Source organism: Aeromonas sp. QDB20 (assembly GCF_027707805.1).
Lineage (GTDB): Bacteria > Pseudomonadota > Gammaproteobacteria > Enterobacterales > Aeromonadaceae > Aeromonas > Aeromonas dhakensis.
Map to the genome: position 1 here is coordinate 1 of NZ_JAPCJC010000002.1, position 93,021 is coordinate 93,021.

The 93,021-nt window shown below is 61.1% G+C and carries 81 protein-coding genes, 2 other RNA genes and 1 pseudogene; 44 read left to right on the forward strand and 40 right to left on the reverse strand.

All coding sequences use genetic code 11. The features are described from left to right. Positions 1-160 precede the first annotated feature (160 nt). On the forward strand, positions 161-460 hold the full coding sequence (locus tag PG897_RS01870) for a hypothetical protein (RefSeq protein ID WP_270828723.1): 300 nt from the start codon (positions 161-163) through the stop codon (positions 458-460). 6 nt (positions 461-466) lie between these two features. Then, a complete protein-coding gene (locus PG897_RS01875) occupies positions 467-2,551 on the forward strand; it encodes a motility associated factor glycosyltransferase family protein (RefSeq protein ID WP_226009705.1) in 2,085 nt (694 codons plus the stop codon). Between the two features lie 109 nt (positions 2,552-2,660). Here PG897_RS01875 and PG897_RS01880 read toward each other — a convergent pair. From PG897_RS01880 to PG897_RS01905, 7 genes and pseudogenes are all read right to left on the reverse strand, one after another. Then, positions 2,661-3,775, reverse strand: a pseudogene (locus tag PG897_RS01880) (DDE-type integrase/transposase/recombinase). Between the two features lie 70 nt (positions 3,776-3,845). Beyond that, positions 3,846-4,559 (reverse strand): polysaccharide biosynthesis protein, encoded by a 714-nt coding sequence (locus tag PG897_RS22570; protein WP_201885131.1) that lies wholly within the window; start codon positions 4,557-4,559, stop codon positions 3,846-3,848. Between the two features lie 240 nt (positions 4,560-4,799). After that, a complete protein-coding gene (locus PG897_RS01885) occupies positions 4,800-5,627 on the reverse strand; it encodes a cobalamin-binding protein (protein WP_024942776.1) in 828 nt (275 codons plus the stop codon). Beyond that, complete coding sequence (locus tag PG897_RS01890; RefSeq protein WP_270828724.1) at positions 5,620-6,570, reverse strand: cobalamin biosynthesis protein; 951 nt, start codon at positions 6,568-6,570, stop codon at positions 5,620-5,622. Before PG897_RS01890 ends, PG897_RS01885 begins: the two co-directional genes overlap by 8 nt. After that, positions 6,567-7,259, reverse strand: a complete 693-nt coding sequence (gene mtnN, locus PG897_RS01895; protein ID WP_017786676.1) for a 5'-methylthioadenosine/S-adenosylhomocysteine nucleosidase — start codon at positions 7,257-7,259, stop codon at positions 6,567-6,569. The genes PG897_RS01890 and mtnN overlap by 4 nt, the downstream gene beginning before the upstream one ends. Before the next feature lie 107 nt (positions 7,260-7,366). Further along, on the reverse strand, positions 7,367-8,125 hold the full coding sequence (locus PG897_RS01900) for a substrate-binding periplasmic protein (RefSeq protein ID WP_024942774.1): 759 nt from the start codon (positions 8,123-8,125) through the stop codon (positions 7,367-7,369). Positions 8,126-8,219: 94 nt separating this feature from the next. Next, positions 8,220-9,152 carry a ZIP family metal transporter gene (locus tag PG897_RS01905; RefSeq protein WP_024942773.1) on the reverse strand — a complete coding sequence of 311 codons (933 nt, stop codon included), beginning with the start codon at positions 9,150-9,152 and terminating at the stop codon, positions 8,220-8,222. 377 nt (positions 9,153-9,529) lie between these two features. Between PG897_RS01905 and PG897_RS01910 the strand changes: the two genes are divergently transcribed. Then, positions 9,530-11,161 carry a methyl-accepting chemotaxis protein gene (locus tag PG897_RS01910; RefSeq protein WP_019840399.1) on the forward strand — a complete coding sequence of 544 codons (1,632 nt, stop codon included), beginning with the start codon at positions 9,530-9,532 and terminating at the stop codon, positions 11,159-11,161. 355 nt (positions 11,162-11,516) lie between these two features. Here the strand turns inward: PG897_RS01910 and suhB are convergent, their stop codons facing one another. Continuing rightward, positions 11,517-12,320, reverse strand: coding sequence for an inositol-1-monophosphatase (gene suhB, locus PG897_RS01915; protein WP_005299686.1), 804 nt, complete (start codon positions 12,318-12,320; stop codon positions 11,517-11,519). Positions 12,321-12,522: 202 nt separating this feature from the next. Between suhB and PG897_RS01920 the strand changes: the two genes are divergently transcribed. The 3 genes from PG897_RS01920 to emrD all read left to right on the forward strand — a co-directional run bounded on the left by PG897_RS01920 (position 12,523) and on the right by emrD (position 15,276). Further along, positions 12,523-12,978, forward strand: a complete 456-nt coding sequence (locus PG897_RS01920; RefSeq protein ID WP_017765933.1) for a hypothetical protein — start codon at positions 12,523-12,525, stop codon at positions 12,976-12,978. A 186-nt stretch (positions 12,979-13,164) separates the two neighbouring features. Beyond that, the gene (locus PG897_RS01925) at positions 13,165-13,827 is read left to right on the forward strand and encodes a glutathione S-transferase family protein (RefSeq protein WP_005299690.1); all 663 of its coding nucleotides are present in this window, start codon (positions 13,165-13,167) and stop codon (positions 13,825-13,827) included. A gap of 249 nt (positions 13,828-14,076) precedes the next feature. Further along, positions 14,077-15,276, forward strand: coding sequence for a multidrug efflux MFS transporter EmrD (gene emrD / locus PG897_RS01930; protein ID WP_005299692.1), 1,200 nt, complete (start codon positions 14,077-14,079; stop codon positions 15,274-15,276). Between the two features lie 153 nt (positions 15,277-15,429). Here emrD and ssrS read toward each other — a convergent pair. Both ssrS and zapA read right to left on the reverse strand, forming a co-directional pair. Continuing rightward, positions 15,430-15,612: non-coding RNA, 6S RNA (gene ssrS / locus PG897_RS01935), on the reverse strand. Positions 15,613-15,628: 16 nt separating this feature from the next. Beyond that, entirely contained in the window at positions 15,629-15,961 is a 333-nt protein-coding gene (gene zapA / locus PG897_RS01940) for a cell division protein ZapA (protein WP_005299694.1), read from the reverse strand. A gap of 173 nt (positions 15,962-16,134) precedes the next feature. On the opposite strand from zapA, the gene PG897_RS01945 reads away from it, so the two are divergent. The 6 genes from PG897_RS01945 to gcvP all read left to right on the forward strand — a co-directional run bounded on the left by PG897_RS01945 (position 16,135) and on the right by gcvP (position 24,633). Further along, positions 16,135-16,704, forward strand: coding sequence for a UPF0149 family protein (locus PG897_RS01945; RefSeq protein ID WP_005299696.1), 570 nt, complete (start codon positions 16,135-16,137; stop codon positions 16,702-16,704). Positions 16,705-16,887: 183 nt separating this feature from the next. Further along, a complete protein-coding gene (ubiH, locus tag PG897_RS01950; protein ID WP_201881742.1) occupies positions 16,888-18,105 on the forward strand; it encodes a 2-octaprenyl-6-methoxyphenyl hydroxylase in 1,218 nt (405 codons plus the stop codon). A gap of 88 nt (positions 18,106-18,193) precedes the next feature. Then, positions 18,194-19,429, forward strand: coding sequence for an FAD-dependent 2-octaprenylphenol hydroxylase (locus PG897_RS01955; RefSeq protein WP_201881744.1), 1,236 nt, complete (start codon positions 18,194-18,196; stop codon positions 19,427-19,429). A gap of 479 nt (positions 19,430-19,908) precedes the next feature. Next, positions 19,909-21,006 (forward strand): glycine cleavage system aminomethyltransferase GcvT, encoded by a 1,098-nt coding sequence (gene gcvT, locus PG897_RS01960; RefSeq protein ID WP_201881746.1) that lies wholly within the window; start codon positions 19,909-19,911, stop codon positions 21,004-21,006. Positions 21,007-21,113: 107 nt separating this feature from the next. Continuing rightward, positions 21,114-21,503 (forward strand): glycine cleavage system protein GcvH, encoded by a 390-nt coding sequence (gcvH, locus tag PG897_RS01965; protein ID WP_019840407.1) that lies wholly within the window; start codon positions 21,114-21,116, stop codon positions 21,501-21,503. 253 nt (positions 21,504-21,756) lie between these two features. Continuing rightward, positions 21,757-24,633, forward strand: a complete 2,877-nt coding sequence (gene gcvP / locus PG897_RS01970) for an aminomethyl-transferring glycine dehydrogenase (RefSeq protein ID WP_270828725.1) — start codon at positions 21,757-21,759, stop codon at positions 24,631-24,633. A gap of 165 nt (positions 24,634-24,798) precedes the next feature. Here the strand turns inward: gcvP and PG897_RS01975 are convergent, their stop codons facing one another. Next, positions 24,799-26,097: an anaerobic sulfatase maturase gene (locus tag PG897_RS01975; protein WP_201881750.1), complete on the reverse strand. Its 1,299-nt coding sequence runs from the start codon at positions 26,095-26,097 to the stop codon at positions 24,799-24,801. Positions 26,098-26,209: 112 nt separating this feature from the next. Then, positions 26,210-27,751, reverse strand: coding sequence for an arylsulfatase (locus PG897_RS01980; protein WP_081852251.1), 1,542 nt, complete (start codon positions 27,749-27,751; stop codon positions 26,210-26,212). Between the two features lie 461 nt (positions 27,752-28,212). Between PG897_RS01980 and PG897_RS01985 the strand changes: the two genes are divergently transcribed. Next, positions 28,213-28,962 (forward strand): class I SAM-dependent methyltransferase, encoded by a 750-nt coding sequence (locus PG897_RS01985; RefSeq protein WP_201881759.1) that lies wholly within the window; start codon positions 28,213-28,215, stop codon positions 28,960-28,962. 91 nt (positions 28,963-29,053) lie between these two features. On the opposite strand, the gene PG897_RS01990 is transcribed toward PG897_RS01985, so the two are convergent. Beyond that, on the reverse strand, positions 29,054-29,299 hold the full coding sequence (locus PG897_RS01990; RefSeq protein ID WP_005299713.1) for a hypothetical protein: 246 nt from the start codon (positions 29,297-29,299) through the stop codon (positions 29,054-29,056). 109 nt (positions 29,300-29,408) lie between these two features. After that, positions 29,409-30,740, reverse strand: coding sequence for a GAF domain-containing sensor histidine kinase (locus PG897_RS01995; protein WP_019839189.1), 1,332 nt, complete (start codon positions 30,738-30,740; stop codon positions 29,409-29,411). Between the two features lie 172 nt (positions 30,741-30,912). On the opposite strand from PG897_RS01995, the gene PG897_RS02000 reads away from it, so the two are divergent. Next, positions 30,913-32,205, forward strand: coding sequence for an MFS transporter (locus PG897_RS02000; protein WP_024941366.1), 1,293 nt, complete (start codon positions 30,913-30,915; stop codon positions 32,203-32,205). A 62-nt stretch (positions 32,206-32,267) separates the two neighbouring features. Here the strand turns inward: PG897_RS02000 and ahpF are convergent, their stop codons facing one another. The 3 genes from ahpF to PG897_RS02015 form a co-directional block, all read right to left on the reverse strand. Next, positions 32,268-33,854, reverse strand: coding sequence for an alkyl hydroperoxide reductase subunit F (gene ahpF / locus PG897_RS02005; protein ID WP_024941367.1), 1,587 nt, complete (start codon positions 33,852-33,854; stop codon positions 32,268-32,270). A 94-nt stretch (positions 33,855-33,948) separates the two neighbouring features. Then, a complete protein-coding gene (ahpC, locus tag PG897_RS02010) occupies positions 33,949-34,515 on the reverse strand; it encodes an alkyl hydroperoxide reductase subunit C (protein WP_005299724.1) in 567 nt (188 codons plus the stop codon). A gap of 661 nt (positions 34,516-35,176) precedes the next feature. Then, positions 35,177-35,623, reverse strand: a complete 447-nt coding sequence (locus PG897_RS02015) for a CBS domain-containing protein (protein WP_017765922.1) — start codon at positions 35,621-35,623, stop codon at positions 35,177-35,179. Positions 35,624-35,834: 211 nt separating this feature from the next. On the opposite strand from PG897_RS02015, the gene queA reads away from it, so the two are divergent. The 7 genes from queA (at position 35,835) to nlpI (ending at position 42,881) form a co-directional block, all read left to right on the forward strand. Further along, positions 35,835-36,902: a tRNA preQ1(34) S-adenosylmethionine ribosyltransferase-isomerase QueA gene (gene queA / locus PG897_RS02020; RefSeq protein WP_010634307.1), complete on the forward strand. Its 1,068-nt coding sequence runs from the start codon at positions 35,835-35,837 to the stop codon at positions 36,900-36,902. A gap of 121 nt (positions 36,903-37,023) precedes the next feature. After that, entirely contained in the window at positions 37,024-38,160 is a 1,137-nt protein-coding gene (gene tgt, locus PG897_RS02025; protein WP_016350389.1) for a tRNA guanosine(34) transglycosylase Tgt, read from the forward strand. 50 nt (positions 38,161-38,210) lie between these two features. Continuing rightward, positions 38,211-38,546, forward strand: coding sequence for a preprotein translocase subunit YajC (gene yajC, locus PG897_RS02030; RefSeq protein ID WP_005299732.1), 336 nt, complete (start codon positions 38,211-38,213; stop codon positions 38,544-38,546). 18 nt (positions 38,547-38,564) lie between these two features. Then, entirely contained in the window at positions 38,565-40,418 is a 1,854-nt protein-coding gene (secD, locus tag PG897_RS02035; RefSeq protein ID WP_005299734.1) for a protein translocase subunit SecD, read from the forward strand. 9 nt (positions 40,419-40,427) lie between these two features. After that, positions 40,428-41,375: a protein translocase subunit SecF gene (secF, locus tag PG897_RS02040; protein WP_017780047.1), complete on the forward strand. Its 948-nt coding sequence runs from the start codon at positions 40,428-40,430 to the stop codon at positions 41,373-41,375. A gap of 99 nt (positions 41,376-41,474) precedes the next feature. Continuing rightward, positions 41,475-41,843 (forward strand): rhodanese-like domain-containing protein, encoded by a 369-nt coding sequence (locus PG897_RS02045; RefSeq protein ID WP_024941368.1) that lies wholly within the window; start codon positions 41,475-41,477, stop codon positions 41,841-41,843. Between the two features lie 90 nt (positions 41,844-41,933). Continuing rightward, positions 41,934-42,881, forward strand: coding sequence for a lipoprotein NlpI (nlpI, locus tag PG897_RS02050; RefSeq protein WP_005299750.1), 948 nt, complete (start codon positions 41,934-41,936; stop codon positions 42,879-42,881). 133 nt (positions 42,882-43,014) lie between these two features. Here the strand turns inward: nlpI and PG897_RS02055 are convergent, their stop codons facing one another. After that, positions 43,015-43,887, reverse strand: a complete 873-nt coding sequence (locus tag PG897_RS02055) for a U32 family peptidase (protein WP_043170951.1) — start codon at positions 43,885-43,887, stop codon at positions 43,015-43,017. A 12-nt stretch (positions 43,888-43,899) separates the two neighbouring features. Then, complete coding sequence (ubiU, locus tag PG897_RS02060; protein WP_024941370.1) at positions 43,900-44,895, reverse strand: ubiquinone anaerobic biosynthesis protein UbiU; 996 nt, start codon at positions 44,893-44,895, stop codon at positions 43,900-43,902. A gap of 190 nt (positions 44,896-45,085) precedes the next feature. Between ubiU and ubiT the strand changes: the two genes are divergently transcribed. Beyond that, complete coding sequence (ubiT, locus tag PG897_RS02065; RefSeq protein ID WP_024941371.1) at positions 45,086-45,625, forward strand: ubiquinone anaerobic biosynthesis accessory factor UbiT; 540 nt, start codon at positions 45,086-45,088, stop codon at positions 45,623-45,625. Here the strand turns inward: ubiT and PG897_RS02070 are convergent. Next, positions 45,572-45,988 (reverse strand): hypothetical protein, encoded by a 417-nt coding sequence (locus tag PG897_RS02070; protein ID WP_017787219.1) that lies wholly within the window; start codon positions 45,986-45,988, stop codon positions 45,572-45,574. The two genes, ubiT and PG897_RS02070, sit on opposite strands and share 54 nt — an antisense overlap. A 180-nt stretch (positions 45,989-46,168) precedes the next feature. Between PG897_RS02070 and trmJ the strand changes: the two genes are divergently transcribed. The 21 genes from trmJ to PG897_RS22550 all read left to right on the forward strand — a co-directional run bounded on the left by trmJ (position 46,169) and on the right by PG897_RS22550 (position 65,418). Next, positions 46,169-46,897: a tRNA (cytosine(32)/uridine(32)-2'-O)-methyltransferase TrmJ gene (trmJ, locus tag PG897_RS02075; protein WP_017765915.1), complete on the forward strand. Its 729-nt coding sequence runs from the start codon at positions 46,169-46,171 to the stop codon at positions 46,895-46,897. A gap of 93 nt (positions 46,898-46,990) precedes the next feature. Beyond that, the gene (iscR, locus tag PG897_RS02080; RefSeq protein WP_011705634.1) at positions 46,991-47,494 is read left to right on the forward strand and encodes a Fe-S cluster assembly transcriptional regulator IscR; all 504 of its coding nucleotides are present in this window, start codon (positions 46,991-46,993) and stop codon (positions 47,492-47,494) included. 57 nt (positions 47,495-47,551) lie between these two features. Next, positions 47,552-48,766 carry an IscS subfamily cysteine desulfurase gene (locus tag PG897_RS02085; protein ID WP_017781684.1) on the forward strand — a complete coding sequence of 405 codons (1,215 nt, stop codon included), beginning with the start codon at positions 47,552-47,554 and terminating at the stop codon, positions 48,764-48,766. Positions 48,767-48,820: 54 nt separating this feature from the next. Continuing rightward, entirely contained in the window at positions 48,821-49,204 is a 384-nt protein-coding gene (iscU, locus tag PG897_RS02090) for a Fe-S cluster assembly scaffold IscU (protein ID WP_005299770.1), read from the forward strand. Positions 49,205-49,219: 15 nt separating this feature from the next. Next, positions 49,220-49,543, forward strand: a complete 324-nt coding sequence (gene iscA, locus PG897_RS02095; protein WP_270828726.1) for an iron-sulfur cluster assembly protein IscA — start codon at positions 49,220-49,222, stop codon at positions 49,541-49,543. 121 nt (positions 49,544-49,664) lie between these two features. Next, entirely contained in the window at positions 49,665-50,183 is a 519-nt protein-coding gene (gene hscB, locus PG897_RS02100) for a co-chaperone HscB (protein WP_024941372.1), read from the forward strand. A gap of 28 nt (positions 50,184-50,211) precedes the next feature. After that, positions 50,212-52,059, forward strand: a complete 1,848-nt coding sequence (gene hscA / locus PG897_RS02105) for a Fe-S protein assembly chaperone HscA (protein WP_201881752.1) — start codon at positions 50,212-50,214, stop codon at positions 52,057-52,059. Between the two features lies 1 nt (position 52,060). Beyond that, positions 52,061-52,399 (forward strand): ISC system 2Fe-2S type ferredoxin, encoded by a 339-nt coding sequence (gene fdx, locus PG897_RS02110; RefSeq protein WP_005299781.1) that lies wholly within the window; start codon positions 52,061-52,063, stop codon positions 52,397-52,399. A 157-nt stretch (positions 52,400-52,556) separates the two neighbouring features. Further along, positions 52,557-53,861: an aminopeptidase PepB gene (pepB, locus tag PG897_RS02115; RefSeq protein WP_024941374.1), complete on the forward strand. Its 1,305-nt coding sequence runs from the start codon at positions 52,557-52,559 to the stop codon at positions 53,859-53,861. Next, on the forward strand, positions 53,858-55,141 hold the full coding sequence (gene pepB, locus PG897_RS02120; protein ID WP_024941375.1) for an aminopeptidase PepB: 1,284 nt from the start codon (positions 53,858-53,860) through the stop codon (positions 55,139-55,141). Before pepB (PG897_RS02115) ends, pepB (PG897_RS02120) begins: the two co-directional genes overlap by 4 nt. 272 nt (positions 55,142-55,413) lie before the next feature. After that, positions 55,414-55,842, forward strand: a complete 429-nt coding sequence (ndk, locus tag PG897_RS02125) for a nucleoside-diphosphate kinase (protein WP_005299787.1) — start codon at positions 55,414-55,416, stop codon at positions 55,840-55,842. Between the two features lie 168 nt (positions 55,843-56,010). Beyond that, positions 56,011-57,114: a bifunctional tRNA (adenosine(37)-C2)-methyltransferase TrmG/ribosomal RNA large subunit methyltransferase RlmN gene (locus tag PG897_RS02130; protein ID WP_005299790.1), complete on the forward strand. Its 1,104-nt coding sequence runs from the start codon at positions 56,011-56,013 to the stop codon at positions 57,112-57,114. 12 nt (positions 57,115-57,126) lie between these two features. Then, on the forward strand, positions 57,127-57,918 hold the full coding sequence (gene tapF / locus PG897_RS02135) for a PilW family type IVa pilus biogenesis/stability lipoprotein TapF (RefSeq protein WP_017765910.1): 792 nt from the start codon (positions 57,127-57,129) through the stop codon (positions 57,916-57,918). Further along, on the forward strand, positions 57,908-58,849 hold the full coding sequence (gene rodZ, locus PG897_RS02140; protein WP_201881756.1) for a cytoskeleton protein RodZ: 942 nt from the start codon (positions 57,908-57,910) through the stop codon (positions 58,847-58,849). The genes tapF and rodZ overlap by 11 nt, the downstream gene beginning before the upstream one ends. Positions 58,850-58,859: 10 nt before the next feature. Beyond that, entirely contained in the window at positions 58,860-59,975 is a 1,116-nt protein-coding gene (gene ispG / locus PG897_RS02145; protein WP_024941377.1) for a flavodoxin-dependent (E)-4-hydroxy-3-methylbut-2-enyl-diphosphate synthase, read from the forward strand. 138 nt (positions 59,976-60,113) lie between these two features. Beyond that, positions 60,114-61,391 carry a histidine--tRNA ligase gene (gene hisS / locus PG897_RS02150; RefSeq protein ID WP_017765907.1) on the forward strand — a complete coding sequence of 426 codons (1,278 nt, stop codon included), beginning with the start codon at positions 60,114-60,116 and terminating at the stop codon, positions 61,389-61,391. 3 nt (positions 61,392-61,394) lie between these two features. After that, positions 61,395-62,045, forward strand: a complete 651-nt coding sequence (locus PG897_RS02155) for a YfgM family protein (RefSeq protein ID WP_010634289.1) — start codon at positions 61,395-61,397, stop codon at positions 62,043-62,045. Next, the gene (bamB, locus tag PG897_RS02160; RefSeq protein WP_010634288.1) at positions 62,038-63,222 is read left to right on the forward strand and encodes an outer membrane protein assembly factor BamB; all 1,185 of its coding nucleotides are present in this window, start codon (positions 62,038-62,040) and stop codon (positions 63,220-63,222) included. Before PG897_RS02155 ends, bamB begins: the two co-directional genes overlap by 8 nt. Before the next feature lie 74 nt (positions 63,223-63,296). Further along, positions 63,297-64,796, forward strand: a complete 1,500-nt coding sequence (der, locus tag PG897_RS02165) for a ribosome biogenesis GTPase Der (protein WP_005299803.1) — start codon at positions 63,297-63,299, stop codon at positions 64,794-64,796. A gap of 109 nt (positions 64,797-64,905) precedes the next feature. Then, entirely contained in the window at positions 64,906-65,139 is a 234-nt protein-coding gene (locus tag PG897_RS02170) for a zinc ribbon domain-containing protein (RefSeq protein ID WP_010634287.1), read from the forward strand. Between the two features lie 90 nt (positions 65,140-65,229). Continuing rightward, the gene (locus PG897_RS22550; protein WP_024941378.1) at positions 65,230-65,418 is read left to right on the forward strand and encodes a hypothetical protein; all 189 of its coding nucleotides are present in this window, start codon (positions 65,230-65,232) and stop codon (positions 65,416-65,418) included. 77 nt (positions 65,419-65,495) lie between these two features. On the opposite strand, the gene mltF is transcribed toward PG897_RS22550, so the two are convergent. After that, the gene (gene mltF, locus PG897_RS02175; RefSeq protein WP_270828727.1) at positions 65,496-66,986 is read right to left on the reverse strand and encodes a membrane-bound lytic murein transglycosylase MltF; all 1,491 of its coding nucleotides are present in this window, start codon (positions 66,984-66,986) and stop codon (positions 65,496-65,498) included. A 149-nt stretch (positions 66,987-67,135) separates the two neighbouring features. On the opposite strand from mltF, the gene purL reads away from it, so the two are divergent. Next, positions 67,136-71,041 (forward strand): phosphoribosylformylglycinamidine synthase, encoded by a 3,906-nt coding sequence (gene purL / locus PG897_RS02180; RefSeq protein WP_024941379.1) that lies wholly within the window; start codon positions 67,136-67,138, stop codon positions 71,039-71,041. A gap of 59 nt (positions 71,042-71,100) precedes the next feature. Here purL and PG897_RS02185 read toward each other — a convergent pair whose 3' ends face one another. The 19 genes from PG897_RS02185 to PG897_RS02275 all read right to left on the reverse strand — a co-directional run bounded on the left by PG897_RS02185 (position 71,101) and on the right by PG897_RS02275 (position 92,976). Then, positions 71,101-72,627 carry an HD domain-containing phosphohydrolase gene (locus PG897_RS02185; RefSeq protein ID WP_024941380.1) on the reverse strand — a complete coding sequence of 509 codons (1,527 nt, stop codon included), beginning with the start codon at positions 72,625-72,627 and terminating at the stop codon, positions 71,101-71,103. 16 nt (positions 72,628-72,643) lie between these two features. Continuing rightward, complete coding sequence (locus tag PG897_RS02190; RefSeq protein ID WP_024941381.1) at positions 72,644-74,077, reverse strand: HD domain-containing phosphohydrolase; 1,434 nt, start codon at positions 74,075-74,077, stop codon at positions 72,644-72,646. After that, the gene (locus PG897_RS02195) at positions 74,074-75,204 is read right to left on the reverse strand and encodes an FIST signal transduction protein (protein WP_024941382.1); all 1,131 of its coding nucleotides are present in this window, start codon (positions 75,202-75,204) and stop codon (positions 74,074-74,076) included. The genes PG897_RS02190 and PG897_RS02195 overlap by 4 nt, the downstream gene beginning before the upstream one ends. A gap of 187 nt (positions 75,205-75,391) precedes the next feature. Next, positions 75,392-76,855 carry an NADH-quinone oxidoreductase subunit NuoN gene (gene nuoN / locus PG897_RS02200; protein WP_024941383.1) on the reverse strand — a complete coding sequence of 488 codons (1,464 nt, stop codon included), beginning with the start codon at positions 76,853-76,855 and terminating at the stop codon, positions 75,392-75,394. Positions 76,856-76,916: 61 nt separating this feature from the next. After that, a complete protein-coding gene (nuoM, locus tag PG897_RS02205) occupies positions 76,917-78,437 on the reverse strand; it encodes an NADH-quinone oxidoreductase subunit M (RefSeq protein WP_024941384.1) in 1,521 nt (506 codons plus the stop codon). 78 nt (positions 78,438-78,515) lie between these two features. Further along, on the reverse strand, positions 78,516-80,363 hold the full coding sequence (nuoL, locus tag PG897_RS02210; protein ID WP_201885053.1) for an NADH-quinone oxidoreductase subunit L: 1,848 nt from the start codon (positions 80,361-80,363) through the stop codon (positions 78,516-78,518). Beyond that, the gene (gene nuoK / locus PG897_RS02215) at positions 80,360-80,668 is read right to left on the reverse strand and encodes an NADH-quinone oxidoreductase subunit NuoK (protein ID WP_005299823.1); all 309 of its coding nucleotides are present in this window, start codon (positions 80,666-80,668) and stop codon (positions 80,360-80,362) included. Before nuoK ends, nuoL begins: the two co-directional genes overlap by 4 nt. Then, positions 80,668-81,216, reverse strand: coding sequence for an NADH-quinone oxidoreductase subunit J (nuoJ, locus tag PG897_RS02220; protein WP_024941386.1), 549 nt, complete (start codon positions 81,214-81,216; stop codon positions 80,668-80,670). Before nuoJ ends, nuoK begins: the two co-directional genes overlap by 1 nt. Positions 81,217-81,226: 10 nt before the next feature. Beyond that, entirely contained in the window at positions 81,227-81,769 is a 543-nt protein-coding gene (nuoI, locus tag PG897_RS02225) for an NADH-quinone oxidoreductase subunit NuoI (protein ID WP_005299827.1), read from the reverse strand. A 128-nt stretch (positions 81,770-81,897) separates the two neighbouring features. Beyond that, on the reverse strand, positions 81,898-82,866 hold the full coding sequence (gene nuoH, locus PG897_RS02230; protein ID WP_024941387.1) for an NADH-quinone oxidoreductase subunit NuoH: 969 nt from the start codon (positions 82,864-82,866) through the stop codon (positions 81,898-81,900). Next, complete coding sequence (gene nuoG, locus PG897_RS02235; protein ID WP_024941388.1) at positions 82,863-85,592, reverse strand: NADH-quinone oxidoreductase subunit NuoG; 2,730 nt, start codon at positions 85,590-85,592, stop codon at positions 82,863-82,865. Before nuoG ends, nuoH begins: the two co-directional genes overlap by 4 nt. Positions 85,593-85,660: 68 nt before the next feature. Further along, positions 85,661-87,028 (reverse strand): NADH-quinone oxidoreductase subunit NuoF, encoded by a 1,368-nt coding sequence (gene nuoF, locus PG897_RS02240; RefSeq protein WP_024941389.1) that lies wholly within the window; start codon positions 87,026-87,028, stop codon positions 85,661-85,663. Next, positions 87,025-87,567 carry an NADH-quinone oxidoreductase subunit NuoE gene (nuoE, locus tag PG897_RS02245; protein WP_024941390.1) on the reverse strand — a complete coding sequence of 181 codons (543 nt, stop codon included), beginning with the start codon at positions 87,565-87,567 and terminating at the stop codon, positions 87,025-87,027. The genes nuoF and nuoE overlap by 4 nt, the downstream gene beginning before the upstream one ends. 61 nt (positions 87,568-87,628) lie before the next feature. Then, complete coding sequence (nuoC, locus tag PG897_RS02250) at positions 87,629-89,434, reverse strand: NADH-quinone oxidoreductase subunit C/D (protein ID WP_010634272.1); 1,806 nt, start codon at positions 89,432-89,434, stop codon at positions 87,629-87,631. A gap of 2 nt (positions 89,435-89,436) precedes the next feature. Further along, positions 89,437-90,111: a NuoB/complex I 20 kDa subunit family protein gene (locus PG897_RS02255; protein ID WP_024941392.1), complete on the reverse strand. Its 675-nt coding sequence runs from the start codon at positions 90,109-90,111 to the stop codon at positions 89,437-89,439. Between the two features lie 29 nt (positions 90,112-90,140). Continuing rightward, positions 90,141-90,545 carry an NADH-quinone oxidoreductase subunit A gene (locus PG897_RS02260; protein WP_005299842.1) on the reverse strand — a complete coding sequence of 135 codons (405 nt, stop codon included), beginning with the start codon at positions 90,543-90,545 and terminating at the stop codon, positions 90,141-90,143. A gap of 258 nt (positions 90,546-90,803) precedes the next feature. Continuing rightward, entirely contained in the window at positions 90,804-91,679 is an 876-nt protein-coding gene (locus PG897_RS02265; RefSeq protein WP_024941393.1) for a flagellar motor protein MotB, read from the reverse strand. After that, positions 91,657-92,415, reverse strand: coding sequence for a flagellar motor protein (locus tag PG897_RS02270; protein WP_005299846.1), 759 nt, complete (start codon positions 92,413-92,415; stop codon positions 91,657-91,659). The genes PG897_RS02265 and PG897_RS02270 overlap by 23 nt, the downstream gene beginning before the upstream one ends. 432 nt (positions 92,416-92,847) lie before the next feature. After that, positions 92,848-92,976: non-coding RNA, RtT sRNA (locus PG897_RS02275), on the reverse strand. Positions 92,977-93,021: the final 45 nt, after the last annotated feature.

Consider the following 93,021-nt stretch of genomic DNA (forward strand, 5'->3'; position numbering starts at 1 on the left):
GAAGGGTACCACCAATCAGCAGTTGGCCACCTCTCGCCATTCATCCATGAGTGTCGCACTTATTATCTGAATTCCCGGCTGACCATTAAAAGCGGTTGGGATGCTATACCTGTCGAGATGCGTGAAAAGGCTTTAGCTCAACAACATATTGGTAGACAAAATGAGCTATAACCGTTTCCCTGAATTAATGACAGTAGGTCGAGAGTTGCTGACCTTATTGGAAAATGGGGAAGTTAATGCAGCTGAGTTGTTAATTGATCGTTACCTAGAAATGTTTAATGATTTTTTTCAGAATGCTAAATTAGAACTTGTGATTGACATAGAGCAGCAGCAAGCATTGTTAGAATTTCAATCTATCTATAAACAAGTAGAAAATACTAAGAACCAGACTGAAGCTGCTTTGTTGAAAATTTCAAAAGCAGGTCGAGCATCTTATCTTTACAAGCTGAATCTAGGTTAGTGATCTATGATGGATTTTAATAAAAAAATTAATGAAATAGAAAGTGAGTTAACCCGTCTCGAGCGCCAGAAAGAGCAGGAAGCTGCTATGCTCGATGTACTACCAGTTCGTTATGAACTGAATATGATGGCATTAGAAAAATACATGCCAGATATATATAATTTTTTCAAAGATTATGTACCCGAACGTGCATTTCGATTTTTTTGTACTGAAAATGGAGAGCCAAATGTTCTCTGGTTATCAGAAAATAAGGCTCTCTATGGTAATGAGCCATTTAAAGATGCTGAGGAACAAGTTAAATATATATTTCAACACAATAAGTTACAATGCGTTAATTTTGTAAAGGACTGGTTCGTTGGTGGTCGTATACATATTAAATATAACAATGCCATTGCTGATTTGAAACCAGATATAACACGCTGTGATATGACTTTAAATAAGTTTGTTGGCTTTGATATACCAATGGTAGTCATGTATGGTATAGGCCTTGGTTATCAGCTTGGATATTTGTATGAAAAGTTTAAGATAAAAAATCTTTTTGCTTTTGAGCCTGACTTAGATATATTTTATGCTTCTCTTTTTTGTTTTGACTGGAGTGCTCTTCTTGATTTCATGAGTAGGGAATCAATAAGTTTGCATATATTCCTAGGTGTTGATGAGAACCTCCTTGTAGGAGATATGATTAATGCCCTGAGTAGTAAAGGCGCATTTTGGTCATCAGCATATTTTTCGTTCGCACATTACAATTCAGATAAAATAAACAAATTGGTTGCTAGGGTTGAGAAGGAGTTTCACTTACTCAGGAGTGGGTGGGGGTTCTTCGATGACAATATATATTCATTGGCTCACAGTCGTATCCATCTATTAAATGAAGATTTTTTCTTAAAAAAAGAAAGAGATATGTCTTTTTTGAAAGATATACCAGCTTTTGTTGTTGGGAATGGACCTTCTTTAGATAAAAACATAAATTTTATTAAAAATCTATCAGATCAAGTAATTATTATTGCATGTGGTTCTGCAGTTAGTGCACTTTATAAAGAAGGAATTCAGGCTGATATATATGTTGCAGTTGAAAGAACCAAAAGTTCAGCTGACTTTCTAGACATAATGAATGCACGAAACTACTTGCGTGAGATGGCTTTCTTAAGTGTTGATGTCATTCATCCAGATTGTAAGAAGTTTTTTAGAAAAACAGGCTTAGCTTTTAAAGCAGATGAGCCTATTTATACATACTTATCGGCTTTATCAGAACAGAAATATGATACTCTAGATTATTCCAATCCTTTTGTTGGTAATTCAGGTTTAAATTATGCCTTGTTGTTAGGGTTTAAAAATGTATACTTGTTTGGTATTGACAATGGCTATAAAAATATAGAAACCCATCACTCACTATTAAGTCTATACTATAATGATAAAAAAGAAAGTAAAATTAAATCACATGTAGAAGATGCATTTTTATCCCCTGCAAATTTTGGCGGTGTAGCCTATACCAATAGGTTGTTTTCTCTTTCAGCATACAGAATGTCCCAACTCATTAGTGAATTTAAAAATACTATGTGTATGAATTGTAGCGATGGGATATATATTGATGGAGCAATTCCTCTTCATGCGGAAATGCTTAACCTTCATTCAAGAAAAATAGATAAAAAGAAGATAGTTGATAATATTTTTGATTGTGGGTTTATCAAGTTTGATGCCAGCAATCTAGATTTTGACATCCTACTAAATAAACCATTGTTTATTGATTTGATGGATATGTTCAGAAAGGACTGGAATGATGTATCTAGAGATTTCAATGATATATTATCATTGATGCAAAAACACCATGATTATTTGTATTATATTGGGCGTACCAGAGAAAGACACATATACAGAGTGCTAATTGGTTCATTGAATTATTTTTATGCCAATATTATTACACTAATGCTAATTATCATTGAGGTTGAGGATAGCCTATTTAAGGAGAAGGTTGAGCAGGCGTTGAAAATATTAGATTCTTTTTTTGTTGAGGCTTGCGACCTATATTGTAATGCTTTTGAAAATGTCGATGATAATTATTTTACAGGCTTGAATGTTTTTAAGCATGACTGACAGTTTTAACGACATATAATCTGCTGGTTTGATACCTAAGTTGCTGTTCAGAATAGTATAGTACTGAATAAGGATGGGTTTACCTCACAACGGTAGATACATCCTATCCTCACGACGAGACCTGTTCAAAGGCCTCCCGGCTGACAGCAACTAACGTGGTTGTACCTTAGAACCCCGTTAAGAAAATTTCAATGTAATCTAAGATATTATCAGTATGGTAGCGGCATTTCTAATGCGATCTTTTTTCTGCAAACTGAAGATCGATTCAGCTACCGCATTGTCCAGCTGTCACGTCGGCTCATAATTGGTGCTAGGTTGTTGGCCTGGCAGAAAGGCTGCTAGTCGTCACTATCATATTAGTTACTCTGGCCCCAGAGTGCACGATGACCTTGCTGTCTGGTTTACGCTGTCATTCGGCCATCAGCTGTGCACCCAACGCGAACTCGCGTGAAAGGATCTGTTTTATCCACCAGACCACCATTTTACAAGTGAAAATATCTATAACTATAGCCAGATACAGCCAGCCAAATCAAGTGCGGATATAGGTGGTATTGGTAACCAAACCTGATTTACCCATATAAAAATAACTTATCGCTGTATACAATTAGGTGCAGCGGTGGAAGATCTACGGGATACCCTACGTGGCTATTTATAGCCGAAAACCGTTGTGATCTGATTTATTTGCATAAGCTATCCCACCCGTTTTTACCACAGGTTTTGCCGTACTCATTCAGGTTGCCATCAATCTAGCGATAGCCATACACGGCGGCCTAAAGTGTGTGGGTCACGAATGAGTGTTTCTGGGGGCAGGTTGTTTTGAACACGTGAATAGCATCGAATGGTGCTGCTATGTATAAAAATAAGCCCAAGCGACATTTATTACCAGACACATTGTCATGACACCCCATACAGAGCGTGCTCGCTAATAAAACGATACTTCAGTCGGGCTCTCTTGTAAATTTCTGAGCGACCTTTTCAGTATATTCCACTTTTCTTTGGTGCATTTTAACTGTACCCATAGCCTCAGGACCTCACTCTTTTCTTCCAGTAAGTCTCGAGCATGCTACTCACTATTATCCGGTTTGATGGCCCTCAGCCATTTATAAAAACTGTGTGCAGAAATCTCCAGCAAGTCATAGATTTCTACTCATTGAATAACCAAGAGCAGTTATCTAACGCACGGCTTTTTATTTAAAATTCAGGTGTAAATCGTGGAGTGCCCATACGCCCCTCTTATGCTAAAACTCTAGGGCTGGATCGTCTACTAGGGTGGGGACAGTCCACATTGTTACAATTATTGAAGTTGATGGTCGGACCAATCACGAAGAAGTCGTCGAACTCGAACGCGTAATAATGGTCCCCATTTGGGAACATTATTTGGTGAAATTTTCCTCGGAATGAATATCGATGATCTTATGTGACAGGTTTGGCGCCGTAGCACTGGTAAGATCCGAGATACGGACCAATGGCAATCTTGGAACAAAAATTCTTCCACCTTCATGCGATCAGAATTATTCAACATGAAGTATATCCCTTGATGCAAGGTGATATAGGCGCGGGTCATTTTTCTAATTGATGGTGGGTAAAGTATCTTCGCACTAGCCCATCTTCTTTGAAATAATGGGGCGATAGAACAACTATAACTGACCATATCGCCATAGTGGGTTATGACAAAACTGGTAGGATTATAATGTATAATTGTAATATAGTTTGCTGTCATGAAGGATTTATTGGATGCCGGCAGTGGCGCCGTAGGAATGGATTGGGTTTGCGTCCTAGATGAGTTTTCAGCAATATGAACATTGGTTTTGATGCACTCTACTGGGTTGTATTCAGCAGCTGTAACCTGTTGCAAAGCTACTGCATGGACCACATAATAGATGCAACACATTGACTTGGTGAGCCGGCTATTATCTCTTAGATCACCAATAAAATACATTGAGGAGTTGTTGGGATTCCGCGTTACTTCGAGCGACTTCAGTTCGTCACGAGATTGAATAATGGTTATTTCCGTTTATGTTTATAAAGTTTCTGTGCTGTTTTGACCAATGTTTGTCCAAACGAGCTGGTACTGCCTGTGAATAGTAACATTTTATTGTGGCATCTAGTCATACAAACAGTAGATTCATTATATTCCAACAAGAAGAATACCCGCATTTTGGAATAATGTTGACTGTTTTTCACAAAACAGTGTGAATGATAGGGGTCTCAAGCCGGCAAATCGTTATGTCCTAATCAGAGTTAGCTATCAGGAAGAATCGCGAGTTTGCATGCAGGTCTGGATTGCTTGACATATCTGCTCCACCGCATTGAGTGCTCTCGGGGTGAAACGGTGCAGCTCATCCGAGTTGATGAGTTGCAGACGCTGGTGGCGAACGGCATCCACCATGGGCCACTGTTGCCAGTGGCGCAGGGCGTCAGCGTCTTGACTCCCTGCCAGGATCAACGCCGGATTGGCCTTGATCACCTGCTCCAGGCTGACCTGGGGATAAGGAGTGCGGGCATCCGCCATCAGGTTCTCCCCGCCGCACAGCTCGATGGCCTGGGCGGGCCAGGCGTTGCCGCTGACGCTGGTCAGCGGTGGATACCAGAGCTGGTAGAACACCTTGATATGCTTGGGTTTGCCGTAGCGCTGGCCAAGGGCGGCCAGGCGGGCGAGATAGGCGTCGGCCTCGGCATTGGCGGTTTGTTCCACCCTCAATGTTTTTCCCAAGGCCCGCATCTCGGTGGCGAGGGAGGCAAAGTCGGTCGGTTCTGAATAGAACACCGGGATCCCCAACTGCTCGATTGGGGCCAGCATGCGGGATTGGGCGGAGCGCCAGGCGACGATCAGGTCGGGTTTCTGGGCCAGCAGGGCTTCCAGATTGATGCTGCGGTAGTTGGCCACCTGGGGCAGGCGCTTGACCTCGGGCGGATAATCGGAGGCATCATCGGTAGCCACGATGCGATCCCCTGCGCCGATGGCAAACAGCAGTTCGGTCAGGTGGGGGGTGAGGCTGACGATGCGTGCAGGCGTGCCAGCCAGCAGGACGGGTGACATGCACAACAGGCAGAGCAGGGTGAGCCATCTAGCCATGCAGCTGCTCCAGCACAGTGAGCAGCAATGCCAGCGCCAGCCAGCCCCAACCGGCTTGTTGCAGACGGTTGAGCAGGCGCAGGGCCGTACCTGCATCCGGCTCGGTGGCGGCGTCAAACACGGGAAAACGGAACAAGCTGCCCTGATAGTAACGGGGGCCACCGAGCTTGCAGCCCAGCGAGCCGGAGAGCAGCGCCAGCAGTATTCCCATGGCGGGGTAGGGCCAGAGCATGGCTGTACGCAACCGGCTGGCCAGCTTGCGCAGCTGGGTCAGGCACAAGGGCAGCGCCAACAACAAGATGGCAGGGGTACACAGGGCCTGGTAGAGCACGGCGGCGGCCCGGCCAAAGTGGGCAAAGGCTGGCAGTTTCGGGCTCCAGCCCTGGTTCATCAGCTGGGCGAGGCGCCACATCAGGGCCCCCTGCACACCCGCCAGGGCGAACCCCAGCAGCGGGCCGGCCCATTGTCCTATCAGGCGCAGGGCGCAGCTTTCACTGACCGCCTTGGCAAGCCCCATCAGGGAGAGTTTACCGGTATCTCGTCTGAGCCAGGGGGCCGCCTGCAGCCGGGCCACCACCAAGGTATCCTGGTCTGTCAGCGCGCGAGTGGCACGGGCCAGTTCCCGCAACGGGCGCGATTCCAGCATCAGCAGCAGAAACAGCAGGTCGAACAGCGGCTCCGAGAGCGAGAGGTTGCGCACCGCCCAGAGTCCGGCGGCGCACGGCAGCCAGACAATCAGCATGACCAGCAGGCCGGCCTGCAGTTGCTGACCGGGGGTGCCATCGGGGCGACACACCTTGTGACCCAGCCGGGTCAGCAGGGGCACGACGGCGGAGAGCCGATAGTGGGCCGGCCAGGGCACGATGGCCTCCAGCAGCGCGGCCCCGAGCAAAATGGCCGCCGGAGTGGCGGCCATCTGTTCCAGAGAGCTGAGTGTGATCACAGCTTGCCGAGCATCTTGATGATCACCTCGGCGGAGTGCTTGCCGGCCACCTCGATGAAGGCATCGAAGGATTCAACCTGTTCCTTGCCGGCGATGTCGGACATGGCACGCACCACCAGATAGGGCACCTTGAACATGTGGCACACCTGACCGATGGCGGCCCCTTCCATCTCGACCGCCAGCATCTGCGGGAAGTCGGCGCGAGCCTTGGCGATGGCGTCGGGCTTGCACATGAACTGATCGCCGGTGCAGATGAGGCCGACCTTGGTCTGATGCTTGCCCTGTTCGGCAATGCAGGCTTGGGCGACGGCGATGAGCTTCTCGTCGCAGGGGAAGGCGGCAGGCTGCTGCGCCATCTGGCCCATCTCGTAGCCAAAGGCGGTCACGTCGACATCGTGGAAGCGCATCTCGCTGGCGATCACCACGTCACCTATGTGCAGGTCCTGGGCAAAACCGCCGGCAGAGCCGGTGTTGATGACGCAGTCGGGGGCGAATTTTTCCAGCAGCAGGCTGGTGGCGACGCTGGCGGCGACTTTACCGATGCCGGAGCGGGTCAGGATCACCTCCTTGCCTGCCAGGGTGCCCTGATAGAACTCGCAGCCGCCCAGTTGCAGGGTGGTCGGGTTGCTCATCTGGCTGCGCAGCAGGGCCACTTCCTGTTCCATGGCGCCGATAATACCTACTTTCATCACTCACCTCGTCTTGATGGCCAGTTGGCCGAATAAGTTGTTGTGGATCATAACAAAAGTTGGCGATGGCGCCGAGCATTCCGATGCTGGCGGGTGGGAAGGTCCACTCAAGGGTAGCGCTCGGCCAATCTGGCCAGCTCGCCGCGGTCCGCCAACCGTTGCAGGGTGCTGGTAAACAGGGCCAGGCGGGCAGGGGAGGTGCGCTGGTAAAACAGGATATAGAAGGGGATGGTCTCCATGGCGGTGGGGAGGATGCGGATCTGGTCGCTCAGGTGATGGCGCTGCAGATCGGCTTCGATACCGGGTGAGCGGTAGTAGACGAAGCGTCCGCGCTTCATCAGCAGCTTGTCGTAGTTGGCGGCGCTGCTGCTCCCGCCGCTGTCGATGATGAGCCCCTGTATGGCCTGCAGCCGTTCGATGGCGCCACTGCCGTGATTGACGAGGATGATCCCCGCATTACCCAGGGCCCTGACGTCGTCCCAGTGGCGGATCTCGATCGGGTCGTCGCTGCGCACCACCAGGTGGTAGCGTACGGTGAAGATGGGGGGCTGCAGATAGAGGAAGTGGTTGCGGCGGACCGGATTGTCGCCCACGCCGCAGAGGAAGTCGAGCTGGCCAAAGCGCACCCGTTTTTCCAGTCGCTTGAGGGGGATAAAGTGCTGATCCCCCTCGATGCGCAGGGCAGGCTCCTGTTGCTCCATCAATCGAAACAGTTCGACGCAGAGCCCCCCGATGCAGCCATCCGCCATCTGGGTGTATTTGGGAGCGGACTCGGGCTGCGCCGCCGTGCGATAGATTTCGGTGGCGTTGACGGCCCGGTGAGTGACTGCCAGCAGACAACCCTGCACCATCACCCGGAATATCATGTCATGCTGGCCCTCGATGTGTGGGAAAATGCGGCGTTGCCTGCGGATGTCGCGGCGTTAGTGCTGAAACATTACGCCATATATCAGAACCTTATCAACCAAGTGCCGTATCCAGAGTCATCATCAGCGCAAACCCAGCCATCAGGCCCAGGGTGGCGTGGGTCTGGTGGCCGTTGCGGTGCGTTTCCGGGATCACCTCGTGGGAGACCACGAACAGCATGGCGCCGGCGGCCAGCCCGAGGCCGATGGGATAGGCGATGGCCATCCCGCTGGAGAGACTGACGCCGAGCAGGGCCCCGAGCGGTTCGAGCAGGCCGCTGCCGATGGCAACCAGCACGGCCATGCCGGGGCGAAAACCGGCAGCGCACATGGCGAGTGCCACCGCCAGCCCTTCCGGAATGTCCTGCAACGCGATGGCGGTGGTGAGCGGCAGGCCCACCGACATGTCCCCCTGCGAGAAGCTCACCCCGATGGCCATTCCCTCCGGCAGGTTGTGCAGGGCGATGGCAAACACGAACAGCCAGACCCGGGAGCAGCTCTCGTGACCGGGGCCGCAGGGGCCTGTCTTGTCGTGTTCATGGGGGGTGAATTGATCGAGCCCTAGCATCAGGAGTACCCCGAGGGTCATGCCGACTACCACCACGGCAGCGGCGAGAAAGCCGTCGCCTGTGATCCCCTCTGCCGCCTCGAGCCCCGGCAGCAGCAGGGAGAAGGCGCTGGCTGCCAGCATCATGCCGGCGGCAAAGCCCAGCATGCTGTCTTCTACCCGTTGCGGAACCGAGCGCAGAAAAAGGGCGGGCAGGGCGCCAAGTGCGGTGGCGGCAAAGCCGGCCAGGCCACCGATAAGGCCGTAGCGAACGCCAGGGCTGATGTCGCCGGCGGCCAGCATCACCAGGCTTTGCAGCAGCAACAGCACGACGGCCGCTAAAGCAACGAACAGGCCGATGGCGATCACCGGGCGTGCCCGCAGCTGCTCGCGCAGCTGGGCTGACCAGGAGGAAAGGGGCAGGGCTGACGCGTTATCCATGAAGATCACCTCTTTTGCTTGACGGCAGGAATGGCGCGGCGCCATCCGGGGACTCTTGCATTACAGCGAGCCGGGCCTCACTTGTCCATGCCGGGACATCGATTGCATTCATCGGCTAACTATTTGAAATGATTTGGTCGTCTTGAATAATTTGTGACGAAGATCTGGTTGTATGGAAAAACAACTTGCTTTGTTGCGGCGAAAGCTGGTGAAGGAGTAGGCAGGTTTGTGGTAAAGTGCCGCCCTCGCGAAACCCACCCTTCCCTTGGTCTTTCGCAACGTCCCATCTCCCGTCAGGAAAGCCCGGGTTACCAGTTCATACGGATGTGATCGCCACTGTGCACCTGCTTGTCAGCAGTCGAGGATCACCAGCCACCATGTTTTACAAAAATCTGTCTATCGGCAAAAAGATTGCCGTGGTCTTTGCGGTCATTGCCGCCGTCAACGTGATATTCGGTATTTTTCTCTCCAGCGAACTGCGCGGCGTGCGCGATCGCGTGTTGAATTTTACCGATTCCACCCTGCCGAGCGTACTCTCGGTCGAGAACCTGCTCTACGACGTATCCTACGTGCGCCGCGCCCAGTTTGCCCTGCTGATGGTGGATGACGCCACCGATCTGCAGGCGCGTCGCGGCCGCATCCAGGCCAACGTCCAGAAAGTCGAGCAGGCCTTCCGGGGTTATGAGGCCACGGTCGGTGCCGCCCATGAGCGTCAGGTGTTCAACGGCGCCAAGCAGGCGTGGCAACGCTACCTGAACTCGGTCAATCTGGTGGATCAACTGCTGGCACAGGGCCAGCTGGAGCAGGCCAAGGTGCAGCTGTTCCAGTCCAACCCCATTTATGGCGAGCTGGAACAGGCGGTCAATGGCCTGGTGGAAGTGAACCTCGGCTTCGTCAAAGAGAACCGCGGCAGCCTGCTTGACAGTGTCAACATGGTGACCAGTTTTGCCATGGTGAGCATCGGTAGCCTGCTGCTGTTCATGGTGGCCATGACCTGGTTCCTGACCCGCCAGATCTGCCTGCCGCTGCAGGCCGTGGTTGCCCAGGCCAACGCCATCGCCGCCGGCGATCTGACTCATCAGCTGGATCGCCAGCACATCGGTCGTGACGAGCTGGGCATGCTGGCCAAGGCCTCCCTCAAGATGCAGGACAACCTGCGCGGTCTGATTGAAGAGGTTGTGGCGGCCGTGACCCAGCTGGGCGCCGCCATCGAAGAGGTGAGCGCCGTCTCCGAGCAGTCGGCACAGGGGATCCAGAGCCAGCAGCAGGAGATCTCGCTGGTTGCCACCGCCATGGCCCAGATGAAGGCCACCGTGGCCGATGTGGCAGGCAACACCGAGACGGCGTCTGAATCGGCCAGCTCCGCCAATGCCCTGGCACGCCGCGGCAATCAGGATGTGCAGAGCTCGCTGATGGCCATCACCCGGGTTGCCGAGGAGATCGAGCAGGCCGGTACCCTGGTCACCGAGCTGGAGCGCGAATCCGCCCAGATCAACGTGGTGGTGGACGTGATCCGCGGCATCGCCGATCAGACCAACCTGCTGGCGCTCAACGCCGCCATCGAGGCGGCCCGTGCCGGCGAACAGGGCCGCGGCTTTGCGGTGGTGGCCGACGAGGTGCGCACCCTGGCGGGTCGCACCCAGGCGTCCACCGGCGAGATCGTCGCCATCATCGAAACCCTGCAGGCCCGTGCCAACCAGGCCAAAGAGGTGACCGGCCAGAGCTGCGAGATGATCCGCCAGTGCGTGGAGCAGAGCGAGCAGACCAGCGACGGCATCCAGCAGATTGAAGAAGCGGTGGCCCAGATCGCCGACATGGCTATTCAGATCGCCAGCGCTTGCGGCGAGCAGGACGCGGTCTCCGATGAGCTGGGTCGCAACGTGGAGCGGATCAACGAATCCTCCAACGAGGTCGCTGTTGGGGCCGATCATACCGCCCGTGCCTGCCTGGAGCTGAGCCAGCTGGCTGCCGGTCTGCGTCAGACCATAGGCCGCTTCCGCCTGGCGTAATAGCTGTATCGGCACCAGACAGGGTGCCGTGTCATGGCCTGTTGCTGCAGGCAAACAGTCAACCCGGCTTCGGCCGGGTTAACTGTTTTTGTTGCTCCTTCATCTCAAGGCATGAGCACAGGGATGGGTCACGACTCTAGGCCTGCGGTTGGTATCGAGCATTGACGTCGCACAAGGCGGCAGTGACGCTCACGATCTCGCCAGTCGGGACAGCGCTGGCCATGAGGGGCAGAGGAGCGATGGCAATGCGCATTGGCAGGGATTTGCTTGTCAGCGTCGATGGGCTGATGGTCATGAAAAGGTCATAAAAAAACCCGGCCTGAGCCGGGTTTTGATGAGTGCGGGTAGTGCTGGCTTACTTGGCCAGGGATTCCGGCAGCTCTTCGCGGATCTTGCCCAGCATCTCTTTCAGGACACGCGGGTTGGCCACGACGATGTTGCCGGAGTTCTCGTAGTTGTGACCACCGACGAAGTCGGTGACGATGGCACCGGCCTCTTTGGCCAGCAGCTCACCGGCAGCGGTGTCCCAGGGCTTAAGGCCGATTTCCCAGAAACCGTCGACGCGACCGGCAGCCACATAGGCCAGATCCAGCGCGGCGGAGCCGGCACGACGGATGTCGGCACACTCGATGAACATGCTCTGGAACATCTTCAGGTACGGCTCGATGTGGTGCTTCTGCTTGAACGGGAAACCGGTGGCCAGGATGGTGCCGGCCAGCTCTTTGGCCTTGCCGACACGGATGCGGTAGCCATTCAGCTGGGCGCCGCTGCCACGGGTGGCAGTGAACAGCTCGTCACGGATCGGATCGTAGATCACGGCTTGTTCGGTCTTGCCCTTGACGCGCAGGGCGATGGAGACGGCAAAGTGCGGAATGCCTTTGACCAGGTTGGTCGTGCCATCCAGTGGGTCAATGATCCATTGGTAGTCCGGATTGGTACCGGCAATCTCACCAGACTCTTCAGCCACGATGCTGTGTTCCGGGTAAGATTTTTTGATGGTGTGAATGATGGCCGCTTCGGCTTCACGGTCAACGTTGGTCACGAAGTCATTGCTGCCCTTCTGGATAACCTCGATGTTCTCGGGTTGAGAAAAGGCTTTTACTACTACTTGACCGGCGTTGCGCGCAGCGCGCACGGCGATATTCAGCATCGGATGCATAGGTTCACCACTGGATGTTAAAGAACGGGGGAATAAAAGGACGCGGTATCATACCAGTCTTTTCGACAATGGCAACTGTTATACGTTATCGCTCCGGCCTTGGCGACTGCCAGATCTGACGGCTCCAATATAGGCTCTTTTTGGTCTAGTCTTATGGGCAGCAGCCGAATAACAGGCTGCCTTGAGCATAGGGACGTGGATCATGAATTTGTCATTAGTGAGTCAAAAACCGTCGGCAACCTCCACCCAGGGTTTGCTGGCCGCCTTGCGGAACTCGACCGGATACGGCGACTACTTCAACGAGCTAACCATTACCCAGCCATCCCACTGGCAACCTGGCAAGGAAGAGGCGGCCATCCTGCTGCTGGATGGGGATGCGGCCTGGCCCGAGTTTGCCTGGCAGCGCAACAGCGACACCTTCGGGTTGCCGGTGTTGCCGCTGCTGATGCGCAAGGGAGACGGTACTCTCACCATTCAGGGGCCGGATGTGCGGGACCCGCGCTTCTATTTTGTCTCCAACGGCATCGTGCTGGAAGAGTCTGAACTTGCCGATCCCGCCTGCAGCCGGGTGCTGCTGAACAAGCTGGAGTCCTACTTCCCGCTGCTTTCCCGCCTCATTCTGCTGCGCCAGCGTCAACCCATGGGGCTGTGCAACTAGGCTCTTCCTTCCCTGCGCCGGGCTGTTCAAGCGGCACAATATTTGTCATAACTGACCGGTATTGTGCCGCTTCGTCATGTTCAGGCCGGGGGATGTCCATGTTGTCCATCCCGCAGCGTTTCTCTGGCCGACATGGGCGAGGCCCTATCCGTCCTGTGCCAATGTGTGAATCACAAGGAGTCCATGATGATCGATTTTTATACCGCCGCCACCCCGAACGGCTTCAAGGTGGCGATTGCCCTTGAAGAGCTGGGCTTGCCTTACCGTGTCATTGCGCTCGATCTGTCGGCGCTGGATCAGAAGAAACCCGAGTTTCTGGCCATCAACCCCAACGGCCGCATTCCGGCCATTGTCGATCGGGACAACGGGGACTTCGCGGTGTTCGAGTCGGGTGCCATTCTTCTCTATCTGGCCGAGAAGGCGGGCAAGCTGCTGCCGGCGGATCCCAAGCGCCGCTCCCAGGCCATTCAGTGGCTGATGTTCCAGATGGGTGGGGTCGGGCCCATGATGGGGCAGGCCAACGTCTTCTATCGCTACTTCCCGGAGAAGATCCCGGCCGCCATCGAACGCTATCAAAAGGAGGGACGCCGGCTGTTCGAGGTGCTCGACAGCCATCTGGCCCAGCACGAGTATCTGGCCGACGAGTACAGCATCGCCGACATCGCCACCTGGCCCTGGGTGCGTATCTATGACTGGAGCGGTATCTCCATCGAGGGGCTGCCCCATCTGCAGGCCTGGATGGACCGGATGGCCGACAAGCCGGCCTGCCAGAAGGGGATCACCATACCGCCGCGCAACGAGAAGCCGGAGGATCTGGTCAAGCAGGCCCAGCAGATGGTAACGCGTTGATTTTTATCGTTGACGGGGCCTAAAACCCCGTCACATTAGAAAAACTAAGGAAAGCTGATTATAAAGATTCGTTCGTTTTTCGTGATCTGAATCACTAAGATGACGGCAAGCCATGGGAGTGTCCTGCTCCCGGCCGGTGCGGGTTCTCCGCCTTGAGTTTTCACCTTTGATTGACCCTGTTTGTTGGATCCCCTCTGCGGTTTTCTGCCAGAGGCGGGCAGCTTTTCGATGATTTTTCGGGACTGAGATATGTATCGGCACAGTTTTTATCCGCTGTTTTTTCTGACCATTCTGATGGTCGCTGTGGGCCAGATGACCCAGACCCTCTACGTGCCCTCCATTCCCATGATGGCGGGGGACTTCAACGTGGCCTCCGGCCAGCTGCAAGCGGTGATGGCTTGCTACCTGATCCCGTACGGCCTCTCCCAGTTTGTCTACGGCCCCTTGTCGGATCGCATCGGCCGTCGCCCCATCATCATCATCGGCATGATGGTGTTCCTGGTGGGTACCCTGACCATCCAGCTGATCCCGAGTTTCATGGCGCTGCTGGCGGGCAGCTTCATCCAGGGGCTGGGGACAGGGGCCGGCGGCGCCATGAGCCGTACCCTGATGCGCGACCGCTACACCGGTGCCGAGCTCAACCGGGCCAACAGCCTGGTCAGCATGGGGGTGATCTTCTCCCCGTTGCTGGCCCCCGTGCTGGGTGGCTGGCTGACCGAGCTGTTCAACTGGCGTGCGGGTTACTGGTTCCTGTTCGGCTTTGGCGCCGTGGCGACCCTGGCCATACTGGCCTGGTTTGTCGAAACCTTGCCGGAGGAGGCCCGTCAGCAGCCGCTGCGAGTCGGTGCCGCCTATCGCCACGTGCTCGGCAACCCGCGTTTTCAGGGCAACCTGCTCTGCCTGATGGCGACCTTCGCCGGTCTGGCGGTGTTTGAAGCGGCCGCCGGCGTGCTGCTGGGCGACGTGCTCAAGCTGAGTGCCCGCACCGTCAGCGTGCTGTTCGTGCTGCCGCTGCCCGGCTACCTGTTCGGTGCCTGGCTCTCCGCCAAGCTGAGTTTTCGCCTGAGCCAGGGCAAGCTGATGCGCCTTGGCATCGCCTTCCTGGCGCTGGGGTCACTCATCATCCTGCTGCCCGGTCTGTTCGGGATAGTGAGTGCCGCTTCCCTGGTGGGTGGGGCTGCCGTCTACTTCATCGGCAGCGGTATCCTCTATCCGACCGCCACCTCCTGCGCCATCGAACCCTTCCCGGGCCAGGCGGGCACCGCCGGTGCCATCCTCGGTGGCATGCAGAACCTGGGGGCCGGCATCGTGACCCTGCTGGCGGCCTGCTTCCCGATGGAGGGGCAGGTGACCCTGGGCGCCATCATGACACTGATGGTGCTGATCGTGGCGCTGAGCTTCCTCTGGTTGCGCCACCACGGTTCGCCCCACGAGCAGATGGCCGTGTGAGCCGGATGATGTGAAAAGACTCGCCCGAGTTGGCGGGTTTTTTATGGGCCGCCGCTGGGGGCTGATATGCCGGATGACTGAAACTGCTGGGGGAGGGGGCTGCCGCACAGGCAAAGAAAAAGCCCGTCACACTGGTGACGGGCTTTTTGCTGTTGGTACCCCGGAGATGCCGTTGCCGGTTTGGGCCCTTGAACCGTCGGTTCAAGGCGGGGATCGGATCTGACCGCAGGCTTCTCGGTCGTGCCGAGCATGCGCAATAGCCAGAAGGCAGATCCCCTGTTTGGTATGAATATCGGCTCGGGGACTTGAACCGGCTGACAAACACCCCAGGGAATTTCAAAAACGTTGCGAGTTAGGGTTGTACGCCTTCGTCGCTGGATTCGCCATATTGTCCGTGCTCGATCAAGGCCGCTTCGATGGTGCGTTGCAGCATCTTGATCCGCTTGTCCATGGTCTCAGAGTATTGGTGATTCTTGTCTTTTTCAAGACAGAGCTCATGGCAGAAATTGAGTGCTGCCATCACCGCCAGCTGTTCATTGCTGGAGACCTTGGAGCGTTGACGCAGCTCGATGAGTTTATCAGTCAGCTGGTCGGCGGCCTGGCGCAGGGCATCCTGCTGTCCCAAGGGACAGGATACCTTGTAGGGACGTCCCAAAATGACGATTTCTACGGCCTCTGTGCTCATGCCTTCCTCAATACGGCGGAGTGTCATTCCGCCTTTATCCACGTGGACAACTGGGCGGGACTATATAGCGCAGATGCAGAAGTTTCAAGGCCTTGCTGGCTCTGGAAGGGGGAGAATGCTAGGATCCTGACCATTAATTCTGCATATTTGCCTGAACTTTGAGCGGATCTTCGATGAGCAAAACGAACCCCCTGAAATACGCGGCCGTGGCCGACCTGATGGAACAGCACGAGCTGATGGCAACGGCTGTAGAGGCCCATGGCGTGATCTGCGGTCTGGTGTGCGGTGGTGTGGCCCTGGACGACAAGAGCTGGCTGCCCCATTTCAACGATCTGGTCAACGACGGTTTCGGTCTGCCAGCCCCGGTGCGCCAGGTGATGACCGATCTCTATCATGAGGTGATCGAGAGCCTGATGGCTCAGAAAGGGGTCGAGCTGCTGTTGCCAAGCGACGAGGCGCCGCTTGACGAGCGCATCGATTCGCTGGTGGACTGGTCCCAGGCCTTTCTGGCCGGTTTCGGCGTGGTGCAGCAGGAGCTCTCCAAGGCCTCCGAAGAGCTGCAGGAGATGATCCAGGACATCGCCAGCATCACCCAGGTCTCCGCCGAGTTCGATCAGGAAGATGAAGAGAACGAAGCCTCCTTCCTGGTGCTCTACGAGCACGTGCGCCTCGGGGTCATGATGGCGTTTGAAGAGTTTGGCAAGCGGCCGGATGCCCCGAGCACCCCGCCGACCCTGCACTGAGTCGAGCAAGTTCGAAAAAGAGCGCCTGGTGGCGCTCTTTTTACATGCATCGTTTGCCAGCATTGGCCGGCCGCAGTGCGGCAAGCGACGGCCAGGAGTGCGCTTTTTTGCCCGTGGCTTCGCATCCCGACCCCACGCTTTGTGTTAGCATGACCCTACGTTTTCAGCTTTTCCCCTGATCTCATGTCTCAATCTGATCTGAACCACGTCGATGTGGCCATCGTCGGTGGTGGAATGAGCGGCGCCGTGCTGGCGCTCTCCCTCGCGGCCCTGCCAGGGCCCAAGCCCCTGCAGATCCTGCTGCTGGAGGCGAGCGCCCCCGAGCTCAATGCACACCCCGGCTTCGATGCCCGCGCCATCGCGCTCTCCGCCGGCACCTGCGAGGCGCTGACCCGGCACGGGCTCTGGCCCCGTTTTGCCCCCCATTGCAGCCCCATCACCCGCATTCATGTGTCGGATCGGGGCCACTTCGGCCAGGCCGGATTGACGGCCGCCGAGTATGGCCTGTCTGCCCTCGGCCAGGTGATCGAGCTGTCGGCGGCGGGCATCGAGTTGCAACAGGCGATCGCCGCCTGCCCGCAGATCCGCATGCTGTGCCCGGCCCAGCTCGAACGGGTGGAGCCGCTGACGGAGGGGGTGAACCTGACTTTGGCGGACGGCGAGCGTTATCAGACCCGTCTGCTGGTGGCGGCCGATGGCGGCAACTCCTTCGTGCGCCAGCAGTGCAAGCTGGCGGTGAACCGTCACGACTACGGCCAGAGCGCCATCATCGCCACCGTCAAGACGGCCGAGGATCCGGCCGGTCAGGCATTCGAGCGTTTCACCCAAGGGGGGCCGCTGGCCCTGCTGCCGATGCAGGGGGGGCTCTCCTCCCTGGTCTGGAGCGTGGCGCGGGATGAGGCGCCGGCCTTGATGGCGCTCGATGACGCCGCCTTTCTGGCCCGCCTGCAGCAGGCCTTCGGTTGGCGCCTCGGTCGCTTCCTGCAAACCGGCCAGCGCCACGTCTATCCGCTGGTGCTGACGGTGGCAGACTACCCGCTGGCCCAGCGCACCGTGCTGGTGGGCAACGCCGCCCATCTGCTGCACCCCATCGCCGGTCAGGGCTTCAACCTCGGCATGCGCGATCTGGACCTGCTCACCCGCGCCGTCGGTCAGGCCCTGGCGGCGGGGGAGGATATCGGCAGCTTCAAGGTGCTAAACGGTTACTGGCAGCAGCGCAAGGAGGATCAGGCGCAGACGGTCTGGCTTACCTCCTCGCTGGCCCAGCTCTTCTCCAATGAGCACGACCCGCTGGTGGCGGGCCGCAACCTGGCGCTCTCCCTGATGGGGCGGCTGGACTGCCTCAAGGCGCCGCTGGCCTCCCGCACCCTGGGCTTTGTTGCCGACCTGTGCCGCCCCTGAGGCGGGTCACAGCTTGCGTATTGAAGGGGTCTGCCTGCGGGCGTGCCCTCGCTGATCCCGGCGATCAGCCCTGAAAGGACATAAAACGATGCAGATGCAAAACGTGGATGTGGTGATTGTGGGGGGCGGCATGGTGGGCCTGGGGCTCGCCGCCGCGCTCAAGGGGAGTGCGCTCAAGGTGGCCGTGGTCGAGGGCCAGTTGCCGACCCCCGCGCTTGACGAGGCGCCGGACAACCGGGTCAGCGCCCTGAGTCTGGCCAGCCAGCGCATCCTGCAGCAGGTGGGGGCCTGGCGCGGCATTGAGGCCCGCCGCCTGCAGCCCTACGTGCAGATGGAGGTGTGGGAGCAGGACAGCTTTGGCCGGATCGCCTTCGATGCCGCCAGCCTGCGTCAGCCTGAGCTTGGCCACATCGTCGAGAACCGGGTCATCCAGCTGGCGCTGCTGGACGCTATCGAGGGGGCCAACAACATCCAGCTGCTGAGCCCGGCCCGGGCGAGCAGCCTGCAAAGCGGCGAGGCGGGCTCCCTGCTGCTGTTGGAAGATGGCCGCGCGCTGTCGGCCAAACTGGTGGTGGCGGCCGATGGTGCCCACTCCTGGGTCCGTCGGCAGGCCGACATTCCGCTCACCAGCTGGGATTACGGCCACCATGCCCTGGTGGCGACGGTGCGTTGTGCCGAGCCACACGAAGCGGTGGCGCGTCAGATCTTCACCCCCGAGGGGCCGCTCGCCTTCCTGCCCCTGTGGCAACCGGATCTCTGCTCCATCGTCTGGTCGCTGCCGGCCGCTCGTGCCGAGGCGCTCTGTCAGTGCGACGACGAGCAGTTCAACCGCCAGCTCATTACCGCGTTCGACGGCCGCCTTGGCCTGTGCCAGCTGGAAGGGGCGCGCAGCGCCATCCCGCTCACCGCCCGCTATGCCCGTGACTTTGCCCGCGAACGGTTGGTGCTGGTAGGGGATGCCGCTCACACCATACACCCGCTAGCGGGGCAGGGGGTCAACCTGGGGCTGCTGGATGCCGCCGCCCTGGCCGAGCAGATCCTGCACAATCAGGCGGCGGGCAAGGATATCGGTCTGCTCGCCAACCTGCGCGGCTATGAGCGCTGGCGCAAGAGCGAGGCGGCCAGCATGCTGGCGGCGATGGAGGGGCTCAAGCGGCTGTTTGCCGGTGCCAACCCGCTCAAAAAGCTGGTGCGCGGGGCGGGCCTGTGCGCCTTCGACCTGTTGACGCCGCTCAAGCAAAGCGTGATCCGGGCCGCCATGGGGTTAGAGGGTGAGTTGCCGGCCTTGGCCAAGGGGAACAATTTGCCGACCCGGCCGAAGTAAGAGGATGATCCGGGCCGCCATGGGGCTGGAGGGAGAGTTGCCCGCTCTGGCCAAGGGTGAAAAAATCTAATAATACTCGGGTGTTTTCACAACAAAACTAATGTGAGGAGGCTGATGACCCGGTTTGGGCATCAGCCTTTAATCTGGGCTGGCAGCGAAACGTTTTTCTCCAAATTGTGACGAAACGGTAAAAATCGAAATTTAATATCGTCATTACCGAGTTTGGTCTGTTTTTATCACTGTTTTTACCTTAGTGTCTGGAGTCTGTTGACTGGCGGTGGATTAGTTTTTTTTGAGCGGCATGCGCGTCCGCTTGGCATATAATCCGCTGCGTTCAAGGAATCACTCCGGCCTTGCGGGCCGGAACGAGCACAGACTCAGGCACTCTCTGCTCTTGCTGCGACCCCGGTGAACCGCCGGAGGGCGGCCGGGCGGGGCGGATCGTGAGTGTTGTCGCGAACGCTTAAGGAAACACAGCGATGATCCAGACTACAGTACTGCATCCCAAGCACCTGGAAGCCGGCGCCAAGATGGTGGACTTTCACGGTTGGGAAATGCCCATCAACTACGGCTCACAGCTGGAAGAGCACCATCAGGTGCGCACCGATGCCGGCATGTTCGACGTCTCCCACATGACCATCGTCGATTTGACCGGCGAGCGGGTCAAAGCCTTCCTGCAACACCTGCTGGCCAACGACGTGGCCAAGCTCACCCTCTTTGGCAAGGCCCTCTACAGCGGCATGCTGACCCCGGAAGGCGGCGTCATCGACGACCTCATCACCTATTACCTTGGCGAGACCTTCTACCGCCTGGTGGTCAACTCCGCCACCCGCGAGAAGGATCTGGCCTGGATCCGCCACCATGCCCAGGACTTCGGGGTGACCGTGACCGAGCGCCCAGAGCTCGCCATGATCGCGGTGCAGGGGCCCAACGCCAAGGCCAAGGCGGCCAAGGTGTTCAGCGCCGAGCAAAATGCCGCCGTGGAAGGCATGAAGGCCTTCTTCGGCGTGCAGGCCGGCGAGCTTTTCATCGCCACCACCGGCTACACAGGTGAAGACGGCTACGAGATCGTGGTGCCGCAAGAGCAGGCGTGCGATCTGTGGCAGGCGCTGCTGGACAACGGCGTGGCCCCCTGCGGCCTGGGTGCCCGTGACACCTTGCGCCTCGAGGCTGGCATGAACCTCTACGGCCAGGACATGGACGAAACCGTCTCTCCGCTGGCCGCCAACATGGCCTGGACCATCGCCTGGGAACCCAGCGATCGCCAGTTCATCGGCCGCGCCGCGCTGGAAGCCCAGAAAGCCGCCGGCAGCCAGCCCAAACTGGTGGGCCTGGTGATGGAAGAGAAGGGCGTGCTGCGCAGCGGCATGCCGGTCACCTTCACCACCGCCGGTGGAGAAGAGCGGGAAGGTGTGATCACCTCCGGCTCTTTCTCGCCCACTCTGGGCTACAGTATTGCCCTGGCGCGGGTGCCCCGTGATATCGGCGAGCAGGCCTCGGTGGAGATCCGCAAGAAGCTGGTCACCGTGAAAGTGACCAAGCCGGCTTTCGTGCGCAACGGCCAGAAGCTGGTGTAACGACCCCATTGCGGCGAAGGGGCTGCCCTTCGCCAGACCCCCTTGCCCCGGCAACGTCTGTCGAACGCGCCGGGGACAAGTGATCCAAGTGAATAAAGGAAGCACAAATGAGCCATATCCCGAGCGAACTGAAATATGCCACCTCCCACGAGTGGATCCGTGTCGAAGCCAACGGCGAGGCCGTGGTCGGTATCACCGAGCACGCCCAGGAGCTGCTGGGTGACATGGTGTTCGTCGATCTGCCGGAAGTGGGCAAGCAGGTTAGTGCCGGTGATGACTGCGCCGTGGCCGAGTCGGTCAAAGCCGCCTCTGACATCTACAGCCCGGTGAGCGGCGAGATCCTGGCCGTCAACGAAGAGCTGGAAGGCAGCCCCGAGCTGGTCAACTCCGACCCCTACGGTGCCGGCTGGCTGTTCCGCATCAAGCTGGATGACGCGGGCGAGCTCGCCAACCTGCTGGATGCCGAAGGCTACCAGAACGTGGTGGACGAAGAGTAATGCCCCCGGGCCCTGCCAATCGCGCAGGGCCCGTTTGTATGCATGCCCGTCGGCCAGGAGGCCGGCCGGCGAGGGTGAAGTCGTCCGTCCCGGTTTGCCCACGGCCAACCGGACAGCCGCAAGACGACCCCCTGTCGCTATGAGCGACATCCGGTGCCGGCAGGGGCCACCCTGCCAGCCGAACATGAGTGAAGCCGGCCGAGGCCGGCTGTCAGGCACTTAGTTATCAGGACTTTTTATCAGGAATAGGGAAATGACCCAGTCACTGTTTGAACTCGAGCAAAAAACCGATTTCATCCGCCGTCACATCGGGCCGGGTGAGGAAGATCTGCGCGCCCTGCTGGCCGTGGTGGGCGCCGAGAGCCTGGACGATCTGATTGAGCAGACGGTCCCCGCCGCCATTCGCCGGCCGGGCCCGCTCGGCATCGGTGCCTCCATGACTGAAGTGGAAGCGCTGGCCAAGCTCAAGGGCTATGCCGCCCAGAACAAGGTGGCCAAGAGCTACATCGGCATGGGCTATCACGACACCCACGTGCCCCACGTCATCCTGCGCAATGTGCTGGAAAATCCGGGCTGGTACACCGCCTACACTCCGTACCAGCCGGAGCTGGCACAGGGCCGTCTCGAAGCCCTGCTCAACTTCCAGCAGCTGACCCTGGATCTCACCGGCATGGATCTGGCCAGTGCCTCCCTGCTGGATGAGGCGACCGCCGCCGCCGAGGCGATGGCGCTGGCCAAGCGGATGGCCAAGTCCAAGTCCCACCTCTTCTTCGTGGCCGACGACGTACACCCGCAAGTGATCGACGTGGTCAAGGAGCGGGCGGTCCACTTCGGCTTTGACGTGGCAGTCGGCCCGGCCGAGCAGGCCTGCGCCGAAGAGGTGTTCGGTGCCCTGTTCCAGTACCCCACCACCACGGGGGAAGTGAAAGATCTGCGCGCCCTCATCGCCGCGGTGCAGGCCCAGAAAGGGCTGGCCTGCGTCAACGCCGACATCTTGTCGCTCCTGCTGCTCAAATCCCCGGGCGAGCTGGGAGCCGACGTGGTGCTGGGTTCGGCCCAGCGCTTTGGCGTGCCCATGGGCTACGGTGGCCCCCACGCCGCCTTCTTCGCCACCCGCGATGCCTACAAACGCTCCATGCCGGGTCGCATCATCGGTGTCTCCAAGGATGCCCGCGGCAAGGCCGCCCTGCGCATGGCGATGCAGACCCGCGAGCAGCATATCCGCCGCGAGAAGGCCAACTCCAACATCTGTACCGCCCAGGTGCTCTTGGCCAACATGGCGAGCTTCTACGCCGTCTACCACGGCCCGGTGGGACTGAAAACCATCGCTTCCCGCGTGCACCGTCTGACCACCATTCTGGCGCTGGGCCTCAAGGCCAAGGGCGTGGCCCTCAAGCATGCCAGCTGGTTCGATACCCTGACCGTACAGACCGCCGACAAGGCTGCGCTGATCGCCAAGGCCGAGGGGCTCGGCATCAACCTGCGCGCGGATCTGGATGGTGCGGTGGGTGTCTCCCTCTCTGAAACCACTACCCGTGGCGATGTGGCCGAGCTGTTCGAGCTGTTCCTGGGCACAGGGCACGGTCTGGACATCGAGGCCCTCGACAAGGCGGCGCAGGCCCATCACGCCATCCCGCAGGATCTGCTGCGCACCGACGCCGTGCTGACCCACGAGGTGTTCAACAAGTACCACTCCGAGACCGAGATGCTGCGCTACATCCACCGTCTCGAAGCCAAAGATCTGGCCCTCAACTACGCCATGATCTCGCTCGGCTCCTGCACCATGAAGCTCAATGCCACCGCCGAGATGATCCCAGTGACCTGGCCCGAGTTCGGCAAGCTGCACCCGTTCGCCCCGCTGGCTCAGGCCAAGGGTTATCAGCTGCTGCTGGCCGACCTCGAAAACTGGCTGGTGAAGGTGACCGGTTACGATGCGGTCTGCATGCAGCCCAACTCCGGCGCCCAGGGCGAATACGCCGGCCTCTTGGCCATCAAGAAGTACCACGAGTCTCGCGGCGAGGGGCATCGCGACATCTGCCTCATCCCGGCGTCCGCGCACGGCACCAACCCGGCTTCCGCCCAGATGGCGGGCCTGCGGGTCATCGTCACTGCCTGTGACAAGTCGGGCAACGTGGACCTGGACGATCTGCGCGCCAAGGCCGCCGAGGCGGGGGATCAGCTCTCCTGTCTGATGGTGACCTATCCCTCCACCCACGGGGTGTACGAGGAGACCATCAAGGAGGTGTGCGACATCGTTCACCAGCACGGTGGTCAGGTCTATCTGGACGGCGCTAACATGAATGCGCAAGTCGGGCTGACGGCGCCGGGCTTTATCGGGGCGGACGTATCGCACCTCAACCTGCACAAGACCTTCGCCATTCCTCACGGCGGTGGCGGCCCGGGCATGGGCCCCATCGGCGTGAAGAAACACCTGGCACCGTTCGTGGCCGGTCACGCCGTGGTCAAGACCGACAAGGAGAGCCGCAACAACGGCGCCGTGTCGGCGGCACCGTTTGGCTCGGCCAGCATCCTGCCCATCAGCTGGATGTACATCGCCATGCTGGGGGACGATGGGCTGAAGAAATCCACCCAGGTGGCCATCCTCAACGCCAACTACCTGGCCAAGAAGCTGGGTGAATCCTTCCCCGTGCTCTACTCCGGGCGCAACGGTCGGGTGGCTCACGAATGCATCCTGGATATCCGCCCGCTCAAAGAGGCGTCCGGCATCAGCGAGATGGACGTGGCCAAGCGCCTGATGGACTACGGCTTCCACGCGCCGACCATGAGCTTCCCGGTAGCGGGTACCCTGATGGTCGAGCCGACCGAGTCGGAATCCAAGCGTGAGCTGGACCGCTTCGTGGAGGCGATGACCGCCATTCGCGCCGAGATCGCCAAGGTGCAGGACGGCCACTGGAGCCTCGCCGACAACCCGCTGGTGCATGCCCCGCATACCCAGGATGACGTGATGGACGCTGAGTGGAATCGTGGCTACAGCCGCGCCGAGGCGGTGTTCCCGTCGGACGCCGTGCGCGCCGCCAAGCTGTGGCCGTCAGTCAACCGCATCGACGACGTCTACGGCGATCGCAACCTGTTCTGCTCCTGCATCCCGACCGAGGACTACGCCAAGTAAGCGCAGGTGCTCAGCATGACCCGGTAAAAAAGGCCCTGCATCGGCAGGGCCTGGTCGGGCAATAGGGCTGAGCAGAGCTATCAAGGTGTCAAAATCCGAAACCCGTTGGCGGGTTTCGGATTTTTTTATGGGCATTTGGCAGACCCGGAACCAGGGCCTGCCGGCTTATCTGCTCTGCTGCTGCGTCGTCAACACCTGGGCTATGCCTGCCAGTATGGGGGCGGCGTAGTCGAAGAAGTGCTTGATCCCGGGGCAGAGGTAGTTCAGGCCAAGCTCGCCATCCGGGGCCCTGATCAGACGATTCTTGGGGCATTCGCCCCAGCAGAGCGTCAGGTAGGGGCACTGGCGGCAATATTCGGGCAGGCTGTCCCGCTTGGACATGCCAAAGGCCTCCTGGCGGGTGGAGAAGGCCATATGGCTCAAGGGGCGTTGTTTGATATCCCCCAGCCGGTACTCCGGATAGACGAAGTGATCGCAGGAGAAGACGCTGCCATCGTGCTCGATGGCCAGCGCCTTGCCGCAAAACTCGGCGGTGACGCAGAGCTGGGAGGGGTATCCCATGGTCTGGGCCACGGCGGTTTCGAACAGATTGACCAGTACGCGCCCCAGGTCGTTGTTGACCCACTCCTCGAACACGGTTGCCAGAAAGGTGCCCCAGTCATCGGGATCCACCGACCAGTCCGTGACGATCGACATGGGGTGGCCGGGTTTGCTCAGCTCACTGCCGACCAGGGGCAGCATGCTGTCGTTCCAGAATTGCGGGGCCGTGCGTTTGAAGTCGCTGGCCTCGACGCAGGGGGTGAACTGGATGTAGCTGGCCCCCAGCTCCCGGGTCAGAAAGCGATACACCTCGAGGGGATATTTCGCATTGTGCCGGTTGATGACGGTCAGGGCATTGAAGGGAACCTGATGCTGGCGCAGCAGCGCGGCCGCCGCCATCACCAGATCGAAGGTGGGTTTGCCGCTGCGGGTCACCCGGTATTTGTCGTGCAGTGCGCGGGGCCCGTCGATGGAGAGACCGACCAGAAAGCCGTGCTCCTTGAGAAACCGGCACCACTCGTCATTGAGCAGGATGCCGTTGGTCTGCAAGTCGTTGCGGATGCTGACCCCGGGCGGGCAATGCTGTTGCTGCAGCGCCACTATCCGGCGAAAGTAGTCGATGCCGAGCAGGGTTGGTTCACCGCCCTGCCAGGAGAAGACGATCTCGTCGCCATCCTGTCCCTCTATGTAGCTGCGGATGAAGGTCTCCAGCGTCTCTTCATCCATCCTGGGTTGTCTGGGTTGATGGAGCAGATCTTCCTTGTGCAGGTAGAAGCAATATTGGCAATCAATGTTGCACTTGGAGCCCCCCGGTTTGGCCATGACGTGGAAGCGGCGGGCATAGACGCCGCTGCTGTCACGGTTGGCGGTTTTGAGCGGGGTGACGTCCAGGTGCGTCGTGTCACGGGTCCGGATCTTGTTCATCGTTACTCTGCTGGTGGCGGCGGGCGAGGTCGGTCCGGGGTGGATGCCTGACGAGGTGCCCAGCTCTGCCGCATGAAGAAGGTGGCGGAGGGATAACCCTCCGCCGTGTCGCTTACTGCTGGGTTTTCTGCATGGCTTCCTGGATCATCTTGGCCATGTCGAAGGTGGTGCCCCCCTGAACCGGCGGATACTGGACCAGGGTGTTGACATGCTGGTTCACCATCTCGCTGACCGGTGCCAGCAACCAGGACATCTTCTGCAGCAGGTGGCCGTTGGCATCGACGGAGTCGTAACTCTCGAACGGATCGGCTCTCAGGTTGTAGAGCTTGGGTTTGGTGAGCGGGGTGAGGTTGTCATAGTAGTTCTCGGCCACCGCGAAGTGGAACTTCCAGGGGCCTACCCGCACCGCAGAGAGCTTGTCCTCGAAGTAGTAGAAAATGGAGTCGCGAGCCGACTCCTTGCTCTTGCCTTCCCAGTAGGCGAGGTTGTTGACGCCATCTATGTACTGCTTCTTCTCGTCCATCATCTTCTTGTTGACGTCGGGGACGCCCGCTGCCGCCGCCAGGGTGGTGAAGAGATCCTGGTGACCCTGGATGCCGTTGAGCACGCCACCTGCCGGGATCTGGGCCGGCCAACGCGCCATCATGGGCACCCGGACGCCCCCCTCATAGGTGGTCATCTTCTCGCCGCGAAACGGCGTGGTGGCGCCATAAGGCCAGGAGGAGTGTTCCGGACCGTTGTCGGTGGTATAGATGACGATGGTGTTCTCTTTCAGGCCCCGTTTTTCCAGCTCGTCGAGCAGATAGCCGATGTCGCTGTCGTGCTGCATCATGCCGCTGCCATGGTAGTCGTATTCGCTGGTGTACTGCTCGGCTGCGTAGCGCCACTTGTCGTTGAGACGGGTATAGAGGTGCATGCGGCTGGTGTTGACCCAGGTGAAGAAGGGCTTGTCTTCCTTGATCGAGCCGTCGATGAACTTGAGGGCGGCCGGGATCATCTCGGCGCGGTCGAACTCCTTCATCCGCTCCTGACCCAGCGGGCCGGTATCGGTGCACTTCTGTTTGCCGACTTCGCCAAAACGCGGGTCAACCGTCTTGTCTTCGGTCTCGGTGGCATAGCAGTGCAGGACGCCGCGGGTACCGAACTTCTTGCTGTACGCCTCGAGCGAGCCTGAGTACTGCTTGGCAAAATTCTGGTAATCCCGTTGCTCGTGTTCTTCCTGGGTATTGAGGTGATAGAGGTTACCGAAGAATTCGTCGAAGCCGTGGACGGTCGGCAGGGCAAAGTTGTGATCCCCCAGGTGGTTCTTGCCGAACTGACCGGTCTTGTAGCCGACGGCTTTGAGCACTTCGGCCAGAGACGGGGACTCTTTCTTCAGGCCCAGGGCGCCACCTGGCATGGCCACCGTCGTCATGCCGGAACGAATGGGGTACTGGCCGGTCAGGAAGGCGGCGCGGCCCGCCGTCGAACTCGGCTGGGCGTAGTGATCGGTGAACTTGATCCCCTCCTTGGCGATCCGGTCGATGTTGGGGGTGGTGTAACCCATGGTGCCCATGCCATAGGCGCTGACGTTCTGCCAGCCGATGTCGTCACCGAAGATGACCACTATGTTCGGTTTATCCGTTTTTGCCATGACGCCGGCAGAGAGGATCATGCTCACCGCCGCCGATATTTTCCCTAGTTGCATCTTTTCGCTCCGTGTAGGCTCAGAAAAAAACCTCGTTGGCCGAACGACTTGAGCATTCATGACACGGCAGCCCGTTGAGCCCGGGGGCCCCATGCGAAGAATGACGCGGCAAGCCCCCAGCTTATTACTTAACCGCCGACTAATAACCTGAATGTCAGTTGTGTCGTGTGCAGAGTGTGATGGCGATCTCATGTCGCCGAGCAGACCTGCGCGATCGAACAGTGCGTGACAGGGAAAGGGTGAGAGGCCTCTTTATTCCGGCGCCATGACAAGTCAATCTGGTCAGATAGATGATGTGCCGCCTGCTCAGAAGAGGGGGGGCGTTGGTCTGTGCCCGCGGCAACCGGATGACCACGAGGTGCATCGGTATGTGGCGCTGGCAAGGCAAGCAGCAGCGCCATCAGGTGGCGACATGGCAGGAGAGAGGAATGGACAATACCGAACGATTTTCAGCTCGCGTTGAGGCTTATGTGAAATACCGCCCCGGCTACCCGCCGGCCATGCTGGACTTTCTGGCCGATGAACTGACCATGGGACCCGCTAGCCAGGTGGCCGACATAGGAGCGGGCACCGGTATCCTGACGGCGCTGCTGGCCCCTCGGATGGAGCGGGTCTGGGCAGTGGAGCCGAATCAGGAGATGCGCGAGGCGGCGCAGCAGTTGCTGGCCGGGGTTGCCAATGTCGGCTGGTCTGACGGCCGGGCCGAGGTCACCGGCCTGCCGGATGGCTGTGTGGATCTCATCACGGTGGCCCAGGCATTTCACTGGTTCGAGCGTCCCGCCTTCAAGCAGGAGTGTCGGCGGCTGCTAAAGCCAGGTGGCAGAGTGGCCCTTATCTGGAACGACAGGCTGACTGACACCCCGTTTCTCAAGGCCTACGAGGCGGGGCTGCGCACCTATTCGGGGGACTATGAGGAGGTCAATCATCGCAACCTGGGGGAGGCGGATTTTGCCGCCTTCTTCGAGGGAGATTACCGGCTCGAGCGCTTCGCCAACCGTCAGCTGTTCGATCTCGACGGGGTGCTGGGGCGGCTCAACTCCTCCTCCTATGCCCCGGTGGCCGGTTCGCAGGCCCATACCGAGTTGACGGCGCTGATTGCTCGGGAATTTGAGCGCCACGCCGTCAACGGCGTGATTGCCTTCAATTACAACACCCTGCTCTACAGCGGTCGGGTGTAGCCGGGTCAGATAAAAGCGGCCCCTCGCATCGGGGACGAGGGGCCGCAAGGGGGCAGTGCAATCGGCTCGCTGCCAGTGGGTTGCCGCCGGGCTAACCCTTGTTCAGGCCCAGCATGGCCATCGCCTTGGCCAGAGTATCGACGGATTCCTGATGCTTGCCCGCATTGTGCAGCGCTTCGCCTTCGGCACGCAGTTTCTTCACCTGTGCCAGTTGCTCGGTGCTCAGAGGCGGGGACTTGGCCAGGGCATCGTCAATCTTCTTCATGTCGGCGGGACAGTGAAAGGCGAGCACGCTGCCGGTAAAGAGCAGGGTTAACAGAAACAGGGCTGGTTTCATCTTGATTACCTCGCTGGTGGACATCAGCAAGGATAGACCTCACCGCCGCCCTTGTGTTGGCCGGCATCGCAACTCGATTCACTCTGCGAGAGGGGCTGAGTTCTGCCCCTCAGACGCGGCCAGGGGCGATGCGGGGAAAGGAGAGGGTAAAGCAGCTGCCTTTGCCCGGCGCCGAGCGAGCCGTCAGGCCACCACCCAGCACCGAGGTGGCGATGCGGCGGCAGATGGAGAGCCCCAGTCCGGAGCCCCCCTTGCCCAGGGTGGTGGTAAAGAAGGGATCGAAGATGTGGGCCAGTACGTTGGGCGCCATGCCGCGACCGTTGTCCAGCACCTCCAGGTGGATGGATTGTTGGTCCTGATGAGCCCGGATCTCGATGCGTCCATCCTGGCGATCCCCGATGCCATGGAGGAGGGCGTTGTGGATCAGGTTGAGCAGCACCTGGCTGAGGGGGCCCGGGTAGCTGTCGCAGAGCAGCTCCTCGTCGATGAGATTGTGCAGCACGACCAGCTCAAACCCGGGACCGGCCTTGAGGTTGGCCAGGTTGTCGTCGATGAGGCGCCTGAGATCGAAGCTGCGCCGGCTCTCCGAGGTCTGTTCGATGGCCACCTGCTTGAAGCTGCTGATCAGCTTGGCCGACTGGGTGATGGCCTGCAGGGCCAGCTCGCTCATCTCCTGGCTGGCGTGCACAAACTCCTCCAGCGTGGTGCGACGGATAGTCTGAGCCCCCAGCTGGGCGGCCAGCTGCCGGGTTTGCTCCTGCAGGGCCGTGGTGGCGATCAGGGCGTTGCCGATGGGGGTGTTCAGCTCATGGGAGATGCCGGCCACCATGGCCCCCAGCGCCGCCAGGGTTTCGGTGTGGATGAGCTCCTCCTGGGTTTTTTTCAGACTGTCGAGGGTGTGGGTCAACTGCGATTTGTGCTGCTCGAGCTCTTCTTGCGTCTCCTGCAGACGAATATTGTCGTAGAGGGTGTGCATGCCCTGCTGCACCGAATCACGAAACTGCAGGAGCAGTTGCCGGTAGAGGCCGCCGTAGTCGTTCTCCTCCCGGCTCAGCACGCAGATGGTGCCGAAGAGTCTGCCATCGGGCCAGCAGAGCGGCAGACCGCAATAGGAGATCATGCCGACTTTGATGTCCGGATTGTGCTGCCATTCGGGATCCTTGAGGGCATTGGGCACCAGAAGCTCCTGGCGGGTATCCATGACCCGTTCGCAATAGAGGCCGGAGTCGAGGTGTTCGCGGGCCCCGGCCGGATAGCAGTTGTCCGGCGTCTGGCTGGTGATGAACACTTCTATTTCGCGAGGGTGTACCCGCATGATGAGCCCGGCCGGCACGTGAAACAGCTCAGCCATCAGGTTGACGGTCTTCTGCCAGGAGAGACGCAGGGAGTCCGGGATCTCGAACTCGGGGGCGATCGGGTATTTGGATAGGCTCGCAGACATGAAGGCGTTCCTGTTTGCTGGGGCTGGGCTGAGTGGACTGTATTCCCATTCTAGTTGTCCGGCGCGGGCCCTGCGTGTCATGAGTTGACTTGATCCCGCGGGGTTGAAGCGAGCGGGAAGCAAACGGTACCATGACTGTTTTGCTCACAATTGCGCCAACCAGGGAGACCCCATGACACTCGCAAGGTTCCTCTCACCCCTGACCAGTCTGGTGATCTTCATTCTGGGTCACGGCATGTTCAACACCCTGCTGACGGTGCGCCTCTCTGCCGAGCAGGTATCGGCCCAGGCCATCGGCCTGGTCTCGGCCGCCTATTTCGGCGGTCTGGTGCTGGGGGCCTTCGTCAACGCCCGCCTCATCATCCGGGTGGGCCATATCCGGGCCTATGCGGCCTATGCCTCCCTGCTCTGCTTTCTGTTTCTGCTGCACGGCATGGTGGTGGAGCCGCTCAGCTGGGCGGCGCTGCGGCTGGTGGGTGGCTTTGCCACCGGCGGCCTGTTCGTGGTGCTGGAGTCCTGGATGCTGGTCTCCAGCACCCCGGCCAACCGGGGCCGGCTGATGTCCCTCTACATGATCCTGCTCTACGGCTCCCTGGCGTTGGGACAGCTGCTGCTCAAGTGGGTGGATCCCATGGTGCTGACCCCGTTCGCCCTGTGCGCCATGGCGGCGACCCTGTCGGTGATCCCGCTGGCCATCTCCCGGGTAGCGACCCCGGCCATGGTGGCGCCCCAGCCGGTCGGCGTCTTGGAGCTGGTGCGGCTCACTCCGGCGGGGATGGGCAGCAGCTTTACCTCCGGTCTGGTGCTGGGGGCCATCTATGGCCTGCTGCCGCTCTATTTCACCGACAGCGGCTCGTCCCTCTCCCAGGTGGCGGAGATGATGGCGCTGGTGATCCTGGGGGGCATGTGCCTGCAGTACCCCATCGGTCGCCTCTCCGATCGTTACGACAGGCGAGGGGTGATCCTGCTGCTCGGCGCCGTTTTGGCGCTGCTGGCCCTGTTGATGGTGCTGCTGCCGGATGCCTGGCGCGGCCCCGCCGAGGGGGGGCTGGTGTTCCTGCTGGGAGGAATGGCGTTCTCCATCTATCCCCTGAGCCTCAGTCACGCCTGCGACGAGCTGCGCCCGGATCAGGTGCTGGGGGCCAATCAGGGGTTGCTGCTCGCCTACAGTCTGGGGGCCATGACCGGGCCGCTGTTGGCACCGTTTGTCATGGTGCAGTTTGGGCCAGAGGGGCTGTTCGTCTATTTTTCCCTCTGCGGTCTGCTGCTGGCTGGCTATCTCAGCTGGCGCAAGCGGCAACGGGCCCCCATTCCGCTGGCCGATCACCAGGTCTTCATGCCGGTGCCGCCCAATACCCCCATGACGGCTGAGCTGGAGCCGAGAACGGATCTGGACGGGGAGGCGGTGCCCGCCAGCTACGCCACGCCCGAGTCGGATGAGGGCCAACCGTCGAAAGCCGGCTGAGCCTTTTCGCACCATAAAAAAAGCCGACTCTGTGAGTCGGCTTTTTGTCCATCTGGTCGCTATCAGGCGGTCACGGCGTCGGCCTTGGTCGCAGCGGCTTCTGGCGCCGGGTTGCGAATGAGGTAATCAAACGCCCCCAGCGCGGCGGTGGCCCCGGCGCCCATGGAGATGATGATCTGCTTGAACGGCACTGTGGTGGCATCCCCTGCGGCGTAGACGCCGGGCAGGGAGGTGGCGCCCTTGGTATCGATCTCTATTTCGCCGAAACGGGTCAGGGCCACTTCGCTCCCTTTGAGGAACTCGGTGTTCGGCACCAGACCGATCTGGACGAAGATGCCGGCCACTGCCAGATGCTTGATCTCGCCGGTGGTGCGATCTTCGTAATCCATGCCCACCACCTTGCTGCCGTCGCCGATCACCTCGGTGGTGCGGGCGTTCATGATGATGTCGATGTTGCTCATGGAGCGGGCCTTCTTCTGCAGCACTTCGTCGGCACGCAGGGTGTCGGCAAACTCCACCACGGTGACGTGTTCGACGATGCCGGCCAAGTCGATGGCCGCCTCGATGCCGGAGTTGCCGCCACCGATCACGGCAACCCGCTTGCCCTTGAAGAAGGGGCCGTCACAGTGCGGGCAGTAGGCCACGCCCTTGGTGCGGTACTCGAGCTCGCCCGGCACGTTCAGGTCGCGCCAGCGGGCACCGGTCGCCAGGATCACGGCGCGGCTCTTCAAGGTGGCGCCAGAGGCGAGATCCACGTTGACGTAGCTATCACGGCTGATGGCGGCGGCGCGCTGCTCGGTGATCACTTCCACGCCGTACTGCTTGACGTGCTGCTCCAGGCTGGCGGCCAGCTTGGGGCCCTCGGTGTAGGGCACGGAGATGAAGTTCTCGATGCCGACGGTGTCCATCACCTGGCCACCGAAACGCTCGGCGACGATGGCGGTGCGAATGCCTTTGCGGGCGGCATAGATGGCGGCGGCGGCACCGGCCGGGCCACCACCCACGACCAGTACATCGTAGGGGGCTTTTTCGTTGAGTTCTTGCGCCTTGCGTTCGGCGGCGCCAGTGTCGAGCTTGGCGACGATCTCTTCGAGCGAAATGCGGCCCTGGCTGAACGGCTGACCGTTCAGGTAGACGTTCGGTACCGCCATGATCTGGCGCTCGTTGACCTCGTCCTGGAACAGGGCGCCGTCGATCATGGTGTGGGTGATGCCGGGGTTCAGGGTCGCCATCAGGTTGAGCGCCTGCACCACGTCCGGGCAGTTGTGGCAAGAGAGCGAAATATAGGTCTCGAAGTGGAACTCGCCCTTGAGGTTGCGGATCTGCTCCTGCACGGCCGCATCGGCCTTGGAGGGGTGACCGCCGCTTTGCAGCAGGGCAAGCACCAGGGAGGTAAATTCATGACCCATGGGGATGCCGGCAAAATGAACGCGCGGGGCTTGGCCCTTCGGCGCGACGCTCATGGAAGGCTTGCGGGCATTGGTGCCAGAGGTCTGGGTAATCTTGGGGGACATCTCGGCGATCTCGCTGGCCAATGCCAGCAGTTCGGCGGATTTGTCGCTGTCGTTGCCGGACACGCTGATCTCGATGGGATTGACGATGTACTGCAAGTAACCGTTGAGTTGTTGTTTGAGGTTGGTATCTAACATGGTCGAATTCCTTCTTGTTGAATGCGGGTCGGCGTTTTGTCAGGCCAGAAAGCAGACCGGCCCTTGAGCGGGCCGGTCTTCAGAGCGGGAAGGCTTAGATTTTGCCTACCAGATCCAGGGACGGGGCCAGGGTGGCGTCGCCTTCTTTCCACTTGGCCGGGCACACTTCACCCGGGTGAGCGGCAACGTACTGGGCAGCCTTGACCTTGCGCAGCAGCTCCAGGGCGTCACGGCCGATGCCGCCAGCGTTGATTTCAACGATCTGGATGATGCCCTGCGGGTCGATGACGAAGGTACCGCGGTCAGCCAGACCGGCTTCTTCGATCATCACGCCGAAGTTGCGGGTGATGGTGCCGGTGGGGTCGCCGATCATCGGGTACTGGATCTTCTGGATGGTGTCAGAAGTGTCGTGCCAGGCCTTGTGGGTGAAGTGGGTGTCGGTGGAGACGGCGTAGATCTCGACGCCCAGCTTCTGGAATTCGGCGTAGTTGTCAGCCAGGTCGCCCAGCTCGGTCGGGCAGACGAAGGTGAAATCAGCCGGGTAGAAGAACACCACGGACCACTTGCCTTTCAGGTCAGCGTCAGACACCTGAACGAATTTGCCATTGTGGTAGGCGGTGGCGTTGAACGGCTTGATTTCAGTGTTGATGTAGGTAGACATGTATTTGCTCCTTGGTGATGTATATGTGCTCGTCCGGTAGTGAAGAGTCGTGCCAGACGAGGCGTTTAACTTTCGATGGGTTCATCATAGGGGCTTTTCCTAATCGGTCAAAGCCGCAATTTTGAATCACTTAAATCGACTTATTAGATAAAACACCTCTGCTGTACCTAACATGAATATCGCCAGCATGCAGAGATAACTCCTTGTCGAGATTCAACATCTGTGCGCGACCTCGGCTTTTCAAGGGGAGAGGGGAGAGGGCCGTCAAGTCGTGGCGCAGAGGGGCGTCGGGGGTGAGCGAACGGGCGGCGCGAGCGTGCCAGGTGAAGGGGAGGGGTACAACGCGGATAAAAAAATCCCGGCGTCGTCGCAAGGACAAGGCCGGGTCATCAAACAAGGAATGGCTATATAAACAAAAGCTTTACAGCAAAGACTAACTACGGGGTGTGCAAACTTGCAGACAAATGAGAGGAAGAGGATGGGTGCACAATCCCTCGTCTCCCCCTCGGCAACTATTGCATGGCGGTCATGATAGTGTGATGCAGATCACAAAGCAAGCTGGTGGTGTAATTTTTCAGTCAAAATGAAAGTGTTTCACCATTTATGCCGATAATTAAGGCTGAAAACGCTTTTATTGTAATTTAATTACAGGTTTCGCAGATCAAAAGTCATCAGATGGCTCCTGCTCTTCCATCAGCTCCAGCAGATTGATGGCCACGGCAATGAAGTCCGACTCTGTGACTATGCCTACCAGCTTGTGCCCTTTGAGTACCGGCAGGCAGCCATATTTGTGGCGCTGCAGATAGAGGGCTGCCTCCTTGATGCCGGCATGGGGATCCACGCTCGCCACCTGGCGGGTCATGATCTCGTCGAGCTGGACGCTGTCGGTGAACTCCGCCTCCCGCTCCGGATTGATCAGCAGCAGCTTGGATTCGCGGGTGGCCAGGATATCGGAGAGGGTGACCAGGCCCAGCAGATGATGGTGGTCGTCAACGATGGGAATATGGCGGATCCGCTCCTGCTGCATCAGGTCCATCGCCTGTTTGACGCTGTTTTCCGGACCCAGGGTGAAGGGGTGTTCAGTCATGATCTCGGATAGGGTCATCATGGTGGGCCTCCTTGTGTATCTGCTTTCACCCTAGCCCAGCCCCCTTCGGCAAAACATGATCAGGGTCAATACAAAACCTTAAAGGTTTCTTAACTGGCCCTGCTTCACATAATTGCTCGCTATCCCTTGTCTCTCTTGGGTTTTTGGTCTTTTGGGTTGCCTTGCAAGAGGGGGATAACTAGACTAGCCGCCGATTCCCCCGAGGTGAAAGATGCAAGTATCCGATTTTCATTTTGATCTGCCAGACGAGCTGATTGCCCGCTATCCGATGGCGGAGCGTACCGCCAGTCGTCTGCTGCAGCTCGACGGTCAAACCGGCGCCCTGCGCCACGGTCAATTTGTCGATGTGCTGGACCAGCTCAACCCCGGTGATCTGCTGGTGTTCAACAACACCCGGGTCATCCCCGCGCGCATGTTTGGCCAGAAGGCCAGCGGCGGCAAGCTGGAGGTGCTGGTGGAGCGCATCCTGGACGAGCACAGCGTGCTGGCGCACGTGCGCTCATCCAAGTCGCCCAAGCCAGGCACCCGCCTGATCCTGGATGCCGGTGCCGACGGCGTGCCCGTCGAGGCCGAGATGCGCGCCCGTCACGACGCCCTGTTCGAGATCCACTTCCTCGATCCGCGCCCGGTGCTGGAGATCCTGGAAGCCATCGGCCACATGCCGCTGCCCCCCTATATCGATCGTCCCGACGAGGATGCCGACAAGGAGCGCTACCAGACCGTCTACAACCAGAAGCCGGGCGCCGTGGCGGCGCCGACCGCCGGCCTGCACTTCGACGAGCCGCTGCTGGAGAAAATTCGTGCCAAGGGCGTGGAAACGGCCTTCGTCACCCTGCACGTGGGGGCGGGCACCTTCCAGCCGGTACGGGTGGACAAGATTGAAGATCACCACATGCACTCGGAATACGCCGAAGTGCCGCAGGAGGTGGTGGACGCCATCGCGGCGACCCGTGCCCGCGGCGGCCGGGTGATTGCGGTGGGGACCACCTCGGTACGTTCGCTCGAGAGCGCGGCCAAGGTGACCCTGGCCCAGGGCAAGCCGCTGGCGCCGTTTTTCAGCGACACCGACATCTTCATCTTCCCGGGTTACCAGTTCCAGGTGGTCGATGCCATGGTCACCAACTTCCATCTGCCCGAGTCGACCCTGATCATGCTGGTCAGCGCCTTTGCCGGCTATGACAACGTGATGGCCGCCTACCAGGCCGCCGTGGCCGAGCAGTATCGTTTCTTCAGCTACGGGGACGCCATGTTTGTCACCCGTCGCCGGGCAGCGGCGTAAGCGGCTGCCCTTCAGAAGCCGTTCAGGACCTGATCGTCAGGATCCCGGCCGGCTTCTTGTACCGGGCCGGTGCGGCCCTACTATTTGTCAGACTGTTTCTCTGACTGAAACCGAGGTAGCAATGAAATTTGAACTGAAAACCACCGACGGCCGTGCCCGTCGCGGTCAGCTGGTATTCGAGCGCGGCACCGTGCAGACCCCGGCCTTCATGCCGGTTGGCACCTACGGCACCGTCAAGGGGATGACCCCGGAAGAGGTACGTGAAACTGGCGCCCAGATCCTGCTTGGCAACACCTTCCACCTCTGGCTGCGCCCGGGGCAGGAAGTGATGCGCGCCCACGGCGATCTGCATGACTTCATGAACTGGCAGGGCCCGATCCTGACCGACTCCGGCGGTTTCCAGGTGTTCAGCCTGGGGCACATCCGCAAGATCACCGAGGCGGGGGTGCACTTCCGTCACCCCATCAACGGCGAGAAGATCTTCCTCGACCCCGAGAAGTCCATGGAGATCCAGTACGATCTGGGCTCCGACATCGTGATGATCTTCGACGAGTGCACGCCGTACCCGGCCACTTACGAAGAGGCGCGCAAGTCCATGGAGATGTCCCTGCGCTGGGGCAAGCGCTCGCGCGACAAGTTCGATGCGCTGGGCAACAAGAACGCCCTGTTCGGCATCATCCAGGGCTCCGTGTACGAAGATCTGCGGGATGTGTCGCTGGAAGGTCTCTTGGAGATCGGCTTTGACGGTTACGCGGTCGGTGGTCTGGCGGTGGGTGAGCCCAAGGAAGACATGCATCGCATCCTCGAGCACGTCTGCCCGAAAATTCCGGCCGACAAGCCACGCTACCTGATGGGGGTGGGCAAGCCGGAAGATCTGGTGGAAGGGGTGCGCCGCGGCATCGACATGTTCGACTGCGTGATGCCGACCCGCAACGCCCGCAACGGTCACCTGTTCACCACCGACGGGGTGGTCAAGATCCGCAACGCCAAGTATCGCGAGGACACCAGCACCCTGGATGCGGACTGCGACTGCTACACCTGCAAGAACTACACCCGCAGTTATCTGTACCATCTGGACAAGTGCAACGAGATCCTCGGTGCCCGTCTGAACACCATTCACAACCTGCGTTATTACCAGCGTGTGATGCAGGGTTTGCGGGACGCGATCGAGCAGGGTAAATTAGACGACTTTGTAACTGAGTTTTACCGTCGGCAAGGGAAGCCCGTGCCTCCGTTAGCTGAAAATGACGTGAAATAACAACGATTTATAAGCTAGTTATCAAATTTACATCAATAAGAGGTTGTTAAATGAGCATTATCTCCAAGGCATATGCAGAAGGCGCGGCTCCGGCGGCACAGGGTGGTGGCATGGAAATGATCATCATGCTGGCCGTGTTCGGTCTCATCTTCTACTTCATGATCTATCGTCCCCAGGCCAAGCGTGCCAAGGATCACCGCAATCTGATGAGTTCCCTCTCCAAGGGTGACGAAGTGCTCACTTCCGGCGGCCTGGTCGGCAAGATCGCCAAGGTTTCCGCCGACAGCGAATACATTGTGCTGTCCCTGAACGATCAGACCCAGGTCACCATCAAGCGTGATTTCGTCTCTGCCGTTCTGCCCAAGGGTTCTATCCAGTCCCTCTAATCTCCCGAGGAGCACAGCGTGTTAAATCGCTATCCGCTGTGGAAATACCTGATGGTGATCGTGGTGATCGCCATCGGTTTTCTATATGCAGCCCCCAATCTTTACGGCGAAGACCCGGCCTTGCAGATCTCTGCCAGCCGGGGTGCCGAAGTCAAGCTTGATACCCTTGACCTGGTGAAAGCGACCCTCGACGAGGCGAAGATCCCGGTCAAGCATGCGGCGTTCGAACACGGCTTCATTCTGATTCGTTTCAAGAACACCGAAGAGCAGCTCAAGGCGCGCGATCTGGTCGCCAACAAGCTGGGTGACAACTTCATTACCGCACTCAACCTGGCGCCTTCCACCCCTGCCTGGCTCGAAGCCATCGGTGCCAACCCGCTCAAGCTGGGTCTGGACCTGCGTGGCGGCGTGCACTTCCTGATGGAAGTGGACATGGCCGAAGCGCTGGCCAAGCAGCAGGAGCAGATGGTGCAGGATTTCCGCTCCGAGCTGCGTACCCAGAAGATCCGTTACTCCGGCGTGCGCCGGGTCGGTGATCAGGTGCAGGTGGTCTTCCGCGACGAAGCCGACCAGAGCAAGGCGGTCTCCTTCCTGCGTCGTCAGAACCCGGATCTCACCTTTACCACCGAGCAGAAGGGGGACGAGTTCGTCCTGCTGGCCTCCTTAAGTGAAGCCAAGGTCAAGGAGGTGAAGAAGTACGCCCTCGAGCAGAACATCACCATCATCCGCAACCGGGTGAACGAACTGGGTGTCGCCGAGCCGCTGGTACAACAGCAGGGTGCCGAGCGCATCGTGGTGGAACTGCCTGGTATCCAGGACACCGCCCGTGCCAAGGAGATCCTGGGCGCGACCGCGACCCTGGAATTCCACATGGTCGATGAGACCGCCGACATCCAGGCTGCGGCCGACGGTCGCGTACCGCCGAGCTCCAAGGTCTACAACGATCGCAACGGTCGTCCGGTGGTGCTGCAAAAGCGCATCATCCTGACCGGTGACCACATCGTGGGTGCCCAGTCCGGTTTCGACGAATACAGCCGTCCCCAGGTCAACATCAAGCTCGATGGCCAGGGTGGCAACAAGATGGCCAACTTTACCAAGGACAACGTCGGTAAGGGCATGGCCACCGTATTCATCGAATACAAGCCGGTCGGTCAGCCGGGTCCGGACGGCAAGCGCAAGTTCCGCAAGCAGGAGGAGGTGATCAACGTCGCCACCATCCAGTCGCGCCTTGGCAGCCAGTTCCGCATCACCGGCATCGACAACGCCAACGAAGCCCACAACCTGGCGCTGCTGCTGCGTGCTGGTGCGCTGATCGCCCCGATCCAGATCGTGGAAGAGCGCACCATTGGCCCGAGCCTGGGTCAGCAGAACATCGACAGCGGTATGGAAGCCATCGGCTGGGCCATGCTGGTGATCGTGCTGTTCATGGGGATCTACTACCGTGCCTTCGGTTGGGTGGCCAACATTGCCCTCTCCATGAACCTGGTGCTGATCGTCGGCATCATGTCGATGATCCCGGGGGCCACCATGACCCTGCCGGGCATCGCCGGTATCGTGCTGACGCTGGGCATGGCGGTGGACGCCAACGTGCTGATCTACGAGCGCATTCGTGAAGAGATCCGCAACGGCCGCGGCGTGCAGCAGGCGATCCACCTGGGCTTTGATCGGGCATTCTCGACCATCGCCGACTCCAACATCACCTCGCTCATCACCTGTGTGATCCTGTTCGGTATCGGTACCGGCGCCATCAAGGGCTTCGCCCTGACGCTGGGGATTGGTCTGAGTGCGTCCATGTTTACCGCCATCACGGTATCCCGCGCCATCATCAACCTGGCCTGGGGTGGTCGGCGCCTCGACAAGCTGCCGATCTAAGGAAGAGACATGTTTCAGATTCTACATTTTGAAAAGCCCATCCCCTTCATGCGCTTTGCCAAGCCGGGTGTGGTCTTCTCTACCCTGCTGATGGTGATCTCCCTGTTCTTCCTGTTCGATCGGGGTCTGAACTGGGGTCTGGACTTCACCGGCGGCACCACCATCGAGGTGGGCTTCCAGCAGTCGGTGAGCCTGGAGAAGATGCACGAGGTGCTGGACGAGCAGAAGATTGAAGGGGCGACCCTGCAACACTTCGGCTCCAGCCGTGACGTGCTGGTGCGCCTGACCCCGAAAGAGGGGGTCAAGGTGGAGCAGCAGGGCAACGAGGTGCTGGCGGCCGCCAAGGTGATCGATCAGGGCGCCGTGCTCAAGCGCGTGGAGTTCGTCGGCCCCTCCGTGGGTGACGAGCTGGCGACGGACGGTGCGCTGGCCATGCTGGCCTCCATCATCTGTATCCTGATCTACGTGGCGGTACGCTTCGAATGGCGTCTGGCCATGGGCGGCATCCTCTCCCTGGTGCACGACGTGGTGATCACCCTGGGCGTCTTCGCCTACTTCCAGTACGAGTTCGACCTGACCGTGCTGGCGGCCTTGATGACGCTCGTGGGTTACTCCTTGAACGACACCATCGTAGTGTTCGACCGCCTGCGGGAGAACTTTCGCAAGGTGCGCAAGGGGGATACCGAGTACATCCTGGATCTCTCCATGACCGAGACCCTGAGCCGGACCATCATCACCTCCGGCCTGACCTTCGTGGTGGTGGTGGCGCTGCTGCTCAAGGGCGGTCCACTGATCCACGGCTTCTCGGTGGCCATGGTGATCGGTGTGGCGTTTGGTACCTACTCCTCCATCTATGTGGCGAGCTCGTTCGCCATGTTCTTCGGGGTCAAGCGGGAGCACATGCTGCCGACCCAGGTGGAGAAAGAGGGGGCGGATCAGCAAGAGATCCTGCCGTAAATGACAAGGGCGCCACGAGGCGCCCTTTCTCTTATCATCCGGGTGAGTCATTATGACGGTTTCACCCACGGCCATTGGCCAAGAGGCAAGGAGCAAGCCATGCAACACAATCCCCGTTTTCTGGCGCTGGTAGAGGCCATTCGCCCCCATGTGCAGGAGACCGACGTGCACCAGATCAAGCGCTGGCAGGAGGAGGGGCGCACCTTTCACCTGGTCGACGTGCGGGAAGAGAGCGAGTGGGCCAGGGGCCATCTGCCGGGCGCGACCTACCTCGGGCGCGGGGTGATCGAGCGGGATATCGAGACCCATTATCCGGATCCCGACACCGAGCTCTATCTCTATTGTGGTGGCGGTTTTCGCTCCATTCTGGTGGCGGAGAACCTGCAGAAGATGGGCTATGGCCGGGTGGTCAGCGTGGATGGTGGCTTTCGGGGCTGGTGTGATGCCGGATACCCTGTCGAATCCTGATTTATTTGAGGGAGAGAGGCTCAGCCACATGACAAAGTGTCGGCTGACCTTTACCATATGCCGGGTCAAGCGTAAGCGTCGGAGTGTTCATTGAACGTCAGGAAAGGGATTGGATACCTCCTTGGTATCCTGTTGCTGCTCCCCATGTGGGGTTGCAGCAGTAGCAGTCAGGTTCAAACGCCTCAAGTTCCCAAGCCGCAACCCGCTTCACTGGTATTGGCGACCCCCCTGCAGGTCTCTTACCAGAGCGAGTTGGCGTTGGCGCGACTCGGGCAGATGCTCAGTGAGATGGAATTGACCACCGAGCAACGGGCCGAACTGTTTTATGAGCGTGCTGTCGTGTTTGACCGGGTAGGCTTGCGCTCTCTGGCGCGGCTGGATTTCAACCGTGCCCTGCGGGAGAAGCCGGATTTCGCCGAAGCCTACAACTTCATCGGCGTCTATCTGGTGCAACAGCAGAATTATGACGAGGCCTACGAGGCATTTGATTCCGCCCTCGAGCTGGCTCCCGATTATGACTATGCCTATCTGAACCGTGGTATTGCGCTCTATTACGGCAATCGCCCCGAGCTGGCTGCGGCCGATATGAAGCGCTTCTACGAGGCGCAGCCGGAAGATCCCTACCGGGTGATCTGGCTCTATCTGGCCGAGCAGAAGCTCAATGCGCCGGCCGCCATGAGCCGGATGCGCGAGCGGCTCAACAAGTATGACGACGACGCCTGGAACTGGGATCTGGTGCGTCTCTATACCGGCGAACTCAACGCTACCCAGTTGATGGGCAACGTGGTGAAAGGGGTGAAGGACAACCGGGAGCTCGCCGAGCGCCTGTGTGAAACCTACTTCTACCTCGGCAAGTTCGAGCTGGCCAGGGGCAATCGCAAGGAGGCCATCAGCTACTTCAAGCTGGCGCTGGCCAACAACGTGTATGACTTCATCGAGCACAGATATGCCCTGCTCGAGCTGGAGCTGATGGCGCGCAAACCCCTGCCGCCCGGCGCCCAGAGTGCCCAGGGCAAGAGCAGCAAGCAGGCATCCTGAGCTTGCTGACTGTCACCGCTTTGAACGATATGGAAAAGGCCTCATAGCGAGGCCTTTTTGCTGTTTGGGTGTCAGGTTTTACGGCGCCATTGCATAGAGTGACCACCGTGCCCGCCCGCCAGTAAGGGCGCAATTACTGCGCCAGCATCATGCCGGGGATTTGGCGCCAGTAGCCGTTGCAGTCCCGCTCCTGCTGCAGGGGCAGGGGGGCCTGACCCCGTTCGTTGGCCTTGAAGCGATCCAGCATCGTCAGGGTATCCAACCCCTCGGGGGAGAGCCGTACCACATCCACCAAACCCTCCATGCCGGCCAGATCGTTGCCCAAGTTGTAGCAGTAACCGGACTGGGTCTGGATGCCGTTGAGGTTGAACACCTTCTGCCCCTCGCGACTGCTGGCGAGCCGGCCGGTGGGGTAGTCGATGCAGGCCAGTTCACAGTTGTCCTTGGGCCGATCGAGTGAACGGGCGGTGAAGCAGCGCGCCGAATAGGCGAGCGGCAGGTGGCCGTAGGCGAACACCTCCACCTCGAACTGCTGGCGGGCGCGGCCGAGATCCTGATTGAGCTGCACCAGCCAGTCGCGCGACAGCTCCACCGGCATCACCCAGCGCTGCATCCCCTGTTTGAGCAGCATGCGCAGCACGTCGGCGTTGTAGGCGTTGATGGCGGGACCGCAGACGAACGGCAACCCGGCCTCGCTGGCGAGCTGGACCGCGCCCAGATCGTTGGCCTCGATCATCAGCTCGCCGTTGTCGACCAGCCGTTTGACCTCCTTGAGCTCGGAGGGGGCGGAGATGAGAGCCAGGGTGGAGAGCACCGCCTGCTTGCCCGAGCTGGCCACCTGGCGGGCGAGGGCAATCCAGTCATCCGCTTTCAGTTCGCGGCGCTTGCTGCAGACGGTTTCCCCCAGATAGACGATGTCGGCCTGGCTTTGGGCGGCCGCCTGATAGAAGCCATGGGTGTCGGCCTTGGGCCAGTAGAAGAGCAGGGGGCCGAGAGAGAATTTCATGAACAGGGCTCCTTATTGCCACTGGCGATGATAGGCACCGAGGGTGGTCTGGCTCCCCTCGGAGACGCGGGCGAGCTGGGCATCCCACTCGGCCTTGACCTGATAGGCTTCGGGGTTGGCCTGATAGGCGTCGATGGCGGCGCGCCAGACCCGGGTCACCTGCTCCACGTAGGCGGGGCTGCGCTGGCGCCCCTCGATCTTGACCGACTGGATGCCGGTCTGGAACAGCTCGGGCAACAGGCCCAGGGTGTTGAGGCTGGTGGGCTCCTCCAGCGCGTGGTAGGTCTGACCGTCTACCTCGAAGCGCCCCTTGCACAGGGTTGGGTAGCCGGCGTTCTCCCCCGGGCCGTAACGGTCGATGAGCACTTCGTTGAGGCGAGACTCGAGGCCGCTTGGGGTCTCCTCCCAGCGCACGAACTTGGCCGGTGAACAGGCACCGACGGTGTTGGGGCTCTCGCCGGTCATGTAGGAGGAGAGGTAGCAGCGCCCCTCCGCCATGATGCAGAGGCTGCCGAAGGCGAAGACTTCGAGGCCGACGTCGGTCTCGCGGGCCAGCTGTTTCACCTGGTGCATGGAGAGCACGCGAGGCAGTACCACTCGTCCGACGTTGAAGTGCTGCTGGTAGAAGCGGATGGCGGCGGCGTTGGTGGCGCTGGCCTGCACCGAGACGTGCAGCTCCAGATCCGGGTAGCGGCGGCTGGCATAATCGAGCACGGCGAGATCGGCGATGATCAGGGCATCGGCACCCAGTGCGGCGCCCTTGTCCACCGCCTGCTGCCAGCGGGCATCGGAGCCCGGGTGGGCGAAGGTGTTGATGGCGATGTGCAGCTTGCGGCCATGTTGATGCACGTAGTCGACCGCTTTCTCCAGCTTGCTGTCGGTAAAGTTGAGCCCGGCGAAATGGCGGGCGTTGGTGTCATCCTTGAAGCCGATATAGACGGCATCGGCCCCGTTATCCACGGCTGTTTTCAGTGCCGGCAGACTGCCTGCCGGACAGAGTAATTCCATCGGTACGCTCCGAGAGGGCAAAAATGCAAAAAAGTGGCCCGATTGTATTCACCGGCGTCCTTCCACTTTTTGACCTGAGGCAGCTTTGTGTGGCTTTACCCTTCTTGAGGTAAGTGGGCACAAGTTTGATTTCCAACAGGATCATGGCGCTGACCCTGTGTTTGAATGCGCAAAAAACTGGGAGTTCATCGTGTTCAAACAACTGCAACATCGCCTGGTCGAACAGGCCCCCCGCTTCTTGCGCCATCCCCTCAAGCTGGTGCCCTTTGCCCTGCAACAGCATTTGATGGAGCGCCTGCTGGCCAGCGTCTTCAAGGAGGCCATCGCCGATGGCGACTTTGCATTTCTGGCCGGCAAGTGGCTCAAGGTCGAGGTATCGGATCTCGAGCTCTGCTGGTTCATCAGCGAGCAGGAGGGCAAGCTGGTGGTGGCCCGTCACTGTGAACAGGCCGATGTCTGCTTCAGCGGCAGCAGCAACGATCTCATCTTGATTGCCGGTCGCAAGGAAGACCCCGACTCCCTCTTCTTCCAGCGCAAGCTGAAGATTGAAGGAAATACTGAGCTGGGACTGGAGGTAAAAAACCTGATGGACAGCCTGGATCTGGACGGGTTGCCGAGCCTGGTGCGCTATCCGCTGATGGATCTCGCCAGCTTTATCGAGCAGGCCAGGGCCAGCTCAGCGCAAGAGGCGCATTCTGCGCCGGCGGGTGGGGTGGCGTCTCAGCTGTGAGGCTAGCCCCTCGGCATGATGGCGATAGTGGTTGCGGGCCCACAGGCAGCGCAGGGCCCAGAGGCAGGGCAGCAGCGCCAGCAGGGCACCGGCGCCTTGCTGGCGTGACAGCAGCAGCCCCAGCACCAGCCAGAGGAAAGGTTGGGCCTCGTAGAACCACTCCGGCTGCAGCCAGACCTTGTTTGGGAAGATGACCAGATCGGTGCGCCGATAGCTGGAGCGCATCATCCAGCTGGCGGCCCCAGCGACAAACAGCAGGCCCCCCGCCAGCCAGAGCAGCGGGGAGTGGCTGAGTGCGATGATACCGATGGCTGCCAGCAGATAGCAGGCCGGCAGCTTCTCATAAAGCCAGCGCGGGCACATGTGGTCTCCCCTCTTTCACCTTCCCATCCTCCAAGTTTAGCCCGCCCTTGTGCCCGCCTCATGCCGCTTTGTTCTACAAACCGGCGCGATAGTTGTGAAATGGAGCGCCATTTACGGTGCCAAAATAGCGATTGGCTATGTTACAATTGCGCGCCATTTTTGACTGAAGATTGACTGGGCATGTTGGATCAGATTCGTATCGTGTTGGTAAACACCTCTCACACCGGCAACATGGGGTCTGCGGCACGCGCCATGAAGACCATGGGCTTGAGTCAGATGGTGCTGGTTGATCCGCAAGCCCTGCCCGATGGCAATGCCAATGCATTGGCTGCCGGTGCCAGCGACATCCTGGCCAATGCCCGTGTCGTGGCGACGCTGGATGAAGCCATCGCCGATTGCGGCCTGGTGATCGGTACCAGTGCCCGTTCCCGCACCCTGAGCTGGCCCATGCTGGATCCCCGCGAAGCGGGCGAGAAGTTGGTGGCTGAAGGTATGCAGCATCCGGTGGCGCTGGTGTTTGGCCGTGAACGTACCGGCCTCACCAACGACGAGCTGCAAAAGTGCCACTACCACGTGGCCATCCCGGCCAATCCCGAGTACAGCTCCCTCAATCTGGCCATGGCGGTGCAGACCCTCTGTTATGAGGTGCGCATGCACTGGCTGCAGCAGCAAGAGCAAGCAGGCGACAGCGGGATGGCAGTGGAGTATCCCAGTGCCGATCAACTGGAAGGTTTTTATCAGCATCTGGAACAGACGCTGCTCAAGACCGGCTTCATCACCGATGACCACCCGGGGCAGGTGATGAACAAGTTGCGTCGCCTGTTCAACCGGGCACGTCCGGAGGCGGTGGAACTCAACATTCTGCGCGGCATTCTGACCTCGGTGCAAAAACCCAGGCCGCAGGATTAAACCCGACTGAATTACTCAACCATATACTTGACTGATTTAGTCGGGTATGTGACCATATGCCCATATTGATTGGTTCGCAAGACGGTAAGGCATATGAGACTGACCTCAAAAGGACGTTACGCTGTGACTGCCATGCTCGACGTGGCGTTGCATGCAGAGCAGGGGCCCGTGCCCCTGGCTGATATTTCAGAGCGCCAGGGCATCTCCTTGTCCTATCTGGAGCAACTGTTTGCCCGCCTGCGCAAGCATGGCCTGGTAAGCAGCGTGCGTGGCCCCGGTGGCGGCTATCGCCTCGGTCTGGCCCCGAATGCCATCTCGGTCGGTCAGGTGATCACCGCGGTGGATGAATCGGTGGATGCCACCAAGTGCCTCGGCAAGGGCGGCTGCCACGGCGGCACCCAGTGTCTTACTCACTCCTTGTGGCGTGACCTGAGCGAGCGAATCTCCAGCTTCCTGGGGGATATCACCCTGGCCGAGCTGGTTGATCAGGCGGATGTGCGCCGTATTGCCGGCAAGCAAGACGAACAGATGAAAACCGTGTTGTCCCTGGTTGATCGGGCAGAACGCGGCGATGTGAGCTTGAAAGTCCAACTATAAACAAACGTGCTTTCCACAGCCGGTCGATGTATGACCCAGGCTGTAACGGAGAAAAACATGAAACTGCCTATTTACCTTGATTATTCGGCAACCTGTCCGGTGGACCCGCGTGTCGCAGAAAAAATGATGCAGTGTCTCACCATGGATGGCCTGTTCGGCAATCCAGCTTCCCGTTCCCACCGTTTCGGCTGGCAAGCCGAAGAGGCGGTCGACCTGGCCCGTAATCAAGTGGCAGAGCTGATCGGTGCCGACCCGCGCGAGATCGTCTTCACCTCCGGCGCCACCGAGTCCAACAACCTGGCCATCAAGGGCGTCGCCCACTTCTACGCCGGCAAGGGCAAGCACATCGTTACCTCCAAGACCGAGCACAAGGCGGTACTGGATACCTGCCGCCAGCTGGAGCGCGAAGGCTATGAGGTAACCTACCTCGAACCGATGCCCAACGGCCTGTTCACTCTGGAGCAGATCGAAGGCGCCCTGCGCGATGACACCATTCTGGTCAGCATCATGCACGTCAACAACGAGATCGGCGTGGTGCAGAACATCGCCGCTATCGGCGAGCTGTGCCGCTCCCGCAAGATCCTGCTGCACGTGGATGCGGTACAGAGCGTGGGCAAGATCCCGGTCGACGTGGAAGCGCTCAAGGTTGACCTGCTCTCCATGTCCGCCCACAAGGTATACGGCCCGAAAGGCATTGGTGCCCTCTACGTGCGTCGCAAGCCCCGTGTGCGCCTGGAAGCCCAGATGCACGGTGGCGGCCACGAGCGCGGCATGCGTTCCGGCACCCTGCCGACTCACCAGATCGTCGGCATGGGCGAAGCCTTCCGCATCGCCAAAGAAGAGATGGCGAGCGAGGGTGAGCGCATCATGGCCCTGCGTCAGCGTCTGTGGGACGGCATCAAGGATATCGAAGAGGTCTACATCAACGGTGACCTGGAACAGCGTGTACCGGGCAACCTCAACGTCAGCTTCGCCTATGTGGAAGGGGAATCCCTGATCATGGCGCTCAAGGATCTGGCGGTCTCTTCCGGTTCTGCCTGTACCTCGGCCAGCCTGGAGCCCTCCTACGTGCTGCGCGCCCTGGGCCTGAACGACGAGCTGGCGCACAGCTCCATCCGTTTCAGCATGGGTCGCTTCACCACCGAAGAAGAGATTGATTACGCAATCAAGCTTATCCGTGACTCCATCGGTCGTCTGCGCGAGATGTCTCCCCTGTGGGAGATGTACAAGGACGGCGTCGATCTGAACACGGTCGAATGGGCTCATCACTGATCCTTGCCAAGAGAGCAAGTGTTTGGTGAACAACGGAATTAGCAGGAGTTAGATATGGCTTACAGTGAAAAAGTAATCGACCACTACGAGAACCCACGTAACGTAGGCGGCTTCGACAAGAACGATCCCAGCATCGCTACCGGCATGGTCGGTGCGCCGGCCTGTGGTGACGTGATGAAGCTGCAGCTGAAGATCAGCGACGACGGCATCATCGAAGATGCCAAGTTCAAGACCTATGGTTGTGGCTCCGCCATCGCCTCCAGCTCCTTGGTGACCGAGTGGGTCAAGGGCAAGACCCTGGACGAAGCAGCCGGCATCAAGAACACCGACATCGCCGAAGAGCTGGCGCTGCCGCCGGTGAAGATCCACTGCTCCATTCTGGCCGAGGATGCCATCAAGGCCGCCATCGCCGATTACAAGCAGAAGAAAGGTCTCTAAGGTCAGGAGCGCAGTATGGCCATTACCATGACAGATGCCGCAGCGGCACGGGTTTCTTCTTTTCTGGCCAACCGGGGCAAGGGCATCGGCCTGCGCCTCGGCGTCAAGACCACCGGCTGTTCCGGTCTTGCCTACGTGCTCGAATTTGTCGACGAGCTGGCGGATGAAGATCAGGTATTCGAGCTGGACGGCGTCAAGATCATCGTCGATGCCAAGAGCCTGATCCACCTGGATGGTACCCAGCTGGACTTCGTCAAGGAGGGCCTCAACGAGGGCTTCCAGTTCAACAACCCCAACGCCAAGGGTGAGTGTGGTTGCGGCGAAAGCTTCAGTGTCTGAGATGTTTGCTACACCTGATTGCGCATGTGTTGAACCGGCCGGCCACGGCCAGTTCAACCACGCCGTCCCGTTTGCCGAGGGCGAGCAGGACGGCGGTCGCATCAGGTTCTAAGAGGTCTGCATGAATCATTTCGAGCTGTTTGGGCTGGTGGAAGGCTTCGAGCTCGATACCCGTCAGTTGGCGGATACCTACCGTCAGTTGCAAACCCAGTTCCATCCCGATCGTTTTGCCACGGCTCCCGAGCGGGAACAGCTGGTCGCGGTGCAACGTGCCGCCCAGATCAACGATGCCTTCACTACCCTCAAGGCGCCCCTGCGCCGAGCCGAGTACCTGCTCTCCCTGCGTGGTACCGATATCCGCGGCGAGCAGCAGACGCTGCAAGATCCCGCTTTCCTGATGCAGCAACTGGAGTGGCGCGAGCGGCTGGCCGATCTGAAAGGCGAAGCCGACCCTGAGCGGGCCATCAAGGATTTTCGCCAGGAGATCAGGCATGATCACCAGCAGTTGATGCAGCAGCTGACCCTGAGCCTCGCCACCGGCGATGATCAGAAGGCCGCTGACTGCGTTCGCAAGCTCAAGTTTGTCGACAAGCTCCTCGAGGAGCTGGAACGATTCGAAGACTCCCTGTTCGAGTCTTGATCCTTTAACGCTGGAAGTTTGATTACCCATGGCATTACTGCAAATCGCCGAGCCCGGCCAGAGCGCCGCACCTCATCAGCACAAGCGTGCCGTCGGCATCGACCTTGGCACCACCAACTCGCTGGTCGCCGCCGTGCGCAGCGGTCAGGCCGACACCCTCTGTGACGAGCAGGGGCGTGATCTGCTGCCCTCCGTCGTGCATTACCAGGCCGATACCATCCGGGTCGGCTTCGATGCCAAGCGCGAGGCAGCCCTCGACCCGCACAACACCATCGTCTCCGCCAAGCGGATGATGGGCAAGGCGCTGGCCGACATCGATACCCGCCAGCAGCCCTACGAATTCGTGGCGGCCGACAACGGTATGCCGCAGCTGCAGACCCGTCAGGGGTTGGTCAACCCGGTGCAGGTCTCGGCCGAGATCCTCAAAAAACTGGCCGAGCGGGGCGCCGCCGCCCTGGGTGGCGATCTCGACGGCGTGGTGATCACAGTGCCCGCCTATTTCGACGACGCCCAGCGCCAGGGCACCAAGGATGCGGCCAGACTGGCCGGTCTGCACGTGCTGCGTCTGCTCAATGAACCGACCGCCGCCGCCATCGCCTATGGCCTCGACTCCGGTCAGGAAGGGGTGATCGCCGTCTATGACCTGGGTGGCGGTACCTTCGACATCTCCATTCTGCGTTTGCATCGCGGGGTGTTTGAGGTGATGGCCACTGGCGGCGACTCGGCCCTCGGTGGCGATGATTTCGACCACCTGCTGGCGGACTGGCTGAAAGAGCAAGCCGGGTTGTCCGGTCAGCTCGATGCCCGTACCCAGCGCGAGTTGCTGGACGCCGCCGCCGCCGTCAAACACGGTCTCACCGATGCCGATGCCGTTGCCTGCGCCTTTGCCGGCTGGCAGGGCACCGTCACCCGCAGCCAGTTTGACCAGCTGATCCAGCCGCTGGTCAAGCGCACCCTGCTGGCCTGTCGCCGCGCCCTGCGCGATGCGGGTCTCGAACAGGAAGAGGTGCTGGAAGTGGTGATGGTCGGCGGCTCCACCCGGGTGCCGCTGGTGCGCGAGCTGGTGGGGGAGTTCTTCCAACGTACGCCACTGACCAGCATCGACCCCGACAAGGTGGTGGCCATCGGTGCCGCCATCCAGGCCGACATCCTGGTGGGCAACAAGCCCGATGCCGAGATGCTGCTGCTGGACGTCATTCCGCTCTCCTTAGGGTTAGAAACCATGGGGGGCCTCGCCGAGAAGGTGATCCCGCGCAACACCACCATTCCGGTGGCCCGCGCTCAGGAGTTCACCACCTTCAAGGATGGCCAGACTGCGATGGCGATCCACGTGGTGCAGGGCGAGCGCGAGCTGGTGGCGGATTGCCGATCCTTGGCCCGCTTCACCCTGACCGGCATTCCGCCCATGGCGGCGGGGGCGGCCCACATTCGCGTCACCTTCCAGGTGGATGCGGACGGTCTGCTGTCGGTCAGCGCCATGGAGAAATCCTCCGGCGTGCAGGCCGAGATCCAGGTCAAGCCCTCCTACGGATTGGGTGAGGATGACATCCTCAACATGCTGAGCGCCTCCATCGCCAATGCCCAGCAGGACATGGACGCCCGCATGCTGGCGGAGCAGCAGGTCGAGGCCGACCGGGTGGTCGAGAGCCTCAACGCCGCGCTGGCCGCCGATGGCGAAGCGCTGTTGAGCGCCGCCGAGCGGGCCGAGCTGGATGCTGCCATCGCCCATCTGCTGACCATGCGCAGCACGGGTACCACCAACCAGATCAAAGAGGCCATCGAGGCGGCGGACGCTGCCAGTGGCGAATTTGCAGCCCGCCGGATGGATGCCTCCATCCGCAAGGTGCTGACCGGACAAAACGTCAACAAGGTGTAATATGCCAAAACTGATTATTCTGCCCCATCCCGAGCTCTGTCCGGACGGCGCGGCCCTCGAAGGCGCGACCGGTGAAACCATTCTGGACATCGCGCTGCGCAACGGCATCGAGATCGAGCACGCCTGCGAGAAGTCCTGCGCCTGCACCACCTGCCACTGTGTGGTGCGGGAAGGGTTCGACTCCCTCGAGCCGAGCGACGAGCTGGAAGATGACATGCTGGACAAGGCGTGGGGACTGGAGCCTGAATCCCGTCTCAGCTGCCAGGCCAGACTGGCGGACGAGGATCTGGTGGTGGAACTGCCCAAGTACACCCTGAATCTGGCGTCTGAGCGCCACTGATGACCTCTTAATTACACATGAGTGAATTGCGCGTGCAGCATCTCGTGGTGCAGTAATGATATGGTGAAGGCCGTGACCCTTGAGGGCGCGGCCTTTTTTGTGCCCGCGATCTCCCTATTCGTTGATGAAAGTGCCAATAAAAAGGAAGCAAGAGAACATGGCTGACATGATGAACGTACGGTTGTCTTCCCAGGCTGCCGCTGCCCACTGGGGCGAGGGTGCCCTGCTCAGTTTCAACGGCGACGAAGCCCATCTCCATCTGGGCCGCGGCGGCCAGGAGAAGGAGGCGCTGCGCGCCATCCAGCGTGGGGCCAGACGCCTCGAGTCGAGCGGCATCAAGCGCGTCAAGCTGGTGGGTGAGGGCTGGGATCGGGAGCGTCGCTACGCCTTCGCCCAGGGCTTTTACGCTGCCAAGGGCGTGCGCGAGCTCGACTTTGGTGAGCAGTCAGCGCAGGAGGCTCGTGAGCTGGAAGCCCTGCTCAAGGCGGCTCGCTGGGTGCGCGAGGTGACCAACGGCTGCCCGCAGGAGATCTATCCCATGAGCCTGGCGGAGTCCGCCCTGCTGCTCATTCGCAGCCTCGCCGGTGACAAGGTGACCGCCCGCATTACCGCCGGGGAGGCACTGCAGGAGGCCGGTCACATCGGGATCTGGTCGGTGGGCCGTGGCAGCGAGCGCGAGCCCGTGCTGCTCGAGCTCGACTACAACCCGACCGGGGATGCCAACGCTCCCGTGCTGGCGGCCCTGGTGGGCAAGGGGATCACCTTCGATTCCGGTGGCTACTCCATGAAGTCCTCCGACAACATGCTGCCGATGAAATCCGACATGGGTGGCGCCGCCATGGTGACCGGCGCGCTGGCGCTGGCCATCAGCCGCGGCCTCGACAAACGGGTCAAGCTGATCCTCTGCTGCGCCGAGAACCTGGTCTCCGGCCACGCCTTCAAGCTCGGCGACATCCTCACCTATCGCAACGGCATCTCGGTCGAGATCCAGAACACCGACGCGGAAGGCCGTCTGGTGCTGGCCGATGGCCTGCTGGCCGCCAGCGAAAGCGGGGCAGCCTATATCCTCGACGCCGCTACCCTGACCGGCGCCGCCAAGACTGCGCTGGGTCGCGACTACAACGCCGTGTTCGCCCTTGATGAGGTCGAGCAGGTGCGTGCGCTGGCGGCCGCCAAAGCCGAAAACGAGCAGGCCTGGGCGCTGCCGCTGGAGCCCTGGCACGCGGGCCAGCTCACCTCTGCCTTTGCCGAGCTGGGCAACGTGGCATCCGCCGAAGGGACCGCCGGCGCCACCACGGCAGCCGCCTTCTTGTCGCGCTTCGTGCGTGATGAAGGCAAGGGCTGGGTACACCTGGACTTGGCCGCCTCCTATCAAAAATCGGGTAACGATCTGTGGGCGACCGGTGCCAAGGGCCACGGTCTGCGCACGATTGCCCGCTGGTTGCAGGAGGTGGGCGCATGAACGTCTGGTTGAGCCGAGAATTTGCGCCGGCCGAGTGGGGGGAGGGGGCGCTGCTCTCTCACCGCGCCGATGGCATGGTGATCCATCTGGTGACCGCCACCCCCTTGCTGGACATCCAGCAGGCGGCGCGGCGCCTGTGCAGCCAGGGGATCCAGAAGGTGGTGCTGGCCGGTCACTGGGAGCGCGAGCAGCAATGGGCCTTTGCCCAGGGGCTGCAGACACCCAAGGCGGAAGTGGCGCTGCAGTGGGCCACCTCGTCCGAGGAGGACAGGGAGGAGCTGGAAGCGCGCTGGCTGTGCGGGCGCTGGGTGCGAGAGATGACCAATGCCACCCCCGAGCAGCTGGGACCGCTGGAGCTGGCGGTCGAAGCTGCCGCCTTCCTCACCGAGCTGGCCCCCGACAAGATCAGCCATCGCATCCTCAAAGGGGAGGCGCTGCAACAGGCGGGCTGGGTCGGTCTCTACCAGGTCGGTCGTGGCAGCGAGCGCGAGCCCGTGATGCTGGAGCTGGACTTCAATCCAGGTCGGGATCCCAAGGCCCCGGTGGCCGCGGCCCTGGTGGGCAAGGGGATCACCTTTGACTCCGGCGGCTACTCCATGAAGACCTCCCAGGGCATGCTCACCATGAAGCACGACATGGGGGGCGCCGCCATCGTCACCGGCGCGCTGGCGCTGGCCATCCTGCGCGGCCTCGACAAGCGGGTGAAGCTTATCCTCTGCTGCGCCGAGAACCTGGTCTCGGGTCACGCCTACAAGCTGGGTGACATCCTCACCTACAAGAACGGTACCACGGTGGAGATAGTCAACACCGACGCCGAGGGGCGCCTGGTGCTGGCCGACGGTCTGCAACTGGCCGGCGAATCCGGCGCGCCGCTGGTCATCGACGCCGCCACCCTGACCGGGGCGGCTGTGATGGCGCTGGGTGGACGCTACAATGCGCTGTTTGGCCTCGACAAGGGGCTGGTGAGCCGCGCCATGGCCTATGCGGATGCCGAGCAGGAGCCTGCCTGGCCGCTGCCGCTGGAGCCCTGGCACAGCCAGCAGTGTCCGTCCCACTATGCTGACACTGCCAACAGCCGCCCCGTGCCGGGCGGTGGCCCGGGCGGCGCCTCCAATGCGGCCGGATTCCTCTCCCGCTTCGTGGGCAACGAAGGGCGAGGCTGGTTGCACGTGGATCTCGCTGCCTGCTTCAGCGACAACGGCGACAATCTGTGGGCTCCGGGGGCCAATACCCTGGGGATGCGCACCATCGCCCACACCCTGCTGGCGGAAACCCGCTGAGAGAACCACATCAAGGGCACCTGCGGGTGCCCTTTCCCATATTGCAGAAGATGGGCAATAGCCAATGTTTCAGGGGGTTAGCATGGTGATCGTGCGCAAGCGCACATTTTTTCCTGCCGGCCTGGGCCAAGATGAGTGGTGATGTTGTTTTAGGGATGGAATTGTTTAATAAAAAGTTGCTTTTCTGTGTGTTATTTCGGTTTTTGTTTACGTATAATCGCCGCCGAACATGGATTCTAACAATAAATCTCTGTAGTTAAGGAAAGATCTCAATGGCCATCGAACGTACCTTCTCCATCATCAAGCCGGACGCCGTCAGCAAGAACCTGATCGGTGCCATCTACAACCGTTTCGAGAGCGCTGGCCTGAAAGTCATCGCCGCCAAGATGCTGCACATGAGCAGCGAACAAGCCGCCGGTTTCTACGCCGAGCACCAGGGCAAGCCTTTCTATGACGGTCTGGTCAGCTTCATGACCTCCGGCCCCGTCATGATCCAGGTGCTGGAAGGCGAAGAAGCCATCCGTCGTCACCGTGAAATCATGGGCGCCACCAACCCGAAAGAGGCCCTGGCCGGCACCCTGCGCGCCTGCTACGCCGAGAGCATCGATCGCAACGCCGTGCACGGCTCCGATGCGCCGGCCTCTGCCGCTCGTGAAATCGCCTACTTCTTCTCTGACGCCGAGATCTGCCCGCGCGGTTGATTTTCGTCAGCAGAATCTCAAGGGAGCCTCGGCTCCCTTTTGTTTTTTGGTCATTCGGTCAATATCCCCTTATTCTCCAGGTGGAAAGCCGGACCCATAATTTGTACAATGCCGCCCCCTGACGTAGGTCAGCCGATAATTTATGAAGTGTGTGAGCTGAGGCCCTTGATGAGCGAAACAAAAACCAACCTGCTGGATCTCGATCGGGATGCCATGCGTGCCTTCTTCGTCGAACTGGGCGAGAAGCCGTTCCGGGCAGATCAGGTAATGAAGTGGATTTATCACTTTGGTTGTGATGATTTCGATCAGATGAACAACGTCAACAAGGTGCTGCGCGAGCGTCTCAAGGAGATCGCCGAGATCCGGGCGCCGGAAGTGAGCCGAGAACAGCGCTCCTCCGACGGTACCATCAAGTGGGCGCTGCAGGTCGGCGGCCAGGAGGTGGAGACCGTCTACATCCCCGAGGACGATCGGGCGACCCTGTGTGTCTCCTCCCAGGTGGGCTGCGCCCTGGAGTGCAAGTTCTGCTCCACCGCCCAGCAGGGCTTCAACCGCAACCTGAAAGTCTCCGAGATCATCGGTCAGGTGTGGCGCGCCGCCAAGATCGTCGGCGGCAAGCGTCCCATCACCAACGTGGTGATGATGGGCATGGGCGAGCCGCTGCTCAACCTCGCCAACGTGGTGCCGGCCATGCGCCTGATGATGGATGACTACGGCTACGGCATCTCCAAGCGCCGGGTCACCATCTCCACCTCCGGCGTGGTGCCGGCGCTGGACATGCTGGGCGACCAGATCGACGTGGCGCTGGCCATCTCCCTGCACGCTCCCAACGACAAACTGCGCTCCGAGATCATGCCGATCAACGACAAGTACAACATCGAAGCCTTCCTGGCCGGTGTGCGTCGCTACCTCGGCAAGTCCAACGCCAACGGCGGCCGGGTCACGGTGGAGTATGTGCTGCTCGATCACATCAATGACGACATGCAGCATGCCCACGAACTGGCCAAGGTGCTCAAGGACACCCCGAGCAAGATCAACCTGATCCCGTTCAACCCCTTCCCGGGCAACCCTTACGGCAAGCCGAGCAACAGTCGCATTGACCGTTTCTCCAAGGTTCTGATGGAGTACGGCTTCACCGTCATTGTCCGCAAGACCCGTGGTGACGACATCGATGCGGCCTGCGGTCAGCTGGTGGGGGAGGTGATCGATCGCACCAAGCGCACCATGAAAAATCGGATGCAACAGGATGGGATTTCCGTCAAAATGGTTTAACTTGCTAAGCCATTGTATAGTCAGGGAATGGATACACGTACATTGATCGTAGTGGCAGCGCTCTGTGCGCTGCCAGGCTGTGTTACCGAGACCACTTACGCTGGCCAGAATTCCACCCAGCGTGAGGTCGGTCCCGACCTCAAGGCGGCAGCCCAGACCCGTCTGGATTTGGGCATCCAGTATCTGCAGCAGGGCAACGCCGAGCAGGCCAAGTTCAACCTTGATCGCGCCCTCCAGTACGACGCCGCCAATCCTCAGGTTTACATCGGTTTTGCCTACTTCTACCAGCAGGTGCAAGATTACAAGGCAGCCGAAGCCAGTTACCAGAAAGCCCTTGCCGTGGATCCGTCCAATGCTGACGCGATGAACAACTATGGCGCCTTCCTTTGCAATCGCGGTCGTTTCGACGAGGCTGAGAAAGCCTTCCTGCAGGCCGTCAGCCAGCCGAACTACATCAAGATCGCCGATACCTATGAAAACGCGGCACTTTGCGCCGCGCAAAATCGCAGAAATGATAAAGCAAGCGAGTACTATCGCTTGGCCTTGGGGTATAATCCCCGCAATCCAAGGTTATTGCTGGACATGGCGGAGCTTTCCATGAAAGATGGCAAGCTGCCTGATGTGCAGGCCTATCTCGCCCGTTTTGCCGATGTATCGGACGAGAACGAGAACAGTCTCTGGTTGAGATTGCGGCTGGCGCAGGCCATGGACAAACCGGCACTACTTCACCAATTCGGGACTGAGCTGGTAAGGCAATATCCCACTTCGCAACAAGCCAAGCGTTACTTAGCCAATGACTACTGAACAGCCACACGATTTCCAAGACGACTCCCAGGCAGTTGGCCCAGGCCAGCTGCTGCGCAACGCCCGTGAACAGCTCGGCTGGACGCGAGAACAGGTTGCGTCCCGCATTCACCTTCGTCTGACCCTGATTGCCGCGATTGAATCGGATACGTATGACAAACATACCTCCCATACCTTCATCCGCGGCTATCTGCGTACCTATGCCAAGCTGGTCGGTATTCCGGAAGAGACCATCCTCGCCGCTTATGACAAGCTGGGCCTGACACCGCCCGACAACATCGACATGCAGAGCTTCTCTCGTCGCTCCCGTCAGCAGGCCAACGACAGCCGCCTCAAGGTTGTCACCTGGCTGGTGATCCTGGTGCTGATCGCCCTCTCCGTCGTCTGGTGGTGGCAGAGCACGGCGCGTCGCTCCGCCGGTGACGAGGCCCTGGCCGCGACCGAAATGGGCGCAGCCCGCAACCCCAATACGCCGAGCGCCACTCCGGCCGTCGATGTTGCCGAGCCGGTACTGGCTCCTGCCGCTTCCGCCGCCGCAGACGCTGCCGTAACCCCGGTGGTGAGCGATGCCGCTGCGACCACTCTGCCGGCGGATGCCAGCAGCGCCGTGGCGACCACCACTGCCGAGACGTCTGCCGCTGCCGCCACGCAACCGGCTGACGACACCGCCGCGAGCGAGCCTGCCAAGGTGCCCCAGCTCAAGATGAGCTTCACCGCCGACTGCTGGCTGGACGTCAAGGATGCCAATGGCAAGACCCTGTTCAGCGGCCTCAAGAAGGCCAATGACGAACTGGTACTGGAAGGACCCGAGCCGCTCAAATTCATCATTGGTGCGCCCATGGCCATCAATATCGAATACAAGGGCAAGTCCATCGACATGAGCCGTTACAACAACGGCCGGACTGCTCGCCTCTCACTGCCGCAGGAGTAATCTGTCCGCCATGTCCGCTCACGAATCTCCCATCATTCGTCGTAAATCCAGGCAGATCATGGTCGGCAACGTACCGGTCGGGGGCGATGCCCCCATCACGGTACAGACCATGACCAACACCAAGACCACGGACGTGGCCGCCACCGTCGAGCAGATCCAGCGGATCGAGCGGGTCGGTGCCGACATCGTCCGGGTCTCCGTCCCCACCATGGAGGCGGCGGAAGCGTTCAAGCTCATCAAGCAGCAGACCCGCATCCCCATCGTGGCCGACATCCACTTCGACTACCGCATCGCCCTGAAAGTGGCCGAATACGGCGCCGATTGCCTGCGCATCAACCCGGGCAACATCGGCAACGAGGAGCGGGTGCGCGCCGTGGTCGACTGCGCCCGCCACTACAACATCCCGATCCGCATCGGCGTCAACGGCGGCTCGCTGGAACGGGACATCCAGGAAAAATATGGCGAACCCACCCCCGAGGCGCTGCTCGAATCAGCCATGCGCCATGTGGATTATCTGGATCGCCTGAACTTCGACAACTTCAAGGTGAGCGTCAAGGCTTCCGACGTCTTCCTGGCGGTTGGCGCCTATCGCCTGCTGGCCAAGCAGATCGAGCAGCCGCTGCACCTGGGCATCACAGAAGCGGGCGGTTTTCGCGCCGGCGCGGTGAAGTCTGCCATCGGTCTGGGCATGCTGCTGAGCGAAGGCATCGGCGACACCCTGCGCATCTCGCTGGCGGCCGATCCGGTGGAAGAGATCAAGGTGGGCTTCGATATCCTCAAGTCCCTGCGCATCCGTTCCCGCGGCATCAACTTCATCGCCTGTCCCTCCTGCTCCCGCCAGGAGTTCGACGTCATCGGCACCGTCAATGCGCTGGAAGAGCGGCTCGAAGACATCATCACTCCGATGGATGTCTCCATCATCGGCTGCGTGGTTAACGGTCCGGGGGAGGCGCTGGTCTCCGATCTGGGCCTCGCCGGTGCGGCCAACAAGAGCGCCTTCTACGAAGCGGGCCAGCGGGTCGACCGGCTCGACAACAAGGATCTCATCCCGACCCTGGAGCGCCGCATTCGCGCCCGGGCCGCCATGCTGGATCCGGCCAACCAGATCCAGGTGGACGAGGGTTGAGCAACCAAGGGCCACTCAGGGTGGCCCTGTCTTTAGGTTGCTGATTTTACATCCCGCATTGGAATACCCTGATTTTACCTCGGGGTCGAAAATCCCTATAATGCGGCCAAATTTTACCTCTTTTTCTCGAGTATCAACGTGGCAAAACAGATCCAAGCTATTCGCGGTATGAATGATTGCCTGCCGGAGCAGAGCCCGGTATGGCAGAAAGTAGAACAGATCCTGCGCCAGGTCGTGGCCAGCTATGGCTACAGCGAAGTGCGCATGCCGATTGTCGAGCAGACCCATCTGTTCAAGCGCGCCATCGGTGAAGTGACCGACGTGGTCGAAAAAGAGATGTACACCTTTGAAGACCGCAACGGCGACAGCCTGAGCCTGCGTCCGGAAGGGACCGCCAGCTGCGTGCGTGCCGGTATCGAGCACGGTCTGCTTTACAACCAGGAACGCCGGATGTGGTACATGGGCCCCATGTTCCGTCACGAGCGTCCCCAGAAGGGCCGTTATCGCCAGTTCCACCAGTTCGGGGTCGAGTTGTTTGGCATCAACGGGCCGGACATCGATGCCGAGCTCATCATGCTGACTCACCGCCTGTGGCGTCTGTTCGGCATCAGCGAACACGTGACCCTGCAGCTCAACACCCTCGGTCAGAGTGCCGAACGTGCCGCTTACCGCGATGCGCTGGTCGCCTACCTGGAGCAGTACAAGAGCGAGCTGGACGAAGAGAGCCAGCGCCGCATGTACAGCAACCCGCTGCGGGTGCTCGACTCCAAGGACGAGAAGGTACAGGCCATCCTGGTGGGCGCGCCGCGTCTGTTTGATCACCTGGGCGAAGAGAGCCTGGCCCACTTCGAGGGGCTCAAGCGCCTGCTCGAGTCTGCCGGCATCAAGTACGAGGTGAACGAGCGTCTGGTGCGCGGCCTTGACTACTACAACCTCACCGTGTTCGAGTGGGTCACCAACAGCCTGGGTGCTCAGGGCACCGTCTGTGCTGGTGGCCGCTACGACGGCCTGGTGGAGCAGCTGGGCGGTCAGCCGACCCCGGCAGTGGGCTTTGCCATGGGCATGGAGCGTCTGGTGCTGATGCTGGAAACCCTCGAACTCAATGCCGACATCCGCCCGGCGGTGGATGTCTATCTCTGCATGGTGGGTGAGGGCACTGAACAGGCCGGTTTCCAGCTGGCCGAGCGGCTGCGCGATGCCCTGCCTGATTTGCGCCTGATGAGCCACTGCGGCGGCGGCAACTTCAAGAAACAACTCAAGCGTGCCGACAAGAGCGGCGCGGCCATTGCCCTGATCCTTGGCGAGACCGAGGTGCAAAACGGGGAGATCACCATCAAATATCTGCGTGGCCAGGCCGAGCAACAGACCGTCACGGTCGACGCCGCCATTGCCCTGCTGGCAGCGAAAGGAGAGTAAGCTGTGGAAGTTTATACCACCGAAGAACAACAGGTTGAGGTCATCAAGAACTGGTGGAAAGAGAACGGAACCTCGGTGATCGCAGGAACTGTTATCGGTCTGGTTGGACTCTTTGGCTGGCGCTACTACAACGAGCATCAGCAGACCACCCAGGAAGCCGCCTCCCAGGCTTACAACGAGATGAGCGCCCAGCTGGCCAAGGGTGACGCGGCCGGCTTCGAGCAGGCACAAAGCTTCATCAGCGCCCACAAGGGCGACTCCTACGCCGAGCTGGCGGCGCTGCAACTGGCGGCGGCCGCGGTCAAGGCGGACAAGCTGGATCTGGCTGCCGAGCAGCTGACCCAGGTGGCTACCAGTGGTGACGAGAGCATTCGTCCTATCGCCGCACTGCGTCTGGCCCGGGTGCTGAACGATCAGGGCAAGGCCGATGAAGCGCTGGCCCAGCTTGGCAAGATCAACAACGACGCCTTCAAGGCCCAGGTGGCCGAAGTGCGCGGCGACATCCTGCAAAAGCAGGGCAAGAGCGAAGAGGCTCGCGATGCCTATCAGGCGGCGGCCGATGCCGGCGGTCTGCAGAGCAGCGCCGAGCTCAAGCTGAAGATGGACGATCTGGCGTTGCCAGCGGTGACCACGGGTGAGGCTCCGGATGCGTAATCTGTTCAAGATGGTGGCGTTGGGGGCTGCGGTCTCCTTCGCCCTGCAGGGCTGCTCCCTGTTCAGTTCGGAAGAGGATCTCAACCCCATGGCCCCGCTGCCCAAGGTCGAGTCCGCGTTCACGGCCGATACCGCCTGGTCCTCCTCGGTGGGTGACGGCATCGGTGACTTCTACTCCCAGCTCAAGCCGGTGGTGGAAGAGGAGCGCATCTATGCGGCGGCCCGCGACGGTGATGTCACCGCCTTTGACCGCGAAAGCGGCAAGGAGCTGTGGAGCGTCGATCTGGCGGATCTGCCAATCAACGCCGACAAGCGTAGCGCCCGCCTCTCCGGTGGCCTGGTCTCCCGCTACGGCAAGCTGTTCCTGGGCTCCGAGAACGGGGTGGTCTACGCCCTGAACGAAGAGAACGGGGAAGTGCTGTGGCAGACCACGGTACCGGGTGAAGTGGTGGCGAGCCCCGCCGTCGAGGATGGCCGGGTGGTGGTACTGACCACCTCGGGTCGCCTGGTGGCGCTTGATACCGACGAGGGCAAGCTGCAGTGGACCCTGGCGGAAGAGCAGCCGCCGCTGACCCTGCGCAGCGCCGGTGCCCCCATCATCACCAACGGCGCCGTGCTGTACGGCCGCGCCGATGGCAAGGTGGGCATCGCCCTGCTGAGCAACGGCCAGCCGGTGCGCCAGTCCAAGGTGGCCGACCCGCGCGGCGCCACCGAGCTCGACCGCATGGTGGACGTGGATGCCACGCCGCTCATCGCCGGCGATGAGCTCTATGCCATCGCGTATAATGGCCAGTTGATGGCGCGCAAGCTGATGAGCGGAGACGAAGTGTGGAAGCGCAAGTATTCCGGCTACCGCGACATGGCGGTGACCGGCAATGCCATCGTGCTGACCGACAGCCGCAGCCATCTGTTTGCGGTCGACCGTCGCAACGGTCTCGAGCTGTGGTCCAACACCCAGCTGGAAAACCGCACCGTGACCGCCCCCGTCATCATGGGTGACTATGTGGTGGTCGGCGATGTGGAAGGTTACCTGTATTGGCTGGATCGGACCGACGGGTCCATCAAGGCCATGCAGCAGCTCGACAGCAGTGGTCTGTACGCCGCCCCCCTGGTGGACGGTGACACCCTGTATGTGCAGAGCCGTGGCGGCAAGCTGTACGCTGTCAAGCGTCCCTGATCGCCCGATAATGTGAATATCCGGCTCCTGGTCTTCGGACCCGGAGCCTTTGTCGTCTTGAGAATGAGGCTTTTATGACTCCTGTAGTAGCCCTGGTGGGCCGCCCCAACGTGGGGAAATCCACCCTGTTTAACCGCCTGACCCGTACCCGGGACGCCCTGGTGGCCGACTTCCCCGGTCTGACCCGGGATCGCAAATATGGCCAGGCGAAGCTGGGCGAGCTGGAATTTATCGTGGTGGATACCGGTGGTATCGACGGCACCGAAGAGGGGATCGAGCTGAAGATGGCCGAGCAGTCCCTGCTGGCCATCGAAGAGGCCGATGTGGTGCTGTTCATGGTGGATGCCCGCGCCGGTCTGACCGCGGCGGATCAGGCCATCGCCGAGCACCTGCGCAAGACCCACAAGAAGGTGTTTCTGGTGGCCAACAAGACCGACGGCATCGACGGCGACTCCGCCGTCTCCGAGTTCTACGGTCTGGCCCTGGGCGAGGTCTACCAGATGGCGGCCGCCCACGGTCGCGGCGTATTGAGCCTGCTCGAGCTGGCACTGGCCCCCCATCTGGAGACCCTGGTCGAAGCCGCCGGCGAAGAAGCCGAGCTGGATGAAGAAGAGGAAGACTTCGACGAAGAGGCCCTGCTGCGCATGGTGGCTGCCGGTGAACTCGACACCAAGGAGGACACAAAGGAGACCCCGTTCGCCGACCTGCCAATCAAGTTCGCCATCGTCGGTCGTCCCAACGTCGGCAAGTCGACCCTGACCAACCGCATGCTGGGTGAAGATCGGGTCATCGTCTATGACATGCCGGGCACCACCCGCGACTCCGTCTACATCCCGATGGAACGCGACGAGCAGAAGTACGTCATCATCGACACCGCCGGCGTGCGTCGTCGCGGCAAGGTGCACGAGACGGTGGAGAAGTTCTCCGTCATCAAGACCCTCAAGGCGATTGAAGATGCCAACGTCTGCCTGCTGGTGATCGACGCCCAGGAGACCATCACCGATCAGGATCTCAGCATCCTCGGTTTCGTGCTCAACACCGGCCGCTCCGTGGTGCTGGTAGTGAACAAGTGGGACGGTCTGGATCAGAAGGTGAAAGAGGACGTCAAGAACGAGCTCGATCGTCGTCTGGGCTTCATCGACTTCGCCCGCGTGCACTTCATCTCCGCCCTGCACGGCAGCGGCGTCGGCCACCTGTTCGAATCCATCCAGGAGGCCTACCAGTCCGCCACCCGCCGTACCAGCACCGCCATGCTGACCCGCATCATGCAGATGGCGCAGGAAGACCACCAGCCGCCCATGGTGAACGGTCGCCGGGTCAAGCTGAAGTACGCCCACGCCGGTGGCTACAACCCGCCGCGCATCGTGATCCACGGCAACCAGCTCAACGACCTGCCGGACTCCTACAAGCGCTACCTCATCAACTACTTCCGCAAGTCGTTGAAGATCATGGGGACGCCGGTTCGAGTCGAGTTCCAGGAGTCGGTCAACCCGTTCGAGGGCAAGAAGAACACCCTGACCCTGAGCCAGGAGCGCCAGCGCAAGCGCCTGCTCAAGGCCAAAGCCAAGAAATAAGGCCCAGCGGCTGCCCTCACCGGCAGTCGCTTTTCTAGTGGTCTATTGAAGGGGAGGGGAATGTGCAGTGGGGTCGCCCAGTACACATTCACTTTGCAAGGAGTCAACCATGAGTCAACTTGTCTGCCCTGCCTGCCAGGGCGAGCTGGACAGCCGCAGCCGCGAGACTACCTGTGGTCAGTGCCAGGCCCGTTACCAGATCCGGGCGCTCTGCCCGACCTGCCGGCAGGAGCTGGAGCGGCTCAAGGCCTGCGGCGCGGTGGATTACTTCTGCAACCACTGCAACAGCCTGGTGTCGAAGCGGGCAGTGCTCTTCGAGGTGAGCCCGCTGACGGAAAATTGAGGCAATAAAAAACCCGGCTAATGCCGGGTTTATGCTGTGTGCTCTGCTATCAGCAAGGTGAAGGAGCGGTTTCGGCGCCATATCTTGCGTTTGATCTCGTTGAGCTTGAGCTTGCGTCTGGGGCTCCAGCCGCACCTTGTCTTCTTGACCAGTGTCGTTCTTCTGCGAGCTCGCATCTTGGTCTCCTCCCATGGGGTGGCCATCCCGGCCTTGGGTGATGATGGGAGCCTATCTGAAAGTGCTGTCATCCGAGTGCAAGTGGATGAAATGGCGCGATAAAAACAGATTCGGATAGGCTCCGGTGTGGTCGGATGGTAACAGAGAAACCACCCGAAAAACAAACCTGTCAACAGGGATCAGCGCAGGGTGATCTGCTTGACCACTTCGGCAATGACGGTGGGACGTTCGGCGCTGGTCGGCTCGCTGCTGTCATCCTCATCCAGCTCTTCGCGGCGATGGGCCTTCTGCTGCTCGTTGTCGAGCCAGAGCAGGCTCTGGTAGTACTGGCGCACGTTGTTGACGTAGTTGCGCGCCTCGCCGCCGCGGGCATAGCCGTAGCGCACCTTGCGGTGCCAGCGCGACTGCTGCAGCAGCGGCAGCACTTCTTTTACGTCGCTCCAGGCGTCCGGATTCTTGCCGAGCTCCTTGGTCAGGCGGCGGGCATCCATCATGTGGCCGTAGCCGATGTTGTAGGCGGTGAGGGCAAACCACACCTTCTCGTCATCGGGCACCGAGGCGGGCACCTTCGCCATCATCTGCTCGAGATAACGGGCGCCCCCCTTGATGCTCTCCTCCGGGTGCAGCCGGTTGTTGACCCCCATCGCCTTGGCGGTGGGCTCGGTCAGCATCATCATGCCACGCACCCCTGTGTAGGAGCGGGCCTCCGGATCCCAGTGGGACTCCTGATAGCTGATGGCGGCCAGCAGGCGCCAGTCCACCAGGTTGGCGTGGGTCTTGAACAGATCCTGGTACTTGGGCAGCAGACTCTTGGCCCGCTGCAGGAAGGTGCGGGTGTCGACGAAGTCGAAATTCTGCACGTGGCCAAAGTACTTCTCGTCGAGCTTGGCGATGGCGCCATCCATGAAGAGCTGGCCGAAGAAGTCGATGATGCTGGCGTAGAGGCTGTCGTCCGGCAGCTTGGTCATGGCCCAGGCCACGGTCTGGTTCTTGGCCAGCGTCATCCCCTCGGTGAGTTCGGGGTAGTAGCGCTGGGTACGGGCCAGCACGGTATCCTGCACTACCGTGTAGTCAATCTTGCCGTCGGCCACCTGCTTGAGCAGCTCCTCCACGTCGGCGTCCCGGTTGGTGCTCCACTTGAGGTTGGGGTGCTGCTTGGCCAGCTCCTTGAGCAGATCCTCCCCGGTGGAGCCGGCAGGCACCACTATGTTGCCCTTGAGATCGCCGATGTCCCTGGGCTTGGGGGAGCCGTTGCGATAGACCAGCTTGGGCGAGACCTGGTAGAAGCCGGGGCCGAAGCGAAACAGCTGGCGCCGCTCCGGGGTGATGACGATGGCGGCCGCGGCCAGATCGAGCTTGCCCTTCTTGAGCAGGTCCACCAGCTCGGCGGTGGAGTAGACAGGCACTATGGTCAGCTTGACCCCCAGCCAGTCGGCATAGCTTTTCGCCAGCTCGTAATCGAACCCCTGGGCGGTGTCGTCACGCTGGTAATAAGAGGTGGGGCCGTAGATGGTGCCAACCCGGATCTCGCCCCGCTGGCGGATCTGCTCCAGCTGGCTGGAGGGGGTGTAGAAGTCGCAACCGACCAGGGTCAGCAGCAACATCAGCCCGATAAACAGTCGAAAAATGCAGCGCAAGTAGGTGAGTACCCTTGTTGAAAAAATCGGCATTTGTCAAAAAAGAGGCACCTTTATACCAGAGAGTGTGGACCGAGTCACACTTGGCAAAACAAGAAAAACGTTTGTCCGCCGTCGGCCTGATCCCTATAATACGCGCGTCTCAATTCCCCCCCACTTCAACACTTGGTGAGAAAGGTCATATGGATATCTTGCGTGGTGCCCCCGCACTGTCTGAGTTTCGTGTCCAAAAACTGCTGCAACGCTTCGCGCAGATGAAACAGGAGAGAGGAGTAGAGATAGAGGATGTCTATGCCGAATATGTGCACTTCGCCGAGCTCTCGAGCCCGCTGTCGCCCCCGGAGCGAGCGACCTTGGGCCAGCTCCTGCGCTACGGCCCGACCATCCCCGAACACACCCCCAGCGGTCAGCTGTTTCTCGTTACCCCCCGCCCCGGCACTATCTCCCCCTGGTCTTCCAAAGCAACCGACATCGCCCACAACTGCGGCCTGAATCAGGTCAAGCGGCTCGAGCGCGGCATCGCCTATTACGTGCAGGCCAAGGGTGAGCTGAGCGCTGCCCAGCGCGCCGACGTGGCCGCCGTGCTGCACGACCGCATGATGGAGACGGTGTTTGGCGAGATGAACGAGGCCGCCGCCCTGTTTGCCCATCTGGAGCCGCGCCCCTTCACCCAGGTGGACGTGCTGGCCGGTGGCCGCGCCGCCCTGGCCGAGGCCAACGTGGCACTGGGTCTGGCGCTGGCCGACGACGAAATCGACTACCTGGTGGAGAACTTCAGCCGGCTGGGTCGCAATCCCAACGACATCGAGCTCTACATGTTTGCCCAGGCAAACTCCGAGCACTGCCGCCACAAGATCTTCAACGCCGACTGGACCATCGACGGTGAGCAACAGCCCAAGTCGCTGTTCAAGATGATCAAGAACACCTTCGAGCAGACGCCGGATCATGTCCTGTCTGCCTATAAAGACAACGCTGCGGTGATGGAAGGGAGCCAGGGTGGCCGCTTCTTCCCGAGCCCCGCCAACGGCGAATACCAGTACCACCAGGAGCAGGTCGACATCCTGATGAAGGTGGAGACCCACAACCACCCAACCGCCATCTCCCCCTTCCCGGGCGCCGCCACCGGCTCCGGCGGCGAAATCCGCGACGAGGGTGCGACAGGCCGTGGCGCCAAGCCCAAGGCGGGCCTGGTTGGTTTCTCCGTCTCCAACCTGCGCATCCCCGGTTTCGAGCAGCCCTGGGAGCAGGATTTCGGCAAGCCGAGCCGCATCGTCAGCGCCTTTGACATCATGCAGGAGGGGCCGCTTGGCGGCGCCGCCTTCAACAACGAGTTCGGCCGTCCGGCCATTCTCGGTTACTTCCGTACCTTCGAAGAGGAGGTACCGAGCCACAATGGCGTCGAGGTGCGTGGCTACCACAAACCCATCATGCTGGCGGGCGGCATCGGCAACATCCGCAGCGAGCACGTCCAGAAAGGGGAGATCCCGGTCGGGGCTGCCCTCATCGTGCTGGGCGGCCCGGCCATGAACATCGGTCTGGGCGGCGGCGCCGCATCCTCCATGGCCTCCGGTCAGTCGGCAGAAGATCTCGACTTTGCCTCGGTGCAGCGTGACAACCCCGAGATGGAGCGCCGCTGCCAGGAGGTGATCGATCGCTGCTGGCAGTTGGGGGACGACAACCCCATCGTCTTCATTCACGACGTGGGCGCCGGTGGCCTCTCCAACGCCATGCCTGAGCTGGTGAGCGACGGCGATCGCGGCGGTCGCTTCGATTTGCGTGCCATCCCGAACGACGAGCCGGGCATGAGCCCGCTGGAGATCTGGTGCAACGAATCCCAGGAGCGCTACGTACTGGCGGTGGCCAAAGAGAAGCTGCCGCTGTTCAAGGCGCTGTGCGAGCGTGAGCGTGCACCCTATGCCGTCATCGGCAGCGCCACCGAAGAGAAACACCTGACCCTCTCCGACCAGCACTTTGACAACCATCCCATCGATCTGCCGCTGGACGTGCTGCTGGGCAAGACCCCCAAGATGCACCGCGACGTAGCGAGTCTGCCGGCCCAGGGCAAGGCACTGCAACTGGATGGCATCACCCTCGGCGACGCCGCCGAGCGGGTATTGCGTCTGCCGACCGTGGCGGAGAAATCCTTCCTCATCACCATCGGCGATCGCAGCGTGACCGGTCTGGTCAACCGCGACCAGATGGTCGGCCCCTGGCAGATCCCGGTGGCCGATTGCGCCGTCACCGCCGCCACCTACGACAGCTACCACGGTGAAGCCATGTCCATGGGCGAGCGCACCCCGGTGGCGCTGCTCTCTCATGCGGCTTCCGCTCGTATGGCGGTAGCCGAGGCCCTGACCAACCTGGCGCCGGCCCACATCGGATCGCTCAAGCGGGTCAAGCTCTCCGCCAACTGGATGGCCGCAGCCGGTCACCCGGGCGAAGATGCCGGTCTCTACGAGGCGGTCAAGGCGGTGGGCGAGGAGCTCTGCCCGGCCCTTGGCATCACCATCCCGGTGGGCAAGGACTCCATGTCCATGAAGACCCGCTGGCAGCAGGATGGCAAGGAGCAAAGCGTCACCTCGCCGCTCTCCCTCTTGATCTCTGCCTTTGCCCGGGTCGAAGACGTGCGCAACACCGTCACCCCGCAACTGCGCAGCGATCTCGGTGAAACCGACCTTATCCTCATCGACCTTGGCAACGGCAAGCAGCGCCTCGGCGCCTCCGCCCTGGCCCAGGTCTATCGCCAGCTGGGCGACAAGGCGCCGGATCTGGACAACCCGATCCAGCTCAAGGGCTTCTTCAACGCCATCCAGGTGCTGGTGGCCGATCGCAAGCTGATTGCCTACCACGATCGCTCCGATGGTGGCCTCTTCGTCACCCTGGTGGAGATGGCCTTCGCCGGTCACTGCGGCCTCGACCTGCAACTGGATCGCATCGGCGGCGAGCTGTTGCCGGCCCTGTTCAACGAGGAGCTGGGGGCCGTCATCCAGGTGCGTCGTGAAGACAAGGAAGCGGTGATGACCCTGCTGGCCGGTCACGGTCTGGCGGCCTGCTCCCACGTGCTCGGCACGGTGCGCGAGGGGGATCTCATCACCCTGCAGCGGGCTGGTCAGGAGGTCTATCGCGCCAGCCGCACTGCCCTGCGTACCATCTGGGGCGAGACCAGCTGGCAGATGCAGCGTCTGCGCGACAACCCAGAGTGCGCGGATCAGGAGCATGCCGCCCGTCAGGACGCAGCCGATCCAGGCCTGCAGGCCAGGCTCAGCTACAACCCGACCGAGGACGTGGCGGCACCCTATATTGCCCGCGGGGTCTCCCCCCGTCTGGCGGTGCTGCGCGAGCAGGGGGTCAACTCCCACGTGGAGATGGCGGCGGCGTTTGACCGCGCCGGCTTCACCGCCGTCGACGTGCATATGAGCGATATCCTCGAAGGCCGTATCAAGCTGGAGCAGTTCCAGACCCTGGTGGCCTGCGGTGGCTTCTCCTACGGCGACGTGCTGGGGGCGGGCGAAGGCTGGGCCAAGTCCATCCTGTTCAACGAGGGGGCCCGCGAGCAGTTCCAGCGCTTCTTCGAGCGCGGCGATACGCTCTCCTTGGGTGTCTGCAACGGCTGTCAGATGATGTCCAACCTGCGCGAGCTGATCCCGGGCGCCGATCTCTGGCCGCGCTTCGTGCGCAACCGCTCCGAGCGCTTCGAGGCCCGCTTCAGCCTGGTGGAAGTACAGGACTCCCCGTCCGCCTTCTTCGCAGGCATGGCAGGCTCCATGATGCCGATCGCCGTATCTCACGGGGAAGGGCGAGTGGAGGTGCGTGATGCCGCTCACCTGGCGTCGTTGCAAGCCAGTGGCCTGGTGGGGCTGCGTTTTGTGGATAACCGCGGTCAGGTGACCGAGCAGTACCCGGCCAACCCGAACGGCTCGCCGGACGGCATCACCGCCGTGACCACCACGGATGGTCGCGCCACCATCATGATGCCGCACCCGGAGCGGGTGTTCCGCACCGTGGCCAACTCCTGGCACCCGGACAACTGGGGCGAGGATGGCGCCTGGATGCGGATGTTCCGCAATGCCCGGGTTCGTCTGGGCTAAGCCTGCGACGCAAACAAAAACCGGCCCTTGTGGCCGGTTTTTTTATGGCGACCTTCCCGCTAGGGGCGGCCGTGACCCAGTTCGTGGGGGATGAAGTCACCGCGATCGAGAATGCGCAGGCAGGCGTCCACGACGGCTTCATCCAGCCGGGTGCCGCGCAGCTGGATGATATGGGCCCTGGCCTGGGGAATGCCGAGGGCGGCGCGGTAGGGGCGATCGGAGGACATGGATTCCACGATGTCGGCCACCGTGAGGATGCGGGCCTCCAGCAGGATCTGCTCGCCCTTGAGCCCGGCCGGGTAGCCGGAGCCGTCGATGTACTCGTGGTGCTGGTGGATCATCTGGGCGATGGGCCAGGGCAGGGCGATGTCCTTGAGCACCTGATAACCGGCGCCCGGGTGCTCCTTGACCAGGTTGAACTCCTGGGGCGTGAGCCGCCCCGGCTTGGTGAGGATGTCGACCGGCACCTGGATCTTGCCGATGTCGTGCACCATGGCCCCCAGATAGAGTCCCCGCAACCGCTTCTCATCGAGCTGCAGCTCGCGACCGATGGCCAGCGCCAGGGTGGCGACGTGCTTCTGGTGGCCGGCGGTATAGGGATCGCGCTGCTCCAGCACGGCGGCAATGGCACCGAGGGCATCTTCCAGCGCCAGCTCCAGCTGACGGGCATGCAGCATCTTGTCGCGCTGGGCGGTGAGGTAGGCCTGCTGGGTGCTGCGGGCCTGCAGGCCATAGGCAAGGTAGTCCGCCAGTTGGCTGAAGAGGTGCACCTCCTCGTCGGTGAAGGGGCGGGCCTGCTCGCTGTGAATGAGCAGGCCGCCGTGCCCGCCGGTGTGCCACTGCAGCGGCAGCAGCAGGCGGGCGCGCAGGGTGGCCGAATGATGTACCAGCTCGCAGGGGAGCGCCTCGTTGCACGGCATCTCTGTGCTGATGGCCTGGTGCAGGGCGGGATCCCGGGTGAGCCACTCGTCGCTGGCAAACCAGGTTGCGTTGCCCGCCTGCGCCAGCACCTGCAGGGTGTGCTGGTCAGGTTTTTCCTGCAGCACGGTGACGAGGGGGAAACGGCCGTCGAAGGTGATGGCGTCGCAGATCTCCTGCAGCAGCGTCTGCTCGTCGTCCGGTCTGAGCATGGCGTGATGGGCGCGGCCGATGGCCTCCAGGGTCCAGGTGTACTGTTGCAGCCGTTCTTGCTGCTGCTTCTTCTCGGTGATGTCATCGAAGAAGACCCCGACGCCGACCACCTGGCCCAGCTCGTCGTGCAGGGGAAACTTGGTGGTGCTGAGCCAGCGGGCCTCACCTCCCTTGAGATAAGGCTCCTCGTGGCGCTGGGTGATGCCGCCGGCCATGACCCTGAGATCGTCGTCCCGATAGCGCTGGGCCAGCTCGGCCGGGAAGAAGTCGGCATCGCACTTGCCGGCCAGTTCGGCCGGGGTGAGGGCGAGATCGTCTGCCAGAAGCCGGTTGCAGGCGATGAAGAGGGAGCGGGTATCCTTGAGCAGCACCCGGTAGGGCAGCTGATCCATCACCTGACCAAGCAGGGCTGCCGTGGACAGCGGGGTAAAGGGCGGTGCGGGTCTTGAACTCATCGTCATCCAGCCTCGGTCAAAGGGGGGCGAAGCGGTAGCCAGCCTGCCAGACGGCGAAGCAGGCGCTGACTACCTGTTCGTCGTAGTGGACACCGGCATAGCGGGTCAGCTCGGCGAAGGCATCGGTGAAGGAGAGGGCCCGCCGAAACGGACGGTGGGCGGTCATGGCCGCCAGGGAGTCGGCCACCCGGATGATGCGCGCCTCCAGGCAGATGGCATCCCCCTGCAATCCCTGCGGATAGCCACTGCCGTCCATGTTCTCATGGTGCTGCTGCACTATGGTGGCGATGGGCCAGGGGAAGTCTATCTGCTGCAGAATTTCACAGCCCGCCTGCGGGTGCAGCTTGATGAGCTCGAACTCCACCTCCCGCAATTCGCGGGGGCGGGTGAGGATCTCCGCGGGGATCTGCAGCAGGCCGATGTTGTGCACCATGGCGGCGAGGCCCAGTCCATCCAGCCGATCCTGCGCGAGTTGCAGATGCTGGCCGATGGCCAGCGCCAGATCGTGCACGCGCCGCTCGTGGCCCGCGGTGCTGGGATCCTTGTGGGCGATGGCGGAGGAGAGCGCCGCTATGGTCTGGAACAGCAGGGTACGTTGCTGCTGCTCGCTCTCCTTGATGTGGGTGATGTCGACCAGCGCGCCTATGATGCCGGCCACCTCGCCCTGATGGTCGTAGAAGAGATCCTTGAAGTTGAGCACCTGATAGCGGCGGCCCTCCCGGTCAAACAGGGTGTGCTCGAAATATTGCGGCTGCCTGCTGCGCAGCACTTCCAGGTCGCGCTGGGTGTATTCGTCGGCCATCTCCGGGGGCAGGAGCTCGTCCACCCGCTTGCCCTGCAGCTCGGCCTTGCTGATGCCGGTGATCTGGGTGAAGGTCGGGTTGCAGCTGATGAAACGCCCCTCGACATCCTTGTAAAACACCGGAATGGGAATTGCCTTGAGCAGGGATTCGTTGAAGCGCTGCATGTCGACCAGCTCCGCCTGCTGGCGCAGCGCCAGCTGCTCGCTGTCCCGGCACAGCTGGATGGCGCGGGCCAGGTTGCCGAGGATGGGGCTGAACAGGTGACAGAGCCGCTCCCCCTGCTGCTCCGCATTGGGGGAGAGCAGCAGCATCAGGTAACCCCCCTCGATCCGCAGCCGGTAGGCAAAGGGGTAGGGGCGTGCAGCGGGCAGCGGCAGCGGGGCGTGCAGGATGCACTGCTCGCCGTCGCCGACCCAGTGGGGCAGCGCGAGCGGCTCCCCCTGATGGCTGACCAGCTGCTCATCCCCGATCGCCTTGATGATCTTGTACTCACCCTGTGGCAACTGCTGCAGCACCAGCCCGACCGGGCAGGCACAGTGAAACAGAAAACGCTGCAGCACCTTGGTCAACAGGGCGTCCAGAGTGACCTCGCGACCGATGCAGAGGGCAAGATCGCAGACGATGGCCATGGCGTGGTCGTTGTTCATCGCCGTCCCTCCCCGTTGCAGAGAATGGCTCCGTTGTGAAACAGCGGATACTCCCCTGGTCGCAGGCTGCCGATCTCGCCAAGGGAGAGGGCGCCCACCAGCTCGTGGGCACCGCTGTGGCTGAAGAGGGTTTTCAGCTCCAGCGTGCTCTGCTCGCCGAAGTGCTGCTGACGGCCGGCGCAGTAGTAGATCTCGAGGCGCTCGGGGGCGCCGTGCCGGCTCAGCTTTTCGGCCAGCTCGATGGCGTGGGCGGTCGGGCTCTGCGGCGCCTTGAGCAGGGTGAGGATGCTGTGATCCGGCACCTCCCCGACGCAGAGCAGGGCCCCCTCGTCGGTGACGGCGACCGGGATGCGCACGATGACGTCGCCGTTGGCCCGCAGCAGCCCGAGCGGCAGGTGGACGCCGTACTGGTAGAACTGATCCGGCGTCAAGCGCTGCTGGAACTGTTGCTGGACCAGGGACTGGTAGCGACTGAAGGCCGGCTCCCAGTCGATGAAGGCAATCTTGTTGCCCTCGCTGCTGGTGGCCAGCATGGGCTGGGCGGTGAGCTGATAGCCGTGCTCGAGCAGCGGGTAGCTGTGGTGGGGCAGCAGGGTGCAGCAGACTGCCTGCGCCAGCAATCTGTGGTTGTCGAACAGGCAGGGCATGGGGCGGAACTGGCCACTGCCGGCATTGACGCCGGCATAATTGACCCTGTCCGCGAGGTGCAGATAGATCCCCTCGAGGAGGGAGGCGATGTTGGGGATCATGGCATCAAAGGTCAGAAAGAGGGTCGGTACGCCTGCGGCCTCTGGCCACTGCGCAAGCTGGGGGAGCAGCGCATCGCAAAGGGTGCTGACTTGCAGGTCTGTGCAGGCGGCGGGATCGAGCGGGATGAGCAGGGGGGCGTGTGAGGCCGGGCGCGGCAGCAGCCAGGCACCGTGCTCATGAAAGCCGTGGCGGCTGATGAGGCGGGGAAAGAGTGCGCCGCTGAGCTGAATATCGAGCCGCCGGCACTGCTGCTGCAGCTCGGCCACGTGCCCGGCATCCTGCTCGGCCAGCAAGAGATCGAGCCGCTCCCCGCGATAGGGCTGCAGTGCATCGGCCAGTGGTTGCGCATCGAATGAAAGAAAAGCGGGCTGCATCATCCCTCGGAACTCCTTTCCTGCCAATGGCTAATATATCAGCAAGGCGGGCGAAGTGGATACCCGGTCGTGTCCGACAAGAGCTTATAAGCCGTTATAAAGGCAGATAAATTTGAGATGGCTGGTCAGGCATCCAGCTTTGGGCAGATAAAAAACCGGCCACTTGGGCCGGTTTTTTGGGGGAGTGAAATCAGCGCAGCACCACGTTCTGGAAGCCCTGTACCAGGCTGATGACCGGCTGGGGATAGAGACCCAGTGCCACCACCAGTGCGGCGGAGAGCAGCACCACCAGACCACCGGAGGTGATGGCCCAGTCCCCCTTGGCGTCGCGCAGCTGCATGCCGGGCTCGCGCAGGTAGAGGGTGACCATGACCCGCAGGTAGTAATAGAGACCCAGGGCACTGCCGAGCACGATGGCGCCGGAGAGCCACCACAGCTTGGCATCGACGGTCACCCCGATCAGGTAGAACTTGCCGATGAAGCCGAGCGTCATGGGGATACCGGCCAGCGAGAGCATCATCACGGTCAGCACGGCGGTCAGGTAGGGACGACGCCAGAACAGGCCGCGGTAGCTGTGCAGGGAGTCCGCATCCTTGCCGCGATAGGGGCTGGACATCATGCTGATGACGCCGAAGGCCCCCAGGCTGGTGAACAGATACATCAGCAGATAGACGCCGGCCGCTTCCACCGGCATCTGGCCGAGACGGCTCGCCACGATCACCGCCAGCAGGTAGCCGAAGTGGGAGATGGAGGAGTAACCCATCATCCGCTTGATGTTGGTCTGCAGCAGGGCCAGCAGGTTGCCGATGACGATGGAGACCACCGCCATGGCGGCCAGCAGCCAGTGGATCATGGGATCCGCGGCGGCGGGTACCGCCAGGTAGAAGCGCAGCAGCACGCAGAACACCGCGATCTTGCTGACGGTGGCGAGGAAGGTGGCCACCGGGGCCGGCGCCCCTTCGTACACGTCCGGGGTCCAGAGGTGGAACGGTGCCAGGGAGAGCTTGAAGGCAAAGCCGACCAGCATCAGACCCAGACCGCCCATCAGCAGCGGGTGGTGGGCCGGGGTGGTGGCCAGGGTCAGCCCCAGATCGCTGAAGCTGAGGCTCCCTGCCTGGGCATAGAGCAGCGCCATGCCGAACAGCAGGAAGGCGGTGGCGGCGGCGGAGAGCACCATGTACTTGATGCTGGCCTCCAGCGAGTGGCGCTCGCGATAGGCGTAGCCCACCAGACCGAACATCGGCAGGGTCAGCATCTCGATCCCGATGAACAGGGAGGCGAGGTGACGTGAGCCGGCCAGCACCAGGCCACCGGCGGTGGCGATCAGCAGCAGCAGGTAGAACTCTTCCCGGTTGTCCGGATAGCCCTTGAGCCAGGAGCGACCGAAGGTACAGGTGGCCAGGGCGCCGATGAGCACCAGGCCCATGTAGAAGACGGCGTAGCCATCGATCAGCAGCAGCGGGGTGACCCCCTGATCGCCTTGCGCCATCACGATGGGCAGGGAGAAGAGCGCGAGGTTGAGGCCGGCGATGGTGACCACGAAGGCGGTGTCATCGCACCGTTTCCAGGCGATGGCCAGCATCAGGGCCACCATGGCCCCGGTTGTCAGCAACAGGGGCAGCAGGGCCAGCAGTTGCGAAGCGGTGAAGGTCATTGCAGTGCTCCTGTAAGGGACAAGGAAGGCAACAGGGCCAGCGGTTTAACAGCGGTCACTCTCATTGCAATGCTCCTGCGAAGGGCAGGGCGTACCAGTGCAGCACGCTCAGCAGGCTGTTGCCCGCGGTGTCGAGCACCGGTTGGGGATAGACACCGAGCAGCACCAAAAGACCGGCGATGGTCATCATCATCACCAGCTCGCGGCTGTCGAGCCCCTTGAGCACGCTCTCGTCCTTGGGGGTACCGAAGCAGGCGCGCTGCAGCATGATGAGGGAGTAGACCGAGGCCAGTACCAGCCCGAAGGTGGCGATGATGGTGAGCACGGGGGCAACCTGGAAGCTGCCGATGAGGATCAGGAACTCGCCGACGAAGTTGCCGGTGCCCGGCATCCCCAGAGAGGCGACCGAGAAGAACAGCATCACGCCGGGCAGGTAGCGCAGCCGGCCCCACAGCCCGCCCATCAGGCGCAGGTCCCGGGTGTGCAGACGCTCGTAGAGCTGACCGCACAGGATGAAGAGGCCGGCGGCGGAGAGACCGTGGGCGATCATCTGTACCACGGCGCCCTGCAGGGCCAGCTCGCTGCCCGAATAGATGGCGATCATCACGAAGCCCATGTGGGAGATGCTGGTGTAGGCCACCAGCCGTTTGATGTCGGTCTGGGCGAACGCCACGATGGCGCCGTAGACGATGCCGATGAGGCCCAGCACCATGGCGTAGGGGGCAAATTCGGCGGACGCCTCGGGGAAGAGCGGCAAGGCGAAGCGCAGCAGACCGTAGGCGGCGGTTTTGAGCAGGATCCCCGCCAAGTCAACGGAACCCGCGGTCGGCGCCTGGCTGTGGGCATCCGGCAGCCAGCCGTGCAGCGGCACCAGCGGCATCTTGACCGCGAAGGCGATGAAGAAGCCCAGCATCAGCAGCCACTGCACCCCCTCGCTCATGGGGGTGTTCAACAAGTCCTGATAGTTGAAGGTGAACACGCCGGTGGCGGCGTGGTGAGTCAGCACCAGGCCCAGGATGGCGACCAGCATGATGAGGCCGCTGACCTGGGTGTAGATGAAGAACTTGGTGGCGGCGTTGATCCGGGATTTGCCGTCGGTGACCGAGTGGCCCCACAGCGCAATCAGGAAGTACATGGGCACCAGCATCATCTCCCAGAAGAAGAAGAAGAGGAACAGGTCCAGCGCCATGAAGACGCCGAGCACGCCACCCAAAATCCACAGCAGGTTGAGGTGGAAGAAGCCGATGCGCTGCACGATTTCCTTCCAGGAACAGAGGATGGCCAGCACGCCGATGAAGCAGGTGAGGATCACCATCAGCAGCGACAAGCCATCCACCGCCAGGTGCAGTGAGATTCCGAAGCGGGGGATCCAGGGCAGTTGCAGTTCGGCGGCCCAGACGGGTACGCCGCCCTGGGCTGACAGGGTGAAATCGCCGCTCCACCAGATGGCGCAGGAGAGCAGCAGGCAGGCGCTCATCGACAGCAGGGCGACCCAGCGTACGAAGTACTCGCCGAATCGCTCGGTCTGCCAACAGAGCAGACCGCCGATGAAGGGTATTAACAAGATCCAGAGTAAGGTCACGATATCAGCTCTCGTCTATGTTCTAGTCACTGTGCAGGCCCGTGGGCTTGCTGCGAGTTCAGGGGCTGCATCACGGGATCAGCCGAGCAGCAGCAGGGCCAGGATCAGGGCGGCGCCCATCCCCATGGAGGCTGCATACCAGCGCAACTTGCCGGAAACGGTCCAGGCCAGCAGCTGGTGGCCGCTCTGGGCCAGCCAGGCCGGCAGGTTCATCATCCAGTCCAGCGGATCCTTGCCGAGCAACCGGGTCGCCAGCAGATACGGCTTGACCCACAGCTGATCGTAAAGCCAGTCAAAGCCCCAGGCATTGAACCAGAGAGTGCTGAGCAACTTGCCCGGCGCGCTGTTGGCTATGCTGCTGGCCAGGCGGCGCTCGCCCAGGAACAGGAAGGCTGCCAGGGCGATGCCGGCGATGGCGATGACGGCGGAGGTGATCTCCAACGCGTGGCGCCCCTCTTCGATGTGATCCCCCGGACCCGTCGGCAGTACCCCCGCCAGCGGCGGCACTATCAGGGCGCCGATGCCGGTGGAGAGCACCAGCAGCACCAGCAGCGGCAGCTGGTGGGCCAGACCGTGACCGGCGTGAGCCTCGGTCTTCGCCTTGCCGTGGAAGGCGATGAAGATGAGGCGGAAGGTGTAGAGGGAGGTGAGGAAGGCACCGCCAAGGCCAGCCCACAGCAGGGCGCTCTGGCCGCTGGCCTGCACCTGCCACAGGATGGCGTCTTTACTGTAGAAACCGGCGGTCACCAGCGGCAGCGCAGCCAGGGCCGAGCCCCCGACCAGGAAGCAGGCATAGACCAGCGGCAGGCTCTTGCACAGGCCCCCCATCTTGAAGATGTTCTGCTCGTGGTGAGTCGCGACGATCACGGCACCGGCGGAGAGGAACAACAGCGCCTTGAAGAAGGCGTGGGTCATCAGGTGGAAGATGGCCCCTTCCCAGGCGCCAACGCCGAGGGCCAGGAACATGTAGCCGATCTGGCTCATGGTGGAGTAGGCCAGGATCCGTTTGATGTCGGTTTGCACCAGGGCCGCAAAGCCCGCCAGCACCAGGGTAATGGCCCCGACCAGCGCCACCAGATGCAGGATCTCGGGGGCCAGCAGGAACAGGCCGTGGGTACGGGCGATGAGATAGACACCGGCGGTCACCATGGTGGCCGCGTGGATCAGTGCCGAGACCGGGGTCGGGCCCGCCATGGCATCCGCCAGCCAGGTCTGCAGCGGCAGCTGGGCCGATTTGCCGACGGCGCCGCCGAGCAGCATCAGGCAGGCCAGCGACAGGGCGGGGGAGCCTTCGGCAAACAGGGTGGGGGCGCGCACCAGCAGCTCATGGATGTTGAGAGTGCCGAGCTCGCGATAGAGGATGAACAGGCCGATGGCGAGGAAGACGTCGCCGACCCGGGTCACCACGAACGCCTTGAGGGCGGCGGCGCCGTTGTTGCGATCCTTGTAGTAGAAGCCGATCAGCAGGTAGCTGCACAGACCCACCCCTTCCCAGCCCAGATAGACGAACAGCAGGTCATCGGCCAGCACCAGGAACAGCATGCTGGCGATGAAGAGGTTGGTGTAGGTGAAGAAGCGCGAATAGCCCTCTTCACCGCGCATGTACCAGGATGCGAACAGGTGGATGAAGAAGCCCACCCCGGTCACCACGCCCAGCATGGTCAGCGACAGGCCGTCCAGTGCCAGGCGGAAGCTGGGGCTGAAGCTGCCCACCGAGATCCACTGCCACAGGGTCTGGGTATAGACGCCGCCCGCCGGCATGGTGTTGAGAAAATCAATGCCGACCCACAGGGTAGTGAGGGCCGACAACCCTATGCTGCCGACGCCGATGAGCGCCGAGGTGCGCTCGCCGAAACGACCGAGGGAGAAGGCCAGCACCAGCCATCCCAGCATCGGAAACAGAAAAGTCAGGTATAGGAGGCTCATCCGCGCATCTCGCTCACAGTGTCCACGTTGAGGGTGTGGTAACGACGATAGAGCAGCAGTAACAGGGCGAGGCCGATACTGGCCTCCGCTGCCGCCAGAGAAATCACCAGTATGTACATGATCTGGCCATCAGCCTGGGCCCAGCGGCTGCCAGCCACCACGAATGCCAGTGCCGAGGCGTTCATCATGATCTCGATACTCATGAGGATAAACAGCAAGTTGCGACGTATCAGCAGGCCGCACAGGCCGATGCAGAACAGCACGGCAGCCAGCAGCAGGCCGTGTTCCATCGGGATTCCGTTCATCATTGACCTCCTTCTTGAGACGGATGTGCCGAGGCTTTTGGCACGGAGAGCACTTCCCCGCTCTTGTCTTCACGGCCCAGGTGATAGGCGGTCACCAGACCGGCCAGCAGCAGGATGGAGGCGAGCTCCACCGCCAGCACGTAAGGACCGAACAGGGCGATGCCGACCGCTTTGGCACTGACGTCGGTCAGACCGAGTTCACCGCCGGTGACCCCGAGAATGCCGTAGGCCAGAAAACCCAGCAGAATGAGCGAAAGCAGGCCCGGGCCCACCCAAGTGGTGGGAGTGAGCCAGTGCTTCTCCTGATCCTGGGCCGAGCCCAGGTTCAGCATCATCACCACGAACACGAACAGCACCATGATGGCGCCCGCGTAGACGATCACCTGCAGGGCGCCTGCGAAGGCGGCGCCCAGACAGAAGAAGATCATGGCCACGGCGATGAGGGAGACGATGAGATTGAGCAGCGCGTGCATCGGATTGCTGGTGCTGATCACCCGCAGCGTGCTGTAAATGGCGACCAGGGCCGCGGCATAGAATGCCAGTTCCATGATTGACTCCTCAGGGCAGCAGGCTCTTGACATCGATGGGCTTGGCTTCGTTTTCGGCATCCCCTTTCGGCTTGCCGTCGATGGCCATCCCGCTCATGCGATAGAAGTTGTAGTCCGGGTACTTGCCGGGGCCGCTTATCAGCAGATCTTCCTTCTCGTACACCAGGTCCTGTCGGCGGTACTCGCCCATCTCGAAATCCGGCGTCAGCTGGATGGCGGTGGTGGGGCAGGCCTCTTCGCACAGGCCGCAGAAGATGCAGCGGGAGAAGTTGATGCGAAAGAACTCAGGGTACCAGCGACCATCTTCCCGCTCGGATTTTTGCAGCGAGATGCAGCCGACCGGGCAGGCCACCGCACACAGGTTGCAGGCCACGCAGCGCTCGTCGCCGTCCGGATCGCGGGTCAGCACGATGCGGCCGCGATAGCGGGGGGCCGCATAGACGGCCTGCTCCGGGTAGTTGAGGGTCTCGCGGGGGCGCCAGGCATGGGAGAACACCATGCCCAGGCTGCGTAACTGGGTGCCGACACCCTTGATGATGTTAATAATTTTCATAGTCGTGCCTCACTGCACATTCATCAGCACCACAGCCCGTACCGGCTGCATCCCGAACGGGATGCAGGGCGGCGGGCAAGCAGACGTTCCAGCCAAACGGCATCACAATTTTTCTGTCCATCGGGGCCTCACTGCGCATTCATCAGCACCACGGCGCCGGTGACCAGCATGTTGAGCAGGGTCAGCGGCAGGCAGACTTTCCAGCCAAACGACATCACCTGGTCAAAGCGCGGGCGGGGCAGAGAGGCCCGCAGCAGGATGAAGAACACCATGAAGCAGGCGGTCTTCAGGGCAAACCAGATGAAGGGCGGCAGCCAGGGGCCGTGCCAGCCACCGAAGAACAGGGTCACGATGAGGGAGGAGACCAGCACGATGCCGATGTACTCGCCCACGAAGAACAGGCCCCACTTCATGCCCGCATACTCGATGTGATAACCGTCGGCGAGCTCCTGCTCGGCTTCCGGCTGGTCAAACGGATGGCGGTGGGTGACGGCGACGCCAGCAAACAGGAAGGTGATGAAGCCCAGGAACTGGGGGATGATGTTCCACAGTCCTGCCTGCGCTTCCACGATATCCCGCAGGTTGAAGCTGCCGGTCTGGATGACGATGCCCATCAAGGAGAGGCCGAGGAACACCTCGTAGGAGAGGGTCTGGGCCGAGGCGCGCAGGCTGCCGAGCAGGGAGTACTTGTTGTTGCTCGACCAGCCGGCGAACAGCACGGCATAGACCGCCAGCCCCGCGATGGCCAGGATGTAGAGCAGCCCCACGTTGAGATCCGCCACGCCCCAGGTGGGGGTGATCGGCACCACCGCAAACGCCAGAATGAAGGCGGTAAAGGCGATGATGGGGGCCAGCACGAAGATCCGCCGATCGGCGAAGGGCGGGATCCAGTCCTCCTTGAAGAACATCTTGATCATGTCGGCCGCCAGCTGCAGCAGGCCGAAGGGGCCTACCCGGTTGGGGCCGTAACGATCCTGCCACAGCGCCAGCAGACGGCGCTCGATGAAGCTCATGAAGGCACCGGCCCCCACGATCCCCACCAGCACGATCAATGCCTTGCCGATCTCCAGCAACAGATCGATCAGAGAGTCGCTCATGCGATGGCCTCCTGCAGGTTGGCGAGATATTGCTGATGCAGGGCGGTCGGCAGACCGTTGACACCAAGCGGCAGACCCACCAGACCGGCGCTCAGATGCTCGCTCAGTCGCAGGGTCAGCCGCCAGTGGTGGCCACCCCAAGAGAAGGCGACCTGGCTGCCGGCATTAAGGGAGAGACGGTTGGCGTCGGCCGGGTTCAGCACCAGTACGGGCTCGCTCATGCGGGCCTGGATGACCGGGCTTCTGGCAGAGAGCTCTTCGCCACCAAACAGCTGGTCATAGTTCACCACCTGCAGCGCCTCTTTGGCGCTGAACGGGGCGGGAATGGTGTCGAACCAGCCGAGGCTCTCCTCGTCCGCTTCCAGCAGACGGCGGCCGGGATCCCCGGCGCGCAGGTTGCCACCCACTTCATCCTGGAACTTGTTCCAGGCGGACGGGGAGTTCCAGCCCGGTGCCCAGGCGAACGGCACCTGTTGCAGCGGCTGGCGGGCACCGGCGTAGCCTTCCATGGAGAAGTTGAAGGGCGAGTCGGGATCCTGGGCGACTCTCGGCTCACTCACGTTCTGATCCGCCAGCATGGAGGTGCGGCCACTGTAGCGGTGCGGCTCGCGGGCGAGCTTCATGCCGCGGATGCGCAGACCGGCGTTGGGAGCGGCCTCACGCATGCTGGTCAGCAGCGGAGCGCTGGCGGCGCAGGCACTGCTCACCTCGTCGAAGGTGTTCCAGCGCAGCGGTTTGCGATCCAGCGCCCCTTGCAGGGCGGCCAGCCAGCGCCAGCTCTCGCGCACCTGGATGTCGGCGTCGTAGAAGGCGGGGGCATAGACCTGGAAGAAACGCTGGGCGCGACCTTCCATGTTGATGAGGGTACCGTCGCCCTCGGCGAAGCTGGCGGCAGGCAGTACCAGATTCGCCTTCTGGGCGGTGCCGGTGTCCTGATGGTCGACCACCAGCAGGTGCTGCAGGCGGTCGATGGCGGCATCGACGCGGCTGCGCGGTGCGCGGCGGTAGAGATCGTTCTCGAGCATCACCAGCGCGAGCTTCTCTTTTGTTTCGATGCGCTCGAGGGCGGCTTCCAGCGGGGCGGCATTGCCGGCCAGCATGGCCAGCCCCAAGCTGTTGGTCTCCTGGGCTACCAGAGCGAGCTCCACGGCCTGGCCACGGCCCTTGAGGGCACGGGCGATGTTGCTGGCCGCCTCGAGCAGCGCCTGGCTGCGGGCACCGGTGCCGGCGATGATGAGCGGCTTTTTGGCGTTGCCGAGCAGCGCGGCCCAGCTGGCGGCCAGGGCCTGCTGCTCGGGGGCGAGATCGGTCAGGGCAGGGGCGCTGCCATCAAGCAGATGGGCGATGGCAAAGCCGAGGCGTGCCTGATCCGCGTGGGGGGCGTGCAGGGTGCCGCTCGCCACGTCGTCCAGTCGGGTGGTGTCGAGACTGGTGATGAGCAGCGGGTAGCGCTCGTTCTGGGCCAGGGTCTGCACCGCGGCGACCTGCCACAGATCCACCTTCAGCTTGCGGGCGATTTCACGGCCCTTGCCCTTGACTGCCTGACGCAGGGCCAGGGCGATGCGGGCGGCGGTCTGGGTGACATCCTCGCCGAGCACCAGCACGGCATCGGCCTCTTCCATGTCACGCAGGCTGGGGGTGCGCACACCACCGTGCTGCAGGATCTGCAGCATCTTCTGCAGGCATTCCCATTCGCTTTGCTCGACGCCGCTGTAGAAGTTGGCGGCACCCACCAGTTCGCGCAGGGCGAAGTTGCTCTCAAGCGACGCCCGCGGCGAGCCGATGCCGATGACGCCGGCGGCGGTGCGCAGGGCATCGGCGGCCCGGTTCAGGGCACCATCCACCGTGATGGCCAGCTTGTCATTGCCATCCTGCAGCAGGGGCTGGCGCGGGCGGTCGGTCAGATTGACGTGGCCGTAGCCGAAGCGGCCGCGGTCGCACAGGAAGTAGTGGTTCAGAGCGCCGTGATAGCGGTTTTCGATGCGGCGCAGTTCGCCATAACGCTCACCTGGGCTGATGTTGCAGCCGACCGAGCACCCTTGGCAGATGCTGGGGGCGAACTGCATGTCCCACTTGCGGTTGTAGCGCTCGGAGTGGGTCTTGTCGGTGAACACGCCGGTGGGGCAGACCTCCACCAGGTTGCCGGAGAACTCGCTCTCCAGGGTGCCATCCTCGACCCGGCCGAAGTAGACGTTGTCGTGGGCGCCGTAGACCCCGAGATCCTCGCCACCGGCGTAATCCTTGTAGTAGCGCACGCAGCGATAGCAGGCGATGCAGCGGTTCATCTCGTGGTTGATGAAGGGGCCCAGATCCTGATTCTGGTGGGTGCGTTTGGTGAAGCGGTAACGGCGGCTGTTGTGGCCGGTCATCACCGTCATGTCCTGCAGGTGGCAGGCGCCACCCTCTTCACACACCGGGCAGTCGTGGGGGTGGTTGGTCATCTGCCACTCCACCACCGTCTTGCGGAACTCTTTCGCCTCTTCATCCTCGATGGAGATATAGGTGCCATCGGTGGAGGGGGTCATGCAGGACATGACCAAGCGGCCGCGCTTGTCGTCGGCATTCTGATACTGCTTCACCGCACACTGGCGGCAGGCGCCGACGCTACCGAGCGCCGGGTGCCAGCAAAAATAGGGGACGTCCAGCCCAAGGGAGAGACAGGTTTGCAGCAGGTTATCTGCCCCGTCTACCTCGAACTCTTTACCGTCTACATGAATGGTGGCCATACAACTTCCCTGACTTCAATGAGATAAATTCTGTGGCTCGCGCCGGTTCTGCGGGCGCACTGGGCGCCTTACCAGCGCTCGCCCAGCAGATTGGGCTGGATACCCTTGAGCTGCTTGTGACTATCCTGCGGCGCCTTGACGCCGGCCTCGAATTCGGAGCGGAAATACTTCATCGCACTGCCCAGCGGCTCGATGGCGCCAGGGGCATGGGCGCAGAAGGTCTTGCCCGGGCCGAGGAAGCTGACCAGCTGTTCCAGGGTGGCGAGATCCCCTGGCTGACCCTCGCCCCGCTCCAGCGCGCGCAGCAGCTTGACGCTCCAGGGCAGGCCGTCGCGGCAGGGGGTGCACCAGCCGCAGGACTCGCGGGCGAAGAACTCTTCCATGTTGCGCAGCAGGGAGACCATGTTGATGCTGTCATCCACCGCCATGGCAAGGCCCGTGCCCATCCGGGTGCCGACCTTGCCGATGCCGCCGGCATACATCTGGGCATCCAGGTGTTCGGGCAGCAGGAAGCCGGTACCGGCCCCACCCGGTTGCCAGGCTTTCAGGCGATAGCCGGGCTTCATGCCGCCGGCGTAGTTCTCGAACAGCTCGCGGGCGGTGATGCCGAATGGCAGTTCCCACAGGCCGGGGTTGTTGACCTTGCCGGAGAAGCCCATCAGCTTGGTGCCGTGATCTTCCGAACCCGGCAGCGCCAGCCCCTGATACCAGGCCACACCGTTGCCGATGATGGCGGGCACGTTGCACAGGGTCTCTACGTTGTTGACACAGGTGGGCTTGCCCCAGACGCCGGAAACGGCGGGGAAGGGGGGCTTGGCGCGCGGGTTGGCGCGCCGCCCTTCCAGGGAGTTGATGAGCGCCGTCTCTTCGCCGCAGATGTAACGGCCGGCGCCGGTGTGGACGAACAGCTCGAAGTCAAAGCCCGAGCCCAGGATGTTCTTGCCAAGGAGCCCAGCGGCCTTGGCCTCTTCTACCGCACGGCGCAGGTTGGTGGCGGCATCTACATACTCGCCGCGCAGGAAGATGTAACCACGGTAGGCCTTGAGGGCCTTGGCCGAGATGATCATCCCCTCTATCAGCAGGTGGGGCAGTTGCTCCATCAACAGCCGATCCTTGTAGGTGTTCGGCTCCATCTCGTCGGCGTTGCAGAGCAGGTAACGGATGTTCATGCTCTCGTCTTTGGGCATCAGGCCCCACTTCACACCGGTGGAGAAGCCGGCGCCGCCGCGGCCCTTGAGGCCGGCATCCTTGACGGTGCCGACGATTTCATCAGGGCTCATCTGGCCCAGCGCCTTGCGGGCCGCATCGTAACCCTGCTTGCTCTGGTATTCATCCAGCCAGACCGGCTGGCCGTCGTCGCGCAGCCGCCAGGTGAGGGGATGGGTCTCGGCGGCGCGGGCGATGCGGTTGGCGGTACCAAGGGATGCCAGACTCATGGGTAAGCCTCCAGGGTCTTGAGCAGGCTGACGGCGTCGAGCCCACCGTAGGTGTCATCGTCGATCATCAGCGCCGGCCCCTTGTCGCAGTTGCCGAGGCAGCAGACCGGCAGCAGGGTGAAGCGGCCGTCGGCGGAGGTCTGGCCGGGGGCCAGGTTCATCACCTCTTTCAGGCCGGCCAGCAGTTGCTCGTGGCCGTTGATGTAGCAGACCATGCTGTCGCAGACGCGGATGATGTGGCGACCGACCGGCTGGCGGAAGATCTGGCTGTAGAAGGTGGCGACCCCCTCCACGTCGCTGGCGGGGATACCGAGCTCGGCGGCGATGGCGTGGATGGCACCGTCAGGAACCCAGCCGCGGGCCTGCTGCACTATCTTGAGCGCTTCGATACTGGCGGCACGGGGATCTTCGTAGTGGTGTTTCTCATGCTCGATGGCATCGCGTTCTGCCTGGCTCAGGATGAAATCGTTCCCCTTGCCCTGGCATGAACTCTGTCCCTGCGGGGACGGATTGTGTTGGCACTGACATTGCTGGCTCATGGCATAACCTTTTGTGGCTTGTTCTTGTTGTCGTGTAACGGCGCTTGGTAACAGCCGTTACTCAACGGTCCACATCCGACATAACGAAATCGATACTGCCCAGATAGACGATGAGGTCCGACACCATCTGGCCACGGATCACCGAGGGGATCTGTTGCAGGTGAGCAAAGCTCGGGGTGCGGATCCGGGTCCGGTAGCTCATGGTGGAGCCATCGCTGGTCAGGTAATAACTGTTGATCCCCTTGGTCGCCTCGATCATCTGGAAGGACTCGGCGGCCGGCATGACCGGGCCCCACGACACTTGCAGGAAGTGGGTGATCAGGGTCTCGATGTCCTGCAGGGTGCGCTCTTTGGGCGGCGGCGTGGTGAGCGGGTGATCCGCCTTGAACGGCCCCTCCGGCATGTTCTTCATGCACTGCTCTATGATGCGCATGCTCTGGCGCATCTCCTCGATGCGCACCAGGGCGCGATCGTAGGCATCGCCGTTGGCACCGACCGGTACCTCGAATTCGAACTGATCGTAGCCGGAGTAGGGGCGCCACTTGCGCACGTCGAAGTTGAGGCCGGTGGCGCGCAGACCACCGCCCGTGGTGCCCCAGGCCAGCGCCTGTTCGGTGGTGTAGGCGGCGACGCCGATGGTGCGGCCACGCAGTATGCTGTTGCGCATGGCGGCCTTCTCATAGTCCATCAGCCGCTTGGGCAGCCAGCTCAGCAGGTTGTCCTGCACCAGTCGCTGCCAGCCGACGGGCAGATCGTGGGCCACGCCGCCGATGCGGAACCAGGCCGGGTGCATGCGGGCGCCAGTGATGGCTTCGATGATGGTGTAAATCCGCTGCCGGTCGGTGAAGGTGAAGAAGACCGGGGTCATGGCGCCCACGTCCTGGATATAGGTACCGATGAACAGCAGGTGACTCTGGATGCGGAACAGCTCAGCCAGCATCACCCGGATCATGTCGACCCGCTGTGGCACCTTGATGCCGGCCAGCTTCTCGACCGCCAGCACGTAGGGCAGGTTGTTCATCACCCCGCCCAGGTACTCGACCCGGTCGGTGTAGGGGATGTAGCTGTGCCAGGACTGGCGCTCGCCCATCTTCTCGGCACCGCGGTGGTGATAGCCGATATCGGGCACGCAGTCGCGGATCTCCTCGCCATCGAGCTGCAGTACCAGGCGGAAGGCGCCGTGGGCGGAGGGGTGGTTGGGACCCAGGTTCAAGAACATGTAGTCCTCGTTCTCGTTGCCGCGACTCATGCCCCACTCTTCCGGCTTGAACATCAGGTTGCCCTGCTCCATGTCCTGCTTGGCGGCATCGAGCATGAAGGGATCAAATTCGGTGGCCCGCGCCGGATAATCCTTGCGCAGCGGGTGACCCTGCCAGCTCTTGGGCATCATGATGCGGGTCAGGTGCGGGTGACCGTCGAAGTTGATGCCCATCAGATCCCACACTTCCCGTTCATACCAGTTGGCGTTGGGGAAGTGGCGGCTGACGGTGGGCAGCGTCAGATCCCCCTCCTTGAGCGGCACCTTCAACATCAGGTCGGCGTTGCGATCGATGGAAATGAGGTGATAGAAGACGGTGAAGTCGCTGTCGGGCAGGTCGTGACGATGGCTGCGCATCCGCTCGTCGGTGGCGCTCAAGTCAAACAGCATCACGAACGGGGAGGGGAGCTTTTTAAGGAACCCCATCACATCCAGCAGCAGCTCGCGGGAGAGCCAGACCACCGGCACGCCGGTGCGGGTATTCTGGATGGTGAAGCGTTCGGCACCGAAATGGGCAAACAGCTCGCCGACTACCTGAGCGTCTTTGTGATCACTCGGTTGCCACTGGGCCATGGCGTAGTTGCTGGGAAATTCTCGAGTCAGTTTCATGGTCAGATCTCATCCGGCGTGCGCAGGTTGGTGACGTTGATCCGCTCGCCACGCTTGCGGTCCTTCTCGGCAGGCATCTGGGGGCGATAGATGCCCTGATCGCCCACCACCCAGGAGAGCGGACGGCGCTCCTTGCCGATGGAGTCCTGCAGCAGCATCAAGGCCTGCAGGAATGCCTCGGGACGGGGCGGACAGCCCGGAATGTAGACGTCGACCGGCAGGAACTTGTCGACGCCCTGAACGACCGAGTAGATGTCATACATGCCGCCCGAGTTGGCGCAGGCCCCCATGGAGATGACCCACTTGGGCTCGAGCAGCTGTTCGTACAGGCGCTGGATGACCGGGGCCATCTTGATGAAGGGGGTGCCGGCGATCACCATGAAATCGGCCTGGCGCGGTGAGGCCCGAATGACTTCGGCACCGAAGCGGGCCACGTCGTGAGGGGAGGTGAAGGCGGTACACATCTCTACGTAGCAGCAGGAGATGCCGAAGTTGTAGGGCCAGAGGGAGTTCTTGCGGCCCCAGTTGACCGTGTCCTGCAGCACCTCTTCGAGGCGCCCGATCATGATGCCGCGTGAGGCCTCTTGAGCCAGGGGATCCTCGACGATCTGGCGCTGTTCCTGGGGGTAGCGCTCAACCGGCGCATCCGGGTCAATCCGGGTCAGGGTGTACTTCATGGTGCAACCTCAAAGGGATAATCAGTAATTCAGTCTGGCTTCTTGTCGGTCAGGACGCGTTTTTTCGGTGCCCAGTCGAGGGCGCCGATGCGCCACAGGTAGATGAGTCCTACCAGCAGCAAGGAGATGAAGATGGTGGCCTCGATGAAGCCGACCCAGCCGCTCTCCCGAACGGAGACGGACCAGGCAAAGAGATAGAGCGCTTCCACGTCGAAGATGACGAAGAACATGGCAACCAGATAGAACTTGGCGGAGAAGCGCAGACGGGCATTGCCCACGGAGTCTACGCCTGATTCGAAGGGCTTGTTTTTGGCTCGGCCGTAGGCGCGGCCTCCCAGCAGGGCTGCCAGGCCGATCATGATCAGGCAGATACAGATGGCCCCAACTACATAGACAGCAAAAGCCCAATGCTGGACAGCAATATCAGCAAACATAGGAGTTTTCCCTAACCAAATTAATCACGAGACTTAACAAGGATGTTACGTATTATGCCACTTCGATACTGATTTACATGTCATTTCAGGGGATTAATTATTAATCAGCGGGAGGAAAATCGTATTTTGCAAGCGGGGTCAATGTTCCTATTTGAGAATCATTTTCACTCGCCTTTGTGATGGGGGGAAAATCGTGGGGCAGTTTGAAAAATAAACTAATCGAGAAAAACGAGACCCCGCCGGGCGGGGTCTGCTGGATCAGGGTTTGAGGACGGGGAGGGACTCTTCGGCGGCCTTGCCCTGGGAGAGGGTGATCTCGACCCGACGGTTGGCCTGCCGGTGTTCCGGGGTGTCGTTGGGATAGCGGGGCTGGGCATCGGCCACCCCTTGGGCGATGATCCGGGAGGCATCGAGCTTGGGGTTGGTGAGCAGGGTGTGCACGATGGAAGCCGAGCGCAGCACCGACAGTTCCCAGTTGCTGCGATAGAGCTCCACCGGCGCCTGGGTGTTGTCGGTGTGACCTGTGACCACCACCTTGCCCGGGATATCCGCCAGAATACCGGAGATCTTGTTGACCAGCGGAATGAACTGGGGCTGCAGGAAGGCGGAATCGGCCGGGAACAGTGCCTTTTCACCGATGCGGATCACCAGCTGGCTGCCGAGCTGCTCTACCTCCAGATCCTTGGATTCGATCTGTGCCTTGAGCTGCTGCTCCAGCTTCTTCTTGGTGACCTGCACCCACTCCTGCTCCTGGGTCTTGTGAGGCCAGGACTCCGTCGCGCTCGGCTTCTCAGAGGCGCCTATGGTCTCGTTGAAGGGATCCGAAGCTGCCGTGGGGGCATCTTTCTCCAGCACCGTCTCCTTCTCGGGGCTGCTCGGGGTGGTCTTGGATTCCGGCTCAAGAATGCCGGTCCCCCCTTGCATGACCGGTGAACCCGCAGGCGGGGAGATCAGGCCTATTTTACCCAGCGACTCGATGAAGCCCTGGATCAGCACCCGGGTTTCAGACTGCTTGGCCATCGCGAAGGAGTAGAGCACCACGAACAGGGCGAACAGCAGGGTCATGAAGTCGGCATAGGAGACCAGCCAGCGTTCGTGGTTCTCCGGCGCCTCAGCCTTTTTCTTTTTTGCCACCGTGGCCTCCTAAGTAGGGTTCGAGGGTGACTTGCAGACGTTGTTGGGATTCGCCGTCCACGATGCAGAGGATGCCGGTGAGGGTCATCTCCTTGTAGTGGCGGATCTGGTGGGCAAAGGCCTTGTAGCGGTTGCCGAAGGGCAGGAAGATGAGGTTGGCGGCCGATACCCCGTAGATGGTGGCGATGAAGGCCACCGCAATGGCGCCCCCCAGCTTGTCCGGGGCATCCAGCAGGCCCATGGCGTGAATGAGGCCAAATACCGCCCCCACGATCCCCATGGTCGGGCAATAACCCCCCATGGCCTCATAAAACTTGACGGTCTGCTCGAGATCTTCCTGCTCGAACTCGATCTCGTTCTCCAGCACCTCGTGGATCTTGGTCTTCTCGTAGCCGTCGACCATCATCTGCACCCCCTTTTGCAGGAAGGGATCCTTGATGTCGTCGATCATCCCTTCCAGGGCTAGCATGCCGCTGCGCCTGGCGTTGCCCGCCAGGTTCTCCAGCAGTTCGGCCTGCTCCTGCATGTCGAGTTTGAGAGGGGTCAGCAACCACTTGAAACGCTTGAGGGTGCTGCCGACGACGGAGAAGGGGAACTGGGTCAGAGCGGCACCGACAGTACCACCGATCACTATGAGGAAGGCGGGCAGATCGAGCAGGGCGCTGGGGTGGCCGCCCTCGATCATGTTGCCGCCCAGAATGGCGATCAATGCCAGGACCAGGCCGATTAAGCTCATTTATTACGCATCCCTGAAGATTGATAATGGCTAGTGTAGCTACTTAAGTATCAGTTTTTCAAAATGATATCCAATCGCTGAGCAATAACGTGCGCCAGCGTCAGCTGCCGCCCGGGAGAGGTGTTTTCCGGCTGGAAAGGGGGGAGCCACCAAGGTGGACGTTGCTGCCAGCAGAGGGAAATTGGCGGCGCTGTAGCCTTGCGTTTGAGGCGCTTGGCTGCAGAGGCGAGCTGGCGGCGGAATGTCACTATCAGCCATCAGGTTGGCCGTTCAAATGGGTGGTGAGATCGGTACGCCATGGGGCGGGTCATAGCCAGCAGGACTGCCTGGAGGATAGATAGAGGCTGCCGGCCTGCTCGACGCTGGGTGAGAGGGCCGCTTTCGTCAGAGTCTGAAAGCAAAAAACCGACCATCAGGTCGGTTCTTTAAATTTGGCGGTGAGGGAGGGATGATTCGCCACTGCGTGGCTCACCCCTTCGGGGCGGCCTGCGGCCGTTCATCGTAGCAAGCTGCTCTGCTCGAACCCGGCGAGGGTTCTCACCCTCCCTCTTCGAGATGAGCTGATAATTCTTCCCCAAAGCAAAAAACCGACCATCAGGTCGGTTT

Bases quoted from the DNA above. Each gene is read 5' to 3' on its own strand.
- emrD (WP_005299692.1), top strand. From the start codon at position 14,077: ATGTATCGGCACAGTTTTTATCCGCTGTTTTTTCTGACCATTCTGATG.
- secF (WP_017780047.1), top strand. From the start codon at position 40,428: ATGTTTCAGATTCTACATTTTGAAAAGCCCATCCCCTTCATGCGCTTT.
- purL (WP_024941379.1), top strand. From the start codon at position 67,136: ATGGATATCTTGCGTGGTGCCCCCGCACTGTCTGAGTTTCGTGTCCAA.
- PG897_RS01975 (WP_201881750.1), bottom strand. From the start codon at position 26,097: ATGAACAAGATCCGGACCCGTGACACGACGCACCTGGACGTCACCCCG.
- ispG (WP_024941377.1), top strand. From the start codon at position 58,860: ATGTCCGCTCACGAATCTCCCATCATTCGTCGTAAATCCAGGCAGATC.
- PG897_RS02070 (WP_017787219.1), bottom strand. From the start codon at position 45,988: ATGTGCCCGCGCTGGCTTTATGAGAAGCTGCCGGCCTGCTATCTGCTG.
- nuoJ (WP_024941386.1), bottom strand. From the start codon at position 81,216: ATGGAACTGGCATTCTATGCCGCGGCCCTGGTCGCCATTTACAGCACG.
- PG897_RS01920 (WP_017765933.1), top strand. From the start codon at position 12,523: ATGAATTTGTCATTAGTGAGTCAAAAACCGTCGGCAACCTCCACCCAG.
- ubiH (WP_201881742.1), top strand. From the start codon at position 16,888: ATGTCTCAATCTGATCTGAACCACGTCGATGTGGCCATCGTCGGTGGT.
- mltF (WP_270828727.1), bottom strand. From the start codon at position 66,986: ATGCCGATTTTTTCAACAAGGGTACTCACCTACTTGCGCTGCATTTTT.
- fdx (WP_005299781.1), top strand. From the start codon at position 52,061: ATGCCAAAACTGATTATTCTGCCCCATCCCGAGCTCTGTCCGGACGGC.
- nuoC (WP_010634272.1), bottom strand. From the start codon at position 89,434: ATGAAACTGACTCGAGAATTTCCCAGCAACTACGCCATGGCCCAGTGG.
- PG897_RS02000 (WP_024941366.1), top strand. From the start codon at position 30,913: ATGACACTCGCAAGGTTCCTCTCACCCCTGACCAGTCTGGTGATCTTC.
- zapA (WP_005299694.1), bottom strand. From the start codon at position 15,961: ATGAGCACAGAGGCCGTAGAAATCGTCATTTTGGGACGTCCCTACAAG.
- yajC (WP_005299732.1), top strand. From the start codon at position 38,211: ATGAGCATTATCTCCAAGGCATATGCAGAAGGCGCGGCTCCGGCGGCA.
- hscA (WP_201881752.1), top strand. From the start codon at position 50,212: ATGGCATTACTGCAAATCGCCGAGCCCGGCCAGAGCGCCGCACCTCAT.
- ahpF (WP_024941367.1), bottom strand. From the start codon at position 33,854: ATGTTAGATACCAACCTCAAACAACAACTCAACGGTTACTTGCAGTAC.
- iscU (WP_005299770.1), top strand. From the start codon at position 48,821: ATGGCTTACAGTGAAAAAGTAATCGACCACTACGAGAACCCACGTAAC.
- rodZ (WP_201881756.1), top strand. From the start codon at position 57,908: ATGACTACTGAACAGCCACACGATTTCCAAGACGACTCCCAGGCAGTT.
- nuoF (WP_024941389.1), bottom strand. From the start codon at position 87,028: ATGAGTCTGGCATCCCTTGGTACCGCCAACCGCATCGCCCGCGCCGCC.
- PG897_RS01900 (WP_024942774.1), bottom strand. From the start codon at position 8,125: ATGATATTCCGGGTGATGGTGCAGGGTTGTCTGCTGGCAGTCACTCAC.
- gcvT (WP_201881746.1), top strand. From the start codon at position 19,909: ATGATCCAGACTACAGTACTGCATCCCAAGCACCTGGAAGCCGGCGCC.
- PG897_RS01910 (WP_019840399.1), top strand. From the start codon at position 9,530: ATGTTTTACAAAAATCTGTCTATCGGCAAAAAGATTGCCGTGGTCTTT.
- PG897_RS02085 (WP_017781684.1), top strand. From the start codon at position 47,552: ATGAAACTGCCTATTTACCTTGATTATTCGGCAACCTGTCCGGTGGAC.
- nuoI (WP_005299827.1), bottom strand. From the start codon at position 81,769: ATGAAAATTATTAACATCATCAAGGGTGTCGGCACCCAGTTACGCAGC.
- nuoE (WP_024941390.1), bottom strand. From the start codon at position 87,567: ATGAGCCAGCAATGTCAGTGCCAACACAATCCGTCCCCGCAGGGACAG.
- nuoN (WP_024941383.1), bottom strand. From the start codon at position 76,855: ATGACCTTCACCGCTTCGCAACTGCTGGCCCTGCTGCCCCTGTTGCTG.
- PG897_RS02195 (WP_024941382.1), bottom strand. From the start codon at position 75,204: ATGATGCAGCCCGCTTTTCTTTCATTCGATGCGCAACCACTGGCCGAT.
- PG897_RS01985 (WP_201881759.1), top strand. From the start codon at position 28,213: ATGGACAATACCGAACGATTTTCAGCTCGCGTTGAGGCTTATGTGAAA.
- der (WP_005299803.1), top strand. From the start codon at position 63,297: ATGACTCCTGTAGTAGCCCTGGTGGGCCGCCCCAACGTGGGGAAATCC.
- PG897_RS02130 (WP_005299790.1), top strand. From the start codon at position 56,011: ATGAGCGAAACAAAAACCAACCTGCTGGATCTCGATCGGGATGCCATG.
- suhB (WP_005299686.1), bottom strand. From the start codon at position 12,320: ATGCATCCGATGCTGAATATCGCCGTGCGCGCTGCGCGCAACGCCGGT.
- nuoG (WP_024941388.1), bottom strand. From the start codon at position 85,592: ATGGCCACCATTCATGTAGACGGTAAAGAGTTCGAGGTAGACGGGGCA.
- ubiU (WP_024941370.1), bottom strand. From the start codon at position 44,895: ATGGAATTACTCTGTCCGGCAGGCAGTCTGCCGGCACTGAAAACAGCC.
- PG897_RS01885 (WP_024942776.1), bottom strand. From the start codon at position 5,627: ATGGCTAGATGGCTCACCCTGCTCTGCCTGTTGTGCATGTCACCCGTC.
- pepB (WP_024941375.1), top strand. From the start codon at position 53,858: ATGAACGTCTGGTTGAGCCGAGAATTTGCGCCGGCCGAGTGGGGGGAG.
- hscB (WP_024941372.1), top strand. From the start codon at position 49,665: ATGAATCATTTCGAGCTGTTTGGGCTGGTGGAAGGCTTCGAGCTCGAT.
- PG897_RS01925 (WP_005299690.1), top strand. From the start codon at position 13,165: ATGATCGATTTTTATACCGCCGCCACCCCGAACGGCTTCAAGGTGGCG.
- PG897_RS02185 (WP_024941380.1), bottom strand. From the start codon at position 72,627: ATGAGTTCAAGACCCGCACCGCCCTTTACCCCGCTGTCCACGGCAGCC.
- mtnN (WP_017786676.1), bottom strand. From the start codon at position 7,259: ATGAAAGTAGGTATTATCGGCGCCATGGAACAGGAAGTGGCCCTGCTG.
- nuoL (WP_201885053.1), bottom strand. From the start codon at position 80,363: ATGAGCCTCCTATACCTGACTTTTCTGTTTCCGATGCTGGGATGGCTG.
- PG897_RS02260 (WP_005299842.1), bottom strand. From the start codon at position 90,545: ATGTTTGCTGATATTGCTGTCCAGCATTGGGCTTTTGCTGTCTATGTA.
- PG897_RS02170 (WP_010634287.1), top strand. From the start codon at position 64,906: ATGAGTCAACTTGTCTGCCCTGCCTGCCAGGGCGAGCTGGACAGCCGC.
- bamB (WP_010634288.1), top strand. From the start codon at position 62,038: ATGCGTAATCTGTTCAAGATGGTGGCGTTGGGGGCTGCGGTCTCCTTC.
- PG897_RS02055 (WP_043170951.1), bottom strand. From the start codon at position 43,887: ATGAAATTCTCTCTCGGCCCCCTGCTCTTCTACTGGCCCAAGGCCGAC.
- queA (WP_010634307.1), top strand. From the start codon at position 35,835: ATGCAAGTATCCGATTTTCATTTTGATCTGCCAGACGAGCTGATTGCC.
- PG897_RS02045 (WP_024941368.1), top strand. From the start codon at position 41,475: ATGCAACACAATCCCCGTTTTCTGGCGCTGGTAGAGGCCATTCGCCCC.
- PG897_RS01875 (WP_226009705.1), top strand. From the start codon at position 467: ATGATGGATTTTAATAAAAAAATTAATGAAATAGAAAGTGAGTTAACC.
- nuoH (WP_024941387.1), bottom strand. From the start codon at position 82,866: ATGAGCGACTCTCTGATCGATCTGTTGCTGGAGATCGGCAAGGCATTG.
- nuoK (WP_005299823.1), bottom strand. From the start codon at position 80,668: ATGAACGGAATCCCGATGGAACACGGCCTGCTGCTGGCTGCCGTGCTG.
- pepB (WP_024941374.1), top strand. From the start codon at position 52,557: ATGGCTGACATGATGAACGTACGGTTGTCTTCCCAGGCTGCCGCTGCC.
- ahpC (WP_005299724.1), bottom strand. From the start codon at position 34,515: ATGTCTACCTACATCAACACTGAAATCAAGCCGTTCAACGCCACCGCC.
- PG897_RS01995 (WP_019839189.1), bottom strand. From the start codon at position 30,740: ATGTCTGCGAGCCTATCCAAATACCCGATCGCCCCCGAGTTCGAGATC.
- PG897_RS02190 (WP_024941381.1), bottom strand. From the start codon at position 74,077: ATGAACAACGACCACGCCATGGCCATCGTCTGCGATCTTGCCCTCTGC.
- iscR (WP_011705634.1), top strand. From the start codon at position 46,991: ATGAGACTGACCTCAAAAGGACGTTACGCTGTGACTGCCATGCTCGAC.
- gcvH (WP_019840407.1), top strand. From the start codon at position 21,114: ATGAGCCATATCCCGAGCGAACTGAAATATGCCACCTCCCACGAGTGG.
- tgt (WP_016350389.1), top strand. From the start codon at position 37,024: ATGAAATTTGAACTGAAAACCACCGACGGCCGTGCCCGTCGCGGTCAG.
- PG897_RS01990 (WP_005299713.1), bottom strand. From the start codon at position 29,299: ATGAAACCAGCCCTGTTTCTGTTAACCCTGCTCTTTACCGGCAGCGTG.
- PG897_RS02255 (WP_024941392.1), bottom strand. From the start codon at position 90,111: ATGAAGTACACCCTGACCCGGATTGACCCGGATGCGCCGGTTGAGCGC.
- ndk (WP_005299787.1), top strand. From the start codon at position 55,414: ATGGCCATCGAACGTACCTTCTCCATCATCAAGCCGGACGCCGTCAGC.
- PG897_RS02015 (WP_017765922.1), bottom strand. From the start codon at position 35,623: ATGATGACCCTATCCGAGATCATGACTGAACACCCCTTCACCCTGGGT.
- PG897_RS02270 (WP_005299846.1), bottom strand. From the start codon at position 92,415: ATGAGCTTAATCGGCCTGGTCCTGGCATTGATCGCCATTCTGGGCGGC.
- PG897_RS01955 (WP_201881744.1), top strand. From the start codon at position 18,194: ATGCAGATGCAAAACGTGGATGTGGTGATTGTGGGGGGCGGCATGGTG.
- trmJ (WP_017765915.1), top strand. From the start codon at position 46,169: ATGTTGGATCAGATTCGTATCGTGTTGGTAAACACCTCTCACACCGGC.
- PG897_RS01905 (WP_024942773.1), bottom strand. From the start codon at position 9,152: ATGGATAACGCGTCAGCCCTGCCCCTTTCCTCCTGGTCAGCCCAGCTG.
- PG897_RS01980 (WP_081852251.1), bottom strand. From the start codon at position 27,751: ATGATCCTCTCTGCCGGCGTCATGGCAAAAACGGATAAACCGAACATA.
- gcvP (WP_270828725.1), top strand. From the start codon at position 21,757: ATGACCCAGTCACTGTTTGAACTCGAGCAAAAAACCGATTTCATCCGC.
- PG897_RS01870 (WP_270828723.1), top strand. From the start codon at position 161: ATGAGCTATAACCGTTTCCCTGAATTAATGACAGTAGGTCGAGAGTTG.
- PG897_RS01945 (WP_005299696.1), top strand. From the start codon at position 16,135: ATGAGCAAAACGAACCCCCTGAAATACGCGGCCGTGGCCGACCTGATG.
- iscA (WP_270828726.1), top strand. From the start codon at position 49,220: ATGGCCATTACCATGACAGATGCCGCAGCGGCACGGGTTTCTTCTTTT.